102 protein-coding genes and 1 pseudogene (2 of these 103 cut by a window edge) are annotated in these 112,240 nt (G+C 68.6%); 54 read left to right on the plus strand and 49 right to left on the minus strand.

Annotated elements, in window-relative coordinates; all coding sequences use genetic code 11:
- Both xrtQ and ACSFBC_RS19940 read right to left on the minus strand, forming a co-directional pair.
- A protein-coding gene (gene xrtQ / locus ACSFBC_RS19935) for an exosortase Q (protein WP_435512087.1) crosses the window boundary here: on the minus strand, positions 1-809 show its 5' portion. It extends 628 nt beyond the left edge of the window; the window shows 809 of its 1,437 coding nt (coding positions 1-809); its start codon is at positions 807-809; the stop codon falls past the left edge of the window.
- Positions 810-823: 14 nt separating this feature from the next.
- Complete coding sequence (locus tag ACSFBC_RS19940; RefSeq protein ID WP_435512088.1) at positions 824-2,890, minus strand: VIT and vWA domain-containing protein; 2,067 nt, start codon at positions 2,888-2,890, stop codon at positions 824-826.
- Between the two features lie 215 nt (positions 2,891-3,105).
- Between ACSFBC_RS19940 and creD the strand changes: the two genes are divergently transcribed.
- The 3 genes from creD to ACSFBC_RS19955 are packed head-to-tail and all read left to right on the plus strand — an operon-like array spanning position 3,106 to position 8,014.
- Positions 3,106-4,638 (plus strand): cell envelope integrity protein CreD, encoded by a 1,533-nt coding sequence (creD, locus tag ACSFBC_RS19945; RefSeq protein ID WP_435512089.1) that lies wholly within the window; start codon positions 3,106-3,108, stop codon positions 4,636-4,638.
- Between the two features lie 15 nt (positions 4,639-4,653).
- Positions 4,654-7,029 carry a penicillin-binding protein 1A gene (locus tag ACSFBC_RS19950; RefSeq protein ID WP_435512090.1) on the plus strand — a complete coding sequence of 792 codons (2,376 nt, stop codon included), beginning with the start codon at positions 4,654-4,656 and terminating at the stop codon, positions 7,027-7,029.
- 40 nt (positions 7,030-7,069) lie between these two features.
- Positions 7,070-8,014, plus strand: coding sequence for an acyl-CoA desaturase (locus ACSFBC_RS19955; protein WP_435512091.1), 945 nt, complete (start codon positions 7,070-7,072; stop codon positions 8,012-8,014).
- A 3-nt stretch (positions 8,015-8,017) separates the two neighbouring features.
- Here ACSFBC_RS19955 and creC read toward each other — a convergent pair whose 3' ends face one another.
- Both creC and creB read right to left on the minus strand, forming a co-directional pair.
- On the minus strand, positions 8,018-9,457 hold the full coding sequence (gene creC, locus ACSFBC_RS19960) for a two-component system sensor histidine kinase CreC (protein ID WP_435512092.1): 1,440 nt from the start codon (positions 9,455-9,457) through the stop codon (positions 8,018-8,020).
- A 109-nt stretch (positions 9,458-9,566) separates the two neighbouring features.
- On the minus strand, positions 9,567-10,322 hold the full coding sequence (gene creB, locus ACSFBC_RS19965; RefSeq protein WP_435512093.1) for a two-component system response regulator CreB: 756 nt from the start codon (positions 10,320-10,322) through the stop codon (positions 9,567-9,569).
- A 2,451-nt stretch (positions 10,323-12,773) separates the two neighbouring features.
- On the opposite strand from creB, the gene ACSFBC_RS19970 reads away from it, so the two are divergent.
- Positions 12,774-13,715: a YcjF family protein gene (locus ACSFBC_RS19970; RefSeq protein WP_435512094.1), complete on the plus strand. Its 942-nt coding sequence runs from the start codon at positions 12,774-12,776 to the stop codon at positions 13,713-13,715.
- A gap of 11 nt (positions 13,716-13,726) precedes the next feature.
- Here the strand turns inward: ACSFBC_RS19970 and ACSFBC_RS19975 are convergent, their stop codons facing one another.
- From ACSFBC_RS19975 to ACSFBC_RS19985, 3 genes are all read right to left on the minus strand, one after another.
- Positions 13,727-14,761, minus strand: a complete 1,035-nt coding sequence (locus ACSFBC_RS19975) for a cupin-like domain-containing protein (RefSeq protein WP_435512095.1) — start codon at positions 14,759-14,761, stop codon at positions 13,727-13,729.
- A gap of 100 nt (positions 14,762-14,861) precedes the next feature.
- Entirely contained in the window at positions 14,862-15,278 is a 417-nt protein-coding gene (gene cueR / locus ACSFBC_RS19980) for a Cu(I)-responsive transcriptional regulator (protein ID WP_435512096.1), read from the minus strand.
- Complete coding sequence (locus tag ACSFBC_RS19985) at positions 15,275-15,469, minus strand: heavy-metal-associated domain-containing protein (protein ID WP_435512097.1); 195 nt, start codon at positions 15,467-15,469, stop codon at positions 15,275-15,277. Before ACSFBC_RS19985 ends, cueR begins: the two co-directional genes overlap by 4 nt.
- Before the next feature lie 118 nt (positions 15,470-15,587).
- Here ACSFBC_RS19985 and ACSFBC_RS19990 point away from each other — a divergent pair, with 118 nt between their 5' ends.
- From ACSFBC_RS19990 to ACSFBC_RS20000, 3 genes are read left to right on the plus strand one after another with little or no spacing between them, the layout of a single operon-like run.
- Positions 15,588-17,804, plus strand: a complete 2,217-nt coding sequence (locus tag ACSFBC_RS19990) for a heavy metal translocating P-type ATPase (protein WP_435512098.1) — start codon at positions 15,588-15,590, stop codon at positions 17,802-17,804.
- Positions 17,805-17,854: 50 nt separating this feature from the next.
- Positions 17,855-18,556, plus strand: a complete 702-nt coding sequence (locus tag ACSFBC_RS19995; RefSeq protein ID WP_435512099.1) for a response regulator transcription factor — start codon at positions 17,855-17,857, stop codon at positions 18,554-18,556.
- Positions 18,556-19,926, plus strand: coding sequence for a sensor histidine kinase (locus ACSFBC_RS20000; RefSeq protein WP_435512100.1), 1,371 nt, complete (start codon positions 18,556-18,558; stop codon positions 19,924-19,926). The genes ACSFBC_RS19995 and ACSFBC_RS20000 overlap by 1 nt, the downstream gene beginning before the upstream one ends.
- Positions 19,927-19,936: 10 nt before the next feature.
- On the opposite strand, the gene gloA2 is transcribed toward ACSFBC_RS20000, so the two are convergent.
- The 3 genes from gloA2 to gstA all read right to left on the minus strand — a co-directional run bounded on the left by gloA2 (position 19,937) and on the right by gstA (position 22,662).
- Positions 19,937-20,728, minus strand: coding sequence for an SMU1112c/YaeR family gloxylase I-like metalloprotein (gene gloA2 / locus ACSFBC_RS20005; RefSeq protein ID WP_435512101.1), 792 nt, complete (start codon positions 20,726-20,728; stop codon positions 19,937-19,939).
- 69 nt (positions 20,729-20,797) lie between these two features.
- Complete coding sequence (locus ACSFBC_RS20010; RefSeq protein ID WP_435512102.1) at positions 20,798-21,901, minus strand: alkene reductase; 1,104 nt, start codon at positions 21,899-21,901, stop codon at positions 20,798-20,800.
- A gap of 152 nt (positions 21,902-22,053) precedes the next feature.
- Positions 22,054-22,662 carry a glutathione transferase GstA gene (gstA, locus tag ACSFBC_RS20015; protein ID WP_435512103.1) on the minus strand — a complete coding sequence of 203 codons (609 nt, stop codon included), beginning with the start codon at positions 22,660-22,662 and terminating at the stop codon, positions 22,054-22,056.
- A gap of 217 nt (positions 22,663-22,879) precedes the next feature.
- Here gstA and ACSFBC_RS20020 point away from each other — a divergent pair, with 217 nt between their 5' ends.
- The 8 genes from ACSFBC_RS20020 (at position 22,880) to ACSFBC_RS20055 (ending at position 29,121) form a co-directional block, all read left to right on the plus strand.
- Complete coding sequence (locus ACSFBC_RS20020) at positions 22,880-23,065, plus strand: DUF1328 family protein (protein ID WP_435512104.1); 186 nt, start codon at positions 22,880-22,882, stop codon at positions 23,063-23,065.
- The gene (locus tag ACSFBC_RS20025) at positions 23,065-23,262 is read left to right on the plus strand and encodes a hypothetical protein (RefSeq protein WP_435512105.1); all 198 of its coding nucleotides are present in this window, start codon (positions 23,065-23,067) and stop codon (positions 23,260-23,262) included. The genes ACSFBC_RS20020 and ACSFBC_RS20025 overlap by 1 nt, the downstream gene beginning before the upstream one ends.
- A 179-nt stretch (positions 23,263-23,441) precedes the next feature.
- A complete protein-coding gene (gene mnmG, locus ACSFBC_RS20030; protein ID WP_435512106.1) occupies positions 23,442-25,400 on the plus strand; it encodes a tRNA uridine-5-carboxymethylaminomethyl(34) synthesis enzyme MnmG in 1,959 nt (652 codons plus the stop codon).
- Entirely contained in the window at positions 25,397-26,044 is a 648-nt protein-coding gene (gene rsmG, locus ACSFBC_RS20035; protein WP_435512107.1) for a 16S rRNA (guanine(527)-N(7))-methyltransferase RsmG, read from the plus strand. The genes mnmG and rsmG overlap by 4 nt, the downstream gene beginning before the upstream one ends.
- Before the next feature lie 79 nt (positions 26,045-26,123).
- Positions 26,124-26,738, plus strand: coding sequence for a LysE family translocator (locus ACSFBC_RS20040; RefSeq protein ID WP_435512108.1), 615 nt, complete (start codon positions 26,124-26,126; stop codon positions 26,736-26,738).
- Between the two features lie 13 nt (positions 26,739-26,751).
- On the plus strand, positions 26,752-27,597 hold the full coding sequence (locus ACSFBC_RS20045) for a ParA family protein (protein ID WP_435512109.1): 846 nt from the start codon (positions 26,752-26,754) through the stop codon (positions 27,595-27,597).
- Between the two features lie 4 nt (positions 27,598-27,601).
- Positions 27,602-28,159, plus strand: coding sequence for an RBBP9/YdeN family alpha/beta hydrolase (locus tag ACSFBC_RS20050; RefSeq protein ID WP_435512110.1), 558 nt, complete (start codon positions 27,602-27,604; stop codon positions 28,157-28,159).
- A gap of 5 nt (positions 28,160-28,164) precedes the next feature.
- On the plus strand, positions 28,165-29,121 hold the full coding sequence (locus tag ACSFBC_RS20055) for a ParB/RepB/Spo0J family partition protein (protein ID WP_435512111.1): 957 nt from the start codon (positions 28,165-28,167) through the stop codon (positions 29,119-29,121).
- A gap of 67 nt (positions 29,122-29,188) precedes the next feature.
- On the opposite strand, the gene ACSFBC_RS20060 is transcribed toward ACSFBC_RS20055, so the two are convergent.
- The gene (locus ACSFBC_RS20060) at positions 29,189-30,613 is read right to left on the minus strand and encodes an FAD-binding oxidoreductase (RefSeq protein ID WP_435512112.1); all 1,425 of its coding nucleotides are present in this window, start codon (positions 30,611-30,613) and stop codon (positions 29,189-29,191) included.
- Positions 30,614-30,671: 58 nt separating this feature from the next.
- Between ACSFBC_RS20060 and ACSFBC_RS20065 the strand changes: the two genes are divergently transcribed.
- The 3 genes from ACSFBC_RS20065 (at position 30,672) to ACSFBC_RS20075 (ending at position 32,280) form a co-directional block, all read left to right on the plus strand.
- Positions 30,672-31,268 carry a cob(I)yrinic acid a,c-diamide adenosyltransferase gene (locus ACSFBC_RS20065; RefSeq protein ID WP_435512113.1) on the plus strand — a complete coding sequence of 199 codons (597 nt, stop codon included), beginning with the start codon at positions 30,672-30,674 and terminating at the stop codon, positions 31,266-31,268.
- 31 nt (positions 31,269-31,299) lie between these two features.
- Complete coding sequence (locus ACSFBC_RS20070; RefSeq protein WP_435512114.1) at positions 31,300-31,677, plus strand: hypothetical protein; 378 nt, start codon at positions 31,300-31,302, stop codon at positions 31,675-31,677.
- Positions 31,678-31,806: 129 nt separating this feature from the next.
- On the plus strand, positions 31,807-32,280 hold the full coding sequence (locus ACSFBC_RS20075; RefSeq protein ID WP_435512115.1) for an RcnB family protein: 474 nt from the start codon (positions 31,807-31,809) through the stop codon (positions 32,278-32,280).
- A gap of 33 nt (positions 32,281-32,313) precedes the next feature.
- Here ACSFBC_RS20075 and ACSFBC_RS20080 read toward each other — a convergent pair whose 3' ends face one another.
- From ACSFBC_RS20080 to minC, 5 genes are all read right to left on the minus strand, one after another.
- Positions 32,314-32,565, minus strand: a complete 252-nt coding sequence (locus ACSFBC_RS20080; RefSeq protein ID WP_435512116.1) for a hypothetical protein — start codon at positions 32,563-32,565, stop codon at positions 32,314-32,316.
- A gap of 85 nt (positions 32,566-32,650) precedes the next feature.
- On the minus strand, positions 32,651-35,098 hold the full coding sequence (locus ACSFBC_RS20085; protein ID WP_435512117.1) for a GspE/PulE family protein: 2,448 nt from the start codon (positions 35,096-35,098) through the stop codon (positions 32,651-32,653).
- A 103-nt stretch (positions 35,099-35,201) separates the two neighbouring features.
- Positions 35,202-35,477 carry a cell division topological specificity factor MinE gene (gene minE, locus ACSFBC_RS20090; RefSeq protein WP_435512118.1) on the minus strand — a complete coding sequence of 92 codons (276 nt, stop codon included), beginning with the start codon at positions 35,475-35,477 and terminating at the stop codon, positions 35,202-35,204.
- Positions 35,478-35,479: 2 nt separating this feature from the next.
- The gene (gene minD, locus ACSFBC_RS20095; protein ID WP_435512119.1) at positions 35,480-36,295 is read right to left on the minus strand and encodes a septum site-determining protein MinD; all 816 of its coding nucleotides are present in this window, start codon (positions 36,293-36,295) and stop codon (positions 35,480-35,482) included.
- A 50-nt stretch (positions 36,296-36,345) separates the two neighbouring features.
- Complete coding sequence (minC, locus tag ACSFBC_RS20100; protein WP_435512120.1) at positions 36,346-37,101, minus strand: septum site-determining protein MinC; 756 nt, start codon at positions 37,099-37,101, stop codon at positions 36,346-36,348.
- A gap of 254 nt (positions 37,102-37,355) precedes the next feature.
- Here minC and ACSFBC_RS20105 point away from each other — a divergent pair, with 254 nt between their 5' ends.
- On the plus strand, positions 37,356-38,105 hold the full coding sequence (locus ACSFBC_RS20105; RefSeq protein ID WP_435512121.1) for an SAM-dependent methyltransferase: 750 nt from the start codon (positions 37,356-37,358) through the stop codon (positions 38,103-38,105).
- Positions 38,106-38,148: 43 nt separating this feature from the next.
- Here ACSFBC_RS20105 and ACSFBC_RS20110 read toward each other — a convergent pair whose 3' ends face one another.
- Both ACSFBC_RS20110 and ACSFBC_RS20115 read right to left on the minus strand, forming a co-directional pair.
- Positions 38,149-39,435: a solute carrier family 23 protein gene (locus ACSFBC_RS20110; RefSeq protein ID WP_435512122.1), complete on the minus strand. Its 1,287-nt coding sequence runs from the start codon at positions 39,433-39,435 to the stop codon at positions 38,149-38,151.
- 104 nt (positions 39,436-39,539) lie between these two features.
- Positions 39,540-39,962, minus strand: a complete 423-nt coding sequence (locus ACSFBC_RS20115) for a hotdog fold thioesterase (RefSeq protein WP_435512123.1) — start codon at positions 39,960-39,962, stop codon at positions 39,540-39,542.
- A 92-nt stretch (positions 39,963-40,054) separates the two neighbouring features.
- Between ACSFBC_RS20115 and ACSFBC_RS20120 the strand changes: the two genes are divergently transcribed.
- The 3 genes from ACSFBC_RS20120 (at position 40,055) to ACSFBC_RS20130 (ending at position 43,997) form a co-directional block, all read left to right on the plus strand.
- Positions 40,055-41,344, plus strand: a complete 1,290-nt coding sequence (locus tag ACSFBC_RS20120) for a hypothetical protein (RefSeq protein WP_435512124.1) — start codon at positions 40,055-40,057, stop codon at positions 41,342-41,344.
- A 97-nt stretch (positions 41,345-41,441) separates the two neighbouring features.
- Positions 41,442-43,451 (plus strand): acetoacetate--CoA ligase, encoded by a 2,010-nt coding sequence (locus tag ACSFBC_RS20125; RefSeq protein WP_435512125.1) that lies wholly within the window; start codon positions 41,442-41,444, stop codon positions 43,449-43,451.
- Between the two features lie 69 nt (positions 43,452-43,520).
- A complete protein-coding gene (locus ACSFBC_RS20130; protein WP_435512126.1) occupies positions 43,521-43,997 on the plus strand; it encodes a bacteriohemerythrin in 477 nt (158 codons plus the stop codon).
- 6 nt (positions 43,998-44,003) lie between these two features.
- Here ACSFBC_RS20130 and ACSFBC_RS20135 read toward each other — a convergent pair whose 3' ends face one another.
- Positions 44,004-44,405, minus strand: coding sequence for a phage holin family protein (locus tag ACSFBC_RS20135; protein WP_435512127.1), 402 nt, complete (start codon positions 44,403-44,405; stop codon positions 44,004-44,006).
- Positions 44,406-44,557: 152 nt separating this feature from the next.
- On the opposite strand from ACSFBC_RS20135, the gene ACSFBC_RS20140 reads away from it, so the two are divergent.
- Positions 44,558-45,376 (plus strand): aldolase/citrate lyase family protein, encoded by an 819-nt coding sequence (locus tag ACSFBC_RS20140; protein WP_435512128.1) that lies wholly within the window; start codon positions 44,558-44,560, stop codon positions 45,374-45,376.
- On the opposite strand, the gene ACSFBC_RS20145 is transcribed toward ACSFBC_RS20140, so the two are convergent.
- The 4 genes from ACSFBC_RS20145 to ACSFBC_RS20160 form a co-directional block, all read right to left on the minus strand.
- Positions 45,370-46,629, minus strand: a complete 1,260-nt coding sequence (locus ACSFBC_RS20145; protein WP_435512129.1) for an MFS transporter — start codon at positions 46,627-46,629, stop codon at positions 45,370-45,372. The two genes, ACSFBC_RS20140 and ACSFBC_RS20145, sit on opposite strands and share 7 nt — an antisense overlap.
- Positions 46,630-46,717: 88 nt before the next feature.
- Positions 46,718-47,365 carry an ABC transporter ATP-binding protein gene (locus ACSFBC_RS20150; RefSeq protein WP_435512130.1) on the minus strand — a complete coding sequence of 216 codons (648 nt, stop codon included), beginning with the start codon at positions 47,363-47,365 and terminating at the stop codon, positions 46,718-46,720.
- 31 nt (positions 47,366-47,396) lie between these two features.
- Positions 47,397-49,079, minus strand: a complete 1,683-nt coding sequence (locus ACSFBC_RS20155) for an ABC-F family ATP-binding cassette domain-containing protein (protein ID WP_435512131.1) — start codon at positions 49,077-49,079, stop codon at positions 47,397-47,399.
- 168 nt (positions 49,080-49,247) lie between these two features.
- On the minus strand, positions 49,248-50,150 hold the full coding sequence (locus tag ACSFBC_RS20160) for a LysR substrate-binding domain-containing protein (RefSeq protein ID WP_435512132.1): 903 nt from the start codon (positions 50,148-50,150) through the stop codon (positions 49,248-49,250).
- A gap of 222 nt (positions 50,151-50,372) precedes the next feature.
- On the opposite strand from ACSFBC_RS20160, the gene ACSFBC_RS20165 reads away from it, so the two are divergent.
- The 3 genes from ACSFBC_RS20165 to treF all read left to right on the plus strand — a co-directional run bounded on the left by ACSFBC_RS20165 (position 50,373) and on the right by treF (position 54,637).
- Positions 50,373-51,572, plus strand: coding sequence for an acyl-CoA dehydrogenase (locus ACSFBC_RS20165; protein ID WP_435512133.1), 1,200 nt, complete (start codon positions 50,373-50,375; stop codon positions 51,570-51,572).
- Between the two features lie 213 nt (positions 51,573-51,785).
- Complete coding sequence (locus ACSFBC_RS20170) at positions 51,786-53,033, plus strand: CaiB/BaiF CoA transferase family protein (RefSeq protein ID WP_435512134.1); 1,248 nt, start codon at positions 51,786-51,788, stop codon at positions 53,031-53,033.
- Positions 53,030-54,637: an alpha,alpha-trehalase TreF gene (gene treF, locus ACSFBC_RS20175; RefSeq protein WP_435512247.1), complete on the plus strand. Its 1,608-nt coding sequence runs from the start codon at positions 53,030-53,032 to the stop codon at positions 54,635-54,637. Before ACSFBC_RS20170 ends, treF begins: the two co-directional genes overlap by 4 nt.
- Before the next feature lie 23 nt (positions 54,638-54,660).
- Here the strand turns inward: treF and ACSFBC_RS20180 are convergent, their stop codons facing one another.
- The gene (locus tag ACSFBC_RS20180) at positions 54,661-55,125 is read right to left on the minus strand and encodes a CopD family protein (RefSeq protein WP_435512135.1); all 465 of its coding nucleotides are present in this window, start codon (positions 55,123-55,125) and stop codon (positions 54,661-54,663) included.
- A gap of 187 nt (positions 55,126-55,312) precedes the next feature.
- Here ACSFBC_RS20180 and mrdA point away from each other — a divergent pair, with 187 nt between their 5' ends.
- The gene (mrdA, locus tag ACSFBC_RS20185) at positions 55,313-57,298 is read left to right on the plus strand and encodes a penicillin-binding protein 2 (protein ID WP_435512136.1); all 1,986 of its coding nucleotides are present in this window, start codon (positions 55,313-55,315) and stop codon (positions 57,296-57,298) included.
- Positions 57,299-57,305: 7 nt separating this feature from the next.
- Here mrdA and ACSFBC_RS20190 read toward each other — a convergent pair whose 3' ends face one another.
- The 7 genes from ACSFBC_RS20190 to ACSFBC_RS20220 form a co-directional block, all read right to left on the minus strand.
- The gene (locus ACSFBC_RS20190) at positions 57,306-59,333 is read right to left on the minus strand and encodes an amidohydrolase (protein WP_435512137.1); all 2,028 of its coding nucleotides are present in this window, start codon (positions 59,331-59,333) and stop codon (positions 57,306-57,308) included.
- A gap of 20 nt (positions 59,334-59,353) precedes the next feature.
- Complete coding sequence (locus ACSFBC_RS20195; RefSeq protein WP_435512138.1) at positions 59,354-60,334, minus strand: Bug family tripartite tricarboxylate transporter substrate binding protein; 981 nt, start codon at positions 60,332-60,334, stop codon at positions 59,354-59,356.
- Between the two features lie 68 nt (positions 60,335-60,402).
- On the minus strand, positions 60,403-60,765 hold the full coding sequence (locus tag ACSFBC_RS20200; protein ID WP_435512139.1) for a cupin domain-containing protein: 363 nt from the start codon (positions 60,763-60,765) through the stop codon (positions 60,403-60,405).
- A 21-nt stretch (positions 60,766-60,786) separates the two neighbouring features.
- The gene (locus ACSFBC_RS20205) at positions 60,787-61,794 is read right to left on the minus strand and encodes a quinone oxidoreductase family protein (protein ID WP_435512140.1); all 1,008 of its coding nucleotides are present in this window, start codon (positions 61,792-61,794) and stop codon (positions 60,787-60,789) included.
- Entirely contained in the window at positions 61,791-62,678 is an 888-nt protein-coding gene (locus ACSFBC_RS20210) for a beta-keto acid cleavage family enzyme (RefSeq protein WP_435512141.1), read from the minus strand. The genes ACSFBC_RS20205 and ACSFBC_RS20210 overlap by 4 nt, the downstream gene beginning before the upstream one ends.
- A complete protein-coding gene (locus ACSFBC_RS20215; protein WP_435512142.1) occupies positions 62,675-63,439 on the minus strand; it encodes an SDR family NAD(P)-dependent oxidoreductase in 765 nt (254 codons plus the stop codon). The genes ACSFBC_RS20210 and ACSFBC_RS20215 overlap by 4 nt, the downstream gene beginning before the upstream one ends.
- Positions 63,440-63,491: 52 nt before the next feature.
- Positions 63,492-64,358: a dioxygenase family protein gene (locus ACSFBC_RS20220; RefSeq protein ID WP_435512143.1), complete on the minus strand. Its 867-nt coding sequence runs from the start codon at positions 64,356-64,358 to the stop codon at positions 63,492-63,494.
- 136 nt (positions 64,359-64,494) lie between these two features.
- On the opposite strand from ACSFBC_RS20220, the gene ACSFBC_RS20225 reads away from it, so the two are divergent.
- The gene (locus ACSFBC_RS20225; RefSeq protein ID WP_435512144.1) at positions 64,495-65,520 is read left to right on the plus strand and encodes a LacI family DNA-binding transcriptional regulator; all 1,026 of its coding nucleotides are present in this window, start codon (positions 64,495-64,497) and stop codon (positions 65,518-65,520) included.
- Between the two features lie 77 nt (positions 65,521-65,597).
- On the opposite strand, the pseudogene ACSFBC_RS20230 reads toward ACSFBC_RS20225, so the two are convergent.
- Positions 65,598-65,759, minus strand: a pseudogene (locus tag ACSFBC_RS20230) (YjiS-like domain-containing protein); the annotation flags it as partial.
- A gap of 116 nt (positions 65,760-65,875) precedes the next feature.
- On the opposite strand from ACSFBC_RS20230, the gene ACSFBC_RS20235 reads away from it, so the two are divergent.
- Both ACSFBC_RS20235 and ACSFBC_RS20240 read left to right on the plus strand, forming a co-directional pair.
- The gene (locus tag ACSFBC_RS20235) at positions 65,876-66,766 is read left to right on the plus strand and encodes a LysR family transcriptional regulator (protein ID WP_435512145.1); all 891 of its coding nucleotides are present in this window, start codon (positions 65,876-65,878) and stop codon (positions 66,764-66,766) included.
- A 58-nt stretch (positions 66,767-66,824) separates the two neighbouring features.
- The gene (locus ACSFBC_RS20240) at positions 66,825-68,852 is read left to right on the plus strand and encodes an alpha/beta hydrolase family protein (protein WP_435512146.1); all 2,028 of its coding nucleotides are present in this window, start codon (positions 66,825-66,827) and stop codon (positions 68,850-68,852) included.
- On the opposite strand, the gene ACSFBC_RS20245 is transcribed toward ACSFBC_RS20240, so the two are convergent.
- Together ACSFBC_RS20245 and ACSFBC_RS20250 are read right to left on the minus strand one after the other, a co-directional pair.
- Positions 68,812-69,615 carry an alpha/beta fold hydrolase gene (locus tag ACSFBC_RS20245; RefSeq protein ID WP_435512147.1) on the minus strand — a complete coding sequence of 268 codons (804 nt, stop codon included), beginning with the start codon at positions 69,613-69,615 and terminating at the stop codon, positions 68,812-68,814. The genes ACSFBC_RS20240 and ACSFBC_RS20245 overlap by 41 nt on opposite strands.
- Positions 69,612-70,628, minus strand: a complete 1,017-nt coding sequence (locus tag ACSFBC_RS20250) for a M14 family zinc carboxypeptidase (protein ID WP_435512148.1) — start codon at positions 70,626-70,628, stop codon at positions 69,612-69,614. Before ACSFBC_RS20250 ends, ACSFBC_RS20245 begins: the two co-directional genes overlap by 4 nt.
- Before the next feature lie 94 nt (positions 70,629-70,722).
- Here ACSFBC_RS20250 and ACSFBC_RS20255 point away from each other — a divergent pair, with 94 nt between their 5' ends.
- Positions 70,723-70,848: a hypothetical protein gene (locus ACSFBC_RS20255; RefSeq protein ID WP_435512149.1), complete on the plus strand. Its 126-nt coding sequence runs from the start codon at positions 70,723-70,725 to the stop codon at positions 70,846-70,848.
- 11 nt (positions 70,849-70,859) lie between these two features.
- On the opposite strand, the gene ACSFBC_RS20260 is transcribed toward ACSFBC_RS20255, so the two are convergent.
- On the minus strand, positions 70,860-72,329 hold the full coding sequence (locus tag ACSFBC_RS20260) for an aminotransferase-like domain-containing protein (RefSeq protein ID WP_435512150.1): 1,470 nt from the start codon (positions 72,327-72,329) through the stop codon (positions 70,860-70,862).
- Positions 72,330-72,497: 168 nt separating this feature from the next.
- Between ACSFBC_RS20260 and ACSFBC_RS20265 the strand changes: the two genes are divergently transcribed.
- On the plus strand, positions 72,498-72,827 hold the full coding sequence (locus ACSFBC_RS20265; RefSeq protein ID WP_435512151.1) for a hypothetical protein: 330 nt from the start codon (positions 72,498-72,500) through the stop codon (positions 72,825-72,827).
- An 89-nt stretch (positions 72,828-72,916) separates the two neighbouring features.
- Entirely contained in the window at positions 72,917-73,348 is a 432-nt protein-coding gene (locus tag ACSFBC_RS20270) for a hypothetical protein (RefSeq protein ID WP_435512152.1), read from the plus strand.
- 24 nt (positions 73,349-73,372) lie between these two features.
- Here the strand turns inward: ACSFBC_RS20270 and ACSFBC_RS20275 are convergent, their stop codons facing one another.
- The 6 genes from ACSFBC_RS20275 to ACSFBC_RS20300 all read right to left on the minus strand — a co-directional run bounded on the left by ACSFBC_RS20275 (position 73,373) and on the right by ACSFBC_RS20300 (position 78,147).
- Positions 73,373-73,951: a murein hydrolase activator EnvC family protein gene (locus tag ACSFBC_RS20275; protein WP_435512153.1), complete on the minus strand. Its 579-nt coding sequence runs from the start codon at positions 73,949-73,951 to the stop codon at positions 73,373-73,375.
- Between the two features lie 112 nt (positions 73,952-74,063).
- On the minus strand, positions 74,064-74,561 hold the full coding sequence (locus tag ACSFBC_RS20280) for a hypothetical protein (protein ID WP_435512154.1): 498 nt from the start codon (positions 74,559-74,561) through the stop codon (positions 74,064-74,066).
- A 115-nt stretch (positions 74,562-74,676) separates the two neighbouring features.
- A complete protein-coding gene (locus ACSFBC_RS20285; protein WP_435512155.1) occupies positions 74,677-75,591 on the minus strand; it encodes a glutaminase in 915 nt (304 codons plus the stop codon).
- Positions 75,592-75,621: 30 nt separating this feature from the next.
- Positions 75,622-75,918: a hypothetical protein gene (locus ACSFBC_RS20290; protein WP_435512156.1), complete on the minus strand. Its 297-nt coding sequence runs from the start codon at positions 75,916-75,918 to the stop codon at positions 75,622-75,624.
- A 49-nt stretch (positions 75,919-75,967) separates the two neighbouring features.
- On the minus strand, positions 75,968-77,248 hold the full coding sequence (locus tag ACSFBC_RS20295) for an arsenic transporter (protein ID WP_435512157.1): 1,281 nt from the start codon (positions 77,246-77,248) through the stop codon (positions 75,968-75,970).
- On the minus strand, positions 77,245-78,147 hold the full coding sequence (locus ACSFBC_RS20300; RefSeq protein ID WP_435512158.1) for a DMT family transporter: 903 nt from the start codon (positions 78,145-78,147) through the stop codon (positions 77,245-77,247). Before ACSFBC_RS20300 ends, ACSFBC_RS20295 begins: the two co-directional genes overlap by 4 nt.
- A gap of 64 nt (positions 78,148-78,211) precedes the next feature.
- Here ACSFBC_RS20300 and ACSFBC_RS20305 point away from each other — a divergent pair, with 64 nt between their 5' ends.
- Positions 78,212-79,135, plus strand: coding sequence for an isopenicillin N synthase family dioxygenase (locus ACSFBC_RS20305; protein ID WP_435512159.1), 924 nt, complete (start codon positions 78,212-78,214; stop codon positions 79,133-79,135).
- Between the two features lie 137 nt (positions 79,136-79,272).
- Here ACSFBC_RS20305 and ACSFBC_RS20310 read toward each other — a convergent pair whose 3' ends face one another.
- From ACSFBC_RS20310 to ACSFBC_RS20320, 3 genes are all read right to left on the minus strand, one after another.
- Positions 79,273-79,716, minus strand: a complete 444-nt coding sequence (locus ACSFBC_RS20310; protein ID WP_435512248.1) for a flavin reductase family protein — start codon at positions 79,714-79,716, stop codon at positions 79,273-79,275.
- A 140-nt stretch (positions 79,717-79,856) separates the two neighbouring features.
- Positions 79,857-81,086 carry a nucleoside recognition domain-containing protein gene (locus ACSFBC_RS20315; RefSeq protein WP_435512160.1) on the minus strand — a complete coding sequence of 410 codons (1,230 nt, stop codon included), beginning with the start codon at positions 81,084-81,086 and terminating at the stop codon, positions 79,857-79,859.
- Between the two features lie 66 nt (positions 81,087-81,152).
- Positions 81,153-81,959, minus strand: a complete 807-nt coding sequence (locus ACSFBC_RS20320) for a metallophosphoesterase (RefSeq protein ID WP_435512161.1) — start codon at positions 81,957-81,959, stop codon at positions 81,153-81,155.
- A 145-nt stretch (positions 81,960-82,104) separates the two neighbouring features.
- On the opposite strand from ACSFBC_RS20320, the gene ACSFBC_RS20325 reads away from it, so the two are divergent.
- Positions 82,105-82,278 (plus strand): hypothetical protein, encoded by a 174-nt coding sequence (locus tag ACSFBC_RS20325; RefSeq protein ID WP_183028416.1) that lies wholly within the window; start codon positions 82,105-82,107, stop codon positions 82,276-82,278.
- Between the two features lie 20 nt (positions 82,279-82,298).
- Here ACSFBC_RS20325 and ACSFBC_RS20330 read toward each other — a convergent pair whose 3' ends face one another.
- Positions 82,299-83,294 carry a LysR family transcriptional regulator gene (locus tag ACSFBC_RS20330; protein ID WP_435512249.1) on the minus strand — a complete coding sequence of 332 codons (996 nt, stop codon included), beginning with the start codon at positions 83,292-83,294 and terminating at the stop codon, positions 82,299-82,301.
- A gap of 110 nt (positions 83,295-83,404) precedes the next feature.
- On the opposite strand from ACSFBC_RS20330, the gene ACSFBC_RS20335 reads away from it, so the two are divergent.
- Positions 83,405-83,950 (plus strand): hypothetical protein, encoded by a 546-nt coding sequence (locus tag ACSFBC_RS20335; protein ID WP_435512162.1) that lies wholly within the window; start codon positions 83,405-83,407, stop codon positions 83,948-83,950.
- Between the two features lie 76 nt (positions 83,951-84,026).
- Here ACSFBC_RS20335 and ACSFBC_RS20340 read toward each other — a convergent pair whose 3' ends face one another.
- The 3 genes from ACSFBC_RS20340 to ACSFBC_RS20350 all read right to left on the minus strand — a co-directional run bounded on the left by ACSFBC_RS20340 (position 84,027) and on the right by ACSFBC_RS20350 (position 87,609).
- Positions 84,027-85,877: a phosphoenolpyruvate carboxykinase (GTP) gene (locus tag ACSFBC_RS20340; RefSeq protein ID WP_435512163.1), complete on the minus strand. Its 1,851-nt coding sequence runs from the start codon at positions 85,875-85,877 to the stop codon at positions 84,027-84,029.
- 289 nt (positions 85,878-86,166) lie between these two features.
- Entirely contained in the window at positions 86,167-86,319 is a 153-nt protein-coding gene (locus ACSFBC_RS20345; RefSeq protein ID WP_435512164.1) for a hypothetical protein, read from the minus strand.
- Positions 86,320-86,409: 90 nt separating this feature from the next.
- Positions 86,410-87,609 (minus strand): threonine ammonia-lyase, encoded by a 1,200-nt coding sequence (locus ACSFBC_RS20350; protein ID WP_435512165.1) that lies wholly within the window; start codon positions 87,607-87,609, stop codon positions 86,410-86,412.
- A gap of 113 nt (positions 87,610-87,722) precedes the next feature.
- On the opposite strand from ACSFBC_RS20350, the gene ACSFBC_RS20355 reads away from it, so the two are divergent.
- From ACSFBC_RS20355 to ACSFBC_RS20365, 3 genes are all read left to right on the plus strand, one after another.
- The gene (locus tag ACSFBC_RS20355; protein WP_435512166.1) at positions 87,723-90,047 is read left to right on the plus strand and encodes an ATP-binding protein; all 2,325 of its coding nucleotides are present in this window, start codon (positions 87,723-87,725) and stop codon (positions 90,045-90,047) included.
- A 76-nt stretch (positions 90,048-90,123) separates the two neighbouring features.
- The gene (locus ACSFBC_RS20360) at positions 90,124-91,704 is read left to right on the plus strand and encodes a S41 family peptidase (protein WP_435512167.1); all 1,581 of its coding nucleotides are present in this window, start codon (positions 90,124-90,126) and stop codon (positions 91,702-91,704) included.
- Positions 91,705-91,926: 222 nt separating this feature from the next.
- A complete protein-coding gene (locus tag ACSFBC_RS20365) occupies positions 91,927-94,509 on the plus strand; it encodes a beta strand repeat-containing protein (RefSeq protein ID WP_435512168.1) in 2,583 nt (860 codons plus the stop codon).
- A gap of 115 nt (positions 94,510-94,624) precedes the next feature.
- Here ACSFBC_RS20365 and recQ read toward each other — a convergent pair whose 3' ends face one another.
- The gene (recQ, locus tag ACSFBC_RS20370) at positions 94,625-96,520 is read right to left on the minus strand and encodes a DNA helicase RecQ (protein WP_435512169.1); all 1,896 of its coding nucleotides are present in this window, start codon (positions 96,518-96,520) and stop codon (positions 94,625-94,627) included.
- A gap of 257 nt (positions 96,521-96,777) precedes the next feature.
- Here recQ and ACSFBC_RS20375 point away from each other — a divergent pair, with 257 nt between their 5' ends.
- From ACSFBC_RS20375 to ACSFBC_RS20445, 15 genes are all read left to right on the plus strand, one after another.
- Positions 96,778-97,743 (plus strand): ABC transporter substrate-binding protein, encoded by a 966-nt coding sequence (locus tag ACSFBC_RS20375; RefSeq protein WP_183028407.1) that lies wholly within the window; start codon positions 96,778-96,780, stop codon positions 97,741-97,743.
- 43 nt (positions 97,744-97,786) lie between these two features.
- Complete coding sequence (locus ACSFBC_RS20380; RefSeq protein ID WP_435512250.1) at positions 97,787-98,620, plus strand: ABC transporter permease; 834 nt, start codon at positions 97,787-97,789, stop codon at positions 98,618-98,620.
- Entirely contained in the window at positions 98,620-99,405 is a 786-nt protein-coding gene (locus tag ACSFBC_RS20385) for an ABC transporter ATP-binding protein (RefSeq protein ID WP_435512170.1), read from the plus strand. The genes ACSFBC_RS20380 and ACSFBC_RS20385 overlap by 1 nt, the downstream gene beginning before the upstream one ends.
- A 23-nt stretch (positions 99,406-99,428) precedes the next feature.
- The gene (gene hutC, locus ACSFBC_RS20390) at positions 99,429-100,166 is read left to right on the plus strand and encodes a histidine utilization repressor (protein WP_435512171.1); all 738 of its coding nucleotides are present in this window, start codon (positions 99,429-99,431) and stop codon (positions 100,164-100,166) included.
- A 69-nt stretch (positions 100,167-100,235) separates the two neighbouring features.
- Positions 100,236-101,810 (plus strand): histidine ammonia-lyase, encoded by a 1,575-nt coding sequence (hutH, locus tag ACSFBC_RS20395; RefSeq protein WP_435512172.1) that lies wholly within the window; start codon positions 100,236-100,238, stop codon positions 101,808-101,810.
- A gap of 20 nt (positions 101,811-101,830) precedes the next feature.
- Positions 101,831-103,543, plus strand: coding sequence for a urocanate hydratase (gene hutU, locus ACSFBC_RS20400; protein WP_435512173.1), 1,713 nt, complete (start codon positions 101,831-101,833; stop codon positions 103,541-103,543).
- A 134-nt stretch (positions 103,544-103,677) separates the two neighbouring features.
- A complete protein-coding gene (locus ACSFBC_RS20405; protein ID WP_435512174.1) occupies positions 103,678-104,412 on the plus strand; it encodes an IclR family transcriptional regulator in 735 nt (244 codons plus the stop codon).
- 54 nt (positions 104,413-104,466) lie between these two features.
- Positions 104,467-105,219: a transporter substrate-binding domain-containing protein gene (locus ACSFBC_RS20410; protein ID WP_435512175.1), complete on the plus strand. Its 753-nt coding sequence runs from the start codon at positions 104,467-104,469 to the stop codon at positions 105,217-105,219.
- 109 nt (positions 105,220-105,328) lie between these two features.
- Positions 105,329-105,997 carry an amino acid ABC transporter permease gene (locus ACSFBC_RS20415; protein ID WP_435512176.1) on the plus strand — a complete coding sequence of 223 codons (669 nt, stop codon included), beginning with the start codon at positions 105,329-105,331 and terminating at the stop codon, positions 105,995-105,997.
- A 148-nt stretch (positions 105,998-106,145) separates the two neighbouring features.
- The gene (locus tag ACSFBC_RS20420; RefSeq protein WP_435512177.1) at positions 106,146-106,730 is read left to right on the plus strand and encodes a HutD/Ves family protein; all 585 of its coding nucleotides are present in this window, start codon (positions 106,146-106,148) and stop codon (positions 106,728-106,730) included.
- Between the two features lie 25 nt (positions 106,731-106,755).
- Positions 106,756-107,994: an imidazolonepropionase gene (hutI, locus tag ACSFBC_RS20425; protein ID WP_435512251.1), complete on the plus strand. Its 1,239-nt coding sequence runs from the start codon at positions 106,756-106,758 to the stop codon at positions 107,992-107,994.
- 223 nt (positions 107,995-108,217) lie between these two features.
- Complete coding sequence (locus ACSFBC_RS20430) at positions 108,218-109,600, plus strand: formimidoylglutamate deiminase (RefSeq protein ID WP_435512178.1); 1,383 nt, start codon at positions 108,218-108,220, stop codon at positions 109,598-109,600.
- Positions 109,597-110,418, plus strand: coding sequence for an N-formylglutamate deformylase (gene hutG / locus ACSFBC_RS20435; protein WP_435512179.1), 822 nt, complete (start codon positions 109,597-109,599; stop codon positions 110,416-110,418). The genes ACSFBC_RS20430 and hutG overlap by 4 nt, the downstream gene beginning before the upstream one ends.
- On the plus strand, positions 110,411-111,802 hold the full coding sequence (locus ACSFBC_RS20440) for an FAD-binding oxidoreductase (protein WP_435512180.1): 1,392 nt from the start codon (positions 110,411-110,413) through the stop codon (positions 111,800-111,802). Before hutG ends, ACSFBC_RS20440 begins: the two co-directional genes overlap by 8 nt.
- Positions 111,802-112,240: the beginning of a histidinol-phosphate transaminase gene (locus tag ACSFBC_RS20445; RefSeq protein ID WP_435512252.1), read on the plus strand. 680 nt of this gene lie beyond the right edge of the window; the window shows 439 of its 1,119 coding nt (coding positions 1-439); its start codon is at positions 111,802-111,804; the stop codon falls past the right edge of the window. The genes ACSFBC_RS20440 and ACSFBC_RS20445 overlap by 1 nt, the downstream gene beginning before the upstream one ends.

A 112,240-nucleotide genomic window follows, 5' to 3' on the forward strand; every position in this document is an offset into this window, starting at 1 on the left:
GCGATGCCGCCGCACACGTGCGCGAGCAGCACCAGGCCCAGCGCGCCGTGCGCCCATGGACCCAGGGGCTGGCCCGCGCCTTCGAAGGCCACGAGGATCGCGTTGCGCACGATGTTGCCCACCAGCACCAGCACGCCCACCAGCGGCAGGCGCGCCAGAAAGCTGCGGTCGCTGCGACGTGCCCACAGCGCCACTGCGCAGGCCGTGAAGTAGCCGAGCCACACCATCTGCACACCCGAGCAGGGTGCATCGACGATCACCAGCCGGCCGTCGACCAGCAGCGTGCTGCCCTCGCGCGAGACGTCGAAACCCGGCATCAGCAGCCAGCGGCTGGCCTCGGCCGTGAGCACGCGCAGCGGATAGCCGGCATAGAACTGCAGCGACGACAGCAGCGGCAGCGCCAGCACCGCCAGGCCCGCCACCGGGGCGGCGGCCATGCGGCGCGGCAGGAAGGCCAGCAGGCCGCAGGCCCAGGCCAGGACCGCGATCAGGCCCGCCGCCAGCGGCGGCAGCACCGGATGCAGCAGCGTGGCGGCGAGCGTGCCGAGCGAGGCGCTCAGCAGCCAGCCCAGCCGCGGTGCGGCGCGCAGTTCGTGCTGCGCCTGCCAGACCAGCGCCGCCAGTGCGGCGATCGCGAGCAGGCCCAGCGGATCGTCGGAGCCGTCGCGCATGCGGTCGGCCATCCAGGTCCAGGTCGGCCACAGCGCCAGGCTCTGCAGCGCCAGCCAGGCCGTCGCGGGCACGCGGTCGAGCCGGATGCCGCCATCGATGAAGCGCGGATGGGTGGAGGCGATGGAAGCCAGCGACATCTCTGGACTCCTGCTCAGGACGTGAAGCGACGCGTGTCGTTGCGGCGCGCGCGCCGGCGCAGCATGGCCAGCATCGCGAGCACCACGGCCACCGCGCCCAGCATCTCGGGTTCGGGCGTGCTGGGCACCTCGGCGCCCAGCGCCTGGCCTACCGCGCTGTCTTCCACGCCCTTGGGCAGCGGCGACGGCTGGTCGACGCCGGCGGCGTTCTGCGGCGCCAGGTTGCGCACCACCTTGTCGACCGCGATGAAGCTGGTGTATTGCGTGAGCAGGCTGTACTTCAGGCCCAGTTCGGTGATCCGCTTGGCGAAGGCGTCGCCGCCTTCGAGCGATTCCTGGTCGCTGAGCGCGGCGATGCGGTGGCGTGCCCACAGGGAGCGCAACGCAGCGGCGTTCTGCGGCGTGCGGCCGTCGATCTCGACCTCTTCACGGTAGGGGCCGCTCGCGCTCTGGCCTTCGATCACCACGCGGCCGCGGGCCTCGCCGCGCCACTTGCCGAACACGATCACCGGGCGTTCGCCCAGCACGTCGGGCAACACCGTCGGCTCGACGTCGTACACGTCGAGGCCGCCGAAGGTGGCGCGCACGTTGGTCAGCACCGGCGACTCGACCATGCGGCGGAAGCGGGCGGCCTGCTCGGGCGCCTGGACCGGGTCCGTGATGATGAAGGGCTCGCCCATGCCGGCACGCGCCAGGCCTTCCATCAGGTGGCGATTCACCGAGGAACCGATGCCGAAGGCGAACAGGTTGGCCTTCGAGAGGTTGCGGCGCACGAGGTCGAAGGCCTCGCGTTCGACGTCGACATAGCCGTCGGTCACGACCACCACGGTGCGCGACACGTTGGGTGCCTTGGGTTCGGCATACACGCGCTTGAGCGCCGGGATCAGCTCGGTGCTGCCGCTGCCGCTGTAGTTCTTGATCGTGGCCAGCGCCTGTTCGATGTTGGCGCGCGAGGCCGGCACCGACTTTGGCGACAGCATCTTGTTGCTGCCCGAAAACAGCATCACGTTGAACGTGTCGCTGGGGCGCAGGCCGCCGATCAGGCGCTCGAGCACGGTCTTGGCGGTGTCCAGCGGAAAGCCGTGCATCGAGCCCGAGATGTCGACCACGAAGATGTAATCGCGCGGCGAGATGGTGCTGGCCGCGACCGACTTGGGCGGCTCGACCATCGCAAGGAAGAAGTTCTCGGCGCCTTCGCCCTGGCCCTTGTAGAGCATCAGCCCCGATTCGATCTTCTCGCCGGCCAGCCGGTAGTCGAGCACGAAGTCGCGGTTCGATGTGGACGCCGGCGTGGCGGTGAGCGCGACGTTCGCATGGCGGTCGGCATCGCTCTTCTTGACGTCGATCGCATGCGTGGCCGAGCGCACTTCCTTCAAACCCATCGGCGTGTCGAGCGCGACCTTGAGCTGAAAGCCCGCGGTCGACGGCACGCCCGCATGCAGCACCGGTTGCGCCACGTTGCGCATCGGCGAGGTCTCCGCGACGGCCGGGCTGCGGTAGCGCGGCCCGACCACGGTCGGGAACACGAACTGGTAGTTGCCCGCGCTGGGCACCAGCAGTTCGGTGTAGCGCAGCTCGACCTTCACCTCGTCGTTGGGCAGGATGTTGGCGACGTTCATCTGGAACACGTTGGGCAGGTGCTGCTCGAGCAGCGCCGCGGTCTTGCCTTCCTTTTTGGCCGCGTCGTACTCGATGCGCGCCTGCTGCTTCTCGCGAATCTGCGCGGTGATCAGGCGATCGGCCAATCGCACGTTGAGTCCGTTGACTGCGGCCTTGGTCGAACCGGGGAACACATAGCGCGCCTCGATCGCACGCTGCCCCTCGTTGCGGTAGGTCTGCGTGACCGTCACGTCGGCGATCACGCCCGAGATCTTGACGTCGACCGCGGTGTTTTTCAGCGGCAGCTGGTCGACCGCCGGGTCGTCGCTCTTGACGAAGAAATACGGGCTCTCGGTCTTCTGGCGCGGCGCGGCCTCCTGCGCATGCAGCGGCTGCGCGGTGAGCGCCACGAAAGCGGTGGTGGCCAGGGCCAGGGTGCCGGCCCAGAGCCAGCGTCCGGGTCGCGAGGTGTGGTGTTGCATGGCGTCGTTCCTTCTTGGTGCTTGCTTGCTGCGATTCCCCTTGACGGGGCACAGGAAGGACTGTCGAACGCGCAGAGGAAGGCGGTGCGAAGGGACGGCGTTCTGTGTGAAGTCTGCGTGAAGTCCGTGTGCGCAGCGCCTTCATACGGCCTTCCAACACCGAAGCGAGCATCGGCGCATCGCCACCACGGCCTTCGCCCCCAGGGGAAATCAACATGTTCTTCCAGATGCTTCGCAACTCCATCCTGACCAAGGTGCTCGGGCTGATCGTGCTGACCTTGCTGCTGTGCATTCCGCTCAGCGAGATCGACACGCTCAACCGCGGCCGCGGCGACAGCCAGCGCGAGGCCGCCGAGGAACTCGCGAGCACCTACACCGGACCGCAGACGGTGATCGGGCCGGTGCTGGTCGTGCCCTACACCGAACGCTGGAACGAGCTGCAGCGCAACAGCAGCGGCAAGGAGATCGGCACCGTGCAGCGCAGCGCCCAGCGCGTGCACCTGGTGTTCCCCGACAAGCTGCACATCGAGGGCGCGTTGGCGCCGCAGGAACGCTACCGCGGCATCTTCAAGATCCCGTTCTATGCACTCGATGCCACGCTCAGCGGCGGCTTCGCGCCCTTCGAATCGCGCAAGGTGCAGCGCCTGGGGCCGAACACGAACCTGGAGTTCCGCACGCCCTATGTGGTGTTCAACCTGAGCGACCTGCGCGGCCTCGACGGCTCGCCCACGCTCACGATGCAGGGCGAGACGCTGCGCTTCGCGCAACGCATGCCCGGCCTGTCGGACCAGGCTTTCGGCGCCGGCATCCACGCACCGCTCAGCGGCGCCGCGCTCACGGCCTGGCTCGATGGCAAGGGCTTGCCTTTCGAGATGAAGGTCGGCGTGGTCGGCCAGGAGACGCTGTCGCTGGTGCCCATCGCCGACGAGACCACCGCGCACCTGCAGTCGCCCTGGGGGCATCCGCGCTTCGGCGGCCGCTTCCTCGCGGCCGAACGCAGCATCGACGCCAAGGGCTTCGACGCGCGCTGGCGCGTCTCTTCTCTGGTGAGCTCGGCGCGCGAGCAGGTGCGCGCGGGCTGGCTCGACGGCCGTGCCGCGGCCAGTGCCTCGGCGGTCGATGCGGTGCGCGCCGCGTCGGTCCGAACGGAATCGACTGCGGTCGAGACGATGGCATCGACGACGAACGCCGCGCCGCCGGCCGGCCCGCTGCAGACCTTCGACGTGTCGCTGGCCCAGCCACTCAACGTCTATGCGATGTCCACCCGCGCCGGCAAGTACGGCGCGCTGTTCATCGGCCTGGTGCTGATGGCCGCCTTCATGGCCGAGCTGTTCGGACGGCTGCGCCTGCACACGGTGCAGTACGGCCTGGTCGGCCTGTCGATCGCGCTGTTCTTCCTGCTGCTGCTGGCACTGTCCGAAAAGCTCGCATTCGGCCTCGCGTATGCCGCCGCAGCGGGTGCGAGCGTCGCGCTCCTGGCCATCTACTTCAGCGCCGCACTGGGCGGCTGGCGGCGCGGCGCGGGTTTCGGTGCCTATGTCGCGGTGCTGTACGCCGCGCTCTACGGCCTGCTGGCCTCGGAAAGCAACGCGCTGTTACTCGGCGCCTTGCTGACCTTCGGTATGCTGGCCGCCCTGATGCTTGCAACCCGCAAGGTCGACTGGTATGCGCTCTCGCGCAGCGATGCCCAGGTCCTGCAGGAACCGATGCGCCCCGCGGCGACTCCGACCGAGCCGACCCCGCGCTGATCTCCCGAACCCCCGATGGCTTCTCTTTCTTCTCCCACTCCCTCCGACCGCGCGGCACGGCGCCGCCGCATGCTGCGCATCGGCGCTGTCGCCGGCGCCGCGGCCATCGTCGTGCTGCTGGCCGCAGGCGGCCTTGCCTGGCGCACGATCGATGCGAAGCTGCCCGACGTCTCGGCCCTGGCCGACTACCAGCCCAAGCTGCCGCTGCGTGTGTACACGGCCGACGGCCAGCTGATCGGCGAATTCGGCGAAGAACGGCGCCAGCTGGTGCCCATCGATGCCGTGCCCAAGGTGCTCAAGGACGCCGTGCTGGCCGTCGAGGATGCGCGCTTCTACGAGCACGGCGGCATCGACGCCAAGGGGATCGCGCGCGCAGTGCTGTCCAACCTGCGCCACGGCACACGCCAGGGCGCATCGACCATCACGCAGCAGGTCGCGCGCAACGTGTACCTGAGCTCGGAGCAGACCTATTCGCGCAAGGTCTCCGAGGCGCTGCTGGCATTTCGGCTCGAGCGGCAATTGAGCAAGGACCAGATCCTCGAGATCTACCTGAACCAGATCTATCTGGGCCAGCGTTCCTATGGCTTCGCCGCCGCGTCGGAAGCCTACTTCGGCAAGCCGCTGAAGGACATCACGATCGCCGAGGCTGCGATGCTCGCGGGCCTGCCGAAGGCACCGCGCAGTGCCAACCCGATGAGCAACCCGCGCCGCGCGCGCACGCGCCAGTTGCATGTGCTCGCACGCATGCAGGAGACTGGCGCGATCACCGCCGCGCAGGCCACCGAGGCCGCGGCCGAGCCGCTGCAGTTGCGCGACGCGGCCGACCCGCGGCAGCTGCACGCCGAGTACGTGGCCGAGTCGGTGCGGCGCACGCTGTTCGCGCAATACGGCGACAGTACCTACACGCGCGGACTCAAGGCCTACACCACGCTGGTCGCGGCCGACCAGACGGCGGCCTACCGCGCGCTGCGCAAGGGCATCCTCGACTACGAACGACGCCAGCCCTACCGTGGCCCCGAGGCCTTCGTCGAACTGCCGGCGGAAGCCAACGCGCTCGACGATGCGGTGGAGGACGCCTTGGCCGACCATCCCGACAACGGCGACGTGATCGCCGCCGTGGTGCTGTCGGCCAGCGCGAAGAACCTGGTCGCGGTGCGCGCCAACGGCGATCTGCTGACCTTGTCGGGCGAGGGCCTGCAGCCCGCGCGCGCCGCGCTGTCGGAGAAGGCAGCGGCCACGCTGCGGCTGCGGCGCGGCGCGGTCATCCGCGTCGTCAGGAACGCCAAGGACGATTGGGAAATCGTGCAACTGCCCGAGGTCGAAGGCGCGTTCGTCGCGCTCGACCCGCGCAACGGCGCGGTGAAGGCGCTGGTGGGCGGCTTCGATTTCGGCAAGAGCAAGTTCGACCACGTGACGCAGGCCTGGCGCCAGCCGGGCTCGAGCTTCAAGCCCTTCATCTATTCGGCCGCGCTGGAGAAGGGCTTCACGCCCACCACCGTGGTGAACGACGCGCCGATGGCCTTCGATCCCGCGGCCAACGGCGGCCAGGCCTGGGAGCCGAAGAACTTCGAAGGCACCTTCGAAGGACCGATGAGCCTGCGCAGCGCGCTGATGGCCTCGAAGAACATGGTGACCTTGCGTGTCATGCAGTCGATCAGCCCGACGTATGCGCAGGACTGGGTCACGCGCTTCGGCTTCGAGCGCGAGAAGCAGCCCGCCAACCTGCCGATGGCGCTGGGCGCGGGTTCGGTCACACCGATGCAGATGGCCGCGGCTTACGCGGTGTTCGCCAACGGCGGCTACCGCGTGAGCCCGCAGCTCATCACGCGCGTCACCGACGCACGCGACCGCGTGCTGACCGAAAACGCGGCGCCGGTGCTCGACGAATCGACGCGCGCCATTCCGGCGCGCAACGCCTTCGTGATGAACACGCTGCTCAACAGCGTGATGAAGGGCGGCACCGGCAGCAAGGCCTGGCAGGCGCTGCGCCGCGACGACCTCTACGGCAAGACCGGTACCACCAACGATTCGCTCGACACCTGGTTCGCGGGCTTCCAGCCGGGTCTGGTGGGCGTGGCCTGGATCGGCTACGACATGCCGCGCCGCCTGGGCGTGCGCGGCGAGACCGGCGGCAGCCTGAGCCTGCCGGTGTGGACCGGCTTCATGAAGACCGCGCTGCAGGGCACGCCGGTGGTCGAACCGAGGGCCCCCGACGGGCTGGTGCAGATCGACGGCACCTGGTACTTCGACGACTTCACGCCTGGCCACAGCGTGGCCACGCTGGGCATGGAAGACGGCGACACGCCTCCGGCCGAAGCGCTGGCCGGTGCACCGATCGGCACGCCGCCCTCGAACGAGGAACGCAAGAGCATCCTCGACATGTTCCGATAGCGCACGCGAACCAGGATTCGGCCTGGATGAGAATCCACCCATGCAATCGCTGCCTGCCTGCCACCGCGTCCGCATCGAAACTTCGGCCATGGTATGCGAGGGCACGGTGCGATGGTGTGCCGCCAAATCGCTCTGGTTCAGCGCCATGGCGGCGGTGGCGCTGATCGGTGGCGCGTTCAGTTTCAGCGGGTCGGCGCTGGCCATCTTTGCAGCGAGCACCGGTCTTGTGCTGCTGTTCGGCCATTCGCTCGGCAGTCACCGCAAGCTGATGCACGACAGCTACCAATGCCCGAAGTGGCTGGAGTACCTGCTGGTGTATGCCGGCGTGCAGGTCGGACTGGCCGGCCCCATCGGCCTGCTGCGCCAACATGAGATGCGCGATGCGGCACAGCGGCTGCCGCAATGCCATGACTACCTTCGCCACGGTCGAACGTTCTGGCGCGATGCCTGGTGGCAACTGCATTGCGAACTGCACCTGGACCGGCCGCCGCCCATCGAGATCGAAGCCGCCGTGGCGAACGACCCGTTCTATCGCTGGCTGGAGCGCACATGGATGCTTCAGCAGCTTCCGTTGGCCGCATTGTTCTGGCTTTGGGGTGGTTGGGCTTTTGTCGTGTGGGGTGTTTGCGCACGCATCACGGCGTGTGTGCTCGGCCATTGGCTGATCGGTTGGTTCGCACACAACCAGGGGGACATGCACCACGAAGTGCAGGGTGCGGCGGTGCAGGGACGGAACGTCCGCTGGACGTCGTTGCTGACGATGGGAGAAGGCTGGCACAACAACCACCACGCCTTTCCGGGCTCGGCGCGACTGGGTCTGGCGCGGGGCGAGTGGGATCCCGGATGGTGGGTGTTGTGCATGCTGCATCGCGCGGGGCTGGTGTGGGCCTTGCGTCTGCCTGGCGACCTGCCGCACCGACCGGAGCTGGTGGCGCTGAACCCTGCAAGGTTCAGCGCGGAAATCGTCTCACGCCCACCCCCCTGAGCCTCAGTGCCCGGTCGTCAGCGGCAGCGTCAGCACCGCCAGCGCGCCGCCGCCCTTGGCGTTGGCGAGTTCGATGCGCCCGCGGTGCAGCGCGGCGATCTCCTTGACGAAAGCCAGGCCCAGGCCGGTGCTCTTCTTCTGCCCGTTGGGACGCGCCAGCGAATAGAACTTCTCGAACACCTTGTCGCGCGCGTAATCGGGAATGCCCGGGCCGTGGTCGCGCACGGCGATGCGCGCCTGCCTGGCATCCGCCTCGAGGCTCAGCAGCACGGTGCTGCCGGCCGGTGAGAAATCGATCGCGTTGTCAAGCAGGTTGCTCACCGCGCGGCGCAGCAGGAAGGGGTCGCCCTCGGTCAGCGGCGTGGCGCGCAGGTCGAGCGTCACGTGCACACCGCGCGCCGAAGCCGCGCCCTGCGCACTGGCGGCGAGTTCGTCGAGCAGGGTGGCGAGTGCCACAGGCTGCGTGCGATCGAGCACGCGGCGGGTCTCGAGCGCAGTGAGTTCCATCATGCGGTCGACGATTTCCTGGATGCGCTGCGCTTCTCGTTCGATGTTGGCCAGGAAACGCTCGCGTTCGTGCTGCGGCATCGACGGCTCCTGCAGCAGTTCCGCAGCGCCGCGGATCGCCGAGAGCGGGCTCTTCACCTCGTGGGTGAAGGTCTGCACGTAGTCGGCCACGTAGTTGCGGCCGGTGAGCGCGTCGCGCATCTCGCCGAAGCCGCCGCGCAACGCGTCGAGCGCGCGCCGGGCCATGCGGGTCAGGCTCAGGCTCTTCTGCGCGCGGGTCCAGCGCACGTAGTCCGAGATCAGCCCGAAAGGCCGCACCAGCCAGACCGACACGATGATCGCCAACACCAGCAGCGCGAAGGCGGAGCCGACGCCGACCCACAGCGTGCGCGCCCGCGCATCCTCGATGAACTGGCCGAAGCTCTGCACCGGCTTGCCCACGCTGACCATGCCGACGATCTCGTTGTTCCAGCGGATCGGGGCACCCGCATACATCACCGAGGTGCGCGGATCGACCTCGACGTCGCGCGAGGTGCGCGCCCCGTAGACACCGGCCAGCGCGCGGTTCACGTCGATCCAGCGCGCGTAGTCGGCGCCGGTGGCGCGGCCCAGCGAGTCGAAGAGCACGCGGCCGTTGCGGTCGGTCACGTAGACGCGCAATTCGACGCGGTTCTTGTGCAGGTTGTAGATCTGCGCCGAGAACTGGCGCGCATAGACCGAGCGAAACAGCGGCTCGAGCCGCGCGGTGTTGATCGCGCCTGCGATCACGTCCTGCTCGATCAGGCTGGCCATGAACTGCGAGGTGTCGACCAGCGATTCCTCGGCCGACTCGCGGTAGCGCGGATCGATGTCGCCGACCACGCGGTAAAGCAGGAAGGCGATGCCCGCCGCATAGATCAGCAGGATGCCCAGAAAGATGCGGCTTCTTCGACTCACCCCCAGGCTCCGCGCACTTCGTGTCGCTTCTCCCTCCCCCTCGGAGGGGGCAACACCAGCGGCCCGGCAAAGCCGGTTCCGCGGTGTTTCTGGCATTGCGGGACCATGCTCATCGAGGCACCGAGGGAAGTTCTTCGTTCAACGCATAACCAGTGCCGCGCAACGTGCGGATCGGCTCGACCTCGGGCGCGATCGCCTTGAGTTTGGCGCGCAGGGTCTTGATGTGGGCGTCGACCGTGCGGTCGAAGCTGTCGCCCGGGTCGTCCCAGACCATCTCCAGCAGTTCGTCGCGGGTGTAGACCCGGCCGGGCCGTTGCACGAACAGGCACAACAAGCCGTATTCGTAACGCGAGAGCTCCAGGGCGCGGCCGTAGTAGCGGATCTGGCGCCGCTCACCGTCGAGCAGGAAGGGCTGTGGCGCGCTGGAGACCACCGCGGCGGGTGGGGGTCCGGGCGGACTGCCAACGCCGCGCGTGCTGCGTCTGAGCACCGTTCTGACCCTGGCCACGAGTTCCCTGGGAGAAAAAGGCTTCGCGATGTAGTCGTCGGCACCGAGTTCGAGGCCGACCACCCGGTCGATCTCGTCGCTGCGGGCGGTCAGAAAGATCATCGGCACGGCCGAACCGCCGGGCAGCGCCTGCAGGCGCTTGAAGAGCTCGAAGCCATTGAGATCGGGCAGCCCGACGTCCAGGATGGCCAGCGCCGGCGCTTCACGGCTGAACTGCGCGATCGCTTCCTGCGCCGTCGGGCACCAGACGGGCGCAAATCCGTCGCTGCGCAGCACGTACTGCAGCGTGTCGGCAATGCCGGGCTCGTCTTCCGCGATCAGGATCCGGGAGTTGAAGGCGAGAGGCAGGGCGTTCATGCGGGAATGGTAGCGATGCGTCAGCCCTCAGGCCGTGCCGAAGCCATTTTCCGTTCGCGACCGCCGAGACCGACCCCACTGAAAAGTGATTTTTTTGGATGCAAGTTGCCCGTTGTCTTCTCTTTTATTTCTTTAATTCAAATTAGTAGTAGTAGATAAGGGTCGCACGTTGCTGTGGACAGCCCGATATTTTCGTGATGTGACAAGGACTTGCGGTTCTGCGAAGCATGTGCGCAGCTCCGCACCGGCGTTGTCACGCGGAGAGGAACAACTTCGTCCATGGCAGCCGCCCTGTGAACAACCGCGGCTTCTCTTCGAAATTCTCCCCAGAGTTGTCCTTTGACACAGGCCGCAAAACCTGGGAAAGGGGTGCTGCGCGCAGAGACATCCACTGCTCAATTCTTGGGCATTCTGTTGTTTTCGCTTTTAAAACAAGGACTTGCGACACTTTTACAAGGAAGGTCTTGAGTTATTCACAGCGTTACTCAGTGTTTGTGGGGAGAAACAGGCCTTTGGCTGCTCCCGCGCGGCGAAGTCGACGCGTTCTGAGCACTTTTTGCGGGTCGGCGTGCATCCGGTACCACTTTGTCACCCTGTAGCACGCCGAGTTCTTCGGACGCGGGTGGCGTTCGTCGCGATGCGCGAGCGAGCCGGTCGTTGCGACCCTGCTTCGCCTGGCTCCCGAACTTCCATGGAGTGCTCCCCGCAGCGAAAAGGGCAGATTCGATAATTTTTTCTGCGCTCTCTCTATCTCTAATTTCTCTTATTTAAATTAGTAGTAGTAATAGAGGAACCGGCAGTTCTGTGGACAGCCTCTTCTTTTCGTTCCATGACAAGGACTTGCGTTGCTTCGAAGCATGTGCGCAGCCCTGCTTCGGTACTGTCCAGCGCATGGGAACAACTTCGCCTGCGGCGATGCATCTGTGGACAAGTCTTCTCTTGTGCTGGAATTTTCCCCAGAGTTATCCTTTGACAAGGCCAAAAATCTGGGGGGATTTGCCGTTTCGGCGGCGAGGCATCCACTGCTCAATTCTTGAGCATTCTGTTGTTTTCCATTTAAAAACAACGACTTAGGAAGTCTCTACAGAGCAGTGCTTGAGTTATTCACAGCGTTACGCAGGTTTTGTGGGGAGAACGCTGCGTTGTTCGGCACAACTGCTGCGGCTTCAGGTGGCTGTGGGTACCTTGAAGCACGATGAACGCATTTCCTCGCGAGAAGCAGGAAAACAGAAAAAATCGAACGGTGCGTTGCCCATCTCGCTCGGTCATTTCTCTTGTTCAGACCAGGCCTCGTTGAGAGCGGAATTTTTGCGTGGCCAAGCGTCGGTTTCTGTGCCACGACAAGGACTTGAGGCCCTCGATCCGCGGGCACGGCGTCCTGTCGACACCGTTCTCCGGCCCATGACAAGGCATGCGCCTGTGGACAACTATGGGCTTATGCCGGAATTCTCCCCAGAGTTGTCCTTTGACAGGCTGTCAAAAGTCTGGGAAAGCACTTTTCGACACAAAGAAATCCACTGCTCAATTCTTGAGCAGGCTAAGGATTTTCTTTTAAAAACAATGACTTGCAAGACCCTTACAAGGCAGTGCTTGAGTTATGAACAGAGTTATCCAGTGTTTTTGGGGAGAAACAGGGGTCTTGTCGATGTTGTGCGCACAACTTGGTGTGCGACGCACGGTGCCAGGCGCCCAAGTGGCAGCGGCGTCAGCAACGCAGGCCCCTGATCGCGTTCAGGACCCTCGAGTCGTGGCAAACATGCGTTCGCGGTGCCTGTAAGGCGCCCCAACGGTTCAACGGGAGCGAAGAGCGTGCCCATGTTCGCAGCCGGATTCGCTCTGGGCCAGCAGAGCGATCCGTGCATACAGCCGTTGGATGCGCGCGCCTGTTCCGGAACGACAGCGGCGCAGGCATTGGCCTCCTGCAACGCAGGCCGGGAGGCCCAGGCTTTTCTCACGGAAGGATTTGGCCTTGTTCTTATCTCTTATTTCTTCTATTCAAATTAGTAGTAGTAGATAAGCGAAGCGACTTTCTGTGGACAGACCGCTATTTCCCTCGTGTGACAGGCACTTGCGGCAAGTGAATCCATGTGCGCAGCCTTGCGTCGCCGTTGTCGGGGTACAGGGAACAAGTCTTCTCTGGTCTGGCGGGCTGTGCACAACCTGCCGGTTGTGCCGAAATTATCCCCAGGGTTGTCCTTTGACAGGGTCCAGAAAATCTGGGAAAGAGGCTTTTCAAGAAAAAGACATCCACTGCTCGATTCTTGAGCAGTCTGTTGTTTTCTCTTTGAAAACAATGACTTGCAACGCTCTTACAAGAAAGCACCTGAGTTATTCACAGAGTTACCCAAGGTTTGTGGGGAGAAAGCGGGCAAGCGGCGCCTTCTGCCTCAGCATCGAGGCTCTGGCGGCAGAAGGCCGCTGACCTGTCTTCAGATTTCCAAGGAAAGCACCGTGAACCCCTCTGAAACCCGTGCCATCGTCACCCTCAGCCTGCTCGCTGCCTTTGTCGACGGCGACAAGCACGCGCGTGAACGCGACGAGATCAAGCGCATCGCCGATGGCTTGTCTCAGGCCGATGGCCTGCACTTGCCCACGCTCTACCAGGACGTATTGATGAAGCGTGTGTCGTTGCCTGACGTGAGTGCGGCGCTGGTCAGCGCCGAATCGCGGCAACTGGGCTACGAGATGGCGGTCTGCGTGTGCGATGCCGATGGCGCGCAATCGGAAGCCGAGCGTCTTTTCCTCGCGGACGTGCGCACGTCGCTCGGACTGGATGCCGAGCAGGCCACGCAGTTCACAGCGCAGGCCGAAGCCTTGGCCACGGCATCGGTTCCTTCCGCCGCGCCTGCATCGATGCCGGCAACACCTCCGACGGCCGACGAGGCCGAGCTCGACAAGGCGATCCTGAATGCCGCGATCCTCAACGGTGCGCTCGAACTGCTGCCCGAGACGCTCTCGACCATGGCGATCATTCCGTTGCAGATGAAACTGGTCTACCGCATCGGGCAATCGCATGGGTATGCGCTCGACAGCGGCCATGTGAAGGATTTCATTGCCACGGTGGGCGTGGGCCTGACTTCGCAGTACCTCGAACAGGCGGGTCGCAAGTTGCTGGGCGGCCTGCTCGGCAGGGTGGGCGGCGGCTTGCTGCGCGGCGTGGGCAACCAGGCCGTGAGTTCGGGCATGAGCTTCGCCACGACCTATGCGCTGGGCCATGTCGCGAAGCGGTACTACGCAGGCGGTCGCACGCTGTCGACGCAGATGCTCAAGGAGGCGTACGCCAGCGTCACGAAGGAAGGTCAGGGCTTGCAGACGCGCTACCTGCCGGCCATTCAGGAGAAGGCGCGCACACTCGATCCCGCAAAGATTCTCTCGATGGTGCGCGGCGCCTGATTCCGCACGCCTCAGTTTGTCGGCCGGCGAAGGTGGATCTGCCGCCGCGAAGGTTCGGGGGCGATGGCTGCGGAGATGGGCGCAAGCCGCGCCGGAAAGACGAGCATGCGGGCCAGGGCCGGCTGCTCGACCTGCAGTCGTTCGAGCACGTCGAGCAAGGCGCCGAGACCTTGCATCCAAGAGCGCTTGAGGCGTGACTTCATGTCCGGATGGCTGGCCGGTGTGCCATAGGCGTCGGCGCTCAGGCCCTTCCAGTGCGGGCCATCCAGCATGTTGGTGCAGACCGAGATCGACACCGTGAGTGCGCGAGCGGCGTGCCACCAGCCTGCCGGCACGAAGATCATGTCGCCCGGCTTCAGCACCGTGCGGTACTGGACCGCATGTGCCAACAGCGGGAAACGTTCCAGATCCTGCATCGAAGGATCGTCGACCGACGACTGGTTGAGTCGCTCGGGCCGGGGATAGAGGTTCGGCCCGTCTTCCGGGGCGTACATGATGAATTCCTTGTCGCCGTAGATCTCGGTGATCGCGGCATGCGCGGCTTCGCCGTCGTAGTGCATCACCGGAAATTTGCTGCCCACGCCCCCGACCAGCAGCTTCAGGTAGCCATCGGGCCGCTGCCAGCGCGAGGGCATGAGCGGACTCGCGTAGCGACGGGGGAACGCATAGGGGTTTTGAGGAATGAGATCGGGCAGCAGTTCGGGCAGCACTTCGTGCAGGAAGGACCGGTGCATGTACGGGCCCGGCGCATCGGCGCTCGAGGCGATGACGCGGTCGATGAACTCGTCGAAAGGCAGGGTCTGGTCGTAGGCGATCGGCATCGGCTTGCTGCCGAAACGCTGCCGGAAGTGGGACGGCGTCCATTGGCGCATGGCGGCCCATTGCTTTCCGACGCGCGAAATGACCACCGGCCGGTTGGGCCGCATGTAACTCGCAAGGAATTGTTCGTAACTCAGGCTTTCGGCATCGATCTTTTCGATCGGACGCCAAACCGCGGCAACGCGGGACGGAGCCACCGAGGTGGCGGAAGAACCGTTGTGTGCCATGGCAGTCGTTGTAAGTTTTAGTACTTAAATACTAAAAATTCAACTCTCCACCAGCAATGCGAATTTTGTAATATTTGTTTTTGCCTGCGTTTTTTCTGCCTCAGTTGCCGGCCAGATCGTCCAGGATCGGGCAGTCGGGCCGCCCGTCCCCGTGGCAGCAATGCACCAGGTGAGAGAGTGTGCGCTGCATGGCCTGCATGCTGGCGATGCGTTCCTCGAGTTCGCCGAGATGGCGTTGCGCGATCTTCTTCACGCTGGCACTGGCGCGTCGGCGGTTGTGCCAAAGACCCACCAGTTCGGCGATCTCTTCCATCGAGAAGCCCAGGTCGCGCGAACGCTTGATGAATTGCAGGCTGTGGATGTCGGCCTCGGTGTACTGCCGGTAGCCGCTCTCGGTGCGCGCCACGCCAGGCAGCAGGCCCAGGCCTTCGTAGTGCCGGACCATGCGTGCCGACACGCCCGAGCGCTCGGACGCGGCACCGATGTTCCACGGGCCGGCCGACGGTGTGGTGCTCACTTCACGACGTAGCCGGCGTTTTCGATCGCGGCCACCAGGTCGGGGCGGGGCTGCTCGCTCTGCACGTCGACATGGCCGGTCGGCAGATCGATCGTGACCTGTGCTTCGGGATCGACGGCCTGCAGTGCGTTCTTCACGGTGCTGGCGCAATGGCCGCAGGTCATGCCGGTGACTTCGAATTTCTGGCTCATGGTGCGTTCCTTGTGGGAATGAATGGAATGAGGGTTCAGTGTGAACCTTGACACCATGAAAAGGTCAAGTGAATTCGATGCTTGACCTTGCCATGGTGTGAGGCTTTAGTCTCGACCCATGAACACTTCATTGCAAACCCTGGACATCGCCGTCGGCGGCATGACTTGCGCTTCCTGCGTGACGCGCGTCGAACGTGCGTTGAAGCAGGTGGCCGGCGTGAAGGACGCCAGCGTCAACCTCGCCACCGAGAGCGCGCGCATCACGCTCGATGCAGGCGCGTCGGAAGAGGTCGATGCGCGCCTGCGGCGTGCCGTGCGCACGGCGGGCTACGAGCCGCGCAGTGCGGAGTCGGTACAGGCCACGTCCGCCGGCGAATCGGCCTGGCAGGGCTTCGGTCCGGTCGCGGCCGGTCTGATCCTGTCGACGCCGTTGCTCGCACCGATGCTGTTGGAGCCTTTCGGCATCCACGCCATGCTGCCGCCGCTGTGGCAATTGCTGCTGGCCGCGCCCGTGCAATTCTGGCTGGGCGCGCGCTTCTATCGTGCAGGCTGGCACGCGGCGCGCGCGCTCACCGGCAACATGGACCTGCTGGTGGCGCTGGGCACCAGCGCGGCCTTCGGACTGTCGCTGTGGCTTTGGTGGCGCGCCGGCTCGAGCGGGATGCCGCACCTCTATTTCGAGGCTTCGGCGGTGGTGATCTCGCTGGTGTTGTTGGGAAAATGGCTGGAAACGCGCGCCAAGCGGCAGGCAACGTCGGCCATCCGCGCGTTACAGCAACTGCGGCCCGAGTTGGCGCATCTGGTCGGGCCGCGCAGTGAAACCGATGTGCCGCTGGCCGAAGTGATGGCTGGCGACCGGCTGGCCGTGCGCCCGGGCGAGCGCGTGCCGGCCGATGCCCATGTGATCGAGGGCCAGTCGGAGGTCGATGAATCGATGCTCACGGGCGAACCGCTGCCGGTCGCCAAGGGCCCGGGCGATGCGCTCACCGGCGGTTCGGTCAACGGGGCAGGGCGGCTGCTGGTCGAGGTCCGTGCGGTCGGTGCCGAGAGCGTACTGGCCCGCATCATCCGGCTGGTGGAGGACGCGCAGGCGGCCAAGGCGCCGATCCAGCGGCTGGTCGACAAGGTGTCGGCGGTCTTCGTGCCCGCAGTGCTGGTGATCGCGCTGCTCACGCTGGTCGGCTGGCTGCTGGCCGGTGCCGGCATCGAGGCCGCGCTGGTGCATGCGGTTGCGGTGCTGGTGATCGCCTGCCCCTGTGCCTTGGGTCTGGCCACGCCGGTCGCGGTGATGGCCGGCACCGGCGTGGCCGCCAAGCGCGGCATCCTGATCAAGGACGCACGTGCGCTGGAACTCGCGCACCGGGTCGACACCGTGGCCTTCGACAAGACCGGTACGCTGACCCTGGGCACGCCGACGCTGACCGAGTTCGTGCCGGCGGCCGGCACCGACACGCGTGAACTGCTCGCGGTGGCCGCCAGCCTGCAGCGCGGCAGCGGCCATCCCCTGGCCAAGGCGGTGCTGACCGCGGCAGCGAAGCAGGGCATCGACGTGGTCGCGGCGCGCGACATGCAATCCCCGTCGGGCCGCGGTGTGCGTGGCTTTGTCGGCGCCTCGGAATGGGCCATCGCCAGCCTGCGCTGGTGCGAGGAACTGGAGGCCCTGCCCGACGGCGTCGCGGTACAGCACCTGCAGCAGCAGGGGGCGACGGTGTCGGCGTTGCTGGCCTTCGGTGCGGAGGGGCCGCCGGTGGTGAAGGCGCTGCTGGCTTTCAGCGACGAGCCCAAGCCCCAGGCCGCCCAGGCGGTCGCCGCGTTGCGCGCGCGCGGCCTGCGTGTGGTGATGATCTCGGGCGACAACCGGCACGCGGCGCTGGCCATGGCCGCGCGTGTGGGCATCGCCCCCGAGGACGTGCGTGCCGAAGTGCTGCCGGCCGACAAGGCCGCGCAGGTGGCGGCCCTGCGCAGCGACGCGCAGGGCGGTGTGCATGTGGTGGCCATGGTGGGCGACGGTGCCAACGATGCACCCGCGCTGGCTGCGGCCGACGTGGGCATCGCGATGGCCAACGGCACCGACGTGGCGATGGAGGCCGCCGGCATCACCTTGATGCGTGGCGACCTTGCTCTGGTGGCCGATGCGCTCGACCTGTCGGCGCGCACGGTCGCGAAGATCCGGCAGAACCTGTTCTGGGCCTTCGCGTACAACGTGATTGGCATTCCCTTCGCGGCCTTCGGCCTGCTGAGCCCGGTGGTGGCCGGCGCGGCGATGGCAGCCTCGAGCGTGAGTGTGATGGCCAACGCCTTGTTGTTGCGCCGTTGGCGGCCGAACAAGGGCTAGGCTTGGTGTAGAAACGCAGCACCTCCGGCCTCTTCTTTTCTGCCTGTCCCATGCGAATCCTGTTGATCGAAGACGATGCGGTGCTGAGCGACATGATGTTGCGCAGCCTGCGCGATGCCGGCCACCGCGTCGATCTGGCGACCAACGTGGAAGACGCCGACCACCTGTGGCGCGTCCAGCTGTTCGATGCGGTGCTGCTCGATCTGACGCTGCCCCTGACCGGCAGCCGCACGAGCGGGCTGGCGAGTGGCCTGAACGTGCTGCGCCAGGCGCGCGGCCGCGGCGACCGCACGCCGGTGCTGGTGCTGACCGCGCGCGACCGCACCGACGAGCGCATCGCCGGCCTGGATGCCGGGGCCGACGACTACCTCGGCAAGCCTTTCGATCTGGCCGAGGTGGAGGCGCGGCTGCGGGCCCTGGTTCGGCGGGCGCAGGGCACCGAGGACATCTCCACGCTGGGCAGCCTGCGCCTCGACCGCAAGGCGCGGCGCTTCGGCGTGGCGGGTGTGCCGCTCGACCTGCCGGCGCGCGAATTCGAGGTGCTGTGGGAACTGATGAGCCCGCCCGGCCGCACGGTGAGCAAGCGGGCGCTGTCGGACAAGCTGTCGACCTTCGACGAGTCGCTGGGCGACAACGCGCTCGAGGCCTTCATTTCGCGGCTGCGCAAAAAACTGGCGGGCAGCGGCGCCAGCATCCGCACCTTGCGCGGTCTTGGCTATCTGCTGGAAGCCGAGGCAGAGGCAGAGGCATAGTGCGCGCCGCGACGCCGCAGCCCGTCGCACCGTCGCTGACCCGGCGCGTCCTGCGCGGTGTGCTGCCGCCGCTGGCGCTGACCTGGCTGGTCGGCACCGGCATCGCACTCGGCGTGGCCAACAGCTTCACCGAGCAGGCCTTCGACCGCACGCTGCTCGACGATGCCTATGCGGTGTCGTCCAACGTGCGCGCCACCCCGGACAGCGTCGAACTCACCTTGACGCCGCGCGAAGTGACGGCCGTGCTGTTCGACCAGACCGAAGCCGTGCACTTTGCCGTGCGGCAGCGGGATGGCCGCCATCTGGCGGGCGAAGCGGCCTTGCAGGCGCCGTTTCCCGAGGGCACGGCGCGCCACCGGTTCTCGGACATCACCTACCAGGGCGAGAAGCTGCGTGCGGTGGTGCTCGACCATTCGCTGCCCCATCCCTACCGCGTGGTGGTGGCGCAGACCACGCGCGGTCGCAGCGCGCTGGTCGGGCGTCTGCTGGTCTATTCGCTGGCCCCGCAGCTGCTGTTGCTGGCCCTGGTGGCGGCCTGGCTCTGGCGCCACATCGATCGCGAACTGCGGCCACTGGGCGAACTCGAGCAGGCGCTGGGGCAGCGCGATGCGAGCGACCTGTCGCCGGTGCCGGTGGCGCGCAGTTCGCGCGAACTCGAGCGGCTCGGTGATGCGATGAACGCGCTCTTCGGCCGGGTCGCGTTCAGTGTGCGGGCGCAGCGTGAATTCGCCGGCAACGTGGCGCATGAACTGCGCACGCCGCTGGCCGGCATCCGCGCGTTGGCGGACTACGGACTGGCCCAGACCACACCCGAGATCTGGCGCGAGCAACTGGGACGCATCGCGGCCAGCCAGGCACGTGCCAGCCATCTGGTCGACCAGCTGCTGGGGCTGGCCCTGGCCGATGAAGGGCGCACGGCCCTGCAACGCGAACCGGTGCAGCTCCACGACATGGTGGAACAGGCGGTGCTGCGGCACCTGGCGCGGGCCGATGCACGAGGCGTGGACCTGGGTGCGCGCGGCCTCGAGGGTGCGTCCGTGACGGTGCAGGCGAGCGTCGCGCTGATCGAAGGCATCCTCGACAACCTGATCGACAACGCGCTGCGCTATGGCGGCCGCACCATCACCGTCGAGCTGTCGGGCACGGTGCTGTCGGTGGTGGACGATGGCCCCGGCATTCCGCCGGCCGCGCAGCGCGCGCTGATGGAACGCTGGGCCCAGGGCCCCGATGGCCAGAAGCTGGGGCAGGGCGCGGGTCTGGGATTGTCGATCGTGGCGCGCTATGCGGAGCTGCTGGACGCGGAGCTGCGGCTCGAGGCCGCGGAGCCCACAGGGCTGCGGGTGAGCGTGGTGTTCGGCGAAGTGGCTTGAGAACGAGGCCCTACAACGGCGTGCCCTGGTGGAACACCATGCGCCACCGTCCCTGCCTGCATCGCCACAGCGAGCTTCGCAGCGAGTCCGCCGCAGGCCGTTCGGCACTCGCTTCGCGATGCACCCGGTACGTCACCAGCGCGACGTCGTTCGCTGTCCGCATCACGCGAAAGTCCGTCATCGTGCGCGGCGAGAAGGCTTCGTCGCGCAACGCATCGACGATGGCCGCGCGTGTCCACACGGTGCCGGACACGCCGAGTTCATGGAAGTCGTCGTCCAGCAGTGCTTCCAGCCGCGTCGCGCTCGCGCGCACGTCTTGCCGATGCAATGCCCCCTCGAGTTCCAGCAGCAACGCATCGAGGTCGACGGCGGGCGCGGCTTCGTAGAGTTCCAGCGGAAGACCGTCGGGATCGGTGAAGAAGGTGAAGCGGCGGCCGGTGAATTCATCGATGCGCAAGGGCTCGACGGCCACGCCCTTGGCCGCGAGTTCATCGGCCATGGCCTGCACGTCCTGCACTTCGAAGCACAGGTGGCGCAGCCCCCGCGCTTCGGGCCGTGTGGGCCGCGCGGGTGCGCCGGCAAAGGAAAAGAGTTCGATCTGCGAGCCGTCGGGCAGGGCGAGGTCGAGCTTGTACGAATCGCGCGCTGCGCGGTGGTTTTCCGCGATCACGCGCAGGCCGAGCACCTCGGTGTAGAAGCGCTTCGACACGGCGTAGTCGCCGCAGAGGATGGCCACGTGATGGATGCGGTCGAGCGGCGGCACGAGGCCTGATGCGGCCGGTCGTTGCGCAATGCGGGCCATGGCGGTTCTCTCCTGTCGGCGGACGAATGGGTCCGCCGCATCTTGCCATGGCCCCTCCCGCGGGCAGGCTCAGGCCAGTGCGGGGTAGTCGGTGTAGCCCTTCTCGCCGCCGCCGTAGAGCGTGGCCTTGTCGAGCGGGTTCAGCGGTGCGTCTTCGCGCAGACGGCGCACCAGGTCGGGGTTGGCGATGTAGGGGCGGCCGAAGGCCACCAGGTCGTCGCCTTCCTTCACGGCCGTCTCGGCCAGGGGCTTGTCGTAGTTGTTGTTGACCATCCAGGCACCCTTGCCGCCGGCCTGGCGGTAAGCGGCCTTGAGGCCTTCGTAGTCGAAAGGACGGTCGGCGATTTCGCGCGGGCCGCCCGTGGCGCCTTCGATGATGTGGATGTAGGCCAGGTTCAGGCTGGCGAGTTGCTTGACCACGTACTCGAACAGCGGCTGCGGATCTTCGTCGTGCACGTCGTTGGCGGGCGTGACGGGCGACAGGCGGATGCCGGTCTTGCCGCCACCGATGGCGTCGGCGATGGCACGCGTGGCCTCGAGCAGCAGGCGGGCGCGGTTCTCGATGCTGCCGCCGTAGTCGTCGGTGCGCTGGTTGCTGCCGCGCTTGAGGAACTGGTCGAGCAGGTAGCCGTTGGCGCCGTGCACCTCGACACCGTCGAAGCCCGCGGTCTCGACCGCATTGCGTGCCGCGGCGGCGTAGCTGTGGACGATGCCGGGCAGTTCCTCGGCCTTGAGTGCGCGCGGCTCGGAGGTCTCGACGAAGCTCGGCACACCGTCCTTGATCAGCACGGTCTTGCTCTTGGCCGTGATGGCCGAGGGCGCCACGGGCTGACCGCCGTCGGGTTGCAGATCGGTGTGCGAGATGCGGCCCACATGCCACAGCTGGACCACGATCTTGCCGCCCTTGGCATGCACCGCATCGGTCACACGCTTCCAGCCGTCGAGCTGCTCGGTGCCGTAGAGGCCCGGCACGTCCGCGTAGCCCTGACCCTGGTGGCTGATGGCCGTGGCTTCGGTGATCAGCAGGCCGGCGCTGGCGCGCTGTTCGTAGTAGGTGGCGGTGATGGGCAGCGGCACGGCGCCGGGCGAGCGGTTGCGCGTCAGCGGCGCCATGACGATGCGGTTGGCGAGGTGCAGGTCGCCTGCCTGGACGGGATCGAAGAGAGTGGGCACGGTGCGTCTTGTCAGGGATGGAAAGGACGCCCAGCGTAAACCGCGGGGCGCATCCCTGCTGCGGTGAGGTTGTCGTTTTGCTGCTAGGCGCGCACCCCTGCGCGGGGCCGCCGCGCTGCACCTGCGCGAACGGCCCGGAAAGGCCGGTGGCCTTACTTCAGCAGGCCTTCGGCCTTGAGCGCTGCCTGCACCGCGGGGCGTGCGCCCACGCGCGCATGCCAGGCCTGCAGGTGCGGGTACGCCGTGAGGTCGATGGACAAAGGCTTGGCCCAGCCGACCACGGTGAAGAGGTAGCCATCGGCCACGGTGAAGTGCTCGCCCATCAGGTACGTCTTGCTTTCGAGTTCCTTGTTGAGCCAGGTGAAGCGCGTCGCGAGGCGGTCCTTGGCGATGGTCTTGGCTTCGTCGGGCATGGCGGGGTTGAACAGCGGGCTGAAGCCCTTGTGGACCTCGGTGCCGATGAAGGTCAGCCATTCCTGCAGGCGGTAGCGCGGCAGCGTGCCGTTGGCGGGCGCGAGGTTCTTCAGCGGCACCATGTCGGCGATGTACTGCACGATGGCCGGGCCTTCGCGCAGGCGCGTGCCGTCGTCGAGTTCGAGCATCGGCACGTAGCCCAACGGATTGATGCCGTAGTAGTCGGTGCCATCCTGCAGCTTGTGGCTCTTGGTGCTGGCCAGCACGGGTTCGAAGGCGATGCCGGCCTCGTGCAGGGCGATGTGGGGCGACAACGAACAGGCGCCGGGCGAGTAGTACAGCTTCATGCAATGCTCCAGAGAGGGGGGTGAGGGACAGGAAAGCAGTCCGGCGCAAACGCGTCGGGCGCCGGTGCTTCCGGGCACCGGCCAGCCTCCGATCGTAGCGGCTCGGCCTCGCGTTTTTGTCCTACGGGGGCTTGGGCGGCCCGACTATCCATCGCGACGAAGGCGCTTTTTAAGCTGCTTTCCACCGCGGCACAGTGCCGACGTCGAGGAGCTTGTCATGTTGAAGTACGCCATCATTTTTGCGATCGTTTCCCTGATCGCCGGGGCACTCGGCTTCGGCGGTGTCGCAGCCGGTGCGGCCGGTATCGCCAAGGTGCTGTTCGGGTTGTTCCTGGTGCTCGCCGTGGTCTTTCTGGTGCTGGCGGCGCTGGGCGTGGGCGCCGTGCGAAAGGCCATCGACTGATGTCCCACCGCGTGCTGCGATGGCCGGTCGAGCGCCGCCTGGTGAAGTTGCTGCAGACGCCCGCGCACCGCGTGGTGCGGGTGCAGCAGGTCACACTGGCGCAATGGGCTGCGGCCGACGCATTGGCGTCAGCGCAGGCGCCCGATCCGATGCCTTCGAGACGCGTGGTGGCACGGGAAGTGGCGTTCGCCGTCTGACATTCCCGCTTTCGATGCTATTAAATAGATAGCAAATGAGCGCACGATAGAGCGACCCGGCGGTCTTGGTGCAGGGCCAGGTGGAGGCCCCACACGCCCTGCAAAACGCCGGCGCCGCTTAAAATCAGGGCCCCTCCCTGCAGACTCCCACGCCGCGCACGCGAGAGTGCGCCCATCTCATGCTCTATCCTGAAGAATTCGACGTCATCGTCGTCGGCGGCGGTCACGCCGGTACCGAAGCCGCATTGGCCTCCGCCCGCATGGGCGCCAAGACGCTGCTGCTGACCCACAACATCGAGACGCTGGGCCAGATGAGCTGCAACCCGTCGATCGGCGGCATCGGCAAGGGCCATCTGGTGCGCGAAGTCGATGCACTGGGCGGTGCGATGGCGCTGGCCACCGACGAATCGGGCATCCAGTTCCGGATCCTCAATTCGAGCAAGGGCCCGGCCGTGCGTGCCACGCGCGCCCAGGCCGACCGCGTGCTCTACAAGGCAGCCATCCGCCATCGGCTGGAGAACCAGCCGAACCTGAGCCTGTTCCAGCAGGCGGTGGACGACCTGATGGTGGAGGGCGATCGGGTGGTGGGCGCGGTCACGCAGGTAGGCATCCGCTTCCGTGCACGCACCGTGGTGCTGACCGCAGGCACCTTTCTGGATGGCCGCATCCATGTGGGCCTCGACAACTACCAGGCCGGCCGGGCAGGGGACCCGCCGGCGATCAGCCTGTCGGCGCGGCTCAAGGAATTGAAGCTGCCCCAGGGCCGGCTCAAGACCGGCACGCCGCCGCGGCTCGACGGCCGCAGCATCGACTTCTCGAAGTGCATCGAACAGCCGGGTGACGGGATGCCGGGCGGCGAGACTGCGACCATGCCGGTGTTCAGCACCATGGGCCGCGCCGACATGCATCCGCGGCAGATGGCCTGCTGGATCACCAATACCAACGCCCGCACGCACGACATCATCCGTTCGGGCTTCGACCGCAGCCCGATGTTCACCGGCAAGATCGAGGGCGTGGGCCCGCGCTACTGCCCGAGCGTGGAAGACAAGATCAACCGCTTCGCCGACAAGGAAAGCCATCAGATCTTCCTCGAGCCCGAAGGCCTGACCACGAACGAGTACTACCCGAACGGGATCTCGACCAGCCTGCCTTTCGACATCCAGTACCAGCTGGTGCGCTCGATGGTCGGTCTGGAGAGCGCACACATCCTGCGTCCCGGCTATGCGATCGAGTACGACTACTTCGATCCGCGCGAGCTCAAGAGCAGCTTCGAGACGCGCGCGATCCAGGGCCTGTTCTTCGCGGGGCAGATCAATGGCACCACGGGTTACGAAGAAGCCGCGGCGCAGGGCCTGTTCGCCGGCATCAATGCCGCGCTGCAGTGCCGGGGCGAGGGCGCCTGGCTGCCGCGTCGCGACGAGGCCTACCTGGGCGTGCTGGTCGATGACCTGATCACCAAGGGCGTGACCGAGCCCTACCGCATGTTCACCAGCCGCGCCGAGTTCCGACTGCAGCTGCGGGAAGACAACGCCGACATGCGCCTGACCGAAACCGGCCGCAAGCTGGGCTTGGTGGACGACGCACGCTGGGATGCGTTCTCGCGCAAGCGCGACGTTGTTTCACGTGAAACACAGCGGCTCAAGTCGGTCTGGGTCAACCCGCGCAACCTGCCGGCCAGCGAGTCGGTGCGGGTGCTGGGCAAGGCCATCGAGCACGAATACAACCTGGGCGATCTGCTGCGTCGCCCCGACGTCAACTACGCGGCACTGATGTCGCTGGACGGCGGCAAGTACGCGCCGGCGGAGCCGTTGGCGCCGGTCGAGGTGGAGCAGGTCGAGATCTCGGCCAAGTACTCCGGCTACATCGACCGTCAGCACGACGAGGTGGAGCGCGCCGCGCACTACGAGAACCTGCGCTTGCCAGCCGACTTCGACTACAGCCAGGTGAACGCGCTGAGCTTCGAAGTGCGGCAGAAGCTGGAGCGCCAGCGGCCCGAGACCCTGGGCCTGGCCTCGCGCATTTCCGGCGTGACCCCAGCCGCGATCTCTCTGCTGATGGTGCACCTGCGCAAGGGAGGGCATCGCGCGTTCGCACGCGATGCCGTGGTCGACGCTGCCGCGCCGGTGACCGAAGCATGAGCCCGTTGATTCAGCTGCAGGAGGGCGCCAAGGCCCTCGGCCTGGACCTGAGCGATCTGCAATCGCAACGGCTGCTGGCCTACGGTGCCCTGATCCTCAAGTGGAACAAGGTCTACAACCTCACGGCCTTGCGCGAGCCTGCTGCGGTGCTGACGCACCATTTGCTCGACAGCCTTTCGGTGATCACACCGCTGCAGCGCGAGCGGCCCGTGAGCGCCATTCCCACCAAGCTGCTGGATGTAGGCGCCGGGGCAGGGCTGCCGGGCGTGGTGATCGCGATCCTGCGCGAAGACATCGACGTGACCTGTCTGGATGCGGTGGCCAAAAAGACCGCCTTCGTGCAACAGGTGGCCGCCGAACTGCGCCTGCCCAACCTGCGCGGCCTGCATGCGCGCGTGGAGGCACAGAGCGGCGCCTACGATACGATCAGCTGCCGGGCCTTCGCCTCGCTGCCCGACTTCTACAACGGGTCGCAGCAGCTGCTTGCGCCACAGGGTGTCTGGCTCGCGATGAAGGGCAAGTTGCCCTCGGACGAGCTGGCGCAATTGCCGCCGTTCGTCGATGTGTTTCACGTGGAACAACTGACGGTTCCGGGCCTCGACGCCGAGCGCTGCATCGTCTGGGCACGAAAAGCAACCGGTTGAGCGTTGCAGGGGTGTCGGGTGCAGGGGTGGCTCGCTTAGACTCGCAGCTCCCTCCCATCTCAGGCCCTAGGCACATCCCATGTTCGGCATCGCTGATTACGGCGCATTCGTTGCGGCCATCGTCCTGTTCCTCGCGATCCCAGGCCCAGGCAACCTGGCCTTGATCACCTCGACAGGGAAGGGCGGCATTCGCGGCGGATTGGCCGCCACGCTGGGCGTGATCGCCGGCGATCAGGTGCTGATGTGGATGGCGGTGGCCGGCGTCGCCGCGTTGCTCGCGGCCTATCCCACGGCCTTCCACGCGGTGCAATGGCTGGGCGCGGCCTACCTGGCGTGGCTGGGCGCACGCATGCTGCTGGCCAAGCCCGGCGCCGCCCCGATCCTCAACATCCGCCCGCGGCAGTTCTTCCGTCAGGCGGTGTTCATCACGCTGCTGAATCCCAAGGCCATCGTCTTCTACATGGCCTTCTTCCCGCTGTTCGTCGATCCGGCGCGCCACCAGGGCTTTCGCACCTTCGCCTTCATGGCCCTGACCATCGCGGCGTTGACCTTCCTGTACGGGCTGACGGCGACGCTGCTGACCCATTTTCTGGCGGAGCGGCTGCGCGCCAATCCTCGCATTTCGCAAACCCTGGAGAAGCTGGCGGGCGTCTTCCTGATCGCCTTCGGTGTCAAGCTCGCCGTGTCGCGCTGAGAGAGAAGAGACGATGGCCAAGATTTTCTGCATTGCCAACCAGAAGGGTGGCGTCGGCAAGACCACCACCACCGTGAACCTCGCCGCCGGCCTGGCCAAGGTGGGCCAGCGGGTGCTGATGATCGACCTCGACCCCCAGGGCAATGCCACCATGGGCTCGGGCATCGACAAGCGCCAGCTCGAGCTCACCGTGTACGACGTGCTGCTGGAGTCGGCCTCGGTGGCCGAGGCCCGCGTGCGAGCCGAGCGGTGCAACTACGACGTGCTCGGCGCCAACCGCGAGCTGGCCGGCGCCGAGGTCGAAATGGTCGCGCTGGACCGGCGCGAGAAGCGCCTGCGCACCGCGCTGGCGGCCGTCGGCGCCGAGTACGACTTCATCCTGATCGATTGCCCGCCCAGCCTGAGCCTGCTCACGCTCAACGGACTGTGCGCGGCCCATGGCGTGATCGTGCCCATGCAGTGCGAGTACTTCGCGCTCGAAGGCCTGACCGACCTGGTCAACACCATCAAGCAGGTGCACGCCAACCTCAACAAGAACCTGCAGATCATCGGGCTGCTGCGCGTGATGTTCGATCCGCGCATCACACTGCAGCAGCAGGTGAGCGAGCAGCTCAAGGGCCATTTCGGCGACAAGGTGTTCGATACCGTGATCCCGCGCAACGTGCGCCTGGCCGAGGCCCCGAGCTACGGCCTGCCGGGCGTGATCTTCGATCCCTCGGCCCGCGGCAGCCAGGCCTTCGTGGCCTTCGCGCAGGAGTTGGTCGAGAAGATGCCGCCCGCCAGCGCGCTGGCCCAGCCTGCGCCCCCGCCGGTCGAGTTGCCGGTCGAGATCCAGAACGCCGCTGCAGCCGAGGAATGACGCGATGAGCACCCCTACCCCCATCCTGCTCCTGCCGGGCTGGCAGAACAGCGATGCGCCCCATTGGCAAAGCCGCTGGGAGGCCGTGCATGGCGACCATCGTGTCGAGCAGCATGAATGGGTGCATCCCCGGCGTGGCGACTGGCTGGCCCGGCTCGAAGAAGAAGTGCTGGCCGCGCCCGGCCCGGTGGCCCTGGTGGCGCACAGCCTGGGCTGCATTCTGGTCGCGGCCTGGGCAGCCCACTCGCGCAACACCGACAGGGTGCGTGCAGCCCTGCTCGTGGCGCCCGGCGACCTGGAGCGCGACGACCTGCGCCAGATGATTCCCGGCTGGGCACCCATCGTGCGCCAGCGATTGCCTTTTCCTTCGCTGTTGATTGCGGCGAATGACGATCCCTATTGCGACGCCGCGCGCTCGCGCCAGATGGCCGCCGACTGGGGCGCGCGTTTCGTCGACGCCGGCGCCGCCGGCCATCTCAACGGCGAGTCCGGGCTGGGCGACTGGCCCCAGGGCCGCGCGCTGCTGAACGACCTCCTCAAGACCACAGACAAAGAAGATTGACCTCGATGGCCACCAAGAAACCCAAGGGCCTCGGCCGCGGACTCGAAGCCCTGCTGGGCCCCACCTTCAACGGCAGCGCCGACGAGCCGGCCGCGCCCGACGCCAACGCCCCCGCGCCCCAGCCCACCGTGCTCAAGCTCGAGCAGATGGTGGCCGGCGTCTACCAGCCCCGCACGCGCATGGACGAAGGCGCGCTCTACGAGCTGGCCGAAAGCATCAAGGTGCAGGGCATCATGCAGCCGATCCTGGTGCGCCGGCTCGATGCCGACTCGGCGGCGGCCAAGAACGCCGAGTTCGAGATCATCGCGGGCGAGCGCCGCTTCCGCGCCGCCAAGCTCGCCGGGCTGGACAGCGTGCCGGTGCTGGTGCGCGACGTGCCGAACGAGGCCGCCGCGGCCATGTCGCTGATCGAGAACATCCAGCGCGAGGACCTGAACCCGTTGGAAGAGGCGCAAGGCCTGCAACGCCTGGTTGCGGAGTTTGGGCTCACCCACGAAGCCGCGGCCCAGGCCGTGGGCCGTTCGCGCAGCGCCGCCAGCAACCTGCTGCGCCTGCTGAACCTGGCCGAGCCCGCCCAGGCCATGCTGATGGCCGGCGACATCGACATGGGCCATGCGCGCGCGCTGCTGTCGCTGGACCGCGGCACCCAGATCACCGCCGCCAACCAGATCGCCGGCAAGAAGATGTCGGTGCGCGAGGCCGAGGCGCTGGTCAAGAAGCTGGCGGCCGAGTTCAGCCTCACGCCGTCGCCGCGGCGCAACGGCGCGGCCGACAAGTCGCGCGACTTGCTGCGGGTCGAGGAAGAGCTAGCCGACCTGCTGACCGCCGAGGTCGAGGTCCGGATCAAGAAGCGCAGCAAGCGTGGCGGCAAGATGGAGGAGAGCGGCGAACTCGCGATCCACTTCGGCTCGCTGGAGGCGCTCAACGGCCTGATCGACCGCATCCGGCAGACAGCCGCCTGAGGCGTAAACGCCAAGGAAAAAGCCCGGCGCTCTCGCGAGCGGCCGGGCTTTTTATCTGACGTCAAGATCAGAGGCTGAAGATCTTGCCCGGGTTCATGATGTTCTTCGGGTCCAGCGCGCGCTTGATGGTGCGCATCATGTCGACCGCGCCCGCGCCGGCCTCGTTGACCAGGAAGCCCATCTTGTGCAGCCCGATGCCGTGCTCGCCGCTGCAGGTGCCTTCCAGCGCGATCGCACGCGACACCAGCGCATGGTTGAGCACCTCGGCCTTGGCGCGCTCCTCGGCGTCGTTGGGGTCGATCAGGTAGCCAAAGTGGAAGTTGCCGTCGCCCACGTGGCCTACCAGGAAGTAGGGAATGCCGCTGGCATCGGCTTCGGCCACCGAGTCGAGCAGGCAGTCGGCCAGCCGCGAGATCGGCACGCAGGTGTCGGTCGAGATCGCGCGGCAGCCCGGGCGCGACTGGATCGCCGCGAAGTAGGCGTTGTGCCGCGCGGTCCACAGGCGGGTGCGTTCCTCGGGCGTGGTGGCCCACTCGAAGGCATTGCCGCCATGGCCGCTGGCCAGTTCCTGCACGGTCTCGGCCTGCTCCTTGACGCCCGCGGGCGAGCCGTGGAATTCCATCAGCAGCATCGGCTCCTCGCGCAGGCCCAGCTTGGCGTAGGCGTTGACCATGCGCACGGTGTTCACGTCGATCAGCTCGACGCGCGCGATCGGCACGCCCAGCTGGATCGTCTCGATGGTGGTGCGCACGGCCGCCTCGATGCTCGGGAACGAGCAGATGGCCGCCGACACCGCCTCGGGCAGCGGGTAGATGCGCAGCGTGATCTCGGTGACCACGCCCAGCGTGCCTTCGCTGCCGACCATCAGCCGCGTGAGGTCGTAGCCGGCCGAGGACTTGCGCGCGCGCGTGCCGGTGCGGATCGTCTCGCCGGCGGCGGTCACCACCTCCAGGCCCAGCACGTTCTCGCGCATGGTGCCGTAGCGCACGGCGTTCGTGCCGCTGGCGCGGGTGGCGGTCATGCCGCCGATGGAGGCGTCGGCGCCCGGATCGATGGGGAAGAACAGGCCGGTGCTCTTGATCTCGTCGTTGAGTTGCTTGCGCGTGACGCCCGGCTGCACCGTGACCGTGAGGTCGTCGGCGTTGATCGACAGCACGCGGTTCATGCGGCCCAGGTCGATGCTGATGCCGCCCTGGACGGCCAGCAGGTGGCCTTCGAGCGACGAACCGACACCGAAGGGAATCACCGGCACGCTGTGCTCGCCGGCCAGCCGCACCGCATCGGCCACGTCCTGCGTGCTCTCGGCGAACACCACGGCCGCGGGCGGCGGCGCCTCGAAGGACGACTCGTCGCGGCCGTGCTGCGTGCGCACCGCCAGCGCGGTCGAGCAGCGCTCGGCGAAGCGCGCCTTGAGCGCCTCGATCAGCGCTTCGGGCACCGTGCGCAGGTGGAATTCGGGCAAGAGCTGGTCGGCGGTGGCGGGCGCGTTCATCGTGTGTCTCCAGGAGCGGTCTACCATTCTAAGAACTGCACTCATCCAACGGACTCCCATGGGCAATCGACTCACGCAGATCGCGACGCGTACCGGCGACGACGGCACCACCGGCCTCGGCGACAACACCCGCGTCCCCAAGGACCACCTGCGCGTGCAGGCCATGGGCGACGTCGACGAACTCAATTCGCAGATCGGCGTGCTGCTCTGCGAGCCCATGCCCGACACCGTGCGCGAACTGCTGGTCGATGTGCAGCACCAGCTGTTCAACCTGGGCGGCGAGCTCTCGATGCCCGGCTACACGCTGCTCAAGGACGAGGCGCTGCTGCAGCTCGACAACGCGCTCGCCGTGCACAACGCGGCCCTGCCTCGGCTGGCTGAATTCATCCTGCCTGCGGGCACGCGGGGAGCCTCGCTGGCCCATGTGTGTCGCACCGTGGCGCGGCGCGCCGAGCGGGCCGTGGTGGCGCTGGGCGCGTCCGAACAGATCAATGCCTCGCTGCGCCACTACCTCAACCGCCTGAGCGACCTGCTGTTCGTGCTGGCGCGGGTGCTCAACCGGATCGACGGTGGGGACGACGTGTACTGGAAGAGCGAACGTCTGACGCGCGCCGAGGCCGAGGACGCGCAACATGCAGCCGGATCACCGACCTGATTCGGTCCCCTGGCCACAAAGGAACGTTCCGATGAACCCTTCAGCTTCGCTTTCCCCCTCCTGGGCGCTTGGCGCCCTGCTGGTCCTCGCGCTGGGGCTGCCTGCCGCGGCCCAGGCCCAGAGCGCCGACAACCCGCCCCGTGCGCAGCGCGCCCAGACGCTCAAGCCACCACCGCCACCGCGCGACGGCACGGCACTGGGCAGTGCGAAGCGGGGTGCCGATGCCGCCGGCCGCGGCGTGAACCGCGCCGAAGGCGCCACCCGCCGTGGCGTCGACAACGTGTCCGAACGCGCCAGCCGGCCGGTGCGCAGGGCCGGGGAATCGCTGGGCCGCAAGCTGCCGGGCGGCACGCGCCATCCAGCCCCGCCGCCCGTCGGCCCGCAGAGCACGCGGATGGCACCGTCCTGAGGCGCCGCGGGCGGTTCGCGTACGGATACGAGCGCTTACCGCCTTCACGCGATACGCATCTGCGCCGTGGCTGCGCGACATGCAAGCTGCCGATACTGACAGCCTCACTCAACGCAGAAGGAGTTCCAGATGAACAACACCAGAGCCAAGCGCATGACCGTCGCAGCCACCGTCATGGCGCTGTGCATGGCGGCGGGAAGCGCCTTCGCGCAGGATCGTCGAGGCGATGACCGCGACCATCGCGGCCCGCCGCAGCGCCCGAGCCAGCTGTACATCAAGGACCAGCACGAGCAGCGGCAGGACCAGCGCTACAACCAGCGTAACGATCGCCGGGACCAGCGCTACCACCAGCGCAACGATCGCCAGGACTACCGCGACGGCCGATTCGCCGATCGCCGCGGCTACCCGCAGCCGCATGTCGAATGGCGTCGCGGCGGCCGGGTGCCGACCGAGTACCGAGGCCGCAACTACGTGGTGGACGATTGGCGCGGCCATCGCCTGCAGGCGCCCCCGCGCGGCTATCAGTGGGTCGGGGTGGGCGGCGACTTCGTGCTGGCCGCCATCGCGACCGGCGTGATCGCGCAGATCATCGCTTCGCAGTAACTCCGCAGCCAGGCGCCGCGCCGCTGCCTTCGTTCAGACGGAGGCCGGCGCGGTGCTCATTTGGGCGCACACGTTGCGCCCGGTGATGGTCAGCCGCAGGCCACCGCCATGCCATTCGAGCCAGTTCAGGGCGACGAAGGCTTCGATGTCGCTGTCCTCGATCAGGTCGGCCTGACGCTGGTTCAGGCGCTCGACCGTGAGCGGCAAGGCTTGGCGCAATCGTTCACGCACTGCGGCGGCGGCAATCGCCTTCAACTCAACGCGCGTCTGCTGGTTCGATGCCATGGCGGATCCGTTCCGGAAGCTGAGGAATGAAGTCCAATGTACCTCTTGCGCGTGACGGCTTCTCCAACTATTTGGCGGTCCGCGCTCAAACGTTGCTGGTAGAGCGCACTTCCTCGATGGTCGTCTGTCCGGCCAATACCTTGTCGATGCCGTCCTGGCGCAGCGTGCGCATGCCCTCGCGCAGCGCGGTCGCCTGCAGCGCCTCGGCACGGGCGCCGGTCTGCACCAGGTGGCGCAGTTCGCGCGAAATCACCATCAGCTCGTGCAGCCCGGCCCGGCCCTTGAAGCCGGTCTGGTCGCAGAACGAGCAGCCCGGGCTGGTGTACATCTGCAGCCGGCCGTTCTGGCCGTGGCGCGCGGTCCAGCGCGCCAGTACGTCTTCGGGGGTCTCCGGCAGGTCGGTCTCGCCGTAGGCGCGCAGGTAGTCGCCCATCAGTTCCTCGACTTCCTGATCGGTCGCGTCGCGCGCGGTGCGGCAGTGCGTGCAGAGCCGGCGCACCAGCCGCTGGGCCAGCACGGCCAGCAGCGAGTCGGCGAAGTTGAACGGGTCCATGCCCATGTCGAGCAGACGCGTCACGGTTTCGGGCGCGCTGTTGGTGTGCAGCGTGGACAGCACCAGGTGGCCCGTGAGCGAGGCCTCGACCGCCATCTTGGCCGTCTCCTCGTCGCGGATTTCGCCCACCATGATCACGTCCGGATCGGCCCGCAGGAAGGCGCGCAGTGCCTTGGCGAAGGTCCAGTCGATGCGTGGGTTCACCTGCACCTGGCGCAGGCCCGGCTGGGTGATTTCGATCGGGTCCTCGGCGGTCCAGATCTTCCGCTCGGGCACGTTGATGTGGCTGAGCGCCGAGTGCAAGGTGGTGGTCTTGCCCGAGCCCGTGGGGCCCACGCACAGCACCATGCCGTAGGGGCGCTCGACCGCGTGGCGCAGGCGCTCCAGGTTGAGCTCCGACAGCCCCAGCCGGTCGAGCGCGATCGGCTTGGCCGAGGCCAGGATCCGCATCACGACGTCTTCCAGGCCGCTGTTGGTGGGGATGGTCGCCACGCGCAGCTCGATGCGGTGCTGCGGCGAGAACTTGGCGAAGTTGATCTTGCCGTCCTGCGGCTTGCGGCGCTCGCTGATGTCGAGGTCGCACATGATCTTGATGCGCGCGATCATCGCGTTGCGGTAGTTCGCGGGCAACTCGAGGTAGGTGCGCAGCAGGCCGTCCTTGCGGAAGCGGATGCGGATCTTCTCGCGCCCGGGGTAGCTCTCGATGTGAATGTCCGACACGCCGTCCGTGTGCGCCTCGAGGATCATCCGGTTGATGAGCTTGACCAGCGAATTGTCGGACTGCTCGATCGGGGCGTCCTCGTCGACCCGGTCCTCGCCTTCCTTCTCCAGCGACTCGACCAGCGCCGTGGTGTCGCCCGGCTCGAACTCGATCGGGCGCAGCGCCTGCGAGAAGCGGCTGTCCGAGGCCGCGCCGATCTTGTCGTAAGCCGCGTGCAGGCTGCGCTCCAGGTCGCGGCATTGCGCCAGCACCGGCGCCACCTTCATCTGCGCGATGAACTCGACCTCGTCGACCGCCGCGCGCCGGTTGGCCGGATCGTCCAGCGCCACCACCAGGCGGCCCTCGCTCATCATGAGCGGCATCACCTGCAGGCGCTGCGCCGCGGCATAGGCGATCTTGCGCAGGGCCTCGGGCTCGGGCCCGAACACGTCGATGTCGACCAGCGGATAGCCCATCTTGCGGGTCAGCGCGACCTGCAGGTCGGCCCGCGACACCACGCCGCGGCGCACCAGCAGCTCGCCCAGCGGCACGCCGCGGTCCTTCTGCTGAAGGACCAGCGCGTCGCGCAGATCGTCGGCGCTCACCATGCCCAGCGACATCAGGGCCTCGCCGATGCGCACCATCGGCATGCGCGCCTGGTGCTGCAGCGCCTCGACCAGCTCGCTGGCCGTGGTGACGATGCGCGACAGCAGCGGGGTGGCCAGTGCCTGCGCCGGATCGCCGTCGTCGGAGGGGGCGTCGACCTCGAAGCGGACGAAGGCGTTGCGCGGCAGAAATTCGCGCAGCACGCCGCCGTCCTCACCGGCCGGCTGAAAAAGGAACAGCCCGAAGGGGCTCTCGACGTGCCCGACCGTGCGCCCCTGGCGTTCGGTGCCGTCCTTCATGATCACGCGCACGGCGGCGCTGGCTGGCTCGCGCGGCACGCCGGACTGCGGGTCCATCGCGGGCGCGGCGATCGGCGCCAGCGGCGTGGTCAGCGTGATCGACTGGAACTGGTCGAAGCGCAGCGGCACCGTGGTGCGCGCGCGCGGCAACTGCACCAGTGCGACGGCCTGGTCGGGAATGAAGAAGGTCATGCGGCCCGCCGCATGCTGGCCGTTGATGCCGCGGATGTCGCAAGGCAGCGGCTCGGTCTGGGCGCGCGGCGGCGGGTAGGCGCCGCCCGGCGGGCTGGGCCACAAAAAACCGTCGGCGTCGGCCGATTCGGCCGGCGTTGCCTTCTTCGGCGGGTCCCACTCGAGGGGCTTCAATGTCGTCATCTGCAACTCCAGGGGTCGTGCTGCGCCATCGTGTGCCGTGGCGGCTCTGCCCCTCCCTGCCCCCGACTCTAGCGCGCGAATGCGCGCCGGCGATGAGAAAGACTCAGCGGGCCGCGACGGCCGCGCTTTCGGGGAGTTCGATCTTGATGTCCAGCACTTCGAGGTCGTCCTGGCGTTCCAGGTGGACCTTGATGTCTTCGGGGCTGATCGACACGTACTTGGAGATCACCGCCACCAGTTCGCGCTGCAGGTCGGCCAGGTACTCGGGCCGCTTGGCGCTCAGGCTGGAGCGTTCGTGGGCCAGGATGATCTGCAGGCGTTCCTTGGCGACGCTGGCCGTCTTCTTCTTTTCACCGAGAAGAAAGGAGAGGAAGGACATGCTCATTTGCCTCCGAAGATGCGCTTGAAGAAACCGGGTTTTTCCGCATCGATGAAGCGCATCGGGCGGTCTTCGCCGAGGAAGCGCGCCACCACGTCGCTGTAGGCTTCCGACACGTCGGAGCCCTTGTCGTGGATCGCGGGGATGCCCTGGTTGGAGGCGTTCAGCACGGTTTCCGATTCCGGGATCACGCCGATCAGCTTGATGCGCAGGATGTCCTGGATGTCTTCCAGCGACAGCATCTGGCCGCCGGCCACGCGGTTCGGGTTGTAGCGGGTGATCAGCAGGTGCTCCTTGATCGGCTCGCCGCCGTTCTTGGCGCGTTGCGTCTTGCTGCCCAGCATGCCCAGGATGCGGTCGGAGTCGCGCACCGACGAGACTTCGGGGTTGGTCACGATCAGCGCCTCGTCGGCGAAGTGCATGGCCATCATCGCGCCGGTCTCGATGCCCGCGGGCGAGTCGCAGACGATGTAGTCGAAGTCCATCGCCGACAGGTCCTTGAGCACCTTCTCGACGCCTTCTTCGGTCAGTGCTTCTTTGTCGCGCGTCTGCGAGGCGGCCAGCACGAACAGGTTGTCGCACTGCTTGTCCTTGATCAGCGCCTGGTTCAGGTTGGCCTCGCCCTGGATCACGTTGATCAGGTCGTACACCACGCGGCGTTCGCAGCCCATGATCAGGTCGAGGTTGCGCAGGCCGACGTCGAAGTCGATCACGGCCGTCTTCTTGCCCGCCAGGGCCAGGCCCGACGCGAAGCTTGCGCTCGTGGTCGTCTTGCCGACGCCGCCCTTGCCCGAGGTCACCACCACAATTTTGGCCATTGCCGTTCCTCTTTCGTTATCCGGTTGTTCAGTTGCTGCGGGAGCGGCGATCAGAGGATCGGCTCCATGAGAATTTTCTTGTCGTCCAGATGGATCTGGACCGCCTTGCCCGCCAGGTTGGCCGGCAGCGCGACTTCGGACGTGCGGTAGATGCCGGCGATCGCCACCAGCTGCGCTTCCATGCAGGTGGTGAAGATGCGGGCCTCGGTGTTGCCGCGCGCGCCGGCGATGGCCTTGCCGCGCAGCGGTGCGTAGACGTGGACGTTGCCGTCCGCGATGACCTCGGCGCCGAAGTTCACCACCGCCATCACGATCACGTCGCCGCCGCGGGCGTAGACCTGCTGGCCCGAGCGCAGCGGCTTGTCGATCACCAGCGTGCCGTTGGCCGGCACCTGCACCTCGCGCACGATCTGCGGCGCTTCGCTGGCCGGGGCGGCGGGCGGCGAGGGGGCACGCGGCGTGGGCGTGACCGGCATCGCGGCGATCGACAGGCCGGCGTCGCGCGCCGCGGCGTTCTGCGCATCGTTGCCGCCGCGCACGGCGATCGGCTGGGTCTGGTGGCGCGCGAGCAGGTCGCGCAGCACGGTGAAGTCGAGCGGGGCGGCCGTGTCGTCCTCGGGCAGCTGGGAAAGGTCGATGACCACCGGCTCCTGCTCGAAGAAATCGGGGGAGTCGGCCAACTGGGCGTCGAGCGCCGTCGTCAGCACGCCGAGGTCCGTCGTCTTGAGGATCAGCGCCACCAGCGGCAGCGTGGCGCTCTTGAATTCGAATACCGCCTTGGTGCGCGCGGCGGAAGCATCGGCCATGTGAAAAGGTCGTCCGAAAAGCGTTGAAGTCTAACGGGCGGAAGGAACCGCGCCGGCGCCGGGCGGGTTTGTGCTCACGCGTCCCCACACTTTTTGCAATGGGTTGCACCTGGGCAGAGGGCCGGACGGGCGGGGCGACGGGACCACAAGCGCGGAGTTTGTAAGGCCTTTGGACTCATTTCGAAGGCTGTCGCTAGACTTTCCTCGCCGCGCCGACGGCGCCCCTGTTCTTCTCGACCACCTCTGGACAGCCCATGCCTAGAAACGACGCGCTCGACACCATTCCCACCGGGCAGACCTGCCCCGGCGTCAACCGGGCCGTCATCGAACTGCTGCTCGAGGACGGCCGGCATCCGGTCGGCGGCAGCCACATGCTCGATATCCCGTGCGGAAACGGGGAGCTGGTTCGCACGGTGCGGTCGTTCTTTCCCGAGGCCGCGGTGCGGGGCTGCGATCTTCGGAAGCCCCAAGGGCTCGCCGAGGAGGATTTCGCGGTGGTCGATGCCAGCCGACCGTTCTCGGTCTTTCCGGACAGGGCCTTCGATTGCATTCTGTCCGTGAGCGGCGTCATGGAGTTCGACAACACGCTCCAGTTCTTCGAGAGCTGCCACAAGCATCTGCGGCCGGGTGGCCGCTTCATCGTGACCAACGACAGCGGCGTGACGATGTGGGATCGGTTTTCCTACCTCCTGCTGGGCAAGACCCGGCAGTTCCAGATCTTCGTGGACCAGAACCAGCCGACCTGGAAGGTGCTGCCGCTGCAGAACATGGTCCGGCTTTTGCGCGACGCCGGTTTCACGGTGCGGGAAAAGCCGAAGTACGTGTCGATCGAGCGCAGGAACTGGCTGTTGCTGCCGTTCGCCTTGCTGGTCTATCCGGTGCAGTGGCTCTACATCCACCTGGCGCGCAATCCGATGCCGGTGGCGGAAAAGCGGGGGATGTACCCCTTCCGATCGCTGCTCTGCAGGCACTACATCCTGGTCTGCGAGAAGCCATCGAGCTGAGGACCTCGCCCGGTCGCCAGGCGTCCGGGGCGAGGCTAGCGGCTCAGGCGTTGCGTGCGCGGCCCAGCAGCGCCCACAGGATGATCGCGCCGAAGGTGGCGGTCCCGATGCCGCCCAGCGCGAACTGGCCGAACTTCAGCGTGAAGTCGCCGGTGCCGATGATCAGCGTGATGGCCGCGACGATCAGGTTGCGGTTCTGCGAGAAGTCGACCTTGTTGTCGACCCAGATCTTGGCGCCCGCGACCGCGATCAGGCCGAACACCACGATGCTCACGCCGCCCATCACCGGCAGCGGGATGGCCTGGATCAGCGCGCCGAACTTGGGCGAGAAGCCCAGCACCAGCGCGATCAGCGCGGCCACCACGAACACCGCCGTGGAATAGATGCGAGTGGCGGCCATCACACCGATGTTCTCGGCATAGGTGGTCACGCCGGTGCCGCCGGCCGAGCCGCTGACCACCGTCGCCACGCCGTCGGCGACGAAGGCGCGGCCCATCAGCGGGTCGAGGTTGCGGCCGGTCATGGCCGTCACCGCCTTCAGGTGGCCCAGGTTCTCTGCCACCAGGATGATCGCCACCGGGGCGATCAGCAGCATCGCGCTGCCGGTGAACACCGGCGTCGTGAACACCGGCAGGCCGAACCAGGCCGCGTTGGCGATGCCGCTCAGGTCCATCGGCTTGCCCAGGCCCAGGCCGTTGGTCAGCGCCGCGTAGACGACGGTCGCGAGGATCAGTCCGACCAGGATCAGCAGCCGCTGCACCATGCCGCGCGCGAACACCGCCACCAGGCCCACGCACAGGAAAGTCACGGCCTGCATCCAGGCGTCGAAGTTGTTCGCCGCCATGTTCTTGATCGGCACGTTGGCCAGGTTGAGCCCGATCACCGCCACCACGGCGCCGGTCACCACCGGCGGCATGAAACGCTCGATCCAGCCGGTGCCGATGGCTTGCACCAGCGCTCCGATCAGGATGTAGAGCACGCCGCAGGCCACGATGCCGCCCAGCGCCACCGCGAGGTTGGCGTTGGGCCCCGTGCCCGCATAGCCGCTGGCCGCGATCACCACGCCGATGAAGGCGAAGCTCGAGCCCAGGTAGCTGGGCACGCGCCCGCCGGTGATGAAGAAGAACAGCAGCGTGCCGACGCCGCTCATCAGGATCGCGATGTTGGGGTTGAAGCCCATCAGGATCGGCGCCAGCACCGTGGCACCGAACATCGCGATCACGTGCTGCACGCCCATCGCGGCGGTCTGCGGCCAGGGCAGCCGCTCGTCGGGCGCGACGACCGCGCCCTCGGTGGCCTGCACCTCGCGCCATTGGAAGATTCCGGACATTGATTTCTCCTCGTTTGTAGTGCGCCCGATGATGCCCGCTCCGAGGCGCTTTGGTGGCCTGGAATCGAGCGGAAGCGGCGCAGCGAGGACGGCGCGTGCCGCGCCTACCGGGGCAGCAGCATCGACAGCGTGATGCGCGACACGCAGGTCAGCTCGCCGGCTTCGTTGGTCATGTCGATCTGCCAGACCTGGACCGTGCGACCCCGGTGCACCGGCCGCGCGGTGCCCGTGACCCAGCCGCTGCGGGCCGAACGCAGGTGGTTGGCGTTGATGTCCAGGCCCACCGCGGCGTGGCCCTCGGGCGAGGAGTAGTAGGCCCCCATCGAACCCAGCGTCTCGGCCAGCACCACCGACACGCCGCCGTGCAGCAGGCCGAAGGGCTGGACCGTGCGCGGGTCCACCGGCACGCGGCCACGCAGGAAGTCGTCGCCAATTTCGACGAATTCGATGCCCAGGTGGGCGGAGGCGGTGTTGACCGAGGCCTTCGTGACCAGTTCGAGCGTGATGGGTTTTTGCCAGATGGCCATGAAGACTCCAGAGAAAGATGGTCAAAACTATAGCGACAGGACGCGCCTCGCGACTACACGGCCTGTCGCCTTGGCGCGGCTAAGCTCGCCGCATGAAACGCTCGGTGTTCTGGCTGGCAGGTGGCGCGACCGCGCTCGCGGTGGCGGTGGGGCTGCTCGCCTGGTGGGTGCCCAGCGATGCGGCCCTGGCCGCGCGACTGCAGGCGGAGTTCGAGCAGCGCACCGGCGTCGGCCTGCGCATCGGCGGCCTGCACTGGTCGGTGCTGCCGACGCCGCGCATCGTGCTCGACGAGGTGGCGACCGTGCAGGACGCGCCGATCCGCGTGCGCCGGTTCGAACTGCGCGCCCCCTGGCGCGTGCTGCTCGATCGCCGTCTCCGGGTCGACTGGGTCGAGGTCGACGGCGTGGCGCTGCCGCGTGAATCGGTGCGGGCCTTCCGCGGCAAGGGCGATGTGACGTCGACCCTGAGCGGCGGCGCCTGGACGCTGGACACGCTGCCCGTCGCGCAGGTCCGCTTCACCGACGTCACCTGGGTCGACCGCCGCGACATCGCACTGGCCTACGACGGCCGCATCGACTTCGATCCGAATTGGCGTCCGCGTAGCGCCGAACTGAGCCGGGCCGCCGATGCCTCCAGCCCGGTCCGCCTGCGCCTCGAGCGCGAAGGCCAGGCCGACCGCTGGCGCACGCTGATCGACGCGGGTGGCGGCACGTGGAACGGCCAGACCGCGCTCGAGACTGCCAAGGACGGCAGCCTGCTGCTGACCGGCGAGCTCGAGCCCCGCAATGTCGACATCGAGCAGCTCATGCGGAGCTTCGGGCGCTCCACGCCCGTGGCCGGCAAGGTCAACGGGCGCACCGAGCTGCGCGCCACCGGCGCGGACCTGGGTGCGCTCTGGCGCAATGCGCACACCCGCACGCGCTTCACGCTGCAGCCGGCCACGCTGACCCGCTTCGACCTGGCCAAGGCGATCCGTACCGCAGGCACCAGCCGCGGCGGGCGCACGCCGCTGGATTCGCTCACCGGCACGCTCGACACCCAGGCCACGGGCGACGGCACGCGGCTGCACTACAGCGACCTCAAGGCGCGCTCCGGCGTGCTGACGGCCACCGGCAGCGCGCGCATCTTCCTGCGCAAGCTCGATGGCGAGGCGGCGGTCGACATCGTCGATGGCGTGGTCGGCGTGCCGCTCAAGCTCGGCGGCACGCTCGACGATCCCGAACTCTCGCTGACCGGCGGCGCGCTCACCGGCGCGGCCGTGGGCACGGCCGTGCTGCCGGGCGTGGGCACGGCCATCGGCGCGCGCATCGGTCAGCAGGTCGAGCGGCTGTTCGGCGGCCCGCGCAAGAAGCCGGCATCGCCCGGGCCGCGCGCACCCTGAGACGGGCCCGGCGCGTCGCGCGCGGGACAGTCGCGCGGCGCCATCGGGCATTCCCGTGGGGCGCGGCGACGGTGCGCGCCGTAAGCTTCGAATCCTCATGAATCCAGCACCACCGAACGTTCCCCAACTCCGCCTCTACCAGGACTGGCTGCGTGAGCACCGCGGCCTGCGCTTCGACGACTACGACGCGCTGTGGCGCTGGTCGACCACCGAGCTCGATGCGTTCTGGCAGAGCATCTGGGACTACGCCGGCATGCACTCACCCACGCCCTACAGTGCGGTGCTGGCCGAGCACCGCATGCCTGGCGCGGTCTGGTTTCCCGGGGCACAGGTCAACTACGCCCGCGAGGTGCTGCGCCACGTCGACGCGGCCCATGCGGCCGGCATGCCGGCGATCGTGAGCGACGACGAGCGCGGCCAGGTGCGCGAGATGAGCTGGCCCGAACTGCGGCGCCAGGTGGCGTCGACGGCGCTCACGCTGCGCGCGCTGGGCGTCAAGCGCGGCGACCGCGTGGCGGCCTACCTGCCCAACATTCCCGAGACCATGGTGGCCTTCCTGGCCTGCGCCAGCATCGGTGCCGTGTGGAGCGTGTGCGCGCCCGACATGGGCACGGCCGCGGTCACCGACCGTTTCCGCCAGATCGAGCCCACGCTGCTGATCGCGGCCGACGGCGTGCACTACGGCGGCAAGGCGCTGGACCGCAGCGCGGTGGTGCAGGAACTGCGCGGCCAGTTGCCCAGCGTGCGCAAGCTGCTGCTGCTGCGCACGCCCTTCGCGACGGCGCAGATCGAGGCCGACGCCGACTGGACCCAGGCCATCGCGCGCGACGATGCGCAGGTCGCCGCCTTCGAGCCCGAGTGGCTGCCCTTCGACCATCCGATCTGGATCGTCTACTCCAGCGGCACCACCGGCCTGCCCAAGCCCATCGTGCACGGGCAGGGCGGGATCATCATGACGATGTACGCCTGCGGGCTGCACAACGACTTCGGCGCGAGCTACGGCGCCAACAATTTCGGCGAGCGCTTCCACTGGTACAGCTCGACCGGCTGGGTCATGTGGAACTGCCAGCTCGCGGGCCTGGCCGCGGGCACCACCATCGTGCTCTACGACGGCAACCCGGCAGGCAGCAAGGAGAAGCCCGACTGGACCGTGCTGTGGCGCTTCGTCGCCCGGCACCGCGTGACCTTCTTCGGCGCCGGCGCCGCCTACTTCACCCACTGCATGAAGGCCGGCGTCGAGGCCTCGGCCTGCGGCGACCTGTCGCGCGTGCGGGTGCTGGGCAGCACCGGCTCGCCCTTGTCGGAGGAAGTGCAGCGCTGGGGCAGCGCGCAGTTCCGGGCCGCGGGTTCGAAGGACATCTGGTGGTGCAACATCTCGGGCGGCACCGATTTCTGCGGTGCCTTCGTCGGTGGCAACCGCGAGTTGCCCGAAGTGCCGGGCCAGATGCAGTGCCGCCAGATCGGCCATGCGGTCGAGGCCTGGAACGAGCAGGGCCAGCCGGTGATCGGCGAGGTCGGCGAACTGGTCTGCGTGCAGCCGATCCCCTCGATGCCGCTCTGCTTCTGGGGCGACGAGGGCAATGCGCGCTACCTCTCGAGCTACTTCGACACCTACCCCGGCGTCTGGCGCCACGGCGACTGGCTCAAGGTCGGCGAAGACGGCGGCTGCATCATCTACGGCCGCAGCGACGCCACCATCAACCGCCAGGGCCTGCGCATGGGCACCAGCGAGATCTACAGCGCGGTCGAGGGCCTGCCCGAGGTGCTCGATTCGATGGTGGTCGACCTCGAGTATCTGGGCCGCGACAGCTACATGCCGCTGTTCGTCGTGCTGCGCTCGGGCGTGGAGCTCGACGACGCGATGCGCGCCAAGCTCAACGACGCGATCAAGACCTCGCTGTCGCCACGCTTCCTGCCCAACGACATCTTCCAGGTGGCGGAGATTCCGCGCACGCTGTCGGGCAAGAAGCAGGAGCTCCCGATCAAGAAGCTGCTGCTGGGCCAGCCGATCGAGAAGGTGGTCAACCGCGAGGCCATGGCCAACCCGGGCAGCCTGGACTGGTATGTGGCGCTGGCGGCGCAGCGGGCGCAGGCGGCGTCTCACTAGCTTGCGCCACATCAAATCGGTTTTTGGCGCGCACCGATAGCCTGAGGTTTTCCGCACAAGGAGAGCCTCATGGCTGCATTGCAATGGTCCGAGTCGTTGGCGCTCGACCTGCCCCCGATGGACGAGACGCACCAGGAATTCGTCGAGCTGCTGGCGCAGGTGGAGAACGCCGACGATGCACAGCTGGTGGCGACCTGGCGCGCATTGATCGCGCACACGGTCGATCACTTCGGCAACGAGGACGCCTGGATGCGCAGCACGGGCTTCTCTTCGACCAACTGCCACACGGTGCAGCATCGCGTGGTGCTGGAGGTGATGCGCGAGGGCCTGGTGCAGGGCCTGAAGAACCAGACCGATGCCATCCGCCAGATGGCGCGCGAACTGGCGGTGTGGTTCGTGCAGCACGCCCAGACCATGGACGCCGCGCTGGCGCTGCACTTGCGCAGCGTGGGCTTCGATGCGGCCACGCAGGCGGTGCGCATGCCGCAGGGCTTGCCGGCCCGGCCGCTGACCGGGTGCGGCTCGGCGGCCTGCGCGACGGTCTGAAGCGACCTACAGCCAGGTGCCGTTGGTCGGCATCTGGATGTTCGTCGCCGGATCGCTGCCGCCGACCATCGAGCCGATCGCGATGCTCAGCAGCGAGATGAAGATGCTGGCGAAGAAGGCGGTCCAGAAGCCCGACACCTTGAAGCCGCGCACCAGTGCCGACACGAGCAGGATCATCAGCGCGTTGATCACCAGCAGGAACAGGCCGAAGGTCAGCAGGGTCAGCGGCAGCGTGAGCACGATCAGCAGCGGCTTGACCACCGCATTGGCAAAGCCCAGCAGCAGCGCCGACACCACGAGCGCCCCGGTGCTGTCGAACTTGAGACCCCGGAACAGGTAGCTGGCGATCCACAGCGACAGGCCGGTGATGGCCCAGTGGACCAGGAAGGGGGTGAGGTTCTGCAGCATGGACGTTTCTCTCTCTTGCTTGTTGTTTCGGTGAGAAGGCGGTGCGCCGATTCTCGCCCGGCACCGTCACTTGCCGTGGCGCGGTCCGCAATGGCGTCGCGTCCCGCCGGGCTTCGGCTGCGATGCATGGGTCGATCGGCTATGGTGGCTGGATGTCGCAGCTTCCCGTCAACCATTTCAAGCGCGCGCTGGCCGAAGGCCGGGCGCAGATCGGGCTGTGGTGCAGCCTGCCGGACCCCTACGTCGCGGAAATCGTCGCCGGTGCCGGCTACGACTGGCTGCTGTTCGACACCGAGCACGCGCCCACCGACGTGCCACGCATGCTCCAGCAGCTGCAGGGCGCGGCCTCGGCCGTGCCGGCCGGTGAGCGCGCATCGTCGGCGGTGGTGCGTCCCGCGTGGAACGACCCGGTGCTGATCAAGCGCTACCTCGACATCGGCGCGCAGACCTTGCTGCTGCCCTTCGTGCAGAACGCCGACGAGGCGCGCGCGGCCGTGCGCGCCATGCGCTATGCGCCCGAAGGCATCCGCGGCATGGGCGGCTCGACGCGGGCCTCCAACTACGGCCGCACGCAGGGCTATGCACAGCATGCGCACGAAGAGCTGTGCCTGCTGGTGCAGGTCGAGACCCGCGAGGCGCTCGAACGGCTCGAGGAGATCGCCAGCGTGGAAGGCGTCGACGGCGTGTTCATCGGCCCGGCCGATCTGTCGGCCAGCATGGGCCATCCGGGCAACGCCGGCCATCCGGAAGTGCGCGCGGCCATCGACGGCGCCATCGCGCGCATCCGCGCCTGCGGCAAGGCGCCGGGCATCCTGCTGGTGGACGAAGTGCGGGCGCGCGAATGCCTGGACTTGGGCGCGCTGTTCGTTGCGGTCGCGATGGACCTGCAGATCCTCGCGCGCGGCGCCGAGGCCATCGCCGCGCGCTTCGGCGGCGGTGCTGCCGCGCCGGCCGCGAAGATCAGCTACTGAGCGGCTGCGACACCGCGCCGCGCGAAGCGCGAAACCCGCCACAGCAGCGTGGCGGCGATCGACATGTTGAGCAGGTTCCACGCGATGCCGTTGAGGAAGGCCGCGTGGTAGCTGCCCGTCAGGTCGAACACCTTGCCCGACATCCAGCCGCCCAGCGCCATGCCCAGCAGCGTGCACATCAGCACCGTGCCGACGCGCGCGCCGGCCTCGGCGGGCGGGAAGTGCTCGCGCACGATGATCGCGTAGGAGGGCACGATGCCGCCCTGGAACAGGCCGAACATCGCCGACACCACGAACAGCGGCACCAGCCCGTCGAAGGGCAGGAACAGCAGCAGCGCCACGCACTGCAGGCCCGAGCCCAGCAGCAACGTGCGCAGGCCGCCGATGCGGTCGCAGATCGCGCCGGAGATGAGTCGGCTGGCGATGCCGCAGGCCAGCATCAGCGACAGCATCTGCGCGCCGCGCGCCGCGCCGAACCCCAGGTCGGTGCAATAGGCCACGATGTGCACCTGCGGCATCGCCATCGCGACGCAGCAGGCCACGCCGGCCACGCACAGCAGGCCCTGGGCGGTGCCCAGGCTCAGGCCGAAGGGCCGCATGCCGGGCACCGGCCGGCCGGCGACGGCGCTCGGCACTGCCAACGAGAGGGCCGGTGGCCGCGCGTGCATCAGCAGCGCGAGGCCGGCCATCGTGACGCCGCAGAACAGGCCCATGCCGAGGTAGGTCTGGCGCCAGCCCACGGTCTCGACGAAGTGCTGCGCGATCGGTGGCCACACGGCGCCCGCGATGTAGTTGCCGCTGGCGCACACCGCCACCGCGATGCCGCGCCGCTTCACGAACCACAGCGAGGTGTCGGCCACCAGCGGCGCGAAGGCCGCGGAACTGCCGAGCAGGCCGACCAGCACGGCCTGTGCCGCGATGAAGACGACGATGTTCGGCGCCAGGCTGCAGGCCACGTAGCCCAGCCCCAGCGCAACCGCGCCGCCCAGCAGCGGCCACATCACGCCGAAGCGGTCGGCCACCTTGCCCATCAGCATGCCGCCCACGCCGAAGCCGATCATCAGCAGCGTGTAGGGCAGCGAGGCCTGCGCGCGGTCGATGCCGAAGTCGGCCTGCACCGCGGGGATCACGACCGAGACCACGTACATGCCGCTGCTGCCCACGGTCATGATCAGGAGCGTGATCAGCAGGCGCCACAGGGCGTAGCGCGAATCGGGCAGGTGGGGCGGTGCTGCGGCGGCGGTCGGGGTCATGCGGGCTTGTCTCTGGGTTCGCCATCTGGGCGTGGCTGGGGCGGCGGTGGCCGATGCCGGCCCCGCCTGTGCCTGCATTGTGGCGTCGTCAGCCGAGCGGCAGCGCGAGCGTGGCCGCCAGCGGCACTTCGCCGATGCGCTCGCCGCTCGCGACGATGACGGCGCGGTCGCCCTCGGCCGCGATGTCGGCGAGGGTGCGCCAGAGGCAACGCATCGAGGCCGCATCGAGCCCGCCGGTCGGTTCGTCGAGCAGCGTGAGCGCGTGCCTGGAGGCCAGTGCCGCCGCGAGCCAGACCTTGCGCCTGGAGCCCGTGGAGAGCATGTACATGGCCTTGTCGATGTGGGGCGCCAGCGAGAAGCCTTCGACCAGCGAGGCCCAGCGCGCCTCGTTGAACGGCGCATCGGCGCTGCGCAGCGACAGCGCGCAATCGCGGCCGGTCATGGCGTCGAAGGCATCGGTGCCGGGTTCGATGAAGAACAGGTGGCGCCGGTACGCCGCCGCGTCGCCGGGCAGCGATGCACCGCACAGCGTCAGCGTGCCCGAGCTCGCGGGCACCGTGCCGGCGAGCACGCGCAGCAGCGTCGACTTGCCGCTGCCGGTGTCGCCGTGCAGCAGCGTCACGCCGGGGCCGATGGCAGCGGACCAGTCGGCCACGAGCGGCGGCTCGCCGGGGTAGGCGAAGCGCAGGCGCTCGATGGCGAGGAGGGGAGAGCGGGAGGGTGCGACCGTTGTCATGGGCTGCACCGTACCGCAACATCGTGCCGGTTCACGCAATCGTTTCCAGCACCCAGCCCTCGCCGTCGAAGCGCAGCCTGTGGCTCAGCCCCAGTGCGTCGAGGAAACGCGCATCGTGCGAGGCCACGACCAGTGCGCCCGGATAGCCCGCCAGCGCCTGCTCCATGGCCTCGACGGACGCCAGGTCCAGGTGGTTCGTGGGCTCGTCCAGCAGCAACAGCTGCGCGGGTTCGCCGGCCCACAGCGCGCAGGCCAGCGCGGCCTTCATGCGCTCGCCCCCGCTCAGCAGACCCGATGGCATGCCGACCTGTGTGGCACCCAGGCCGAGCCAGGCCAGGTGACTGCGCAGCACGCCTTCGGGCAGTGGCGTGTGCAGCGCCTGCAGGCGCGCCAACAGTGACTCGTGGCGCGGCAGCAGGCTGTCCGCGCGCTGGTCCAGCCAGGCGTGCGGCACGCCGATGCGGCAATGGCCCGAGGCCGGTGCGATCTCGCCGGCCAGCATCTTCAGGAGCGTGGTCTTGCCGCAGCCGTTGGGCCCCTGCACCGCCACGCGCAGCGGGCCGGCGAGCGCGAGCGACAGCGGCTTGGCGCCAGGCGGAAAGGGCGGTGCCGCGTCTTCCAGCGTCAGCACGCGCTTGCCGGCGGCCACCGTGGTGGCCGGCAGCATCACGGCCAGGGCCGGGTTTTGCACGGTGCGCGAGAGCGCCTGCCGGACCGCGCCCGCCAACCGGTCGGCCGTGTCGCCCCGGCGTGCGTTCGCCTTGCCGGCGCTGGCCTGCGCGGCGTCCTTCATGCGGCCCAGCACCAGGCCCGGCAGGTTGCGGGTCTTTGCGTCGCGCTGGTGGCGGGCCGTGCGCTGCTGCTGGGCATCGTGCTGCGCGCGCAGTGCGCGCAGGCCGGCCTTCTTTTCGGCTTGCGCGTGGTGCAGCGCCGCGTCTGCGGCCGCGGCCTGTTGCGCGCGCTGCTGCGCATACAGCGTGAAATTGCCGCCGTAGCGCGTGAGCCCGTCCGGGCCGAGTTCCAGGATGGCGTCCAGGGTTTCGAGCAGTTCGCGGTCGTGGCTCACGACCACGGCGCCGCCGGTCCATCGCGCGAGCTTCGTCTGCAGCCAGGCGCGCGCGGTGGCATCGAGGTGGTTGGTCGGCTCGTCGAGCACCAGCGCATCGGCGCCGGACAGGAAGGCGCCAATCAGCGCCACGCGGGTCAGCTCGCCGCCGCTGAGCCGGTCGGCCGCGTCCGAGGGCCGCAGTGGCGCCAAGCCTCCCTCGGCCAGTGCCTGGGCAAAGGTGGCGGCGATGTCCCACCGGCCCTCGAGCAGCGCGAAGTCGGCGGCGTCGAGCCCGCCGGCCTCGATGCGCGCGAGCGCGTCGAACAGCGGTGCGAGGCCGGCGACCGTCGCCACGCACGTGCCCGCCGTGGCGCTGACTTCCTGCGGCACCCAGGCCACGCTGCCGCCGCGCACGATGCGGCCCGAGGCCGGCGTGAGCCGGTCGACCAGCAGCCGGGCCAGCACGCTCTTGCCCGCACCGTTGCGGCCCACGAGGCCGATGCGTTCGGCACGCAGCTCGGCGTTCAGGTCGTGAAACAGCGCCCGTCCGTCGGGCAGTGTGAAGCCCAGGTGGCGCAGCGAGAAAAGGGAGGCACCGGGGGCGACCGATGCATCGGCCGAGGCCGGGATCCGCGCCATGTGCGCGTCGTCGTGAAGAACAGCCATGCAAGCGCCTGACAAGAAAGGAAAAGGCCGCGGTCCGGGACGCCGGGGGCGTGCGGGTGCGGAGCTTCTTGGTAAGGACGACGGGCAGGGATCACATGGCGCGTGAGGGGCTTGCGTGGTGGCGGGGCAGGTCGGAGCGCGTGGCAGCGGCGAAAGTTCCGCGCTCGGTCACCCGCCGCGCGCCTGGCCCACCAGCCACGCGGCGAACAGGCCCAGCAGCGGCCGGCCTTCGCCACGCTCGGGCGTGACCAGGTAGTAGTTCCGCTGGCCCGAGAGCACCTGCGCGCAGGCCACGACGAGTTCGCCGCGCGCGAGTTCGTCCTCGACCAGCAAGGTCGGCATCAGCGCCACGCCCAGGCCCTGCGTGGCGGCTGCGGCCAGCATCGAGAAGAGCTCGTAGCGCGGCCCGGTGCGCGCACGCGGCGCATCGACCTGCTGCGCATCGAACCACTGGCGCCAGCCGTCGGGCCGCGTGCTCTGCTGCAGCAGCGGCATCTGCGCGATGACTTCGGGCGTCACGGCCTTGCCGCGCGGCAGCAAGCGCGGACTGCACAGCGGCACCACGTCCTCGCGCAGCAGCAGGGCCGTGTGCGTGCCGGCCCAGTTGGCCACCTGCGTCGGCGTGCCCGCGTAGATCGCCGCGTCGAACTCGGCATCGGCGAACAGGAAGGGGCGGGTGCGGGTCTCGATGTGCACCACCACATCGGGCTGCTGCCGCGCGAAGGCCGGCAGCCGCGGGATCAGCCAGCGCGTGGCGAAAGTGGGCACCGCCGCCAGCGCCAGCGAGCCGCCCGCGCCTTGGTCGGCCATGGCGTCGAGCGTGTCGCGCTCCATGGCCTCGAGCCGCTTGGCGGTCTGGCGCGCATAGGCGGCGCCGCTGGGCGTGAGCGCCACGCCGTGCCGCGTGCGGCGGAACAGCGTGACGCCCAGGAAGACCTCCAGCGCGCCGATCTGGCGCGAGACGGCGCTCTGCGTGAGCGCGAGCTCCTGCGCGGCGCGCGTGTAGCTCTCGTGGCGCGCGGCAGCGTCGAAGCAGACCAGCGTCTGCAGAGGCGGGATCTTCCTGCGCACTAGAGATTCCCTCCGAACTGCGCGCACGGCATGTCGGCGGAGCCGGTTCCGCGGTGTCTCACGCAACATGGGGAGGTGCGCCGCGTGCGTCGTGTGCAGAAGCTCAAGGTATTCGTGCAATGCATATCTGGCTGAGTATTGCTCGTTTGCGCCGACCCCGTGCGACGGCTAGGATCGAGCGATTCATTTCCCGTTTTTTCCCTCTTCCTCCGGAGACAGCACATGGCCGCCAAAGCGCAATTCCACTGGGACGATCCCCTCCTGCTCGATCAGCAGCTGACCGACGAAGAACGCATGATTCGCGACGCGGCCAATGCCTACTGCCAGGAGCGCCTGCTGCCCCGCGTGACCGAGGGTTTCCGCAGCGGCGAGACCGACCCCGCGATCTTCCGCGAAATGGGCGCGCTGGGCCTGCTGGGTCCGACCATCCCCGAAGCGTACGGCGGCCCGGGCCTCAACTACGTGGCCTACGGCCTGATCGCCCGCGAAGTCGAGCGCGTCGATTCGGGTTACCGCTCGATGGCCAGCGTGCAGAGCTCGCTGGTGATGGTGCCGATCTTCGAATTCGGCACCGAGGCGCAGAAGCAGAAGTACCTGCCCAAGCTCGCCACCGGCGAGTGGATCGGCTGCTTCGGCCTGACCGAGCCCGACCACGGCTCCGACCCCGGCAGCATGGCCACGCGTGCCAAGAAGGTGCCGGGCGGCTATGCGATCAGCGGCGCCAAGATGTGGATCAGCAACTCGCCCATCGCCGACGTGTTCGTGGTCTGGGCCAAGGAAGTCAGCGAGAGCGGCACGGTCGGCCCGATCCGCGGCTTCGTGCTCGAGAAGGGCATGAAGGGCCTGAGCGCCCCCGCCATCCACGGCAAGGTCGGCCTGCGCGCCAGCATCACCGGCGAGATCGTGATGGACGGCGTGTTCTGCCCTGAAGAAAACGCCTTCCCCGAAGTGCAGGGCCTCAAGGGCCCGTTCACCTGCCTCAACAGCGCGCGCTACGGCATTTCCTGGGGCGCACTCGGCGCCGCCGAAGACTGCATGCACCGGGCCCGCCAGTACACGCTGGACCGCAAGCAGTTCGGCCGCCCGCTCGCGGCCAACCAGCTCATTCAAAAGAAGCTGGCCGACATGCAGACCGAAATCGCGCTGGGCCTGCAGGGCAGCCTGCGTCTGGGCCGCATGAAGGACGAGGGCATCGCCTCGGTCGAAATCACCTCGATCCTCAAGCGCAACAACTGCGGCAAGGCCCTCGACATCGCCCGCATGGCGCGCGACATGATGGGCGGCAACGGCATCAGCGACGAGTTCGGCGTGGCGCGCCATCTGGTGAACCTGGAAGTCGTGAACACCTACGAAGGCACGCACGACATCCATGCGCTGATCCTCGGCCGCGCGATCACCGGCATCGCCGCGTTCGCGAACTGAGCCCACCCCCGTCCCTCGCTCGTTTCGTGTAGCTCGACACCCCCCTCCAGGGGGCCACACCGGCGGCCCGGCAAAGCCGGTTCCGCGGTGTGACTGGCCCACCCCCGTTCACGCTCACTTCGTGTAGCTCGACTCCCCCTCCAGGGGGCAACACCGGCGGCCCGGCAAAGCCGGTTCCGCGGTGTTCCCCGAATGAATGCAGGACCGCCCGCAATGAATTCCGTGACATCAACGGCTGGTGCGCTCGCCGGCCTCAAGGTGCTCGATCTCTCCCGCGTGCTCGCGGGCCCCTGGTGCACGCAGATCCTGGCCGACCTCGGCGCCGATGTCGTGAAGATCGAGCGCCCCGGCGTCGGCGACGACACGCGCGGGTGGGGACCGCCCTTCCTCAAGGACGCGGACGGCAACGACACCGACCAGGCCACCTACTTCACCGCCTGCAACCGCAACAAGCGTTCGGTCACGGTCGACATGGCGACGCCCGAAGGGCAGGCGCTGCTGCAGCAGATGGCCGCGCAAAGCGACATCGTGGTGGAGAACTTCAAGACCGGCGGCCTGAAGCAGTACGGCCTCGACCACGAGAGCCTGCGCGCGGCCAACCCGCGGTTGATCTACTGCAGCGTGACCGGCTTCGGCCACGACGGCCCGCATGCGCAGCGCGCCGGCTACGACCTGATGATCCAGGCCACCAGCGGGATGATGAGCATCACCGGCCGGCCCGACGAGGTGCCCGGCGGCGGCCCGCTGCGCGTGGGCGTGGCGCTGACCGACCTGTTCACCGGCGTGTACGCGAGCACGGCCATCCTGGCCGCGATCGAGGTGCGCCATCGCACGGGCGAAGGCCAGCACATCGACATGGCGCTGCTCGACGTGGGCATGGCAATCCTGGCCAACCAGGCCAGCGCCTTCCTCAACGCGGGCGTGGTGCCGCAGCGCCAGGGCAACAGCCACCCGAGCCTCGCGCCCTACCAGGACTTCCAGACCGAGGACGGCTCGATGCTGCTGGCCATCGGCAACAACGGCCAGTTCGCGCGCTTCTGCGAAGCCGCCGGCCATGCCGAGTGGGCCGCCGACCCGCGCTTCGCGAGCAACACGCTGCGCGTCACGCACCGCGAGGTGCTGATCCCGCAGATGCAGGCGGTCACGCGCACGCGCACCACCGCCGACTGGATCGCGCTGCTGGAAGACAAGGCCGTGCCCTGCGGCCCGATCAACAACATCGCACAGGCCTTCGACGACGAACAGGTCAAGGCGCGCGGCCTGGCCGTGACGCTGCCGCGCGACGCGGGCGATGGCGTCGCGCGCATCACCGGCGTGGCGAGCCCGCTGCGCCTGTCGGCCACGCCGCCGGTGCTGCGTTACGCGCCGCCGGCCCTGGGCCAGCACACCGACGAGGTGCTGGCCGAGTTCGGCCTCGATGCACAGAAGATCGCGGCGCTGCGCGCCGACGGGGTGCTCTGACGGCACCGGCCCGCCTCGCGTCCGCGGCGTCGGCGCCCGATGCGCTGACGCCGGCCGACCGCTACGCGGAGCTCTTCATCGCGGTGCAGCGCGCGCGTGTGTTCCCCGACAGCAAGACCTTCGTCGACTGCGCGCCGCGCGGTGATCCCACAACCATCCTCGCGGCCTACCGCGCGCAATGCGGCGATCCGGGCTTCGACCTGCGGGCCTTCGTCGCCGCGCACTTCGAGGAAGACCATCCGGCGCAACGCGACTACGTGTCGGTGCCGGGCCAGCCGATCGCCGCGCACATCGACGACCTCTGGTCGGTGCTCACGCGCCATCCGCACCAGCTGCCGCCCGGCGGCTCGCTGCTGCAGGTGCCGCATCCCTACGTGGTGCCCGGTGGCCGCTTCGGCGAGCTCTACTACTGGGACTCGTACTTCACGATGCTCGGGCTCGCGGCCAGCGGGCGCCACGATCTGCTCGGCGACATGGTGCGCAACTTCGCGCATCTGATCGACAACCATGGCCATGTGCCCAACGGCACGCGCACCTACTACCTGAGCCGCTCGCAGCCGCCGCTGTTCGCCTTCATGGTCGAACTCGCGGGACGGCTGGGTGCGACGAATGCGCTCGACCAGCTGCCGCAACTGCGCCAGGAACACGCCTGGTGGATGCACGGCGGCGACGGGTCGCTCGCGCCCGGCGGCGCGCAGGCGCGCGTGGTGCGCCTGCCCGACGGCGCGCTGCTCAACCGCTACTGGGACGCGCGCGATACGCCACGCGAAGAGGCCTGGGCCGAAGATGTGGCCACCGCGCAGGGCAGCGGCCGCGACCCGTCCGAGGTCTACCGCCACCTGCGCGCCGCGGCCGAGTCGGGCTGGGACTTCAGCACGCGCTGGCTCGACGAAAGCGAGGCGCCGACGCTCGCGCGCATCTGCACCACCGACATCGTGCCGGTCGACCTCAATGCCTTCCTGTTCAAGCTCGAGACCACCGTCGCCACATTGGCCGCGCAGGCCGGCGACAGTGCGACCGCGCAGGCTTTCACGCAGCACGCGCAACGCCGGCGCGATGCGGTCACGCGCTGGCTGTGGAACGTGGAACAGGGCGCCTTCTTCGACCATGACTGGCGCCACGGCCGGCAACGCAGCGGCCTGACCGCGGCCTGCGTCGCCCCGCTGTTCGCGGGCCTGACCGATGCGCCGCAGGCCGATGCCCTCGCGAAGACGGTGATGCAGCGGCTGCTCGCGCCCGGCGGCCTGTCGACCACCGAAAGCTTCAGCGACCAGCAGTGGGACCAGCCCAATGGCTGGGCGGCACTGCAATGGATGGCGATCGACGGCTTCGCCCGCCATGGCCACCATGCGCTGGCCGGCACCATCGGGAAGCGCTGGCTGGCCACCGTGGCGGCGGTCTACGAGCGCGAGGGCAAGCTGGTCGAGAAGTACGCGCTGCGCCAGCAGGAGCACCAGCGTTCGGCCGGCGGCGGTGGCGGCGAATACCCGCTGCAGGACGGCTTCGGCTGGACCAACGGCGTCACGCGCGCGCTGCTGGCGGCCCATCCGCAGCACACGGCGCACGACTGCGTGGCGCATGCGGCCGCGCCGCTGCACGCCTGAGCCGAGGCGTCGCGGTCAGCGCCTCAGACCGCGCGGCCGACGATCGCGAGCGCGAACACCACCACGCCGATCGACAGGTTGATCGCCACCAGCTTGCGGATGCTGTCGAGTTGCGCCGCGGCCACCGGCCATTCCTTGGCCGCCACCGCGCGCTGCAGCCGTGGGTAGGGCGCGAAGCGGATGTGCAGGAACAGCGCCATCATCACCAGCCCCAACGTGAACATGCCGTGCACGCTCCAGTGCACGCGCGCGAAACCGCCCGAGGCCATCACCAGCGCGAGGCCGCTGAAGAGCGCAGTGGCCACGGCGATCGAGACACCGGTGAAGAAGCGCGACAGCGCCGCGGCCATGAAGGGCAGGCGCTGCGGCGGCTCGAGCGTGGCCACGGCCGCGGGGCGCACCGCGAAATGCATCACCCCCATGCCGCCGACCCAGAAGGTCACGGCGAGCAGGTGCAGGAACAGGAGGAGGGAGGTCGTGAGGAACATGGCGCAGCGTAGACCATCGCGATGGCCGGCGTGTGCAATGCCCTTAGAGCCGGCCGATGCGGAGAAGGACGCAGTGCCGGGGAACCACGGCACGGTCTCGCGCTCCTATGCCCCACAGGCCGGCCGAAGCACGTGCGCGCCATGGCCCCGCCCCTCGTCCTTCCCTTCTTCTCTTTCTCCCGTTTCCATGACAGAAATCCGCAACGCCGTTGCAGATCAGATGCGCTTCCGTCGCCGCGTCTTCGTGATCGCCGGCGTCGTCCTTTTCGGCTTCGGCCTGCTTTCCTCGCGGCTCGTCTTCCTGCAGGTCACGCGACACGAGGCGCTGTCCCGACAAGCCGAAAGCAACCGGACGGCCGTCGTTCCGGTGGTGCCGAACCGCGGTGTCATCGTCGATCGCAACGGGATCGTCCTCGCGTCGAACGACGCGGCGTACACGCTCGAACTGACGCCCTCCAAGGCCGGCGACATCGATGCGGCCATCGCCGACCTGCAGGAACTCGTGCCGATGTCGCCGCGCGAGGTGCGCCGGTTCAAGCGCCAGCTCGACGAGGCGCGCCGTTTCGATGCCGTGCTCCTGCGCAACCGGCTCAGCGAAGAGGAAGTGGCCCGCTTTGCCGCGCAGCGCTATCGCTTTCCGGGCATCGAGATCAGGGCGCGCCTGCTGCGCAAGTACCCGCACGGCGAGACCGGCGCGCATGTCATCGGCTACATCGGACGCATCAACCAGCGCGAGAAGAGCGCGATGGACGACTGGGACGATGAGGACAAGGCCAACTACCGCGGGACCGACTACATCGGCAAGCTGGGCATCGAACAGAGCTACGAAAAGGAACTGCATGGCCAGACCGGTGCCGAACTGATGGAGACGTCCGCGGGCGGCCATGCGGTGCGTCGGCTGTCCAGCCATCCGTCCGCGGCGGGGCGCACCGTGATGTTGTCGCTCGACATCAAGCTGCAGAAGCTGGTGGAAGACATGTTCGGCGAGCGCCGGGGCGCGCTGGTCGCGATCGACCCCGGAACGGGCGAGGTCCTGGCCTTCGTCAGCAAGCCGACCTTCGACCCCAACCTCTTCGTCGAGGGGATCGACGTCGAGAACTGGAAGGCGCTCAGCGAATCGCTCGACAAGCCGCTGCTCAACCGCGCGTTGCGCGGCACCTATCCGCCGGGCTCGACCTATAAACCCTTCATGGCGCTGGGCGCGCTCGAGACCCGGACATGCGCGGCCAACGTGGTGCAGAACGACCCGGGCTTCTACAACTTCGGCGGGCGCACCTTCCGCAGCCACGACGGCGGGCTCGGCGGCGTCGACATGCACCGGGCGATCCAGCGTTCCAGCAACACCTACTTCTATTCGCTGGCCAACGAGATGGGCGTCGACAGAATCCACGACTTCATGAAGCCCCTGGGCTTCGGCCAGCTGACCGGCATCGATCTCGCGGGCGAAAGCCGCGGCGTGCTGCCGAGCACGGCATGGAAACGCAGCGCCTACAGGAAGGCCGCCATGAAGACCTGGTACCCGGGCGAAACCATTTCGCTGGGCATCGGACAGGGCTACAACAGCTTCACCATGCTGCAGCTGGCCTCGGCGAACGCCACGCTCGCCAACGGCGGCGTGAAGTACACGCCGCATCTGGTGCGCGCCATCCAGGACCCGGTCACCGGCGCGGTGGTGAAGAAGATCCAGCCACCCGGCGAAGACCTGGGCTATGCACGCGCGCACGTCGAGGTGGTGCGCAACGCCATGGTGGCCGTGACCCAGGGCGGCACCGGCACCCGCGTCTTCGCCGGGGCGGGGTATGCCTCGGCCGGCAAGACGGGGACCGCGCAGGCGGTGTCGCTCAGCGCGGCGGCGCGCGCAAGCGGCAAGGCCCTCGACCCGCGCCAGCGCGATCATTCGCTGTACATGTCCTTCGCGCCGGCCGCCGAACCGACGATCGCGGTGGCGGTCATCGTCGAGAACGCCGGCTTCGGCGCGGCCCACGCCGCACCGATGGTTCGTCGCGTGTTCGACTACTGGATCTCGGGCCTGTACCCCAACGAGGCCGACATGGCGGCCGTCCGGGAAGGCAAGGCCGGTGCACCGATCGGCACGCCCTTGCCGGCCCGCGCGGTCTGGCCTTTCGACGATGCCGATGCGGCGTCGGAAAAGGGCACGACCGAGGCGCTCTGAGCACCGCCTAGATCGCCGCGCACCCGCAACTGAAGCGCCAGTTCCCCTGGTCGCCGATGATGACCGGTGCGGTCGTCGCGCTGCCGCAGCAACCGCCCCCGTGCACGCCCGGCGCCTGCGCCACGGCGCTCCTGCGCCGCTGCTGGTAGCCGCCGTAGACGTTCACCGGCAGCCAGTCGGGCATCGGCTTCACGAGGGTCGGCGACTGGGCGGCGAAGGGGCCGCTCGCATGCACCACCTCGCCGCCGACCATGGTGAAGACGGCGGTGATGTCCTTGATGTCGTCCTCGGCCACGGCGAAGTAGTCGTCGGACAGCAGCGCGAAATCGGCCAGCCGGCCGGTCGCGATGCTGCCCTTGCGGGCCTCGTCGCCGGTGAGCGCCGCGCCCTCGACAGTCCACATCCGCAGCGCCTCCTCGCGGCTCACGAGGTTGCGATCGGCATTCAGTCGCGTGTCGCCCAGCGTCTTGCCCGTGACCAGCCAGTGCAGCGACACCCACGGGTTGTAGCTGGTCGCGCGGCTCGAGTCGGTGCCGCAGGCCACCGGCAGGCCCATCGAACGCATGCGGCCGATGGCCGGCGCATCGGCGGCCGCATCGCGGCCCCAGGTCTGCGCGAATACTTCGCCGTCGAGCGACATGCGGTTCTGGATCGCGATGCGTCCGCCCATTGCGGCCACGCGTTCCATCGAGCGTGGCGACAGCGTCTCGCAGTGGTCGAGCGCCCAGCGGACGCGCTTCATCGGCACTTCCCGGTTCACCTGCTCGAGCACATCGAGGATGCGCGACGCGGTGCTGTCGTAGCTCGCATGCATGCGGATAGGCCAGCCCTTGGCCACGAGGAAGGTCGCGACTTCGGCGAGCTTCGATTCCATGATGATTGGCGCGGGTGCCACGCTCTTGCCGAAGTTGGCCGGGTCCGTCGCGGCCCAGAGGATGTACTCGCCGGCGCCGGCCATGCGCAGGAAGTCGTCGCCCTGGCCGGGCGAAACCTTCTGCGACCACGCCTGGTAGTCGGCCAGCTCCTGCCCCGGCCGCTGCGCGAACAGGTTGTACGAGATGCGCAGCGTCATCTTGCGTTCGGCGGCGAGTTTGGCGATGCCCGCATAGTGGTCCGGGTAGTTCTGCCCGCCGCCGCCCGCATCGACCACGCTGGTGAGGCCCAGCCGGTTCATCTCGCGCATGTAGAGCTGCGTCGACAGCGCCTGGTCGTCGTCCGACAGCTTGGGCACGCGCGCGAACAGCGCCACCAGCCCGCCCAGGCTCGTGGTGTTGACCACCAGGCCGGTCGGCTGGCCGGCCGCGTCCTTCTCGAGCACGCTGCCGAAGGGGTTGGGCGTGTCGCGGTCGAAGCCGAGCACGCGCAGCGCCGCGCGGTTGAGGAAGGCGCGGTCGTAGAGATTCAGGATGAAGCAGGGCACTTCGCCGGTTGCCGCATTGATCTCGGCGAGCGTGGGCAGTCGCTTCTCGCGGAACTGGTAGGGCGAGAAGCCGCCGACCACCTGCACCCAGTGCGGCGGCTGCGTGCGCCGTGCCTGGTCGCGCAGCATCGTCATCGCATCGGCCAGCGAGGCCACGCCGTCCCAGCGCAGCTCCTGCGAGTAGGTCAGGCCGCCGCGGATGAAGTGCGCGTGCGAGTCGATCAGGCCGGGCACCACGGTGCGTCCCTGCGCATCGATCACGCGGGTGCGCGGGCCGATCCAGCGCTGCATCTCGAGGTCGCTGCCGACGGCGCAGAACTGCGTGCCGCTGACGGCCATGGCCTGTGCGCGCGGCGCCTTCGGGTCCATCGTGGCGATGCGTGCGTTGAGCACCACGGTATCGGCCGGGCCGGCGGGCGCCGTGCTCGCACAGCCCGCGAGGCCGAGCCCCGACAGCCCGCCGGCCGCCGCGAGGCCCAGCGAAGCGCGCAGGAACTGCCGGCGCGGCGGCGCCCCGTCGATGTGGGTGCAGGCGGGATCGCACCAGTGGCTGTACCTGCCCGTGTCGATCGTGGTCTTGCCGTCGGTCGTGCCGACCTTGTCGAACAGTTTCATGGGTGGCTCCGGCGACGGGGTCAGTCGACCTTGATGCCCGCGGCCTTGACGGTGCGGGCACCCTTGGCGGTCTCGTCGACGATGAACCGGTCGAACTGCGCCGAAGGCATGGTGAAGGGCTCCGCGCCGAGCTTGTCGAGCCGGTCCTTGAGGTCGGGCGAGGCCATGATCTTCGCGACCTCGGCCTGCACCCGCTCGACCACCGGCCTGGGCGTCTTCGCCGGTGCGAACAGCCCGACCCAGAACAGGTACTCCGAGCCCGGCACGCCGGCCTCGGCCGTGGTCGGCAGCTCGGGCTGCACCGACGAGCGCTTGCCGGTGCCCACCGCCAGCGCCTTCAGCTTGCCGTCCTTGATCAGCGGCAGCGCCGACACCATCGGCGCGAAGAACCAGTCGACGCGCCCGCCCATGATCTCGGTCATGGCTTCCGGCGTGCCGCGGAAGGGCACGTGCTGCGCCTGCAGGCCGGCGGCCAGGCGGAACACCTCGGCGTTCATGTGCGTGGCCGAGCCGTTGCCGGCCGAGGCGTAGTTGAAGCTGCCGGGCTTGGCCTTGGCCTGCGCGACCAGGTCCTTGACGTCGGTGAAACGGCCGGGCGAGGTGACCAGCACGTTGGGCAGGCTGGCCATCGGCGTGATGCCGGCGAAGTCCTTGAGGGTGTCGTACGAGAGGTTGGGGTAGATCGAGGGATTGACCAGGTGCCCCGCCGAATGCACCAGCAGCGTGTAGCCGTCGGCCGACGCCTTGGCGACCTGCGCCGCGCCCAGCGTGCCACCTGCGCCCGGCTTGTTCTCGACGATCACGCTGGTCGCGAGCGCCGGGCCGAGCCGCTCGGCCACGATGCGCGCGACGATGTCGGTGCCGCTGCCCGCGGTGAAGGGCACGACCAGCCTGATCGGCTGGCCGCGCGGCCAGTCGCCCTGGGCATGGGCGCTGCCCAGCGCGAAGGTGGCGAGTGCGCCCATGAGGAGGAGGCGGCGGGTGGGGTGCGATGCGTTCATGTTCTTGTCTCCGTTGTTGAATCTCTGTTCATCTCGGTGGGCGCGATCGGCGGGCGGCGAGGGAGGCGTCAGTGCGGTGGGGGCGCCGCGGTCGGCATGACGAGCACCACCAGCACCGGCCGCCGGGTCCGGTTCTCCAGCTGCCGCTTCTCGCCGGGCGCGAAGCGGCACGAGTCGTACGGGCCCAGCTCCTGTTCCTCGGTGCGGCCGTCGAGCTCGCCGATCAGCGTGAGGCGGCCTTCGAGCACGAGGTACAGCTTCTCCATGGGCGAGCCGTCGAGTCCGGTGCGCCCGCCGGGCAGGATCTGGCTCATGCCCATCCACATCTGCTCGGACGGGCCGGCCTCCTTGCCCTGCAGGCGCAGGCAGCGCATGTCGAAGTGGTTGGGCGCCTCGTAGGTGGGCGCGGTCTCGAAACGTGTGACGTGCATGACGCGGTGCTCGTGTGTCGGTCAGGGCCGCAGCACGACACGGTCGGTGCTGCCCGAGAGCACCAGCCGGTAGGCGTCGATGGCCTGGTCGAGCGTGAAGCTGCGCGCCACCGGAAAGGGCCGCAGCGTGCCGCGCTCGAAGCCCTCGCGCATCGCGTCGAGCTGCGCGGTGGCGGCGATGCAATCCATCGCCAGCGAGTCGATGCCCACGAAGGTGTGCATGCCGCGGTAGAACGCGAAGATGTCGAAGGGCACCGCGCGCTCGTGCGTGGCGATGAAGATCTGCGTCGCGCCTTTGGCCATCGATTGGTTCGCGGCCTCGAAGTAGGCGCTGCCCACGGTGTTGTAGACCACGTTCGCGCCGCGACCGCCGGTGCGTTCGCGCACCTGGGCCGCCACGTCGGTCTGCGCCGCGCCGCTGGCATCGATCGTCTCGACCGCGCTGCAGGCAAAGCCCTCGAAGGGCCCGGCACGCCGCTGCACCGCGATCACCCGCGCACCGGCCTGTGCGGCCAGTTGCACGGCCGCCTGCCCGACCTTGCCGTTGGCACCGAGCACCAGCACCGTCTGCCCGGCCTGCGGCATGCCGCTGCGGCGGAAGCCCTCGTAGGCCGTGACGAAGGGCACGCCCACCGCGCCGGCCTCGTCCATCGAGATGTTGCGCGGGCGTTCGCGCAGTGCGGCTTCCGGCAGCACGATGAAGCGCGCATGCGAGCCGTTGCACGTGATGCCGATGTCGCCGCCCGAGCCGTAGACCTCGCGCCCGATCCATGCGCTCGGCCCCGCCACCACCGTGCCGGCGAAGTCGCGGCCCGGCGTGCGCGGCCAGACGGCCTGCGGCATGAGGCCCAGCGCTGCCTTCACGTCGCTCGGGTTCACCGCCGCGGCGCCCACCTGCACCACCGCGAAGCCGGGCTGCGCCTCGGGCCGGGGTTGCGCGGCGATGTCCAGCGTGAGCGAGGCGAGATCGGCCGCCTTCCGCTCGACGCGCAGCGCACGCGCCGCATGGCTGTTCACGGCGGCGCTCATCGCACACCTCCTGCGGGCAGGCCCAGCATGCTGCGCGCCTCGGTGGCGCTCGCCACCTGTCCGCCCAGGCTCACGATGATGTCGCGTGCCTTCGCCACCAGCTGTGCATTGCTCTCGGCCAGCACGCCGTGCGAGAGGTAGATGTTGTCTTCCATCCCGACGCGCACATGGCCGCCCATCAGCCAGGCCTGCGCGACGATCGGGAACTCCATGCGGCCGATGCCGAAGGCGCTCCAGAAGGCGCCGCGCGGCAGCATGTTGCGGGCGTACAGCAGCGTCTCGGGCGTGGGCCCGAAGCCGTACTTCACGCCGAGCACGAAGGTCCACATGCCCGGGCCGTCGAGCGTGCCGTCGGCGATCAGGTCGAGCGCCAGGTGGATGTCGCCGGAGTCGAAGATCTCCAGCTCGGGCTTCACGCCGGCCTCGCGGATCACGCGGGCCATGCGGCGCACGTTCTTCGGCGTGTTCATCACCACGTCGGGGCCGCTGTTCATCGTGTTGAGGTCGAGCGAGCACACGTCGGGCCGGATCAGTGCGATGTGCTCGACGCGCCGCTCGGGCGGCAGCAGCGAGGTGCCGGGCGCGTAGACCTTCGGGTCGTCCTCGCTCGGGATGAAGCGCCCGCCCGGCCCGGTCGTGAGGTTGACGATCAGCTCGCGGTCCTGGCGGCGGATGCGCTCGACCACCTCGCGGTACAGGTCGACCTCCATCGACGGCTTGCCCGTGCCCGGATCGCGCACATGGATGTGCACCTGGCCGGCACCGGCCTCGGCCGCGGCCAGGCATTCGTCGGCGATCTGCGTGGGGGTGATGGGCAGGTGCGGCGTCTGCTCCGGTTTCACGAGGTTGCCCGTGACCGCGCAGGTGATGAGCGTCTTGTTCACAGGTGGCGCCCTCCGTCCACGACGATGCGCGTACCGGTGACGAAGCGCAGCGTGGTGGCCAGCGCCTCGACCGTGGCGGCCACGTCCTCGGGCAGGCCGATGCGGCCCAGCGGCGTGGTGGCCGCCATCCTGTTCTTGAAGTCGTCGCCGCGGCCGGGCACGAAGGCCGACTCGACGGCGCCCGGCGACACCGACACCACGCGCACCGCGGGCGCCAGTGCCTTGGCGAGCGCATCGCCCACCACGTCGAGGCCTGCCTTGGCCGCGACGTAGGCCAGGTTGCTGCCCACGCCGGTGAAGCCCGCGATCGACGACACGTTGACGATCAACCCGTCGCCGCTGGCCTTGAGCAGCGGCGTGAAGGCGCGGATGGTGGCGAACACGCCGCGGAAGTTGGCGCGCAGCAGTTCGTCGATGAGTTCGTCGCTCAGGCCCTCGAGATCGCCCGCGGGCACCGGCCGTGTGTGGCCCGCGCTGTTGACCAGGATGTCGCAGCGGCCGTGCGTGGCCTTCACCTGCGCGGCGGCGGCCTGCAGGCTCGCGCTGTCGACGATGTCGGCGCGCAGCGCGCCGTGGCGCTGGCCGCCCTCCGAGGGCAGGGCGGCCGCACGCGCGTCGGCGTCGTCGCCCTTGCGATGCAGCAGCACGCAGGTCGCGCCGAGCGCGGCCAGGCGCCGGGCGCTGGCATAGCCGATGGCGCCGAGTCCGCCGGTGATGACGGCCACTTTGCCGTCCAGTCGTGTGAGGGGGTCGAAGCTCATGGGGGTGTCGAAGTGAGGAAGAGAAGAAAGGAAGCGAAGAAGGCGGTGCGGCTCAGGGGATCGGTGGGCGCGGGAACTTCATCTCGCCGGGCTCGAGCTGGAAGTCGTATGCGAGGGTCGCGCTCTGGCCGTCGGGCTGCAACGCATAGCGGCCGATCAGCTGCCGCGTGACGCCGAAGGTCGGGTCGCTCTCCAGGTTCTCGTCGTCGTCGGCATAGACCTGGCTCACCAGCACCTTGTGGCCGGGCTTGCTCACCATGAAGTGCAGGTGGGCCGGGCGGTTCGGGTGGCGCTGCTGGGCGCGCAGCAGCACGCCGCAGGGCCCGTCGGTCGGCACCGGGTAGCCCGCGGGCCGCACGCTGCGGAAGTGGTAGCGGCCCTCGGCGTCGGTGCGAAAGCGGCCGCGCAGGTTCATGTTCTCCTGCGTCGGGTCCTGGTTCTCGTACAGGCCGACCGGCGAGGCCTGCCACACGTCGACCATCGCATCGGCCACCGGCCGGCCCTGCACGTCTCGCACCACGCCCGACACCGCCAGCGGAACGCCCGGCGTGCCCGAGCGCGCGATCGAATCGCCGCAGGCGCAGTCCGGCGCGTTGGCGCGCCAGAACGGTCCCAGCAGCGCGGCCGGCGACTCGCCCTGCGGGTCCTGGTTGTTCTGCAGCGCGACCACCGTCGACAGGCCCAGCACGTCCGCCGCCAGCACCACCTCGTTCTTGCTGTCGCCGGTCGCCTGGCCGATGGCCACGAGGAATTCGAGCGCGTGCTCGAACTCGGCTTCAGTGAGCTGCACCTCCTGCACGAAGGCATGCAGATGGCGGGTGAGCGCTGCAATCACTTCACGCAGTCGCGGGTCGGGCGTGCGCGCCATCGCATTGAGCGCGATCTGGAGCACCGAGGCGGGGGTGGTGACGATGTTCATGGGCGACAGTTTTTTTGCAAACGTTTGCACGATTATTCAATCGTTTCGGTCAAGGCTAAAATCCGGGTTAACGCGAATACTCTCTGACCGAAGGGTTTTCGTGGCCTCGACCTGTCTCATCAACCGTTTGCAAAGAATGCCCCCCTCCAGCCCTGCCACCGTGACCATCCGCGATGTCGCCCAAGCCGCCGGCGTGCATGTGTCGACGGTCTCGCGCGCGCTCAATCCGGCCAAGCGCGGGCTCATCAGCGAAGAGGTACTGAAGGTGGTCGAGGCCGCGGCGCAGCGCCTGGGCTACCGGCCCAACCGCGCGGCCTCCGCGCTGCGCACGGGGCGCACGCACACCATCGGCGTGCTGGTGCCCGACATCACCAACCCGGTGTTCCCGCCCATCCTTCAGGGCATCGAAGCCAGCGCCGCGGCGCGCGGCTACTTCGTGTTCGTCGCGAACGTGGGCGATCCGCAGCTGGCGCAGCCGATCCTGGCGCGCATGCAGGCGCAGCAGATCGACGGCCTGGTGATGGCCATCGCGATGCGTGACGATCCGCTGATCGACTTCATCCGTGCCAACGGCATGCACGCGGTGATGGTGAATCGCGCCGACGAGAGCGGGCGCCTGCCCGCGGTGGTGAGCGACGACCGGCTCGCGATGAAGCTCGCGGTCGACCATCTGGTGGCGCAGGGCCATGTGCGCATCGCGCATCTGGCCGGCCCGCAGAACGTGCCGACCGGCGTCGGCCGGCGCCAGGGCGTGGAACAGGCGCTGCAGGACCACGGCCTCGCGGCACCGCGCGTGGTGGCCTGCGAGAACTACAGCCGCGAGAGCGGCCGGCAGGCGATGCGCACGCTGCTGGCGAGCGGGCCCCGGCCCGAGGCGGTCGTGTGCTGCAACGACCTGGTGGCGCTGGGCGCCTACGACGTGCTGCGCGAGGCCGGGCTGCGGGTGCCGCAGGACATCTCGATCACCGGCCACAACGACATGCCGCTGGTCGACATGGTCGACCCGCCGCTCACCACGATCCGGCTGCCGCATCGCGAGCTCGGCTGGCGCGCCGCCGAGATGCTGTTCGACGAGATCGAGGGCAAGGCGCTGTCGGCTTCGACCGTGGTGCTGCGGCCCGAACTCGTGGTGCGCGCATCGACGGCGCCACCTCGGGCCTGAAACGCATCCTCGCCCGGGTCAGCGGGGCCAGGACGCGCGCTCAGCGGCCGGCGTCGCGACCATTCCTGGATCTCGCAGCGGCCGATGCCCAGGTCGTTGAGCTCGCGGTCGCTCATGCGGCGCAGTTCGAGCACATCGTGACGCTCGGCGGCCGCGGCGCGACGGCGCTCCAGCCAACGGCGCAGCCTGGCGAGCAGGGTGGGCGAGGTGGCAACGGCGGCGGCGGTCGGGCGGGTCATCGAGGGCTCCAGGGTGGGGTGAGCCGCGATCTTCTGCCTTCAGGTGCTATTGTGGAAGTTGAGATTCCTGAGACTGTCGATCAGCTTTTCTGATGGACCTGAAAAAAGACCACGCCATGCGCCAACTCAACCTCGACCAGCTGCGCACGCTGATCGCCATCGCCGACCTCGGCACTTTCTCCGCCGCCGCGCAGGCCCTGCACCTCGCGCAGCCGACGGTGAGCCTGCACATCAGCGAACTCGAATCGCGGCTGGGCGCGAAACTGGTCGCGCGCGGCAGCCGCAGCGTCACGGTGACGCCCGCGGGCGCCGCGCTGGTCGAACGCGGGCGCCGGCTGCTGCGCGATGCGGACGAGGCCATCGAGGCCGTGCATCGCCAGGCCGAAGGCCGGCTCGGCCGCGTGCGCCTGGGCACCTCGACCGGCGTGGTGATCGACCTGCTGCCGCAGGTGCTCGAAGCGCTGCAGGCCAGCCAGCCGGGCATCGACGTCGAGGTGAGCATCCTGGGGTCGGCCGAGGCGATGGCGCGGCTGGCGCAGGGCACGCTCGACATCGGCCTGGTGGCGGTGCCGCAGCCGCCGCTGCGCGAACTGGTCGTCACGCCCTGGCACAGCCAGCCGATGAAGGCCTTCGTGCCGCCCAAATGGAAGGCGCCCCGGCGCGTGACGCCGGCCTGGCTGGCCACGCAGCCGCTGATCTTCAACGACGCGCGCACGCACATGTACCGCCTGGCCATGGAGTGGTTCGCGAACGCGGGCCACGCGCCGCGCGCGCGCATCGAGCTCAACTACGACGTCGCCATCCGCAGCCTGGTCGCCGCGGGCTACGGCGCCGCGATGCTGCCCCTGACGCCCAGCACCGACGAGGCATGGCAGGAGCGCGTGCAGATCCTTCCGCTGAGCCCGCCGCTCACGCGACGGCTGGGCATCGCGCACCGGGACAAGGGGGCGATGGATGGTGCGACCGAACGGGTGGTCGAAGTCCTGCACCGGTTCAGGCAGCGCTGATCGCGCACGCATCGCCGATACACTGCCCCGGCTCTTTTTCCCGGTTCAGAGAATCACCATGCCCGTCTTGCGTCAGCGCCTTCTTTCCCTTGCGGTCTCGTGGGCCTGTGGCCTGGGTGCCGCCTTCGCGGCCGAGGTGCCGGTGACCGATGCCGCCGCGGCCCGTGCACCCGTCCCGCTGGCAGCCTTCGCCGCGCTGCCTGCGATCCAGCACCCGAGCCTGTCGCCCGACGGCCGCGCGGCGGCCATGGTCCAGAACGTCGACGGCATGAGCTACGTGGTCGTGAGCCGCTTCGGCGAAAAGCCCAAGATCCTGTTCAAGACCGACAACGCCAAGTACACCTTCTGGTCCTTGCGCTGGGCCGGCAACCAGCGCCTGCTCGTCGGTGCGCATTTCTCGGAAGACCTGCGCGGTGTGCGCGCGATCGAAACGCGGTTGATCGCGATGGACGCCGACGGCGGCAACCTCAAGGCCGACCTCACGCGTGCGATGCTGGACGACGGTTTTTCCAATCGGATGCGGCGCATGCCGCAGATCCATGACCGCATCCTCACCGGCCTGCGCGGCGAACCCGAGACGGTGCTGCTGGCGCTCGACACCCGGCAGCCGGGCCAACCCGATGTCTACCGCCTGGACGTGCGCAGCGGGCGATCGCGCCTGGAGCAGCGCAACCTCGGTGGTCTCGACACCTGGCTGGTCGACCGGGAGGGTGAGGTGCGGCTTGGTTACGGCGTCAGCGGCACCACCGCGCGGGTGATGGTCAAGCCGACGGCCTCGCCCGCGCGTCCCGCCGAATGGACCCCGCTGGTGCGCTACGACGCCACCGACGCGGCACAGACGCGCGTGCATGCGCTGAAGCCGCTGGGCTTCGATGCCGACCCGCGCTTTCTCTATGCACTGGCACCGGTCGATGGCCGCAATGCGCTGGTGCGCATCGATCTGCACGACCCGGCCTTCGCGCGCGAAACCCTGCTGGCCGATCCCCGCCTCGACGTGCGCGCCACGCTGCTGCGCGACCCCCCCACGGGACGTGTCGTCGGTGCCGAGTACGTGACCGACACCTCGCATGTCCTGTATTGGGACGCGGACGCCCGCCGACGCGGTGAATTGCTGTCGGCCGCACTGCCGGCGCGCGCGCTCGAGGTGGTCAGCAGCGACGAGGCCGGCCTGCGCAGCATCGTGAGGGCCAGCGAGGCCGCACGGCCGCCCGAGTACTTCATGGTCGATTGGGCGAGCGGCCAGGTCGAACCTTTTGGTCGCAACCACCCGACATTGGACAAACAGCCGCTGGCCACGCCCCGGCGGATCGCATTGCGCAGCCGCGACGGCCTGGCGCTCGCGGGCTTCCTCACGTTGCCCCCAGGGGGCGTGCCCGGCGCGCGGCCAGCACGCCCCTTGCCGGCCGTGCTGCTGTCGCATGGCGGCCCCGCTGCGGCCGACACCGGCAGCTATGACTACGTGTCGCAGTTCATGGCCAGCCGTGGCTGGGCGGTGCTGCAACTGGACTCCCGCGGCTCGACGGGCTACGGCCAGGATTTCCGCGAAGCCGGCCGCCGCCGCTGGGGCCTGGAGATGCAGGACGACCTGGCCGACGGCCTGCGCTGGATGGTCGACCAGGGCATCGCCGATGCCGGGCGCGTGTGCATCGCGGGCAGCAGCTACGGCGGCTACTCGGCGCTCATGGGCGTCGTGAAGGACCCCGCGCTCTACCGCTGCGCCGTGAGCCTGGCCGGCCCGGCCGACCTGCGTGACCTGCTCGCGCATTCGCAGAAATTCGTCGGCTACGCCGTCAACGCCGAGGCCGAGATCGGCACCTGGTGGGGCGATCGCGAGCAGCTGCGCCAGACCTCGCCGGCGTTGCGCGCTGCGGAGATCCGCGTGCCGGTGCTGCTGGTGCACGGCGCGAACGATCCCGCGGTGCCGGTGACCCAGTCGCGCGACATGGCCGAAGCTCTGCAGAAGGCCGGACGCACCGAAGTGCGCTATGTCGAACTGCCGCTCGGCGATCACACGCTGAGCCGTCAGCAGGACCGGGTGCAGTTCCTCACCGAGGTGGAGCAATTCCTGCAGAAAAACCTGGATTGAGCGGCGCGACCTGCGCCACCACCCAGCGCGGATCGTCCAGCGCCAGGTCGTGCCCCGCCGTAGGATGCTCGGCGATGGGCAACCGCCAGGCCTGCGCCAGCCGGCGCGAGCAGCCCGGGTCGACCAGCGCGTCGCCCGCGCCGAGCAGCACCCGCAGCGGCACGCGCGGTGCCTCGGCCGGGGCGCGGTAGCGCGCGGCGGCGAACAGCTGGCGCAGCGCGTTCGCGGTCGACACCGGATGCCGTGCGCGCAGTGCGACCCAGTCGGCCACGATGCCGGGCGCGGCCATGCCGGTGGCGTGGTGCCGGCTCGTGAGCCGCAACACCGTGGCCTCGCGCGCCCGCGCATCGCGCCAGGGCCACAGCACGCCGAGCAGGGCCGCGTAGTGGCGCGGCCGCAGCCGCTGGTGCCAGGCGCTGAAGGGCCGCAGGCTGGTGTTCACCAGCACCGCGCTGTCGATCTCCCGCGGATGCCGATGCGCCCATTCGACTGCCACCATCGCGCCCAGCGACATCGCGAGCAGATGGCAGCGCGCAATGCCGATTGCCTGCAACTGCGCGCGGCAATGCTCCATCGTGGCGCGGATCGATGTCGGGCTCGCGAGCGCATGCAGCGCACCCGCGCCCGGCAGGTCGATCGTCAGCACGCGCGCACCGGGCGGCAGCGCGGCGGCCAGCAGCGCGGGCAGTGCGCCCCAGTGGCCGGCCTCGCGCGTGAGGCCGCGCAGCAGCACCCAGGTGTCGCTCGTGAGTGCGCAGGTCACGCGGTGTACCAGCGCGCCAGCGCCTGCGCATGGTGGCGGCGCCGCGCCTCGTCCGTTGGCACCCATTGCGCATGGCTGCTGGCCGCGCGCGTGATGAAGTCCATCCACCACATGTGACGGCGCAGCACGCGCTGCTGGCGGTGCGCGATCACCGGGTTGAAGATGCCGTGGCGCGAGAACAGCTGGCGCGGATTCTTCTTCACCCACAGCCATGAGCCCATCTCGAGCGTGAGCGGCAGGAACAGCGTGCCGGGCCGCTCGCAGGCCGTGAGGTAGAGGTGGTCCCAGAGATCGCCGTGCGCCATGTACTGCCGGCTTTGCGGCTCGAGCACATAGGGGTGGTGCAGCAGGCTCAGGTCGATCAGTTCGCCCAGCGCGTGCATCTCGGGCAGGTGGGCCATCGGCTGCGGCGTGTGGGCATAGGGAAACCACAGCCGGTCGCTCAGGCCGAAGCCCGAATGGCAATCGAGTGCGATGCTGAAGGGGCGGCTCAGCAGTTCGCTCTCGACCAGCGCGCAGAGTGCGGCGCTCTCGGCCTCCATCGCGGCGCCTTCGATGCCACGGTACCAGGGCAGCGTCGCGCTCAGGCGCTGGCCGCCGAGCAGCCAGGGCACGCGCTCCTGCGAATCGACGGGTGCATTGCGCATCAGGTCCACGCCGCGCGGGTTGGCGCGCGTGTTGAGCCACAGGCCGCCGGGGTTGACGATCGGCAGGAACACCAGGCGCAGGCTCTCGAGTTGGCGCTGCAGCGTGGTGTCCCACTGCAGCCGCGTCACGATGCTGCGCAGATAGGCGATCGTGACCTGCGCGCCGATGCGCTCGAGCCCGTGCACGCCGCCGAAGATGCCGACCGCGGGCACGTCCTCGCGCGTGCTGCCCAGCAGGAAGGCCTGCACCTCGAAGCGCTCCTCGCCGACCTCGACCTCGCACAGCACGCGGCGTTCCATCGACGGCCCGGCGAGGTCGACGAGGGCCTGGAGTTCGAGCAGTTCGGGCAGGTCGGAGGGGCGCAAGATGCCTGCAGGATAGCGCTCCGGCGTGCCATCAAATCGTCACACGAAGCCCCTAGGCTGGCACCCGGTCACCACTCTTTTCACGAGGCTTTCCATGCGTTTTGCACCCCAGCTGCTGATGACGACCCACGGCTTGCGCGCGATCGCGGGTGCGCTGGCCTGGGGCCTGGCCGAGTCGATCGCGCTCGCGCGTTCGCGGCGCCGGCTACGCAACCGCTGACCGTCTGAAGTTCAGCCCTCGTCGGCCACGGTGCGCACGATCCGGCCCAGCTTGTTGAAGGCCGCGTCCATCTCCGCGTCGTAGGGCCAGCCGCAGTTCAGCCGCAGGAAGTGGTCGCTGCGCGAGCCGTTGGAGAACAGGTAGCCCGGCGCCACCACGATGCCTTCCTCGCGCAGCGCCGCATCGAACACCGCGGCCGAAGCGCAGCCCCTGGGCAGTTCCACCCACAGCTGCAGCCCGCCGTTCGGCAGGTTGATCCGCGTGCCCTCTGGAAAGTACCGTGCGATGGCCTCGGCCGTGTGTTCGCGCTGCCCGCGCAAGGCCGTGCGCAGCCGGCGCAGGTGGCGGTCGTAGGCGCCGGTGCCCATGAACTGCCCCGCGCCCAGCTGCGACAGCACTTCGTTGTTGCGGCTCTGCGTGTACTTGAGCATCTCCACGCGCGCCTGCCAGCGGCCCGCGGTGATCCAGCCCAGCCGCAGGCCGGGCGCGAGAATCTTGTGCATCGACGCGCAATGGATCACGTTGCCGCTGCGGTCCCACGACTTGATCGCGCGCGGCGGCGTGTCGACGTCGAGCAGTTCGCTGTAGGTGTCGTCCTCGATCAGCGCGATGTGCTGTTCCTCGCACAGCCGCACCAGCTGTTCCTTGTGCGCATCGGGCATCACGCTGCCCAGCGGGTTCTGCAGATGCGGCACCACCACCACCGCCTTGATGTCGCCATAGGTCTGCGCCGCGAGCTCGAGGGCGCCGATCGACAGGCCGGTCTGCGGGCTGGTCGGGATCTCGAGCGCGCGCAGGCCCAGGCTCTCGAGCACCTGCAGCAGCCCGTAGAAGGTGGGCGATTCCACCGCGATGGTGTCGCCCGGCTGTGCCACCGCACGCAGTGCGAGGTTGAGCGCCTCGATGCAGCCGTTGGTGATCAGCACCTCCTCGGGCGACAGCGCCATGCCGGCCGCGACCGCGCGCTTGGCCAGCACGCTGCGGAAATGCGGGTCGCCCTGCAGCGGCGGCACGCCCGAGATCAGCGCGGGCCTGAGGCGCAGCGCGCGCGTCATCGCGGCACGCAGTTCCTCGGCCGGATAGAACTGCGGCGCAGCGCGTGCGATCGACAGGTTGAGCTTCACGCGGGCCGCGCGGCGCTGGGCCACGAAGTCCGACACCCGGCCGTGGATGCCCACGTAGCGCGCCGGGTCCGGCGGCGCGTGGGCCGAGGGTTCGTCCATCTTCGCCATGTGCAGCCGCTGCGGCCGGCGCACGAAGTAGCCCGAGCGCTCGCGCGCCTCGGCCCAGCCGTCGGATTCGAGCGTGCGGCACAGCTGCAGCGCGGTCGACAGGCTGATGTCGTGCAACCGCATCAGGCCGCGCAGCGAGGGCATGCGCTCGCCCGGCTGCAGCGAGCCGGCCTCGATCGCGTCGCGGTAGTGCGTGGCGAGGCGGCGGTAGAGCGGCGGCGCGGCCGCCGGGGTCGTCGAGAGGGACATGGGGCGATGCTGGCCTGAGTGGGAGGGCGAAAACAGATGCAGTTTCTGCCAAAACGACCATAACAGATCAGTCTTTGCCGGCGCTGTTCCGGTTGCAATGCAGGGCGCTGTGCCTGTCGCCGAACGGCCGGTCTGCCGAACATCGAGGCTCGATCCAAGGAGCTTTCGATGACCTCTGCGACTTCCTCTTCACCGGCCCCGCGGCTGCAGCCCGGCCAGTCCCTGCAGCTGGCGCTGGACGCCGGGACCGTGCTGCAGGTGGCGGCCGGCACGCTGACCCTGCACGAGCCGATGCGCTGGATCGGCGGCACCGTGGTGCGGCCGACCCTGCGCCTGTCCGCGGGCCAGAGCCATCGGCTGGCGCAGGCCGGCTGGTGCGTGCTCGCGGCCGACGGGGAAGCGGTCGATTGGCGTTGCCACGCGCCCCCGGCCCAGCCCGCCGGCTGGTTGGCGGCGTTCAGCAGGGCTGCGTGGCGCCCGACGGCGGCGCTGCGGTAGTCGATCGGCCGCGATGGAATATCCTGACAACTGGAGCGGGGCGTCAGGCGTTGTGAGACGACTCGCGACTTTTACAAGGAATTCCAACGATGAAACGCAGTCACCTTTTGCTTGCGGCCCTCATGGCCGCGGCTGTTCTGCCTGCCACCGCGCAGGTCTCGGTCAATATCAACCTGCCAGGCGTGGTGCAGGCTGCGCCACCGCCGCCGCGCTACGAGCGCATGCCCGGCCCGCGTGCCGGTCACGTGTGGGTGCCGGGCCACTGGCAATGGAACGGGCGCGACTATGTCTGGCGTGGCGGCAACTGGCAGGCCGCGCGACGCGACTACGCCTATGCGCCGGGCGCGTGGGTCCGTGTCGACGACGGCTGGCGCTGGCGCGAAGGCGATTGGCGCCGGGCCGAGCGAAGGGCGGAAAGACGCAAGGAAGAGCGCCGGCACGATCGGCATGACGACCGGCGCGGCCACGAACATGGCCACGATCACTGCCCGCCCGGCCAGGCCAAGAAGGGTCGCTGCTAGACCCGTGGCGCCAGGCAGGGCGCCTCAGGGCATCGTGCCGTTGAGGTAGGGCTCGGGGTCCACGGCCACGCCGCCCTTGCGGATCTCGAAGCGCAGCTTCACGCGGTCGCTGCCGCTTTGGCCCATCTCCGCGATCGGCTGGCCGCGCGTGACCGCATCGCCCTCGTTGACCAGCGCCTTGCTGACGTGGGCGTAGGCGGTGATGAAGTCGTCGTCGTGCTTGAGGATCACCATGGTGCCGTAGGCCGGCAGCGCGCTGCTGACCAGCACCACGCGGCCGTCGCGCGCGGCCTGGATCGGCTCGCCCATGCGGCCTGCGATGTCGATGCCCTTGACCGCCTCGCCGTCGAAGCGCGCCAGCACCGGGCCCGGTGCCGGACGGCCGAAGCTCGCGTTCGGGTTGGAAGCCTGCAGCGTCGGCGCGGGCATGGCCGGGGCCGGCCGTGCCACGGGCGCGGGAGGCGCCGGGGGCTGCGACGGTGCCGAGGGCAGGGGTGGCAAGGGCGGCAGTGGCGTGGTGGTGCCGCAGGCGGCGAGGGCCGCGATGGCGGCGAGGCACAGACCCGAGCGAAGGCGCGTGGACGTAAGACGAAGAAGATGCATGTTTAGGCCCGTTCGTTGGGGTTGGAAAAATGCCTTGTGACCACGCCGAGGCGGGGACGTTCCGGCGCTTGCGTCGATGGCGTCGAATACTTGGCGTCGCGCCGGCGGCCCGTCAGCGTGGCCGCGGCGCATAGCCGCTCTCGATCCAGGCTTCGGCGCTCGTGGCGCTGAGCTTGAAATTCGGTGCCACCCGGGTTTCACCGAGTGTCTGGCCAGTGTCGTCCTGTGCGCTCAGCACCGCATAGGGATTGTCCTCATCCGGCACGATACGCAGCGCCACGCGGATGCGTTCGGCGCCATAGCCTACGCTGACCTGCTTGTTGAGCTGCGCATGGAGCTGCTGCTCGTGGCGGCGCAGCACCTCGTTGGCGGTCTTGACCAGCGTGTGGAAGGCCGGCGTGTCGAGCGGCTTGGGGTTCTTCTTGTCGCGGCCCATGGTCCAGGGGCCGACCAGCGCGGGCTCGGGGTCGCCGTGGCGCGTCATCGCGACGGCCCAGCCGTCGTCGTCCTCGTTCTTGACGATGCGCGCGGTCCATTGGTCGTCGCGCCAGAGGCGGGCTTCCTGCAAGGGGAGGGTGTCGGAATCTGTCGGGTCGGTCGAGTCGGTCATTCGGATGCTTGTGTTCTTGTGCGGGCCATTTTCCCCTGCGCGCCGGGCGCCTGCGCCATACCCACGTACTGTTGCAGTCCTTCGACCGGCGCATCGAAGGCGACGCCGCGGCGCCTCAGAACACCGACAGCCCCGTCTTGGCCACGAACAGTTCCAACGCTTTCATGCCCAGCAGCGAGTTGCCCGTCGCGTCGAGCGCGGGCGACCACACGGCCAGCGTGAGCCGGTCGGGCACCACCGCGACGATGCCGCCGCCCACGCCGCTCTTGCAGGGCAGGCCGATCGAGAAGGCCACGTCGCCGGCCGCGTCGTAGGTGCCGCAGGTCAGCATCAGCGCGTTGATGCGGCGCGTCTGCCGTTCCGAGGTGATCGCGGGCCGGCCGTCCTGCGGATGCGCGCCGTCGCGGCACAGGAAGGCCGCAGCGCGCGCAAGCTGCGTGCAGCTCATGCGCAGCGCGCACTGGTGGAAGTACACGTCGAGCACCGCGTCGACCGGGTGGTCGATCTTGCCGAAGCTCTTCATGAAGTTGGCCAGCGCGATGTTGCGATAGCCGGTGGCGGCTTCCGAGGCTGCGACCTCTTCGTCGAAGGCGATGGGCTCGCCGGCCAGGTTGGTCATCAGCGCGAGGATGTCGCGCTGCGCATCGCCGTGGCTCAGCAGCCGGTCGGCCACCGCGATGGCGCCCGCATTGATGAAGGGGTTGCGCGGCTTGCCCTGTTCGTTCTCGAGCTGCACCAGCGAGTTGAAGGGATTGCCCGAGGGCTCGCGGCCGATGCGCTGCCACAGGTCCTCGCCCATGTGCCGCATCGCGAGCGTCAGCGTGAAGAGCTTGGACACGCTCTGGATCGAGAAGGGCGTGGCCGCATCGCCCGCCGCGGCCTCCTGCCCGTCGCAGGTGTGCAGCGCGATGCCGAACTGCGCGGCCGGCACGCGCGCCAGCGCCGGGATGTAGCTGGCCACGGTGCCGGCCTGGCCCAGCAGCGGGCGGATCTCTTGGTCGATCTGGTCGAGGATGGGCTGGAATTGCATGGTCCGATTCTGCGGGAGGCGTGCGAGCGTTCAGGGCGGGTCCTGCGGCGCGACGAAGGCCTTCGTCACGGTCACGCCCCGCAGCGTGCGCCAGAGCCCGAAGGGCACCAGCAGCGCGCCCGCCAGCCAGCCCGCGAGCCCCCTGTCGTGCACGATGGCCCAGACGCCCAGCGCGACGAGCGCGAGCCCGCCCACGATGTTCAACAGGCCACCGCCGAGCCACTGCAGCGTGAGCAGCGGCAGCATCGCATCCAGCAGGCGCTCGGCGATTCGCAGGCCCAGGCGGTCGGCCAGCACGTAGAGCGCGAGCACCACCAAGGGCGCCACGGCGATGCCGATCAGCAGCCAACTCAGGATCGCGATCAGCGTGTTGATTTCAGCCCCAGAGCCGATGCTGCAGGTACAGCGCGCCCAGCGCGGCCGCGAGCGCCAGCGGCATCGCGACCGCGCCCACGCGCAGGAACTGCCAGGCCGTGACGTTCTCGCCTTCGCGCCGGATCGCGACCAGCCACAGCAGCGTGGCCAGCGAACCGGTCAGCGAGAGGTTGGGCCCGAGGTCGATGCCGATCGCGACCGCGCTGCGCACCAGCGGCGTGGCGTCGGCACTGGCCAGCACCGAGCCGGCCATCAGCCCGGCCGGCAGGTTGTTCATGAGGTTGCACAGCACGGCCACCAGCGCGCCACTGCCGAAGGCGGTGCCGGTGGGCGATGCGGTGGTGGCTTCGCGCAGGGCGTGGCTCAGCAGCGGGATCAGGCCCGAATGCACCAGCCCCTCGACCAGCACGAACAGGCCCGCGACCAGCGCCAGCACGCTCCACGACACGCCGCGCAGCAGCGCCCAGGGCGCGCTGCGTTCGCGCAGCAGCACGCCGGCGCAGGCCAGCGCGCTGGCCCCCAGCGTGGCCGCGCCCAGCGGCCCGCCCAGCGCCGAGGTCGCGACCAGCACCACCGCCACCGATGCGATGCCCGCGCCCGCCCAGCGCCCGGCCGGCGAGAGCACGGGCTGCGCGATGTCCTGCGCGATGGGCGCGGCCAGCGCGTCGCGCTGCAGCCAGCGCAGCACCGCATAGGTCACGCCGATCGAGGCCACCGAAGCCAGCGCGAACTGGCCGAACCAGGCGCCCAGCGGCGGCAGGTGTTCGCCGAAGATCACGAGGTTGGCCGGGTTCGAGATCGGCAGCACGAAGCTCGCCGCGTTGGCGATGAAGGCACAGGCCAGCAGGTAGGGCAGCGGCCTGGCGCCGGCCTTCTTCGCGGCCGCGTACACCGCCGGCGTGAGCACCACCGCGGTGGCGTCGTTCGACATGAAGACCGTGACCACCACGCCGATCGCGTAGATGCCGAAGAACAGCCGCGGCGCCGAGCCGCGCGCATGGTGCACCGCGCGTGCCGCGAGGAAGTCGAACAGGCCTTCGCGCCGCGCGAGCTCGGAGATCAGCATCATCCCGGCCAGGAACAGGTAGACGTCCAGGCCCTTGCCGACGGCCTGCAGCGCCTCGCGCCAGGGCAGCAGCTGCGCGCCGACCAGCGCCAGCGCGCCGCCCACGGCCCACACGGCCTCGGGCCAGCGGCCGGGCCGCACGATGACGGCGGCCGTGGCCAGCGCCGCGATGGCCCAGGTCGCGAGATGCGCGACCGTGACGGGGCCTGGCGTCATGCGCCGCGCGCCTTGCGGTTGACCAGCAGGATGCCCACGCCGACTCCGGCCAGCGCCAGCAGCAGCCGCACCGTCAGGGGCTCCTTGAGCAGCACCACGCCGAACACCAGCGCGAACAGCGGTGTGAGGAAGGTGAAGGAGGAGATGCGCGTGGCCGGGTAGTGCCGCAGCAGCCACATCCAGGTCAGGTAGCTGGCGAAGGCGCCGATGGCGGTCTGCAGCGCGATCGAGAACCAGGCGTAGCCCGAGTACGACCAGCCGCGGGTCTCGCCCAGCAGCACCGACATCAGGGGCGACGCCGCCGCCGTGACCGCGATCTGATAGAAAAGCGCCTTCTCCGCACTGGCCGTGGCCATCCTGGTGGTGCGCAGCACGAGGGTGGTCAGGCCCCAGAGCAGGCCGGCCAGCAGGGCCAGCGCGTCGCCGCGCAGCTGGGTCGGGCTGGCGGCGTGCGTGAAGCTCTCGCTGAACGCGAACAGCACGCCCGCGAAGGCCAGCGCGAGCCCGGCCCACTGCACGCCGCGCAGCCGCTCCGCGGGCACGAAGCGCGGCAGCAGCACCGCCACCACGAAGGGCGAGCAATAGAGGAAGACCGTGAGCCGCGAAGCCGTCGTGTACTGCAGCCCGGTGTAGATGCAGAGGAACTCGCCCGCGAACAGCGCGCCGACCAGCAGCCCGCTCCACAAGGTGCCGTCGCGCTCGAACAGCTTCACGCCGCGCGCCAGGCACCAGAGCCACAGCAGCGCGACGGCGCCGCACATGCGCAGGGTGGCCTGCCACATCGGCGGCACCTCGGTGACCGTGGTCTTGATCAGGATCTGCTGCAGCCCCCAGAAAGCGCAGCAGGCCACGAGCAGGGTCGTGGCGCGGGGGTCGAGGTGGCTCTTGCGGTCGGTCAATGGGGCTCCGGGGGAACGGCGGGACAGGCATTGATCGTAGCGGCGGGTTGCGCACAATGCGTCCATGCAAGACATCCCGCTCATCGACATCACGGCACTCGCTTCGGACGATGCGGCCGCACGCCGCGCCGTCGCACGCCGGATCGGCACCGCCTGCCGCGAGGTCGGCTTCTTCGCCATCGTCGGCCACGGCGTGGCGCCGGCGCAGGTCGCCGCCACCTTCGACCAGAGCGCGCGGCTGTTCGCGCAGCCGGCGGACCTGAAGCGCGCGATGGCGATCGACAAGCTCGGCAGCAACCGCGGCTACGTCGGCCTGGGCGTCGAGGCGCTCGACGAGAAGACCGCGGCCGATCACAAGGAAGCCTTCAACCTGATCTGGACCGACGGCCGGACGCGGCCCGACAACGTGTGGCCGGAACTGCCGGGCTTTCGCGAGACGGTGCAGGCCTACTTCGATGCGGCGCTCGCGGTGGGCCGGCGGCTGCACACCGCCTTCGCGCTCGACCTGGGCCTGGCCGAGGACTTCTTCGACGACAAGATCGGCCGGCCGCTGGCCACGCTGCGCCTGCTGCACTACCCGAAGCCTGCGTCGACCGAGCCGAGCGCGCAGATCGGCGCCGGCACCCACACCGACTACGGCAACGTCACGCTGCTCGCGACCGACGGCGTGGCCGGCCTGCAGGTGCGGCGCCGCGACGGCGTCTGGTTCGATGTGCCCGCGCTGCCCGGGGCCTTCGTCTGCAACGTCGGCGACTGCCTGATGCGCTGGACCGACGACGTCTACGTGTCGACGCCGCACCGCGTGGCCGCGCCGACCGCCGAGCGGTATTCGATCGCGGTGTTCCTCGATCCGAATCCGGACGCGCTGGTGAGTGCGATCCCGTCGTGCGTGCCCGAAGGCCAGGCGCCGCGCTACGCGCCGATCACCGCCAACGACTACCTGCAGCAGCGCTTCGCCGCGACGTACGCAACGAAGCCGCCAGGTTGACGTGGTGCATCTTCCAGAAACACCGCGGAACCGGCTTTGCCGGGCCGCTGGTGTTGCCCCCGGTAGGGGGGTGGCGGAGCGACACCCTTCGACAAGCTCAGGACGGGCCAAGGTGCGCGAAGACTGGGGGCGAGCAATTAAAGCGGGTGCTCGGTGTAGAAGCGCCCGCCGTGGAACAGCAGCGGTGACGCGCCGGGCGTGTGGCTGCAGCGCTCCACCTCGCCCACGAAGATCACGTGGTCGCCCTCGTCGTAGCGGCTGCGGTTGAAGCATTCGAAGCTGGCCGCGGCGCCGGCGAGCACCGGCGCACCGCCCAGACCTTCGGTGAATTCCACGTCCTGCCAGCGGTCGGCGCGTTTCTTCGCGAAGCGCTCGGCCAGCGCCTTCTGGTTCGACGCCAGGATGTTCACCGCGTAGTGCGAGCCCGTGCTGAGCGCCGGCATCGAACCCGCGCTCAGCGCCAGGCTCCAGAGCACCAGCGGCGGCGAGAGCGACACCGAGTTGAAGGAGTTGGCCGTGAGGCCCACCAGCGAACCGTCGGCGGCGCGCGCGGTCACGATGGTGACGCCGGTGGCGAACATGCCGAGCGCCTGGCGGAATTCATCGGCCGAGAAGGAAGGCGGCTGCGCCTGGACGGGAGCGTTCACGAGAGAGGAGGGGGAGATGGAAGGAGGCAGGCGGCTATTCTGGCCGATGCGCCCGGGCCGCATTGCCGTGCGGGCTATCCGAAGAACCAGTAGCAGACGCCGATGGCCGCCACCACGCCCGCGAACTCGGCCGCCAGCGCGCAACCCACCGCATGCCGCGCGCGCTGGATGCCGACCGCGCCGAAGTACACGGCCAGCACGTAGAAGGTGGTCTCGGTGCTGCCCTGGATCACGGCTGCGGCCAGCGCCGGGAAGCTGTCGACGCCCTGGCTCTTCATGGTCTCGATCAGCATCGCGCGCGCCGCGCTGCCCGAGAAGGGCTTGACCAGCGCGGTCGGCAGCGCATCGACGAAGCGTGTGTCCCAGCCGCTTCGCACCACCAGCCAGCGGATGCCGTTCAACGCGAAGTCGAGCGCGCCCGAGGCACGCAGCACGCCGATCGCGCACAGCATCGCGACCAGGTAGGGCAGCAGGTTCTTCGCCACGTCGAAGCCTTCCTTGGCACCCTCGATGAAGCGTTCGTACACGCCCACGCGCCTCCAGGCGCCGACCGCCAGGAACAGGATCACCAGACCGAACAGCGCGAGGTTGCCCATCAGCGACGAGAGCGCGGCCAGCGCGGCCGACGACAGCGTGGCCAGCAGCGCCATGAAACCGCCCAGCACCAGCGCGCCGGGCAGCAGGTAGGCCAGCACCACCGGGTCCCAGAGCCGCAGGCGCTGCACCAGCGCGACCGACAGCAGGCCCACCAGCGTCGACACGCTGGTCGCGAGCAGGATCGGCAGGAAGACCATCGTCGGGTCCGGTGCGCCCTGCTGGGCGCGGTACATGAAGATCGTCACCGGCAGCAGCGTGAGCGACGAGGCGTTGAGCACCAGGAACAGGATCTGCGCATTGCTGGCGGTGTCCGGCCGCGGGTTGAGCGTCTGCAGCTCGCGCATCGCCTTCAGGCCGATCGGCGTGGCCGCGTTGTCCAGGCCCAGCGCGTTGGCCGCGAAATTCATCGTGATCAGGCCCAGCGCGGGATGGCCGGCCGGTACCTCGGGCATCAGGCGCCGGAACAGCGGCCCGAGCAGGCGGGCCAGCCAGGCCACGAGGCCGGCCGCCTCGGCGATGCGCAGCAGGCCCAGCCACAGCGTGAGCGTGCCGAACAGCAGCACCATGACCTCGACCGCCAGCCGCGCCATCGCGAACAGGCTCTCGACGATGGCGGCGAACACGGCCGGGTCGCCGCCGATGAGCCAGCGCCCCAGCGCGGCCACGGCTGCGACCATGAAAAAGCCCAGCCAGAGGCCGTTGAGCATGCGTTCTTCCCCGTGTTTTTTCGTTCCGCGGATGCCGGCCGATCATAGGGGGCGGGCGCGCCCCCTTCAGTTCACCTCGATCAGCCGGTCGGGCCGGAAGCCTTCCTGCTCGCCCTTGGAGGCATAGCCCAGCGGGTTGGCCACGACGCGGCAGCCGTCCTTCACATAGTCGAAGGCGCAGTGCAGGTGGCCGTGCAGCCAGAGCTGCGCACGGGGCAGCAGTTCGTCGAGGCTGTTGCAGAAACCGGCCGTGCCCGGACGCAGGCCATAGCGCGGATCGGCGCTGGCCAAAGTGGGCGCGAAGTGTGTCACGGCCACGGTCGTGCCGTCGAAGGGCTCGTCCAATGCCTTGCGCAGCCAGTCCTGGCACGCGAGTGAGTGCTCTCTTTGCTGGGCTGCGAGGAAGGGATGGCCGCCGCGCGTGGCCGCAGCCTTGACCAGGTAGAAATCGGCTGCGCGCATCGCCTTGCCGCGCTTCTTCAGCCGCTCGCCCAAGTCGTCCGTCGGCGCCACCAGCGCATCGAAGTCGGCCCAGAGCGTGGTGCCGATGAAGCGCACGCCGCCGTGCACCACGGTCTCGCGCTCGAGCCAGGTGATGTCCAGTTCGGCGCACAGCGCGCGCAGCCGGGCATGGGTTTCGTCGAGGTCGGCGCCGTCGTACTCGTGGTTGCCCGGCACATAGAAGACAGGGGTCGGCCAGCCGTGCCGCGGCGAGTAGCGGGTCAGGCCGAAATCGTCGCCGGTCAGCCGGGAGCCGTTCTGGTAGGAGCCGACGTCGCCGGCCAGCACCAGCAGGTCGGCGCCCGGTGCGGGGGTGAGGTGCAGGTTCGGGTGCGATTCCAGGTGCAGGTCGGACAGCAGTTGAAGCTTCATGGCCCCAGTCTAGAGGCTGCGGCGTGGGTGGATTCTGGATCGCCCTATGCACAAGGCGCATGAAGTCGACGTTGAAAAACTAGGGATAACCCTTATTCTTGAGGCAGTCCTTCCAACACCAGCGCGGGCAGGCCGCGCAAACACCATGTCCAGTCTGATCGCCCAAGTGGCCAGTTTCTTCCGTTCCTCGACCGCCCAGGTGCCGGCCAGCTATGCCGCCACGCTGATGGAAAGCGCCGACCTGCGTGCCGGCCTCGACGCGCACCACGCGCAGGAGCTGCGCGAAGCCGCCAGCGCCTGGTTGCGCGTCGTCCGCTGATCCTTCCTTCCTTCCTTCCTTCAGCTTTTTTCCGGTGGGGCCGCAGGGCCGGTCCCCAGCAGCGAGCGCGCGAAAGCCGCCGCCGCCGAGCGCACCAGCGCCGCGCGCAGCCACTCATGCGCATGCCCGTGCTGTGCGCGCCGATGCCAGACCGCGTCCACGTGGACCAGCGGCTGGTCGAAGGGCAGGTCGCGCAGCACCAGTTGCGCATCGATCCCGGTCACGCTCACGAAGTGGCGCGGCAGCACCGTCAGCAGGTCGGAACTCGCGACCACCCGGCCGGCGGTGAAGAACTGGTTGACCGTGACCACGATGCGCCGCTCGCGCCCGAGCGCCGCCAGCGTCTGGTCGATGAAGCCATAGGGGCGACCCGAAAAACTCACCAGCAGGTGGCGCGCGGCGCAGTAGTCGTCGAGCGTCAGCGGCTTCTGCGCCAGCGGATGGTCGCGCCGCATCACGCACACGTACTGACCGACATAGAGCCGCTGGGCCTCGAAGGGCACCGCGACGCCGGTCTGGCCGCGGGCCGTGAGGCTGGCGATCACGGCCGGAAAGTAGCCGACCGCCATGTCGGCCTCCTCGTTCTCCAGCAGCTGCCGCGGGTCGCGCGTGGTCAGCGGCACCACGCGCACCGAAATCGCCGGCGCCTCGGCCTGCACGATCTGCATCAGGCCCGGCATCAGCTCGGCGGCCGTGGCGTCGGCCATGGCCAGCACGAAGGTGGTGTCGGCCACCGCGGCGTCGAACTCGTTGGGCGCCAGCGTGTGCTGCAACTGCAGCAGCGCCTCCCGCACGGTCGGCCAGAGCGCCAGCGCGCGCGGGGTCGGCTCGACGCCGGCGCCCGCGCGACGCACCAGCTCGTCGCCCAGCACTTCGCGCAGGCGGCGCAGTGCGTTGCTCACGGCCGGCTGCGTCAGCGACAGGTTGCGGGCCGCGCGCGTGAGGTTGCGCTCGGCCATCACCTCGTCGAACACGCGCAGCAGGTTGAGGTCCAGCGTGCGGAAGTTGACGTTCATCATCGTTGTGAATGATAAACATCAAGAAGATAAAGTGGCGCGACACTAGGGTAAGCCCTAATATTCGTTCTATCGGCTTCGGCCATTCACCCCCTTGGAGGGAAATTCTCATGACCAGCTTTGTCCACGTTGATCAACCGGCGGCTCACCCGGGCGTCACCCGCGCCGAAGCCGTTTTTGACCATTTCCGTACCGCCGCCCATGACGTCGACGGCTCGCGCGGCCTCGCCGCCCTGCTGCTGGCCGCCGTCGTTTCGGCCCTGCTCGTCGTCGCCGACAAGCTGGTGTCGAACATCGACGAAGGCGGCCTGCTCGTCGCCTGGCTCGTGATGTGGGCCGTCGCCTTCGTGGTGCTGGCCTTCTTCGCCGGCACCGCCCGCACCCTGGCGGCCCGTGCGACCCAGGGCTGGAGCACCTATGCCCAGCGCCGTGAAGCCGCCCGCAGCGATGCACGCTTCCTGGCCTACGCCCAGTACGACGCCCGCGTCATGAACGACATTCAGGCCGCCGTGACCCGTCACGAAGCCCTGACCGGCGAGCCCGCGCAGGTGCCGGCCCAGCTGGCCCGTGCGATCGTCGCGCAGCGCTCGGCCGATGTGAAGGTGCCGACGCTGTACGAAGCGATGCGCCGCGTGAACCTCGGCAAGTACTATTGAGCCAGGCTCCGGCCCCATGAAAAAACCGCCCCGAGGGGCGGTTTTTTTGTGGGCGCCCGGAGCGCCCGTTCAGTCGTCAGGCCGCGAGGCGCTGTTCGATCTCGGCCTTGGTGGCCGGCAGTTCCTTGGGCAGGTGGTGGGCCAGCTGCTGGAACAGTTCATCGTGCAGCGCGAGTTCGGCCCGCCAAGCGGCCTTGTCGGTGCTGGTCACGGTGTCGAACTGCTCGGCGCTGAAATCCAGGCCGGTCCAGTTCAGGTCCTGGTAGCGCGGCGACACGCCGAACGCATGCTCGGTGCCCGCGGCCTTGGCTTCGATCCGGTCGATCATCCACTTGAGCACGCGCATGTTCTCGCCGTAGCCGGGCCAGGCGAACTTGCCGTCGGCACCCTTGCGGAACCAGTTGGTGGTGTAGATCTTCGGCAGCGTGGCGCCCGAGGCCTCGAGCTTCTTGCCCAGGTCGAGCCAGTGCTGGAAGTAGTCGCTCATGTTGTAGCCCATGAAGGGCAGCATCGCGAACGGGTCGCGGCGCACCACGCCGGCCTGGCCGGTGGCGGCGGCGGTGGTTTCCGAGCCCATGGTGGCGGCCATGTAGACGCCTTCGGTCCAGTTGCGTGCCTCGGTCACCAGCGGCACGGTGGTCGAGCGGCGACCGCCGAAGATGAAGGCGTCGATCTTCACGCCCTTGGGGTCGTCCCAGGCCTCGTCGAGCGCCGGGTTGTTGGTGGCGGCGACGGTGAAGCGTGCGTTCGGATGCGCGGCCTTGGCGCCGGTTTCCTTGGCGATGGCCGGCGTCCATTCCTTGCCCTGCCAGTCGATGGCGTGGGCCGGGGCCTCGCCCATGCCTTCCCACCAGACGTCGCCGTCGTCGGTCAGCGCCACGTTGGTGAAGATCACGTCGCGGTTCAGGCTGGCCATGCAGTTGGGGTTGGTCTGCTCGTTGGTGCCCGGGGCCACGCCGAAGTAGCCGGCTTCGGGGTTGATGGCGCGCAGCGAGCCGTCGGCCTGGGGCTTGATCCAGGCGATGTCGTCGCCGATGGTGGTGACCTTCCAGCCGTCGAAGCCGGCCGGCGGGATCAGCATCGCGAAGTTGGTCTTGCCGCAGGCGCTGGGGAAAGCGGCCGCCACGTGGTACTTCTGGCCCTGGGGATTGCTCACGCCGAGGATCAGCATGTGCTCGGCCAGCCAGCCTTCGTCGCGGCCCATGGTCGAGGCGATGCGCAGCGCGAAGCACTTCTTGCCCAGCAGCGCGTTGCCGCCGTAGCCCGAGCCGTAGCTCCAGATCTCGCGCGTTTCCGGGTAGTGGACGATGTACTTGGTCTTGTTGCAGGGCCAGGCGACATCCTGCTCGCCCGCGGCCAGCGGCGCGCCCACGGTGTGGACACAGGGCACGAATTCGCCGTCGGTGCCGAGCACGTCGTACACGGCCTTGCCCATGCGGGTCATGATCTTCATGTTGACCGCGACGTAGGGGCTGTCGGACAGCTCGATGCCGATGTGCGCGATCGGCGAGCCCAGCGGGCCCATCGAGAAGGGCACGACGTACATCGTGCGGCCCTTCATGCATCCGTCGAACAGCGGCTGCAGCGTGGCGCGCATCTCGGCCGGCGCCATCCAGTTGTTGGTCGGGCCGGCGTTTTCCTTGGTCGCCGAGCAGATATAGGTGCGGTCTTCCACGCGCGCGACGTCGGTCGGATCGGAGGTGGCCAGGAAGGAGTTCGGGCGCTTGGCCTCGTTGAGCCTCTTGAAGGTGCCGGCGTCCACCAGCTGCTGGCACAGGCGGTCGTATTCCGCGGTGCTGCCGTCGCACCAGTAGATGCTGTCGGGCTTGCACAGCGCGGCCATCTCGGCCACCCAGGCGATCAGCCTGGCGTTCTTGACGTGCGGGGGCGCCTGAATGGGCAAGCCATTCATCACAGGTGCGTTCATCGAAAATCTCCGGAGTTGAAAATTCGTCTTTTCGAGCGGGGCTCGGCGTCGGCGGGAGAGCCGTTTGAAAAAACGTTTTCGGTCGGAGATGCGATGGGAGGCAGGTGCCCGGGCGTTTGCGCCGTCCGTCAGATCAGGCGCAGCCCGAAGGCTCAGCCCTTTGGGACGTTGAAGGTGTGGAGGGACCGTCGCGAGCGGTCCGAGCTTGCGCCGAGAACCGCAGCCGTACTTCGGTACGGCGAGGACCGCAGGTGCGAGATCGGATCGCGCAGCAGGTCCATCCGCACCTTCAAGCCATGTAGACGGCGATGGAAGCCAGCAACAGCATCAGCACGCCGCCGACCAGCGGCAGCACGACCGGCATCAGGTGCACGACCGACTCGACCGCGTCTTTTTCAACGATGGCATCGTGGCCGGGTTCGACGGGTGTAGGGGTGGACATGGGGGATTCCTTTGAATTCTGGCAAGGCAAGACTGCCCGCATTTTAGCCAACGGGCTCCGGCCGCCCTGCGAGGGCTTGCCCGGAGCAGGTCAATGCTGCTCTTCGGCCTCGAAGCCCGACTGCCGCAAGGCCGTCAGGACGGCCGCCAGATGCTCGCGCCCGCGGGTCTGCAGCACCAGTTCGATCTCCACGTTCTGCGCCGCCAGCATGGTGAAGGCGCGCTGGTGGTGCACCTCGTCGATGTTGGCGCCCGCTTCGGCCACGGTCGTGGTGATCCGGGCCAGCATGCCCGGCACGTCGCGCGCGCTGACCCGCAGCCGGGCGAGCCGGCCGGCCCGCACCATGCCGCGTTCGATGATCGCGGCCAGCAGCAGCGGATCGATGTTGCCGCCCGACAGCACCAGCCCGACCCGCTTGCCCTGGAAACGCGCGGGATGCCGCAGCAGCGCCGCCAGGCCGGCCGCGCCCGCGCCCTCGACCAGCGTCTTCTCGATTTCCAGCAGCATCAGCACCGCCTGCTCGATGTCGCCCTCGTCGACCAGCAGCAGGTCGTCGACGTGCTTTTCGATCACCGCGCGCGTCAGCACGCCGGGCGTGCCCACGGCGATGCCCTCGGCGATCGTGCTGGTGCCCTGCGGGTGGTGCGCGCCCTGGACGGCGTTGACCATCGCCGGGAAGCGCGTGGTCTGCACGCCGACGATCTCGATGCCGGGCTTGCGGGCCCGCGCCGCGATCGCCATGCCGGCGATCAGCCCGCCGCCGCCCACCGACACGACCAGCATGTCGAGGTCGGGCACGGCGTCGAGCATTTCGAGCGCCACCGTGCCCTGGCCGGCCATGATGGCTTCGTCGTCGTAGGGGTGGACCAGCGCCAGGCCGTCGCGTTCCGACAGCTCGACCGCGTGGGCGCGCGCCGCGTCGAGCGTGTCGCCGTGCAGCACCACCTCGGCGCCGAAGCTGCGGGTGCGTTCGATCTTCACGCCCGGCGTGAAGCGCGGCATCACGATGGTCGCGTGCATTCCCAGCCGCTGCGCGTGGTACGCCACGCCCTGGGCATGGTTGCCGGCCGACATGGCCACCACGCCCTGCACGCCGCTCTCCGACAGGTCGACCAGCTTGTTGCAGGCGCCGCGCTCCTTGAAGGAGGCGGTGAACTGCAGGTTCTCGAACTTGAGAAAGACCTGGGCGCCGACGATGTCGGACAGGGTGCGCGATTCGACGCAGGGCGTGGCCAGCAGCTGCCCTTGCAGGCGTGCCGCGGCGCGTTCGATGTCTTGGATGCCGATCATGCTTGGCATTGTGGAGGGATTTGCAACATCGGGACATTTACCGATGCGCTGTCTTCCACAACACAAAACTCTGCGTTATGGTCGCGCTGGGTTCCTTCATTGGAGGTCGTCGAATGGTCAAGCGCGCGGGTATCGATGCGGTGACTGCTCCCTTGCGCGGGCAGGCACTGCCGTCGCCCGGACTCAAGGAAGCACCGGTGCTCGAACTCATGTGTTCGCACTTCGTGCTCACGCTCGCGGCCAAGCAGGGCCCGCGCTTCAACGTGCGCCGCGACCTCAACGGCCTGCTCTCCCTGACCGGCCGCCACCTGGTGTGGCCCGCCCCGGTGCTGCAGCGCCTGCGCGAATTCCTCGGCCGCCGCTGCGCCGGCAACGAGGTCTGGAAGGGCGTCGAGGCCTTCGACGGCCGCACGCTGCTGGAGCGCCACGGCGTCTGGCGCGGCCCTTATGAAGAGGGCACGCTGTTCTTCTACCTCGACGAGTACGTCAAGGACCAGCCCAAGGACCTGCTCACCGTGCTGTCGGTCACGCGCGACTGGCTCACCCATGCGCTGCGCAAGCAGTCGACGCTGGTCGAGAAGAACATCGAGTCCCTGGCCGGCCTGCTGCAGCTCAACAAGGCCGAGCGCGCGCTGCTGCTCTACGGCACGCTGGCGCGCTACCAGCGCGACCTGCGCTCGCTGCTGGTCGAGTTCAAGGTCAACAACGCGCCCGAGGCCTATGCCGCGATCGCCGAGGTGGCGGGCGTGAGCGCCAGCGACGTGGGCGAGGCGCTGCGCGCCGGTTCGCGGCTGGAGCGCATCGGGCTGGTCGAGAACCTGATCTCCGAACACAACATCACCGACCTGGCCGACCTGATGAAGGTCAGCGAGAAGCTGCCGCCGGTGCTGATGCGCGAGTACCGCGACCACAGCGAGCTGATGGCGGTGTTCACGCGCCCGTCGGCCAAGAGCGGGCTCACGATCGACGACTTCTCCTTCGCGGCCGAAGACGCGCGGATGCTGGTCACGCTGCTGCGCGCCGCGGTGTCGCGCAAGGAGCCGGGCGTCAACGTGCTGCTCTACGGGCCGCCCGGCACCGGCAAGACCGAGCTGGCCAAGGTGGTGGCGCAGGCCGCGGGCCTCGACCTGTTCGAGGTCGAGTACGCCGACCGCGACGGCAATTCGCTCTCGGGCCGCGACCGCTACCGCTCGCTGCAGATCGCCCAGGTCTTCCTCAAGGGCAGCGCCCAGGCGGCGCTGCTGTTCGACGAGGTCGAGGACGTGTTCCCGCCGATCAGCACCGAGGCCGCGCAGTTCATGGCGCGCGCCGAGCAGATTCCGGCGCCCACCAGCGGCAGCGTGAGCGGCAAGGCCTGGGTCAACCAGATCCTCGAATCGAATGCCGTGCCCACGCTGTGGATCACCAACCGCATCGAGCAGATCGATCCGGCCTTCCGGCGCCGCTTCGCCTACCACCTCGAGCTCAAATCGCCGCCACCGGGCGCACGCGAGCAGCTGGTGCGCAAGACGCTCGAGGGCGTGACGGTGTCGGACGCCTTCACCGCCAAGCTGGCCGAACGCAAGGGCCTGACGCCCGCGCAGATCCGCACCGCGGTGCGCTTCGCGCAGTTGGCGCGAACCGACGATGCCTCGGTCGAGGGTCTGATCGAACGCCAGCTCCGGAACGCCGACCTGGCGCTCGGCACGGTCGACAAATCCCCCGGCGCGCGCCGCAGCGTGACCACCTATGACCTGGGCATGCTCAACGTCGAGACCCGCTTCGAGATCCCGCGCATCGTCGAGGCGCTGCGCGTGCGCGGCCACGGCACGCTGTGCTTCTACGGCGCCCCCGGCACCGGCAAGACCGCGCTGGCCGAGCACATTGCGCAGGCCATCGGCCGGCCGCTGATCGTCAAGCAGGCCAGCGACCTGATGAGCAAGTACGTCGGCGAGACCGAGCAGAACATGGCCGCCATGTTCAGGGAAGCCGAGGCCGAGAAGGCCGTGCTGCTGCTGGACGAGGCCGACTCCTTCCTGCAGGATCGGCGCGGCGCCCAGCGCACCTACGAGGTGACCGAGGTCAACGAGATGCTGCAGGGCATGGAGCGCTTCGGCGGCATCTTCGTCTGCACCACCAACCTGCTCGACCGGCTCGACCAGGCTGCGCTGCGCCGCTTCACCTTCAAGATCAAGTTCATGCCGCTGACCGCGCCGCAGCGCGAGCGCATGTTCGTGGCCGAGGCGCTGGCCGGCGATGCCTCGCTGCTGGATGCGGCGCTTCGGCAGCGGCTCGCGCGCCTGGCGCAGCTGTGTCCGGGCGACTTCGCGGCCGTGAAGCGGCAAACGGATATCCTCGCGGCCGAGTTCTCGGCGGCCGAATTCCTCGACCAGCTCGAAGCCGAGCACCGCATCAAGCCCGAAGTGCGCGAATCGCGCGGCATGGGCTTCGTGCAATAGTCTTCGCGCAGAGGCGACGACAGCAAGCAGGCGCGCATCGACGCGCCGTCATCCAATGAAAAGAGAAAAGGGAGTCATGACACAACAAGGCAACAAGCCCGACGGCGCCGCGCGCACCGTCCTGCAGGGCGTGGCGCTGGCCGCCGCGCTGTCGATCGCCGGCTGCGGCGGTGGTGGTGGCGGAGGAGGGAGCGGGGATGGGGCATCGACCGGCGCGACCTCGCCGCCAGGTGCACAGGGCGCGGCCAGCACCGTCGGCCTGTGCGCCGCGCCGCGTACCGGCATCGACCCGAGCACCGGCGTGGCGTTCACCGACCGCGCCGGCACGCTGGCCGACGAGAAGAACTGGGTGCGCAGCTGGATCGACCAGACCTACCTCTGGTACGACGAAGTGCCGACGAACCTCCAGGCCGCCAGCTACGCCACGCCCGTCGGCTATTTCGACGTGCTCAAGACACCGGCGCTCACCGCGTCCGGCCGCGCCAAGGATCGCTTCCATTTCAGCTATCCCACGGCCGCCTACGGCGACGTACAGCAGAGCACCGAATCCGGCTACGGCGTCGAGTTCGCCTACCTGGAACGCTCGGTGCCGCGCAACATCCGCGTGGCCTACACGGAGCCCGGTTCGCCCGCGGCGCTGGCCGGCATCGTGCGCGGCGACAGCCTGCTGGCCGTCGACGGGGTCGATGCCGTCAACGCCCGGAGCCAGGCCGAGGTCGACCAACTCAACACTGCGCTGTCGCCGCCGGCCAACGGCCGCGCGCACCTGTTCAAGCTGCGCGCCACCGACGGCAGCGTGCGCACCGTCAACCTGGTGTCCGCCAGCATCGAGCGTTCGCCGGTGCAGAACGTGCGCACCATCGACACGCCCGGCGGACGCGTCGGCTACCTGCAGTTCAACGACCATGTGCGCAAGGCGGAGTCCCAGCTGGTGACGGCGATGGGGCAATTGAGCGCGGCCGGCGTGAACAACCTGGTGCTCGACATGCGCTACAACGGCGGCGGGCTGCTGGGCGTCGCCAGCGAAGTGGCCAGCATGATCGCGTCGCCTCAGGCCACCCAGGGCGCGGTGTTCGAAAAGCTGCAGTTCAACCGCAAGAATCCTTTCGGCGTGTCGGCCACGGGATCGGCGGTGCTGTTCCCGACGACCACGCGCGGCTACTCGGTCACGGCCGGCCAGCCGCTGCCGCGCCTCGGGCTCACCCGCGTCTCGGTGCTGGCCGGGCCCGACACCTGCTCGGCCAGCGAGTCGGTGGTCAACGGCCTGCGCGGCATCGGCGTCACGGTCGATCTGATCGGCGCCGCCACCTGCGGCAAGCCCTATGGCTTCTATCCGCAGGACAACTGCGGCACCACCTACTTCGCAATCCAGTTCCAGGGTGTCAATGCCAAGGGCTTCGGCGACTACGGCGACGGCATGGCGCCGACCTGCACCGTGTCCGACGACTTCGAGCACGCACTGGGCGACCCGGCCGAGGCCCGTTTCGCAGCGGCATTGAGCTACCGCGCCAGCGGTGTCTGCCCGGTACCGGCCGTGGCCTCCGCGGCCCGACGCAGCGCCGTGGCGGCACCGTTGCCCGAGGCGAACGGCATGCCCTATCTCGATCGCAATGTGCTGCGCTCCAATCGGATCGTGGAGTCCGCCGACGCGCCATAAGGCTGCGCGCGACGCATAGATTTGTAAACGTCTAGCGCAATTGGCGCACAAATCAATTCATTGACGATTTGGCGGGCCTGCAATTGGTGAATTAGTTCATGAATTGCGGGCCCGTGGCCGCCTGTCGCCAACCTTTAGTCTGACGAAGCTCCCTACGATCCCTCCCGGTGCGGCAACGCAGGGTGCGGGGTCGCCGTTTTAAAAAAACATTCAGGGATTGCAATGAAAACTCACTTTCGCCTCACGGTGCTGGCCGCCGCATTGGCCGTCTGCACCTTCAACGCCTCGGCCCAAGCAGTGATCACCAGCGTGCACGTCCAAGCCGAACAGCAATTCACGGAGGTGCAAGCGGGGGGCACCAGCACGACCCCCGTTGCTACTCCCCTTCCGCAACGGATCGACATCACTGTCGATGACGGTGTGGGCCATGGGGCGCAGTCCACAACGACGACGACCACGGCCAACTCTCGGGTCTTTGACAGCACTGGCAACATGTCGACCATCCAACAGACGAGTTCGACTGCTTCCGTCGGGGTGAATGACGGCAATGGAAACAATACGGCGCTCAGCCAGACGGCGACGGGCAACCTTGTCAGGGCGGCTGACGGTAGCGGAAACCAGACGTCACTCAACCAGTCGGCGACGAGCTCCAAAGCACAGGTCAGCGACGGCACCGGCAATGCGGCGGCGATCAACCAGATGGCGACGGCCAACACTGTCGCGGTGAAAGACGGTAGCGGAAACCAGGCGGGGATCAACCAGACGGCGACGGGCAATGACGTCAGGGTGAACGACGGTAGCGGAAACCAGACGTCGCTCAACCAGTCGGCGACGAGCTCCAAAGCACAGGTCAGCGACGGCACCGGCAATGCGTCAGCGATCAACCAAACGGCAACGGGTAACACCGCCGCGGTGAACGACAACAACGGAAACCTGGCGATGCTCAACCAGACGGCGACAAATAGCTCAATCGGGGTTCAGGACAGCAACGGAAATCGTGCCTCGCTCAGTCAGACGGCGACGAATTCCACATCTCAGGTCAGCGACGGCACCGGCAATGTGTCGGGGATCGGCCAGGTGGCGACGGGTAATACCGCTGCGGTGAAAGATAACAACGGGAATCGGACGACGCTCAGTCAGACGGCGACGGGTAACCTCGTCAAGACGAACGACGGCAACGGAAACCTGGCGTCGCTCAACCAGACGGCGACGAATTCCACATCTCAGGTCAGCGATGGCACCGGCAATTTGTCGACGATCAACCAGACGGCGACGAGTTCCAACACTGCGGTCCGCGACGCGGCCGGCAATGGGTCGGCACTCAAGCAGACAACGACGAGCACCATTTTCGGAGTGACTGACACCGCGGGGAACGTGTCGGGCATCCAGCAGACAGCGACGACCTTCACTTCGACCGTCGGAGACAGCGCCGGCAATGTCACGCAGATCAACCAGACGCCGACGGTGGTCTCGTTGCAAAGTGGGGCGTCGGCGGTCGTCGCGACTCCCGATACAGCGGCGCTGTATCACGTCAACGCGGCGGCCCCCATTCTCACGGGCGCCTTTGCGGGTGACGCAGGGACCAGCACCGGCACGTTCGACAAGTCAACGGGCGCCCTGATCAGCGGAACGGCCTCCGACTACGACGCAGCCAGCGGCACGAGCACCACCAGCACCGGCATCTTCTCCGGCGCTTCCCCGAATGCGCTGACCACCGGCATCCAGAGCCATGGCGCCACGGGCACCAACACGATCCTGGGCAACACCACGCTCACCGACAACCTGACCGTGCGTGGCACCACCACCACCAGCGGCATCACCAACACCGGTGACATCAAGACCGACACGCTCACGACCACGGGTACGGCCACGGTCGGCGGCAACCTGAGCGTGGCCGGTACCACCACCACCAACGGTGTCACGAACACGGGCAACCTCACGACCGACACGCTCAAGACCAACGGCGCCGCCACCGTGGGCGGCAACCTGAGCGTGGCGGGCGCGAGCACCACCAACGGCATCACCAACACGGGCGACATCAAGACCGACACGCTCACCACCACCGGTGCGGCCAGCGTGGGCGGCAACCTGAACGTGGCCGGTGCCACCACCACCAATGGCGTGACCAACACGGGTAACTTCAAGACCGACACGCTCACCACCACGGGCGCGGCGACCGTCGGTGGCAACCTGAGCGTGACAGGGGCCACCACCACCAGCGGCATCACCAACACAGGCAACATCGCGACGACCACGCTGTCGACCACCGGCGCAGCCACCGTGGGCGGCAATCTGAGCGTGAGCGGTATCACCTCGACGCAGGGCATCAACAACAACAACAAGACCATCAGCGGCGTGGCGGCCGGCGTGGCCGGCACCGATGCGGCCAACGTGAACCAGCTCAACCAGGTGGTGAGCGATCAGACGGTGGTGAACAACAAGCAGGCCGTGATCAACAGCAACCAGAGCGTGGTGAACGCCAACCAGGCGGCCTTCAACAACGCGCAGGGCAATGCCAATGCGGCGCAGGCGCGCACCAACGCACAGGTTCAACAGCAGCTCAGCGACAACCGCAAGGTCTCCGGCACCGGCGTCGCGATCGCCGTGGCGGCTTCATCGATGCCGGCGCTCGAGGCCGGCAAGAACTTCGGCATGGGCGTGGGCGTGGGCACCTACGACGGCCGCTCTGCCGTCGCGGTGGGCATGGCGGCGCGCATTTCCGAATCGCTGCAGATCAAGCTCAACCTCGGCACCGGCACCGACGGCCGTGCCGCGGCTGGCGTCGGCGGCATGTTCTCCTGGTAAGTTCAAGGCGACGCTTCCACGGCGCCCGGTGCGCCGTCGGCGTCTTCAAAGCCCGGCAGGCCTCAGGTCTGGCCGGGCTTTTTTGTGGACGAGGTGTGAAGATTCACCTGGCGGCTCAGAACGCGCTGCACACCCGCAGCACATCCGCTCCGTAGGCCTCGAGCTTCTTGGTGCCGATGCCGCTGATGCCCTGCAGGTCTTCCAGCGTGGCGGGGGCGCGTTCTGCAATGGCGGCCAGCGTGGCGTCGTGGAAGATCACGTAGGCCGGCAGGTTGTGCTCGCGTGCCACCTCGGCGCGCCAGGCCTTGAGCGCTGCGAAGCGCTGCTGGCCGGCCTCGTCCAGCGTGGCGGCGGCGGGCGAGGGCGCGCCGCGCGCCGTCTTCTCGCGCCGCGGCTTGCGTTCGGCCGGCGTCGACACCGACTCGCGCAGGCTCACCACCTGCTCGCCCTTGAGCACCGCGCGCGAGCCGTCGGTCAGCTGCAGCGTGTTGAAGGCTTCCGAATTCACGGCCAGCGCGCCGGTCGCGATCAGCTGCCGCAGCACGCCGCGCAACTGCACTTCGCTGAACTCCGCGCCCAGGCCGAAGGTGCTGATGCCCTCGTGCCCGAACTGCTTGACCTTCTCGGTCGGCTTGCCGCGCAGGATGTCCATGATGTGGCCGGCGCCGAAGCTGATGCCGCTGTGCTGGTTCACGCGGTAGATGGTCGACAACAGCTTGCGCGCCGCGTCGGTGCCGTCCCAGACCTGCGGCGGCGTGATGCAGTTGTCGCAGTTGCCGCAGGGCGTGCTCTGCTCGCCGAAATAGCCCAAGAGCCGCACGCGCCGGCAGTCGCTCGCCTCGGCCAGCGACAGCAGCGCGTCGAGCTTGCCGCGCATGACCTGCTTGAACTCCTCGCCGGCCGGGCTCTCGTCGATCATGCGGCGCTGGTTCACCACGTCCTGCAGGCCGTAGGTCATCCAGGCATCGGCCGGCGCGCCGTCGCGGCCGGCGCGGCCGGTCTCCTGGTAGTAGCCCTCGATGTTCTTGGGCATGTCGAGGTGGCCGACGAAGCGCACGTCGGGCTTGTCGATGCCCATGCCGAAAGCGATGGTCGCGACCATCACGATGCCTTCCTCGCGCAGGAAGCGGTCCTGGTGCTTCTGGCGCACCGCCGAATCGAGGCCCGCGTGATAGGGCAGGGCGTTGATGCCCGCGTCCTGCAGCGCGACGGCCACGTCTTCGACGCGCTTGCGCGACTGGCAATAGACCACGCCCGCATCGCCTTCGTGCTCGCGCTGGATGAAGCGCAGCAGCTGCGTGGTGGCGTCCTTCTTCTCGACGATGGTGTAGCGGATGTTCGGCCGGTCGAAGCTCGAGACGAACTGCTGCGCTTCCTCCAGCTGCAGCCGCTCGACGATGTCGGCGCGCGTCAGGTCGTCGGCCGTGGCCGTGAGCGCGATGCGCGGCACGCCCGCATAGCGCTCGTGCAGCACGGTGAGCGAGCGGTACTCGGGGCGGAAGTCGTGGCCCCACTGGCTCACGCAATGCGCCTCGTCGATGGCGAACAGGCTGAGCTTGCCGCGCTCGTGCAGCGAGTCGAGCTGCGACAGGAAGCGCGGCGTGTTGAGCCGTTCGGGCGCGGCATAGAGCAGCGTGATCTCGCCGCGCAGCATGCGGCGCTCGACGTCCTGCGTCTGTTCCCAGTCGAGCGTGGAATTGAGGAAGGCGGCGTTCACGCCGGCCTCGTGCAGCGCGCCGACCTGGTCGTGCATCAGCGCGATCAGCGGCGACACCACCACCGACACGCCGTGCCCCGCGCGCTGCCGCGCGATGGCCGGGATCTGGTAGCACAGCGACTTGCCGCCGCCTGTGGGCATCAGCACCAGCGCATCGCCGCCGACGACGACATGGTCGACGATGGCCTGCTGGGCACCCCGGAACTGGGTGTAGCCGAACACCTCGTGAAGGATGTCCGCGGGCGCGGCGCTGCCCTGGTTTTCGGTGGAAGGGGGGAGGGTGGCGAGGGACACGGGGCCATTGTCCCCGATCGGTCCGTGCCATGGCTGGCACGCGCTTTGCAATAGACCAGTGGTCACGCGATGCCAACCTGTCTAGACAGCAATCTGGTGCATTTCCACTGAGACAATGCACCGAGATCGAGCGCTGGGGTAACCCTGTATAGACAAGTTGGGGCGCATGGCCACAATCCGTTCTCACCGACGCGGGCGCCAGCCCCCGACGCGTCGAACGGCTCGCTTTTCATCACGAACGGAATCCAGGAGTACCCATGGTCAAGATGGTCGTCAAAGTCACCTCGCTGCTCGCAGCCGGCCTGTGCGCAGCGGGCATTGCCACCACCGCTTCCGCGCAGGACACCAAGATCGTGCTCGGCATGTCCGGCTGGACCGGCTTCGCGCCGCTGTCGCTGGCAGACAAGGCGGGCATCTTCAAGAAGAACGGCCTGGACGTCGAACTCAAGATGATCCCGCAGAAGGACCGTCACCTGGCGCTGGCATCGGGCGCGATACAGTGCGCGGCCACCACCATCGAGACCCACGTCGCATGGAACGCCAACGGCGTGCCCATCGTCCAGATCTTCCAGATGGACAAGTCCTACGGCGCCGACGGCATCGCGGTGCGCGGCGACATCAAGAACTTCGCCGACCTCAAGGGCAAGACCATCGGCGTCGATGCACCGGGCACCGCGCCTTACTTCGGCCTGGCCTGGATGCTCAGCAAGAACGGCATGACGCTCAAGGACGTGAAGACCACCACGCTGTCGCCGCAAGCCGCCGCGCAGGCCTTCGTCGCCGGGCAGAACGATGCCGCCATGACCTACGAGCCCTACCTGTCGACCGTGCGCAGCAATCCGGCCGCCGGCAAGATCCTCGCGACCACGCTCGACTACCCGATGGTGATGGACACGGTCGGCTGCGCGCCGACCTGGCTCAAGGCCAATGCCAAGGCCGCTCAGGCGCTGACCAACTCGTACTTCGAGGCGCTCGAGATGATCAAGGCCGACCCGGCCAAATCCAACGAGCTGATGGGCTCGGCGGTCAAGCAGACCGGCGAGCAGTTCGCCAAGTCGGCGGCCTACCTGCGTTGGCAGGACAAGGCGGCCAACCAGAAGTTCTTCGCCGGTGAGCTCACGGCCTTCATGAAGGACGCCGAGAAGATCCTGCTGGAAGCCGGCGTGATCCGCAAGGCGCCGGAAGACCTGGCCGTCACCTTCGACGCGTCGTTCATCAAGTAAGCAGCAAGCAAGACAGACAATGGCGAACACGCGAACGGCACCGATGCCCGTGCCCCCTCCTTCGATCCCGGCGGCAACGCCCGCGCCCGTGCGGCGCCGGCGCATCGCGCCGCTGGAGCCGGTGAGCGCCCGCGCCCGCTGGCTGCTCGGCGTCGGCTTCTTCGTGCTGTTCGTCGCGGTCTGGGCCTTCTTCACCCTGGGCGGCTTCGTGTCGCCGACCTTCCTGGCCAGCCCGGTCACGATGGTGAAGGAAGCCTGGCTGCTGTTCACCGAGTACAACTTCATCCACGACATCGGCATGACGGTGTGGCGCGTGCTGGGCGGCTTCGTGCTGGCCACGGTCGTGGCCGTGCCGCTGGGCATCGCGATGGGCGCCTACAAGCCGGTCGAGGCCTTCCTCGAGCCCTTCGTGTCCTTCTGCCGCTACCTGCCGGCGTCGGCCTTCATTCCGCTGCTCATCCTCTGGGCCGGCATCGGCGAGACGCAGAAGCTGCTCGTCATCTTCATCGGCTCGGTGTTCCAGATCATCCTGATGGTCGCTGTCATCGTGGGCGGGGCACGCAAGGACCTGGTCGAGGCCGCGTACACGCTGGGCGCCGACAGCCGCGGCATCGTCAGGCGCGTGCTGATCCCGGGCGCCGCCCCGGGCATCGCCGAGACGCTGCGCCTGGTGCTCGGCTGGGCCTGGACCTACGTCATCGTGGCCGAGCTCATCGGCTCGTCCTCGGGCATCGGCCACATGATCACCGACAGCCAGGCGCTGCTCAACACCGGGCAGATCATCTTCGGGATCATCGTGATCGGCATCATCGGCCTCGTCTCGGACTTCGCGTTCAAGGCCCTCAACCGCAAGCTCTTTGCATGGAGCACGATCTGATGTCGCGCAACCAGCTTTCCATCCAGGGTGTGTCCCGCGTCTTCGAGGGCACCAAGGGCCAGCGCACGCAGGCACTGCAGCCCATCGATTTCGAGGTCAAGGAAAACGACTTCGTCACCATCCTCGGCCCATCGGGCTGCGGCAAGTCGACGCTGCTGCGCATCGTCGCCGGCCTCGACTTCCCGACCACCGGCCAGGTGCTGCTCGACGGCGAGCGCATCGAAGGCCCGGGCGCCGACCGCGGCGTGGTGTTCCAGAGCTACACGCTGTTCCCCTGGCTGACCATCGCGCAGAACATCCGCTTCGGGCTGCGGGAGCGCGGCATGAGCGAAGCGCAGCAGAAGGAGCGCAGCGACTTCTTCATCGCCAAGGTCGGCCTGCGCGGCTTCGAGAACCATTTTCCCAAGCAGCTCTCGGGCGGCATGCAGCAGCGCACGGCCATCGCGCGCGCGCTGGCCAACGACCCCAAGATGCTGCTGCTCGACGAGCCTTTCGGCGCGCTCGACAACCAGACCCGCGTGCTGATGCAGGAGCTGCTGCTCGGCATCTGGGAATCGGCGCAGAAGACCGTGCTGTTCGTCACACACGACATCGACGAGGCCATCTTCATGGCCAACCGCGTGGCCGTGTTCAGCGCGCGGCCGGGCCGCATCAAGACCGAGATCGCGGTCGACTTCCCGCACCCGCGCCACTACACGATCAAGACCTCGCCCGAGTTCATGGCGATCAAGGCGCAGCTCACCGAAGAGATCCGCGCCGAGTCCATGGCCTCGGCCGAGCACTGAAAAGAAAGAGAGAAGCCACGGCCATGAAACGCGATCTGCCGGCCCTTGCGCTCTACGAGCAGGTGAAGGAATTCATCTCTCGCAAGATCCAGGACGGCACCTGGCCGGCAGGCCATCGGCTGCCGTCCGAGCACGAGCTGGTCGCGCAGTTCGGCGTCGCGCGCATGACGGTCAACCGCGCGCTGCGCGAGCTGGTCGCGCAGGGCCGCATCACCCGCCTGGCCGGCGTCGGCAGCTTCGTGGCCGAGGACAAGCCGCAGTCGACGCTGCTGCAGATCGCCAACATCGCCAGCGAGATCCGCCAGCGCGGCCACGACTACCGCTGCGAGATGCTGGCCGTCGAGCGCATCGCCGCCGCGCCCGACGTGGCCGTGTGGCTGGGCCTGCAGTCCGGCGCATCGGTGTTCCACAGCGTGTGCCTGCACCGCGAGAACGACACGCCCGTGCAGCTCGAGGAGCGCTACGTGAATCCGCTCGTCGTGCCCGACTATCTGGCCCAGGATTTCGAGCTCATGCCGCCCAGCGAGTACCTGGTGCGCAACGTGCCCTTCGACCAGATCGAGCATCTGGTCGACGCGGTGCTGCCCAGCGCCGAGCAGGCCGAGCGGCTCGCGATGGCCGTCACCGAACCCTGCCTGCTGCTGACACGTCGCACCTGGACGCGCACCACGCCCGTCACCTGGGTGCGCTGCCTGCACCCTGCTTCCCGCTACCGACTCGGCAGCCGCTTCCGCGCCGACGGCAACCCCAGCTTCGGCTGAGGCCGCACCGTTTTTCGCTGTCCACCATCCGCCCGCTCACGCGCCGAACCACCTGTATAGACAAGTAACATGACCGGTCTTTCCATCGCTTCTCCGATCGCCCGAGTGCTCACGCCGGCGGCTGTCGATCTGCCACTGCTGCGCGCCATCCATGCGGGCGGCGTCACCTTGTCGCTCGACCCGTCGACCACCGCCGGCATGCGCGCCGCGCAGGCCGCCGTGCAGCACATCGTCGACAACGACCAGGTGGTCTACGGCATCAACACGGGCTTCGGCAAGCTCGCGAGCACGCGCATCGGCAACGACCATCTGGCCGAGCTGCAGCGCAACCTGGTGCTCTCGCACAGTGTGGGCACGGGTGAGCCGCTGGCCGCGCCGGTGGTGCGGCTGGTGCTGGCGACCAAGGCCGTGAGCCTGGCGCGCGGCCACTCGGGCGTGCGACCCGAACTGGTCGATGCGCTGCTGGCGCTGTTCAACGCCGGCGTCATGCCGCGCATCCCCGCCAAGGGCTCGGTCGGTGCCTCGGGCGACCTCGCGCCGCTGGCGCACCTGGCCTGCGTGCTGATCGGCGAAGGCCAGGCCACCACGGCCGACGGCCGCGTGGTCAGCGGTGCCGAGGCGATGCGCGAGATCGGCCTCGAACCCTTCGTGCTCGGCCCCAAGGAAGGTCTGGCGCTGCTCAACGGCACACAGGTGTCGACCGGCCTGGCGCTGGCGGGCCTGTTCGGCGCCGAGAACGTGTTCGCGTCGGCGCTGATGTCGGGTGCGCTGTCGCTCGAAGCCATCCAGGGCTCGATCAAGCCCTTCGATGCGCGCATCCATGCGGCACGCGGCCAGCCCGGCCAGATCGCGGTGGCCGCGGCCGTGCGCGAACTGCTCGACGGCAGCGACATCGTGCCCTCGCACGCCGACTGCGGCCGCGTGCAGGACCCGTACTCGATCCGCTGCATCCCGCAGGTCATGGGCGCCTGCCTCGACAACCTCGCGCATGCGGCGCGCGTGCTGGTGATCGAGGCCAACGCCGCCTCGGACAACCCGCTGGTCTTCGTCGACACCGGCGAAGTCATCTCGGGCGGCAACTTCCATGCCGAGCCCGTGGCCTTCGCGGCCGACATCATCGCGCTGGCGGTGAGCGAGATCGGCGCGATCAGCGAGCGCCGCATCGCGCTGTTGCTCGACACCGGCCTGTCGGGCCTGCCGCCCTTCCTGGTGCACGACGGCGGCCTCAATTCGGGCTTCATGATCGCGCAGGTCACGGCCGCGGCGCTCGCGTCCGAGAACAAGTCGCTCGCGCACCCGGCCAGCGTCGACAGCCTGCCGACCTCGGCCAACCAGGAAGACCATGTGTCGATGGCGACCTTCGCGGCGCGCCGGCTCGGCGACATGGTCGACAACACGGCCGTGGTGGTCGGCATCGAAGCGATGTGTGCCGCCCAGGGCATCGAGCTGAAACGAGGCTTGAAGAGTTCTGCGCTCGTCGAAGCCGAATTCGCCCGGATCCGCACCCAGGTCGCCTTCCTGGAGCGCGACCGCTACCTCGCACCCGACATCGAGGCGATGCGCCAGTGGGCGCTGGCCGCCGATCTGCCGTCCGCCTTGCTGGGCTGCCTGCCTAGCCATTCGTCCCACGCCATCGCCCAGTAGTAGTTGAGGAGAACCGATCCATGAACGCACCTGAAAAACTCACCGCCGACCCGCGCCACGACCCGACCCGCGTGATCCGCGCGCCGCGCGGCAGCACGCTGACCTGCAAGAGCTGGCTCACCGAAGCGCCGTTCCGCATGCTGCAGAACAACCTCGACGCCGAAGTCGCCGAGCGCCCGCAAGACCTGGTGGTGTACGGCGGCATCGGCCGTGCCGCACGCAACTGGGAGTGCTACGACCAGATCCTCGCGTCGCTCAAGGAGCTCGAGGACGACGAGTCGTTGCTCGTGCAATCGGGCAAGCCGGTCGGCGTGTTCAAGACCCACGCCAACGCGCCGCGCGTGCTGATCGCCAACTCGAACCTCGTGCCCAAGTGGGCGAACTGGGAGAAGTTCAACGAGCTCGATCGCGCGGGCCTGTTCATGTACGGCCAGATGACGGCCGGCAGCTGGATCTACATCGGCGCGCAGGGCATCGTGCAGGGCACCTTCGAGACCTTCGTCGAAGCCGGCCGCCAACATTACGGCAACGATCTGTCGGGCAAGTGGATCCTCACCGCCGGCCTGGGCGGCATGGGCGGCGCGCAACCCCTGGCCGGCGTGCTGGCCGGTGCCTGCGTGCTGGCCATCGAATGCCAGCAGTCGAGCATCGACTTCCGCCTGCGCACGCGCTATGTCGACAAGCAGGCCAAGGACCTCGACGATGCGCTGGCGCTGATCGCGCACCACACCGCGAAGAAGGAGGCCGTGTCCATCGCGCTGCTGGGCAATGCGGCCGAGATCGTGCCCGAGCTCGCGCGCCGCGCCAAGGCCGGCACCGCCATCAAGCCCGACCTCGTGACCGACCAGACCTCGGCGCACGACCTGATCCACGGCTACCTGCCCGCGGGCTGGAGCGTGCCGCAGTGGCAGGCCGCGATGAAGGACGCGTCGCAGCACGCGGCCCTCACCGCCGCCGCCGCCAAGTCCTGCGTGGTGCACGTGCAGGCCATGCTCGACTTCCAGGCCATGGGCGTGCCCACGGTCGACTACGGCAACAACATCCGCCAGGTCGCGTTCGACGAAGGCGTGACCAACGCCTTCGACTTCCCCGGTTTCGTGCCCGCGTACATCCGGCCGCTGTTCTGCGAAGGCAAGGGCCCGTTCCGCTGGGTCGCGCTTTCGGGCGACCCCGAGGACATCTACAAGACCGACGCCAAGATCAAGGAACTCTTCCCCGACAACAAGCACACGCACCGCTGGCTCGACATGGCGCGCGAGCGCATCGCCTTCCAGGGCCTGCCCGCGCGCATCTGCTGGCTGGGCCTGGGCGAACGCCACCTCGCGGGCCTGGCCTTCAACGAGATGGTCAAGAACGGCGAACTCAAGGCACCGATCGTGATCGGCCGCGACCACCTCGACACCGGCTCGGTCGCGAGCCCGAACCGCGAGACCGAGGCGATGAAGGACGGCACCGATGCGGTCAGCGACTGGCCGCTGCTCAACGCGCTGCTCAACACCGCGGGCGGCGCGACCTGGGTCAGCCTGCACCACGGCGGCGGCGTCGGCATGGGCTACTCGCAGCACGCGGGCATGGTGATCGTGTGCGACGGCACCGACGCGGCAGCCAAGCGCATCGGCAACGTGCTGTGGAACGACCCGGCCAGCGGCGTGATGCGCCATGCGGACGCGGGCTACGACATCGCGATCGCCACGGCGAAGAAGCAGGGCCTCAAGCTGCCGATGGTGCGTTGAACGCCGGGCTTGCCGCCCGGCGAAGGCAGAAAGAAAAAGCCGATCGATTCCCATCGAATGGGAATCAGAACTTGGTAGTGGGAACGGCGGGCCAGATACTGCACGCCGGTTCCCACTTTCGACATCCAGCTTCGATGACGCCTCCGACCGATGCCCCCGCCCACAACGACCGCGCCCTGCGCGTGCTGTCGGTGTTGGCGCAAAGCAAGGTGGCGATGACGGCCGCCGAGCTGATGCAGGCCACCGGCCTGTCGCAGAGCACGCTGTACCGGCAGATCGCCACGCTGAGGCGCTGGGGCTTCGTGATGGAGTCGGAAGGGCGCTATTCGCCGGGCCCGGTGAGCGTGCAGCTCGCCAGCGGCTTCGACGGCAACTCCGACCTCGTCATGGCGGCCCGCGCCGACATGCGCGCGCTGGTGCAGCAGAGCCGCGAGAGCGTGGCGCTGGTCACGGCGGTGAACGACCGCGTGGTCTGCCTGGAGATGATCGACAGCGAGCATTCGCTGCGTTGCTCGTTCGACCGGGGCCGCAGCGTGCCGGCCAGCGACGGCGCCAGCGCCAAGTGCCTGCTGGCCCACATGCCGCTCGACCAGCGCGATGCCCTGCTCGACGGCCTGCATGAAAGCCCGGAACGCCGCGCCGAGCGCGCCGCCGAACTCGATGCAATTCGCCAGGCCGGCCATGCCGTGACCCAGGACGAGATCGATGCCGGCGTCTGGGGCGCGAGCGCACCGGTGCTGGCCTCGGGCCGCCGGCTGCGCGGCGCGATCACGCTCATGGCGCCGCTCACGCGCGTCGAGGGCATGGAAGCTGCATTGCGCCATATGACCGTCGTCACGGCGGCCCGCATCTCGCGCGCCCTGCAGTAGCCGCGTTGCTTTTTTCTTTCTTTCTCATTCAAACCCACGAAAGCCTTTTTGACCATGAACACCCGCCGCACCCTCGTCGCCGCCGCACTTTCCGGCTTTGCCTTCTTCGGCCTCGCCGGCCTGGCGCAAGCCCAGGGCGAGCCGCTGCGCGTTGCCACCGACGCCACCTTCCCGCCCATGGAGTTCGTGGAGAACGGCAAGCGCACCGGCTTCGACGTGGAACTGGTCGAGGCCATCGGCAAGACGCTGGGCCGCAAGATCGAGTGGATCGACATCGACTTCAAGGGACTCGTGCCGGGCCTCATTTCCAAGCGCTTCGACATGGCCGTGTCGGGCATCTACATCACCGACGAGCGCAAGAAGGTCGTCGACTTCACCGTGCCGTACTACGCGGGCGGCCTGGTCGTGTTGGTCAAGGAAGGCAACACCAGCATCAAGACGCCGGCCGACATCAACGGCAAGAAGGTCAGCGTGCAGGTGGGCACCAAGTCGGTTTCCTTCACCAAGGAAAAGTATCCGCAGGTGCAGCTGATGGAAGTCGAAAAGAACCAGGAGATGTTCAGCCTCGTCGACATCGGCCGCGCCGACGCCGCGGTCACCGGCAAGCCCGCCGCCTACCAGTACGTGCGCACGCGTCCCGGCCTGAAGGTGCTGCCCGAGCAGATCACCACCGAGGAGTACGGCATGGCCATCCGCAAGGACACGCCCGAGCTGACCAAGGCCGTGAACGGCGCCATCGCCAAGCTCAAGGCCGACGGCACCTACGCGCAGATCGAGAAGAAGTGGTTCAGCGCCACCGCCAAGTGATGTCGGCCCCCCGGCTTTTCACGCGCTGCGCGCGTGTAACTCCACCCCCCGAGGGGGAGGCGCGGCCCGCTTGGGGCGGCCCGGCGCTCGGCCGCCGAAAGGACTGAACATGGATCTCGATTTCTCGCCCGTCTGGCAGGGCTGGCCCGACCTGCTGCGCGGCGCGCTGGTCACGGTGGAAATCACCGCCTGCGCGCTCGCACTGGGCTGCGTGCTGGGCCTCTTGGTCGGCATCGGCCGGCTGAACCCGAAGCGGCGCTGGATCTACGGCGTGTGCACCGCCTACGTCGCGGTCATTCGCGGCACGCCGCTGCTGGTGCAGCTGTTCATTTTGTTCTTCGGCCTGCCGCACTTCGGCATCCTGCTGCCCGCGTTTTTGTGCGGCGTGCTGGGGCTCGGTGTGTACTCGGGCGCCTACGTGTCGGAAATCGTGCGCGGCGCGATCCAGTCGATCGACAAGGGCCAGACCATGGCGGCGCAATCGCTGGGCATGACGCCCGGCGTGGCCATGCGCCAGATCGTGCTGCCGCAAGCCGTGGTGCGCATGATTCCGCCGCTGGGCAACGAGTTCATCGCGCTGATCAAGAACTCGGCGCTGGTGTCGCTCTTGACCATCCACGACGTGATGCATGAAGGGCAGAAGATCATCAGCGTGTCGTACCGCTCGCTCGAGGTGTACCTGGCCATCGCGGTCGTGTACTTCGTGCTGACCGGGACGATGACGCTGGTGCTGCGGCACTTCGAGCAGAAGCTGCGGCAAGGCGGGTTGATGCGATGAGCAGTGCATTCGCACCTGTATTTCTCCCTCCCCTCCCGGGGGAGGGTTGGGGTGGGGGCACGACGGCCTCGACCCGATCAAGGCGCTCGTTGGACGCAGCCCCCATCCCAACCTTCCCCCGGAAGGGGAAGGCGCAAGAGGCCCGGTCATGAACGGTGTGCAGCGCTTCTCTCGCACCTCGCTCCCCGCCATGCCCTGGAAAAACGGCGGTGGCACCACGCAGGAAATCGCCAGCTGGCCGCAGGGCGCGGCGCTCGACAGCTTCGGCTGGCGCGTGAGCATCGCGACCATCGCGGCGGCCGGGCCGTTCTCGGTGTTCGCGGGCATCGACCGGCAGATCATGCTGCTCGAAGGCGACGGCGTTCGCCTGTTCACGCACGACGAGCGCATCGACCACCGGCTCGGCGTGCCGCACGAGCCCTTCGCCTTCAGTGGCGACGAAGCCATCGATTGCACGCTGCTCGGCGGCCCATCGAACGACTTCAACGTGATGACGCGTCGCGGCCAGTGGCGAGCCGACGTGCAGGTGCTCGACAGTGCATCGGCCATCGCGGCGGCACCGCACGGCGTGCTGCTGGCTTTGCGCGGCGCATGGCGGTTGAATGACGAGGTTGCTTGCCGCGAAGGCGAGGGCGTGCATTGGGCCGACGCGGCGCGGCAGGCCTGGCTGGCCGCGCCCGATGGCGACAGCGAAGACGCACGGCTGGCAGTGGTTCGCATCGTGCCGGCCTGACCCGCACGAAGAAGAAGGAAAAATGATGAAACCCGCAAGCGAATTCCCCTCGGCCGACGGCCTCTGGACCGGTTTGCGCCTCGCGCCCGATGCGGCGCCCGGCGTGGCACTGGCGTTAGACGAAGAAGCCGCGATCGTGGTGGCGCAGGGCGCGGTCCGCTGGGTCGGCGCACGCAGCGCATTGCCCGCCGAATTCGCGGGGCTCGCGCCGCACGATGGCGGTGATGCGCTCGTCACGCCAGGCCTCGTCGATTGCCACACGCACCTGGTCTACGGCGGCCAGCGCGCCAATGAATTCGCCATGCGGCTCGCGGGCGCCACGTATGAAGAAGTGGCGCAGGCCGGCGGCGGCATCGTCGCGTCGGTGCGTGCCACGCGCGAGGCCGACGAAGACACGCTCTTCGCGCAGGCCGCATTGCGGCTCGAACAACTGCTGGCCGATGGCGTCTGCGCCATCGAGATCAAGTCGGGCTACGGCCTGTCGCTCGAACATGAGCAGAAGCAACTGCGCGTGGCGCGCCGCCTGGGCGAGGCCTACGGCGTCACCGTGCGCACCACCTTCCTTGGCGCGCATGCATTGCCGCCCGAATACCTGGGCCGCAGCGGCGAGTACATCGACCTCGTGTGCCGCGAGATGCTGCCCGCATTGGCAGCCGAAGGGCTGGTCGACGCGGTCGACGTGTTCTGCGAACGCATCGCGTTTTCGCTCGCCGAAACCGAGCAGGTCTTCCAGGCCGCCAAGGCGCTGGGCCTGCCGGTCAAGCTGCATGCCGAGCAACTTTCGGACATGGGCGGCGCCGCACTGGCGGCGCGCTACGGCGCGCTGTCGTGCGACCACATCGAGCACCTGTCGGCCGACGGCATCGAGGCCATGCGCCAGGCGGGCACCGTGGCCGTGCTGCTGCCCGGTGCCTACTACACGCTGCGCGACACGCACCTGCCGCCCATCGACGCGTTGCGCGCCGCCGGCGTGCCGATGGCGGTGTCGACCGACCACAACCCCGGCACTTCGCCCGCGCTGAGCCTGCTGCTGATGGTGAACATGGCCTGCACGCTGTTCCGCCTGACGGTGCCCGAGGCGCTGGCCGGCGTGACGGTGCACGCGGCGCGTGCATTGGGGCTGCAAGCGACGCATGGCGCGATCGCTGTCGGCATGCCGGCGAACTTCGTGCTGTGGGATTTGAAGGAAGCCGCGGAACTGGCCTACTGGTTCGGGCAACGGCCGGTGCGTGGCGTGGTGCGGCAGGGGAGGGTGGTGCTGTGATTCGGTCTTGCGTCCTCTCCCTCCGGGAGAGGGGAAAGAGGGGGCAGGGCTTGGGGTTGTATGGCGCCCTCTCCCTCTGGGAGAGGGCGGGGGTGAGGGCAGCAGCCTCAGTCACTGCATGCCCGAACCATCGCCCATGCCCTCACCCTGCCCTCTCCCAGAGGGAGAGGGGAAGAGGGATGCACCACGTGCGTGTCCATCGACGCCCCCTTAAAGAACACCCATGACCACATCCCTCATCGCAGAACACGCCCTGCTCCCTACCGGCTGGGCCCGCAACGTCCGTCTCGCGTGGAACGACCAGGGCGCACTGACCCACGTCGAGCCCGACACCGAAGCCACAACCACGACAAAAGGCCCGCTGATCCCCGGCACCCCCAACCTGCATTCGCACGCCTTCCAGCGCGGCATCGCCGGCCTCACCGAATTCCGCGGTGGCGAAGCCAGCGACAGCTTCTGGAGCTGGCGCACGCTGATGTACCGCTTCGCGCTGCGGCTCGACCCGGCGCAGCTCGAAGCCATCGCGCTCGGGCTCTACGTCGAGATGCTCGAAGCGGGCTATACGTCGGTGTGCGAGTTCCACTACGTGCACCACCAAGGCGACGGCCGGCCCTACGCCGACGATGCCGAACTCGCCCACGCGCTGATGCGTGCCGCGCAGCGTGCGGGCATCGGCCTCACGCTGCTGCCGGTGCTCTACCAGACCAGTGGCTTCGGCGCCAGGCCGCCCAACGAAGGGCAGCGGCGCTTCATCCGCTCGACCGCGTCGATGCTGCGCTTGCTCGAAGGGCTCAAGCCCTTGTGCGACGCACAGGGCGCGCGCCTCGGCCTCGCGCCGCACTCGCTGCGCGCGGTGCCGCCCGATGCGCTGCGCGATGCGCTGGCCGGGCTCGACGCCATCGACGCCACCGCGCCCGTGCACATCCACATCGCCGAACAGACGCAGGAGGTCGACGACTGCATCGACTGGAGCGGGCAACGCCCGGTCGCATGGCTGCTCGACCATGCGCCGGTCGATGCGCGCTGGTGCCTGGTGCATGCCACGCACATGGACGCGGACGAATACCGCCGCGCGGCCTCGAGCGGTGCCGTCGCGGGCCTGTGCCCGACCACCGAGGCCAACCTCGGCGACGGCCTCTTCGACCTGCCAGCCTGGCGCGCGGCGGATGGCGTGTGGGGCATCGGCTCCGACAGCCACATCTGCGTCAACGCCGCGGAAGAATTGTTGATGCTCGAATACAGCCAGCGCCTGGCCACGCGTCGACGCAACGTCGCATCCGAAGCCTTGCAACCGAACGTGGCCACCGCCATGACGCTGGCGGCCGTGCAGGGCGGGGCGCGTGCCTCGGGCCGTGCGCTGGGCGGCCTCGCGGTCGGGCAGCAGGCCGACTTCACCATGCTCGATGCGGCGCACCCCGCGCTCGCGGGGCTCGACGCGCCCACCATGCTCTCGTCGCATGTCTTCGCGAGCCATCGCACCAACGCCATCGAGTCGGTCTGGGTCGCGGGCCGCCAGCGCGTGCAGGCCGGCCGCCATCCGCTGCACGACAGCGCCACCGCCGGCTTCGTCGCCGCACGCCGCCAATTGCTTGAGGACAACCCATGAGCTTCACCACCACCGAACCACCGTTCCGCTTCCGCCAGGGCACGCGGCCCTTGCTGATCTCGATGCCGCACGTCGGCACGCACGTGCCGCCGTCGCTGGCCGCGCGCTTCACCGACGAGGCGCGTCAGGTGCCCGACACCGACTGGCACCTCGAGCGCCTCTATGACTTCGCCGATGCGCTCGGCGCCTCGGTACTGGTCGCGACGCACTCGCGCTATGTGATCGACCTCAACCGTTCGCCCGACGGCGCCAGCCTGTACCCGGGCCAGAGCGTGACCGGCCTGTGCCCGGTCGACACCTTCGACGACACGCCGATCTATGCCGGCGCCGACGACCTGCCCGACGAGGCCGAGATCGCCGCGCGCCGCGACGCCATCTGGCACCCGTACCACGCCAGGCTCAGCGAAGAGCTGGCACGCATCAAGGCACGGCACGGCATTGCGGCACTGTGGGATGCGCACTCGATCCGCTCGGTGCTGCCGCGCTTCTTCGAAGGCAAGCTGCCCGACCTGAACCTGGGCACCGGCAAGGGCACGAGCTGCGACCCCGCGCTCGCCCAGACGCTGCGCGGCATCGCGGAGAACGCGCCGGGCTACACCGGCGTGCTCAACGGCCGCTTCACCGGCGGCTACATCACGCGCCACCACGGCCAGCCTGCGCAGAACGTGCATGCGGTGCAGCTGGAGATGACGCAGTCGAGCTACATGCAGGAGGCGCTGCCCTTCGACTACCTGCCTGAAGTCGCCGCGGGCGTGCAGCCGCATGTGCGGAAGATGCTCGAGGCGGTGCTGGCCTTCGTCGAGACGCCGCGTGACTGACGTCGCCGACTTCATCGATGCGTTGAGGGAGGCCGTCGGCGCCGATGCGGTGCAGACCGGCGATGCGATCCCGCCGCGCCATCTGACCGACTGGAGCGGTGCCGCGCCGGTGCAGCCGCTGGCGCTGGTGCGGCCGCGCAGCACCGCGCAGGTCGCTGCAGTGATGCGTGTGTGCACCGAACATCGCGTGCCCGTCGTGCCGCAAGGCGGTCTCACGGGCCTGGCCGGTGCGGCCGTGCCGAACGCCGACGCCATCGCGCTGTCGCTCGATCGCATGAACGCAATCGAAGCCGTCGACACGGCCGCATCCACGGTCACCGTGCAGGCCGGCGCCACGCTGCAGGCGGTGCAGGACGCGGCGGCCGCGCACGGCCTGCAGTTCGGCGTCGACCTCGGTGCGCGCGGCTCCTGCCAGATCGGCGGCAACCTCGCGACCAATGCCGGTGGCAACGGCGTGCTGCAGTTCGGGATGATGCGCGAGCAGACGCTGGGCCTCGAGGTGGTGCTGGCCGACGGCACGCTGCTGCCGATGCTGCGTCCGATGTTGAAGAACAACACCGGCTACGACCTCAAGCAGTTCTTCATCGGCGCCGAAGGCACGCTGGGCGTGATCACGCGCGCGGTGCTGCGCCTGCATCCGGCGCCGCGCGCCAGGGCGACGGTGCTGGTGGCGCTCGCCGGCTTCGACGATGCGCTCGCATTGCTGGGCCGGCTGCAGGCGCGCTTCCCGGGCGCGGTCGCGGCCTTCGAACTGATGTGGCGCGACTTCGTGGCCGCGTCGCTGCAATGGCAGTCGTTGCGCGAGCCCTTCGATGCGTCGCACGCCTTCGCCGCGCTCGTCGACGTGACCGGTGCGGACGAAGACAGCCTGCGCACCGCCCTCGAGGAACTGCTGGGCGAATCGATGGAAGCCGGCCAGGCGCGCGATGCGGTCGTCGCGCAGTCGCAGGCGCAGGCCCGTGCGCTGTGGAAGATCCGCGAAGCCACGGCCGAATTGCCGGCGAACATGCACCCGCCGATCAACTTCGACGTGAGCCTGCCGATGGCCGAGATCGGCCGCTTCGCCGAGGTCTGCCGTGCGGCGCTCGACGCGCGCTGGCCGGCCAACATCTCGCTCTTCTTCGGCCATGTGGGCGACAGCAACCTGCACATCTCGACCGATGCCAGCACCGTCGATGGCGACGAAGCCGGCGTCGAGCGCATCGTCTACGAACAGGTCGCCGCCTACGGCGGCAGCGTGTCGGCCGAGCACGGCATCGGCACGCACAAGAAGCCCTGGCTGGGCGCCAGCCGCACGCCGGCCGAGATGGCCGCGATGCGGGCCATCAAGCAGGCGCTCGATCCCCATCACCTCCTCAATCCCGGCAAGGTCTTCGATCGATGATGAACGCTCCCGCCCTCCATGCCTTCGCGCGGCCCGAAGTGCCGCCGCTGCCGGTCTACAACGCCGGCCTCTCTTCCGCTGCGGTGCGTGCGCGCTACGGCGTGACCGACATCGCACGGCTCGCGAGCAACGAGAACCCCTTCGGCCCGAGCCCGGCGGTCGGGCTGGCGCTGGTCGGCCTGGCGTCGCAGGTCGGCAGCTACCCGGACGCGAACTGCAGCGCGCTGCGTGCCGCCCTCGCGGCGCGGCTTGATGTTGCGCCCGAGGCCATCGTGGTCGGCAACGGCTCGGAGGACATCCTGCAGATGCTGTGCCAGGCCTTCCTGTCGCCCGGCGACCGCGTGCTCACGCAGCGCCCGGCCTTCGGCCTGCACGAGATCTACCCGAAGATGATGGGCGCCGCGGTCGAGCTGCTGGCGCTCACGCCGTCGCTCGAAT

The organism is Variovorax frigidus, from assembly GCF_051216515.1.
Classification (GTDB): domain Bacteria; phylum Pseudomonadota; class Gammaproteobacteria; order Burkholderiales; family Burkholderiaceae_C; genus Variovorax.

Coding starts and splice junctions, on each gene's coding strand:
- ACSFBC_RS19940 (WP_435512088.1), bottom strand. CDS start 2,890: ATGCAACACCACACCTCGCGACCCGGACGCTGGCTCTGGGCCGGCACC.
- creD (WP_435512089.1), top strand. CDS start 3,106: ATGTTCTTCCAGATGCTTCGCAACTCCATCCTGACCAAGGTGCTCGGG.
- ACSFBC_RS19950 (WP_435512090.1), top strand. CDS start 4,654: ATGGCTTCTCTTTCTTCTCCCACTCCCTCCGACCGCGCGGCACGGCGC.
- ACSFBC_RS19955 (WP_435512091.1), top strand. CDS start 7,070: ATGCAATCGCTGCCTGCCTGCCACCGCGTCCGCATCGAAACTTCGGCC.
- creB (WP_435512093.1), bottom strand. CDS start 10,322: ATGAACGCCCTGCCTCTCGCCTTCAACTCCCGGATCCTGATCGCGGAA.
- ACSFBC_RS19975 (WP_435512095.1), bottom strand. CDS start 14,761: ATGGCACACAACGGTTCTTCCGCCACCTCGGTGGCTCCGTCCCGCGTT.
- ACSFBC_RS19985 (WP_435512097.1), bottom strand. CDS start 15,469: ATGAGCCAGAAATTCGAAGTCACCGGCATGACCTGCGGCCATTGCGCC.
- ACSFBC_RS19990 (WP_435512098.1), top strand. CDS start 15,588: ATGAACACTTCATTGCAAACCCTGGACATCGCCGTCGGCGGCATGACT.
- ACSFBC_RS19995 (WP_435512099.1), top strand. CDS start 17,855: ATGCGAATCCTGTTGATCGAAGACGATGCGGTGCTGAGCGACATGATG.
- gloA2 (WP_435512101.1), bottom strand. CDS start 20,728: ATGGCCCGCATTGCGCAACGACCGGCCGCATCAGGCCTCGTGCCGCCG.
- gstA (WP_435512103.1), bottom strand. CDS start 22,662: ATGAAGCTGTACTACTCGCCCGGCGCCTGTTCGTTGTCGCCCCACATC.
- ACSFBC_RS20020 (WP_435512104.1), top strand. CDS start 22,880: ATGTTGAAGTACGCCATCATTTTTGCGATCGTTTCCCTGATCGCCGGG.
- ACSFBC_RS20025 (WP_435512105.1), top strand. CDS start 23,065: ATGTCCCACCGCGTGCTGCGATGGCCGGTCGAGCGCCGCCTGGTGAAG.
- mnmG (WP_435512106.1), top strand. CDS start 23,442: ATGCTCTATCCTGAAGAATTCGACGTCATCGTCGTCGGCGGCGGTCAC.
- rsmG (WP_435512107.1), top strand. CDS start 25,397: ATGAGCCCGTTGATTCAGCTGCAGGAGGGCGCCAAGGCCCTCGGCCTG.
- ACSFBC_RS20040 (WP_435512108.1), top strand. CDS start 26,124: ATGTTCGGCATCGCTGATTACGGCGCATTCGTTGCGGCCATCGTCCTG.
- ACSFBC_RS20045 (WP_435512109.1), top strand. CDS start 26,752: ATGGCCAAGATTTTCTGCATTGCCAACCAGAAGGGTGGCGTCGGCAAG.
- ACSFBC_RS20050 (WP_435512110.1), top strand. CDS start 27,602: ATGAGCACCCCTACCCCCATCCTGCTCCTGCCGGGCTGGCAGAACAGC.
- ACSFBC_RS20055 (WP_435512111.1), top strand. CDS start 28,165: ATGGCCACCAAGAAACCCAAGGGCCTCGGCCGCGGACTCGAAGCCCTG.
- ACSFBC_RS20060 (WP_435512112.1), bottom strand. CDS start 30,613: ATGAACGCGCCCGCCACCGCCGACCAGCTCTTGCCCGAATTCCACCTG.
- ACSFBC_RS20065 (WP_435512113.1), top strand. CDS start 30,672: ATGGGCAATCGACTCACGCAGATCGCGACGCGTACCGGCGACGACGGC.
- ACSFBC_RS20070 (WP_435512114.1), top strand. CDS start 31,300: ATGAACCCTTCAGCTTCGCTTTCCCCCTCCTGGGCGCTTGGCGCCCTG.
- ACSFBC_RS20075 (WP_435512115.1), top strand. CDS start 31,807: ATGAACAACACCAGAGCCAAGCGCATGACCGTCGCAGCCACCGTCATG.
- ACSFBC_RS20080 (WP_435512116.1), bottom strand. CDS start 32,565: ATGGCATCGAACCAGCAGACGCGCGTTGAGTTGAAGGCGATTGCCGCC.
- ACSFBC_RS20085 (WP_435512117.1), bottom strand. CDS start 35,098: ATGACGACATTGAAGCCCCTCGAGTGGGACCCGCCGAAGAAGGCAACG.
- minE (WP_435512118.1), bottom strand. CDS start 35,477: ATGTCCTTCCTCTCCTTTCTTCTCGGTGAAAAGAAGAAGACGGCCAGC.
- minD (WP_435512119.1), bottom strand. CDS start 36,295: ATGGCCAAAATTGTGGTGGTGACCTCGGGCAAGGGCGGCGTCGGCAAG.
- minC (WP_435512120.1), bottom strand. CDS start 37,101: ATGGCCGATGCTTCCGCCGCGCGCACCAAGGCGGTATTCGAATTCAAG.
- ACSFBC_RS20105 (WP_435512121.1), top strand. CDS start 37,356: ATGCCTAGAAACGACGCGCTCGACACCATTCCCACCGGGCAGACCTGC.
- ACSFBC_RS20110 (WP_435512122.1), bottom strand. CDS start 39,435: ATGTCCGGAATCTTCCAATGGCGCGAGGTGCAGGCCACCGAGGGCGCG.
- ACSFBC_RS20115 (WP_435512123.1), bottom strand. CDS start 39,962: ATGGCCATCTGGCAAAAACCCATCACGCTCGAACTGGTCACGAAGGCC.
- ACSFBC_RS20120 (WP_435512124.1), top strand. CDS start 40,055: ATGAAACGCTCGGTGTTCTGGCTGGCAGGTGGCGCGACCGCGCTCGCG.
- ACSFBC_RS20125 (WP_435512125.1), top strand. CDS start 41,442: ATGAATCCAGCACCACCGAACGTTCCCCAACTCCGCCTCTACCAGGAC.
- ACSFBC_RS20130 (WP_435512126.1), top strand. CDS start 43,521: ATGGCTGCATTGCAATGGTCCGAGTCGTTGGCGCTCGACCTGCCCCCG.
- ACSFBC_RS20135 (WP_435512127.1), bottom strand. CDS start 44,405: ATGCTGCAGAACCTCACCCCCTTCCTGGTCCACTGGGCCATCACCGGC.
- ACSFBC_RS20140 (WP_435512128.1), top strand. CDS start 44,558: ATGTCGCAGCTTCCCGTCAACCATTTCAAGCGCGCGCTGGCCGAAGGC.
- ACSFBC_RS20145 (WP_435512129.1), bottom strand. CDS start 46,629: ATGACCCCGACCGCCGCCGCAGCACCGCCCCACCTGCCCGATTCGCGC.
- ACSFBC_RS20150 (WP_435512130.1), bottom strand. CDS start 47,365: ATGACAACGGTCGCACCCTCCCGCTCTCCCCTCCTCGCCATCGAGCGC.
- ACSFBC_RS20155 (WP_435512131.1), bottom strand. CDS start 49,079: ATGGCTGTTCTTCACGACGACGCGCACATGGCGCGGATCCCGGCCTCG.
- ACSFBC_RS20165 (WP_435512133.1), top strand. CDS start 50,373: ATGGCCGCCAAAGCGCAATTCCACTGGGACGATCCCCTCCTGCTCGAT.
- ACSFBC_RS20170 (WP_435512134.1), top strand. CDS start 51,786: ATGAATTCCGTGACATCAACGGCTGGTGCGCTCGCCGGCCTCAAGGTG.
- ACSFBC_RS20180 (WP_435512135.1), bottom strand. CDS start 55,125: ATGTTCCTCACGACCTCCCTCCTCCTGTTCCTGCACCTGCTCGCCGTG.
- mrdA (WP_435512136.1), top strand. CDS start 55,313: ATGACAGAAATCCGCAACGCCGTTGCAGATCAGATGCGCTTCCGTCGC.
- ACSFBC_RS20190 (WP_435512137.1), bottom strand. CDS start 59,333: ATGAAACTGTTCGACAAGGTCGGCACGACCGACGGCAAGACCACGATC.
- ACSFBC_RS20195 (WP_435512138.1), bottom strand. CDS start 60,334: ATGAACGCATCGCACCCCACCCGCCGCCTCCTCCTCATGGGCGCACTC.
- ACSFBC_RS20200 (WP_435512139.1), bottom strand. CDS start 60,765: ATGCACGTCACACGTTTCGAGACCGCGCCCACCTACGAGGCGCCCAAC.
- ACSFBC_RS20205 (WP_435512140.1), bottom strand. CDS start 61,794: ATGAGCGCCGCCGTGAACAGCCATGCGGCGCGTGCGCTGCGCGTCGAG.
- ACSFBC_RS20215 (WP_435512142.1), bottom strand. CDS start 63,439: ATGAGCTTCGACCCCCTCACACGACTGGACGGCAAAGTGGCCGTCATC.
- ACSFBC_RS20220 (WP_435512143.1), bottom strand. CDS start 64,358: ATGAACATCGTCACCACCCCCGCCTCGGTGCTCCAGATCGCGCTCAAT.
- ACSFBC_RS20225 (WP_435512144.1), top strand. CDS start 64,495: ATGCCCCCCTCCAGCCCTGCCACCGTGACCATCCGCGATGTCGCCCAA.
- ACSFBC_RS20235 (WP_435512145.1), top strand. CDS start 65,876: ATGCGCCAACTCAACCTCGACCAGCTGCGCACGCTGATCGCCATCGCC.
- ACSFBC_RS20240 (WP_435512146.1), top strand. CDS start 66,825: ATGCCCGTCTTGCGTCAGCGCCTTCTTTCCCTTGCGGTCTCGTGGGCC.
- ACSFBC_RS20255 (WP_435512149.1), top strand. CDS start 70,723: ATGCGTTTTGCACCCCAGCTGCTGATGACGACCCACGGCTTGCGCGCG.
- ACSFBC_RS20260 (WP_435512150.1), bottom strand. CDS start 72,329: ATGTCCCTCTCGACGACCCCGGCGGCCGCGCCGCCGCTCTACCGCCGC.
- ACSFBC_RS20265 (WP_435512151.1), top strand. CDS start 72,498: ATGACCTCTGCGACTTCCTCTTCACCGGCCCCGCGGCTGCAGCCCGGC.
- ACSFBC_RS20270 (WP_435512152.1), top strand. CDS start 72,917: ATGAAACGCAGTCACCTTTTGCTTGCGGCCCTCATGGCCGCGGCTGTT.
- ACSFBC_RS20275 (WP_435512153.1), bottom strand. CDS start 73,951: ATGCATCTTCTTCGTCTTACGTCCACGCGCCTTCGCTCGGGTCTGTGC.
- ACSFBC_RS20280 (WP_435512154.1), bottom strand. CDS start 74,561: ATGACCGACTCGACCGACCCGACAGATTCCGACACCCTCCCCTTGCAG.
- ACSFBC_RS20285 (WP_435512155.1), bottom strand. CDS start 75,591: ATGCAATTCCAGCCCATCCTCGACCAGATCGACCAAGAGATCCGCCCG.
- ACSFBC_RS20295 (WP_435512157.1), bottom strand. CDS start 77,248: ATGACGCCAGGCCCCGTCACGGTCGCGCATCTCGCGACCTGGGCCATC.
- ACSFBC_RS20305 (WP_435512159.1), top strand. CDS start 78,212: ATGCAAGACATCCCGCTCATCGACATCACGGCACTCGCTTCGGACGAT.
- ACSFBC_RS20310 (WP_435512248.1), bottom strand. CDS start 79,716: ATGTTCGCCACCGGCGTCACCATCGTGACCGCGCGCGCCGCCGACGGT.
- ACSFBC_RS20315 (WP_435512160.1), bottom strand. CDS start 81,086: ATGCTCAACGGCCTCTGGCTGGGCTTTTTCATGGTCGCAGCCGTGGCC.
- ACSFBC_RS20320 (WP_435512161.1), bottom strand. CDS start 81,959: ATGAAGCTTCAACTGCTGTCCGACCTGCACCTGGAATCGCACCCGAAC.
- ACSFBC_RS20325 (WP_183028416.1), top strand. CDS start 82,105: ATGTCCAGTCTGATCGCCCAAGTGGCCAGTTTCTTCCGTTCCTCGACC.
- ACSFBC_RS20330 (WP_435512249.1), bottom strand. CDS start 83,294: ATGAACGTCAACTTCCGCACGCTGGACCTCAACCTGCTGCGCGTGTTC.
- ACSFBC_RS20335 (WP_435512162.1), top strand. CDS start 83,405: ATGACCAGCTTTGTCCACGTTGATCAACCGGCGGCTCACCCGGGCGTC.
- ACSFBC_RS20340 (WP_435512163.1), bottom strand. CDS start 85,877: ATGAACGCACCTGTGATGAATGGCTTGCCCATTCAGGCGCCCCCGCAC.
- ACSFBC_RS20345 (WP_435512164.1), bottom strand. CDS start 86,319: ATGTCCACCCCTACACCCGTCGAACCCGGCCACGATGCCATCGTTGAA.
- ACSFBC_RS20350 (WP_435512165.1), bottom strand. CDS start 87,609: ATGATCGGCATCCAAGACATCGAACGCGCCGCGGCACGCCTGCAAGGG.
- ACSFBC_RS20355 (WP_435512166.1), top strand. CDS start 87,723: ATGGTCAAGCGCGCGGGTATCGATGCGGTGACTGCTCCCTTGCGCGGG.
- ACSFBC_RS20360 (WP_435512167.1), top strand. CDS start 90,124: ATGACACAACAAGGCAACAAGCCCGACGGCGCCGCGCGCACCGTCCTG.
- ACSFBC_RS20365 (WP_435512168.1), top strand. CDS start 91,927: ATGAAAACTCACTTTCGCCTCACGGTGCTGGCCGCCGCATTGGCCGTC.
- ACSFBC_RS20375 (WP_183028407.1), top strand. CDS start 96,778: ATGGTCAAGATGGTCGTCAAAGTCACCTCGCTGCTCGCAGCCGGCCTG.
- ACSFBC_RS20380 (WP_435512250.1), top strand. CDS start 97,787: ATGCCCGTGCCCCCTCCTTCGATCCCGGCGGCAACGCCCGCGCCCGTG.
- ACSFBC_RS20385 (WP_435512170.1), top strand. CDS start 98,620: ATGTCGCGCAACCAGCTTTCCATCCAGGGTGTGTCCCGCGTCTTCGAG.
- hutC (WP_435512171.1), top strand. CDS start 99,429: ATGAAACGCGATCTGCCGGCCCTTGCGCTCTACGAGCAGGTGAAGGAA.
- hutH (WP_435512172.1), top strand. CDS start 100,236: ATGACCGGTCTTTCCATCGCTTCTCCGATCGCCCGAGTGCTCACGCCG.
- hutU (WP_435512173.1), top strand. CDS start 101,831: ATGAACGCACCTGAAAAACTCACCGCCGACCCGCGCCACGACCCGACC.
- ACSFBC_RS20405 (WP_435512174.1), top strand. CDS start 103,678: ATGACGCCTCCGACCGATGCCCCCGCCCACAACGACCGCGCCCTGCGC.
- ACSFBC_RS20410 (WP_435512175.1), top strand. CDS start 104,467: ATGAACACCCGCCGCACCCTCGTCGCCGCCGCACTTTCCGGCTTTGCC.
- ACSFBC_RS20415 (WP_435512176.1), top strand. CDS start 105,329: ATGGATCTCGATTTCTCGCCCGTCTGGCAGGGCTGGCCCGACCTGCTG.
- ACSFBC_RS20420 (WP_435512177.1), top strand. CDS start 106,146: ATGAACGGTGTGCAGCGCTTCTCTCGCACCTCGCTCCCCGCCATGCCC.
- hutI (WP_435512251.1), top strand. CDS start 106,756: ATGAAACCCGCAAGCGAATTCCCCTCGGCCGACGGCCTCTGGACCGGT.
- ACSFBC_RS20430 (WP_435512178.1), top strand. CDS start 108,218: ATGACCACATCCCTCATCGCAGAACACGCCCTGCTCCCTACCGGCTGG.
- hutG (WP_435512179.1), top strand. CDS start 109,597: ATGAGCTTCACCACCACCGAACCACCGTTCCGCTTCCGCCAGGGCACG.